At 69.5% G+C, this 110,916-nt stretch carries 106 protein-coding genes and 1 tRNA gene (2 of these 107 running past the window's edge); 60 read left to right on the forward strand and 47 right to left on the reverse strand.

The genetic code is table 11. The features are described from left to right. The 3 genes from ASC65_RS09085 to glsA all read left to right on the forward strand — a co-directional run. On the forward strand, nt 1-352 hold the 3' portion of the coding sequence (locus tag ASC65_RS09085; RefSeq protein WP_200939815.1) for a hypothetical protein. The gene continues 1,250 nt to the left of window position 1, outside the view; only the last 352 of its 1,602 coding nucleotides appear in the window; its start codon lies beyond the left edge, outside the window; the stop codon is at nt 350-352. A gap of 71 nt (nt 353-423) precedes the next feature. Beyond that, nucleotides 424-1,917, forward strand: a complete 1,494-nt coding sequence (locus tag ASC65_RS09090; RefSeq protein WP_200939816.1) for a DcaP family trimeric outer membrane transporter — start codon at nt 424-426, stop codon at nt 1,915-1,917. A 34-nt stretch (nt 1,918-1,951) separates the two neighbouring features. Next, nucleotides 1,952-2,995, forward strand: a complete 1,044-nt coding sequence (glsA, locus tag ASC65_RS09095) for a glutaminase A (RefSeq protein ID WP_056451824.1) — start codon at nt 1,952-1,954, stop codon at nt 2,993-2,995. A 25-nt stretch (nt 2,996-3,020) separates the two neighbouring features. On the opposite strand, the gene ASC65_RS09100 is transcribed toward glsA, so the two are convergent. Beyond that, on the reverse strand, nt 3,021-3,965 hold the full coding sequence (locus tag ASC65_RS09100) for a cation diffusion facilitator family transporter (protein ID WP_056451826.1): 945 nt from the start codon (nt 3,963-3,965) through the stop codon (nt 3,021-3,023). Between the two features lie 199 nt (nt 3,966-4,164). Here ASC65_RS09100 and katG point away from each other — a divergent pair, with 199 nt between their 5' ends. Next, nucleotides 4,165-6,399, forward strand: a complete 2,235-nt coding sequence (katG, locus tag ASC65_RS09105; RefSeq protein ID WP_056451829.1) for a catalase/peroxidase HPI — start codon at nt 4,165-4,167, stop codon at nt 6,397-6,399. A gap of 64 nt (nt 6,400-6,463) precedes the next feature. After that, nucleotides 6,464-7,405: a DUF5996 family protein gene (locus tag ASC65_RS09110; RefSeq protein WP_056451831.1), complete on the forward strand. Its 942-nt coding sequence runs from the start codon at nt 6,464-6,466 to the stop codon at nt 7,403-7,405. Here the strand turns inward: ASC65_RS09110 and ASC65_RS09115 are convergent. From ASC65_RS09115 to ASC65_RS09130, 4 genes are all read right to left on the reverse strand, one after another. Then, nucleotides 7,402-8,394, reverse strand: a complete 993-nt coding sequence (locus ASC65_RS09115) for an ABC transporter permease (protein ID WP_056451833.1) — start codon at nt 8,392-8,394, stop codon at nt 7,402-7,404. The genes ASC65_RS09110 and ASC65_RS09115 overlap by 4 nt on opposite strands. After that, nucleotides 8,394-9,923, reverse strand: a complete 1,530-nt coding sequence (locus tag ASC65_RS09120) for a sugar ABC transporter ATP-binding protein (protein ID WP_056451836.1) — start codon at nt 9,921-9,923, stop codon at nt 8,394-8,396. The genes ASC65_RS09115 and ASC65_RS09120 overlap by 1 nt, the downstream gene beginning before the upstream one ends. Continuing rightward, nucleotides 9,920-10,873 carry a substrate-binding domain-containing protein gene (locus ASC65_RS09125; RefSeq protein ID WP_056451838.1) on the reverse strand — a complete coding sequence of 318 codons (954 nt, stop codon included), beginning with the start codon at nt 10,871-10,873 and terminating at the stop codon, nt 9,920-9,922. The genes ASC65_RS09120 and ASC65_RS09125 overlap by 4 nt, the downstream gene beginning before the upstream one ends. A 66-nt stretch (nt 10,874-10,939) precedes the next feature. After that, nucleotides 10,940-13,033, reverse strand: a complete 2,094-nt coding sequence (locus tag ASC65_RS09130) for a phytase (RefSeq protein ID WP_056451840.1) — start codon at nt 13,031-13,033, stop codon at nt 10,940-10,942. 199 nt (nt 13,034-13,232) lie between these two features. Between ASC65_RS09130 and ASC65_RS09135 the strand changes: the two genes are divergently transcribed. Then, nucleotides 13,233-15,644 (forward strand): TonB-dependent receptor plug domain-containing protein, encoded by a 2,412-nt coding sequence (locus tag ASC65_RS09135; protein ID WP_056451842.1) that lies wholly within the window; start codon nt 13,233-13,235, stop codon nt 15,642-15,644. A 139-nt stretch (nt 15,645-15,783) separates the two neighbouring features. Here ASC65_RS09135 and iolG (ASC65_RS09140) read toward each other — a convergent pair whose 3' ends face one another. Next, nucleotides 15,784-16,761, reverse strand: a complete 978-nt coding sequence (iolG, locus tag ASC65_RS09140) for an inositol 2-dehydrogenase (RefSeq protein ID WP_056451844.1) — start codon at nt 16,759-16,761, stop codon at nt 15,784-15,786. Then, on the reverse strand, nt 16,754-17,758 hold the full coding sequence (gene iolG, locus ASC65_RS09145; RefSeq protein ID WP_235561457.1) for an inositol 2-dehydrogenase: 1,005 nt from the start codon (nt 17,756-17,758) through the stop codon (nt 16,754-16,756). The genes iolG (ASC65_RS09140) and iolG (ASC65_RS09145) overlap by 8 nt, the downstream gene beginning before the upstream one ends. Nucleotides 17,759-17,909: 151 nt before the next feature. On the opposite strand from iolG (ASC65_RS09145), the gene ASC65_RS09150 reads away from it, so the two are divergent. The 9 genes from ASC65_RS09150 to ASC65_RS09190 all read left to right on the forward strand — a co-directional run bounded on the left by ASC65_RS09150 (nt 17,910) and on the right by ASC65_RS09190 (nt 29,613). After that, complete coding sequence (locus ASC65_RS09150; protein WP_056451846.1) at nt 17,910-18,797, forward strand: MurR/RpiR family transcriptional regulator; 888 nt, start codon at nt 17,910-17,912, stop codon at nt 18,795-18,797. Nucleotides 18,798-18,886: 89 nt separating this feature from the next. Then, a complete protein-coding gene (locus tag ASC65_RS09155) occupies nt 18,887-20,830 on the forward strand; it encodes a bifunctional 5-dehydro-2-deoxygluconokinase/5-dehydro-2-deoxyphosphogluconate aldolase (protein ID WP_056451848.1) in 1,944 nt (647 codons plus the stop codon). Beyond that, entirely contained in the window at nt 20,827-22,665 is a 1,839-nt protein-coding gene (gene iolD, locus ASC65_RS09160) for a 3D-(3,5/4)-trihydroxycyclohexane-1,2-dione acylhydrolase (decyclizing) (RefSeq protein ID WP_056451851.1), read from the forward strand. Before ASC65_RS09155 ends, iolD begins: the two co-directional genes overlap by 4 nt. Further along, entirely contained in the window at nt 22,662-23,552 is an 891-nt protein-coding gene (iolE, locus tag ASC65_RS09165) for a myo-inosose-2 dehydratase (RefSeq protein ID WP_056451853.1), read from the forward strand. The genes iolD and iolE overlap by 4 nt, the downstream gene beginning before the upstream one ends. Further along, complete coding sequence (iolB, locus tag ASC65_RS09170) at nt 23,552-24,358, forward strand: 5-deoxy-glucuronate isomerase (protein WP_056451855.1); 807 nt, start codon at nt 23,552-23,554, stop codon at nt 24,356-24,358. The genes iolE and iolB overlap by 1 nt, the downstream gene beginning before the upstream one ends. Nucleotides 24,359-24,383: 25 nt before the next feature. After that, complete coding sequence (locus ASC65_RS09175; RefSeq protein ID WP_056451857.1) at nt 24,384-25,883, forward strand: CoA-acylating methylmalonate-semialdehyde dehydrogenase; 1,500 nt, start codon at nt 24,384-24,386, stop codon at nt 25,881-25,883. Nucleotides 25,884-25,981: 98 nt separating this feature from the next. Continuing rightward, nucleotides 25,982-27,328 carry an MFS transporter gene (locus ASC65_RS09180; protein ID WP_056451859.1) on the forward strand — a complete coding sequence of 449 codons (1,347 nt, stop codon included), beginning with the start codon at nt 25,982-25,984 and terminating at the stop codon, nt 27,326-27,328. A gap of 2 nt (nt 27,329-27,330) precedes the next feature. Beyond that, entirely contained in the window at nt 27,331-28,134 is an 804-nt protein-coding gene (locus ASC65_RS09185; protein ID WP_235561458.1) for an inositol monophosphatase family protein, read from the forward strand. Between the two features lie 3 nt (nt 28,135-28,137). After that, on the forward strand, nt 28,138-29,613 hold the full coding sequence (locus ASC65_RS09190) for an alkaline phosphatase D family protein (protein ID WP_056451860.1): 1,476 nt from the start codon (nt 28,138-28,140) through the stop codon (nt 29,611-29,613). 3 nt (nt 29,614-29,616) lie between these two features. Here the strand turns inward: ASC65_RS09190 and ASC65_RS09195 are convergent, their stop codons facing one another. Further along, the gene (locus ASC65_RS09195; RefSeq protein ID WP_056451862.1) at nt 29,617-30,192 is read right to left on the reverse strand and encodes a TetR/AcrR family transcriptional regulator; all 576 of its coding nucleotides are present in this window, start codon (nt 30,190-30,192) and stop codon (nt 29,617-29,619) included. Between the two features lie 102 nt (nt 30,193-30,294). Here ASC65_RS09195 and ASC65_RS09200 point away from each other — a divergent pair, with 102 nt between their 5' ends. Then, nucleotides 30,295-31,032: an SDR family oxidoreductase gene (locus ASC65_RS09200; RefSeq protein ID WP_082525961.1), complete on the forward strand. Its 738-nt coding sequence runs from the start codon at nt 30,295-30,297 to the stop codon at nt 31,030-31,032. Here ASC65_RS09200 and ASC65_RS09205 read toward each other — a convergent pair. After that, nucleotides 31,029-33,065 carry a TonB-dependent receptor plug domain-containing protein gene (locus tag ASC65_RS09205; protein ID WP_162245666.1) on the reverse strand — a complete coding sequence of 679 codons (2,037 nt, stop codon included), beginning with the start codon at nt 33,063-33,065 and terminating at the stop codon, nt 31,029-31,031. The two genes, ASC65_RS09200 and ASC65_RS09205, sit on opposite strands and share 4 nt — an antisense overlap. Before the next feature lie 103 nt (nt 33,066-33,168). Between ASC65_RS09205 and ASC65_RS09210 the strand changes: the two genes are divergently transcribed. Genes ASC65_RS09210 through ASC65_RS09220 form a run of 3 tightly spaced genes read left to right on the forward strand, consistent with a single transcriptional unit; the run spans nt 33,169 to nt 35,501 of the window. Continuing rightward, the gene (locus tag ASC65_RS09210) at nt 33,169-33,495 is read left to right on the forward strand and encodes a PepSY domain-containing protein (RefSeq protein WP_056451865.1); all 327 of its coding nucleotides are present in this window, start codon (nt 33,169-33,171) and stop codon (nt 33,493-33,495) included. After that, on the forward strand, nt 33,496-34,158 hold the full coding sequence (locus tag ASC65_RS09215; RefSeq protein WP_056451867.1) for a response regulator transcription factor: 663 nt from the start codon (nt 33,496-33,498) through the stop codon (nt 34,156-34,158). Next, nucleotides 34,155-35,501, forward strand: coding sequence for a sensor histidine kinase (locus ASC65_RS09220; RefSeq protein WP_200939817.1), 1,347 nt, complete (start codon nt 34,155-34,157; stop codon nt 35,499-35,501). Before ASC65_RS09215 ends, ASC65_RS09220 begins: the two co-directional genes overlap by 4 nt. A 59-nt stretch (nt 35,502-35,560) precedes the next feature. Here ASC65_RS09220 and ASC65_RS09225 read toward each other — a convergent pair whose 3' ends face one another. The 6 genes from ASC65_RS09225 to ASC65_RS09250 form a co-directional block, all read right to left on the reverse strand. After that, complete coding sequence (locus ASC65_RS09225; protein ID WP_056451869.1) at nt 35,561-37,399, reverse strand: DUF885 domain-containing protein; 1,839 nt, start codon at nt 37,397-37,399, stop codon at nt 35,561-35,563. Nucleotides 37,400-37,477: 78 nt separating this feature from the next. Continuing rightward, nucleotides 37,478-38,521, reverse strand: a complete 1,044-nt coding sequence (locus tag ASC65_RS09230) for a LacI family DNA-binding transcriptional regulator (RefSeq protein WP_056451871.1) — start codon at nt 38,519-38,521, stop codon at nt 37,478-37,480. Nucleotides 38,522-38,599: 78 nt separating this feature from the next. Next, the gene (locus tag ASC65_RS09235) at nt 38,600-40,144 is read right to left on the reverse strand and encodes a tryptophan halogenase family protein (RefSeq protein WP_056451874.1); all 1,545 of its coding nucleotides are present in this window, start codon (nt 40,142-40,144) and stop codon (nt 38,600-38,602) included. Between the two features lie 8 nt (nt 40,145-40,152). Beyond that, nucleotides 40,153-41,676 (reverse strand): tryptophan halogenase family protein, encoded by a 1,524-nt coding sequence (locus ASC65_RS09240; RefSeq protein WP_056451876.1) that lies wholly within the window; start codon nt 41,674-41,676, stop codon nt 40,153-40,155. A 77-nt stretch (nt 41,677-41,753) separates the two neighbouring features. Continuing rightward, on the reverse strand, nt 41,754-44,891 hold the full coding sequence (locus ASC65_RS09245) for a TonB-dependent receptor (protein ID WP_056451878.1): 3,138 nt from the start codon (nt 44,889-44,891) through the stop codon (nt 41,754-41,756). A gap of 44 nt (nt 44,892-44,935) precedes the next feature. Continuing rightward, complete coding sequence (locus tag ASC65_RS09250; protein ID WP_056451880.1) at nt 44,936-47,218, reverse strand: beta-glucosidase; 2,283 nt, start codon at nt 47,216-47,218, stop codon at nt 44,936-44,938. Nucleotides 47,219-47,536: 318 nt separating this feature from the next. On the opposite strand from ASC65_RS09250, the gene ASC65_RS09255 reads away from it, so the two are divergent. From ASC65_RS09255 to ASC65_RS09265, 3 genes are all read left to right on the forward strand, one after another. Then, nucleotides 47,537-48,790: an MFS transporter gene (locus ASC65_RS09255; protein ID WP_056451882.1), complete on the forward strand. Its 1,254-nt coding sequence runs from the start codon at nt 47,537-47,539 to the stop codon at nt 48,788-48,790. 100 nt (nt 48,791-48,890) lie between these two features. Continuing rightward, a complete protein-coding gene (locus ASC65_RS09260) occupies nt 48,891-49,433 on the forward strand; it encodes a hypothetical protein (RefSeq protein WP_056451884.1) in 543 nt (180 codons plus the stop codon). 119 nt (nt 49,434-49,552) lie between these two features. Then, the gene (locus ASC65_RS09265) at nt 49,553-49,918 is read left to right on the forward strand and encodes a GFA family protein (protein WP_235561460.1); all 366 of its coding nucleotides are present in this window, start codon (nt 49,553-49,555) and stop codon (nt 49,916-49,918) included. A 14-nt stretch (nt 49,919-49,932) separates the two neighbouring features. Here ASC65_RS09265 and ASC65_RS09270 read toward each other — a convergent pair whose 3' ends face one another. Beyond that, nucleotides 49,933-51,261, reverse strand: coding sequence for an Hsp70 family protein (locus ASC65_RS09270; protein ID WP_056451885.1), 1,329 nt, complete (start codon nt 51,259-51,261; stop codon nt 49,933-49,935). Nucleotides 51,262-51,302: 41 nt separating this feature from the next. Next, a tRNA-Arg gene (locus ASC65_RS09275) sits at nt 51,303-51,379 on the reverse strand. A gap of 525 nt (nt 51,380-51,904) precedes the next feature. Here ASC65_RS09275 and ASC65_RS09280 point away from each other — a divergent pair. Both ASC65_RS09280 and ASC65_RS09285 read left to right on the forward strand, forming a co-directional pair. Then, nucleotides 51,905-54,391, forward strand: a complete 2,487-nt coding sequence (locus ASC65_RS09280; protein WP_056451888.1) for a helicase-related protein — start codon at nt 51,905-51,907, stop codon at nt 54,389-54,391. Then, complete coding sequence (locus tag ASC65_RS09285; RefSeq protein WP_056451889.1) at nt 54,388-54,672, forward strand: RNA-binding S4 domain-containing protein; 285 nt, start codon at nt 54,388-54,390, stop codon at nt 54,670-54,672. The genes ASC65_RS09280 and ASC65_RS09285 overlap by 4 nt, the downstream gene beginning before the upstream one ends. On the opposite strand, the gene ASC65_RS09290 is transcribed toward ASC65_RS09285, so the two are convergent. Further along, nucleotides 54,656-55,285, reverse strand: a complete 630-nt coding sequence (locus ASC65_RS09290) for a YceI family protein (protein ID WP_056451890.1) — start codon at nt 55,283-55,285, stop codon at nt 54,656-54,658. The genes ASC65_RS09285 and ASC65_RS09290 overlap by 17 nt on opposite strands. A gap of 173 nt (nt 55,286-55,458) precedes the next feature. Here ASC65_RS09290 and fdxA point away from each other — a divergent pair, with 173 nt between their 5' ends. From fdxA to ASC65_RS09310, 5 genes are all read left to right on the forward strand, one after another. Continuing rightward, nucleotides 55,459-55,800, forward strand: a complete 342-nt coding sequence (gene fdxA, locus ASC65_RS09295) for a ferredoxin FdxA (RefSeq protein ID WP_056451892.1) — start codon at nt 55,459-55,461, stop codon at nt 55,798-55,800. A 353-nt stretch (nt 55,801-56,153) separates the two neighbouring features. After that, nucleotides 56,154-56,702, forward strand: coding sequence for a CarD family transcriptional regulator (locus tag ASC65_RS09300; RefSeq protein ID WP_056451894.1), 549 nt, complete (start codon nt 56,154-56,156; stop codon nt 56,700-56,702). 180 nt (nt 56,703-56,882) lie between these two features. Next, complete coding sequence (locus tag ASC65_RS17580; RefSeq protein WP_235561480.1) at nt 56,883-57,635, forward strand: hypothetical protein; 753 nt, start codon at nt 56,883-56,885, stop codon at nt 57,633-57,635. Beyond that, nucleotides 57,559-58,086 carry a glycosyltransferase gene (locus tag ASC65_RS17460; protein ID WP_235561477.1) on the forward strand — a complete coding sequence of 176 codons (528 nt, stop codon included), beginning with the start codon at nt 57,559-57,561 and terminating at the stop codon, nt 58,084-58,086. Before ASC65_RS17580 ends, ASC65_RS17460 begins: the two co-directional genes overlap by 77 nt. Nucleotides 58,087-58,222: 136 nt before the next feature. Beyond that, nucleotides 58,223-59,170, forward strand: coding sequence for a DUF808 domain-containing protein (locus ASC65_RS09310; protein ID WP_056451896.1), 948 nt, complete (start codon nt 58,223-58,225; stop codon nt 59,168-59,170). A gap of 134 nt (nt 59,171-59,304) precedes the next feature. Here the strand turns inward: ASC65_RS09310 and ASC65_RS09315 are convergent, their stop codons facing one another. Then, complete coding sequence (locus tag ASC65_RS09315) at nt 59,305-59,787, reverse strand: GNAT family N-acetyltransferase (RefSeq protein WP_200939827.1); 483 nt, start codon at nt 59,785-59,787, stop codon at nt 59,305-59,307. Further along, on the reverse strand, nt 59,780-60,253 hold the full coding sequence (locus ASC65_RS09320; RefSeq protein ID WP_056451897.1) for a DUF3617 domain-containing protein: 474 nt from the start codon (nt 60,251-60,253) through the stop codon (nt 59,780-59,782). Before ASC65_RS09320 ends, ASC65_RS09315 begins: the two co-directional genes overlap by 8 nt. Nucleotides 60,254-60,453: 200 nt before the next feature. Between ASC65_RS09320 and rpmB the strand changes: the two genes are divergently transcribed. The 3 genes from rpmB (at nt 60,454) to ASC65_RS09335 (ending at nt 63,397) form a co-directional block, all read left to right on the forward strand. Next, a complete protein-coding gene (gene rpmB, locus ASC65_RS09325; protein WP_056451899.1) occupies nt 60,454-60,753 on the forward strand; it encodes a 50S ribosomal protein L28 in 300 nt (99 codons plus the stop codon). Nucleotides 60,754-61,213: 460 nt separating this feature from the next. Then, complete coding sequence (locus tag ASC65_RS09330) at nt 61,214-61,552, forward strand: MmcQ/YjbR family DNA-binding protein (protein ID WP_056451903.1); 339 nt, start codon at nt 61,214-61,216, stop codon at nt 61,550-61,552. Between the two features lie 66 nt (nt 61,553-61,618). Then, nucleotides 61,619-63,397: a M1 family metallopeptidase gene (locus ASC65_RS09335; RefSeq protein ID WP_235561462.1), complete on the forward strand. Its 1,779-nt coding sequence runs from the start codon at nt 61,619-61,621 to the stop codon at nt 63,395-63,397. A 40-nt stretch (nt 63,398-63,437) separates the two neighbouring features. On the opposite strand, the gene ASC65_RS09340 is transcribed toward ASC65_RS09335, so the two are convergent. The 5 genes from ASC65_RS09340 to ASC65_RS09360 form a co-directional block, all read right to left on the reverse strand. Then, nucleotides 63,438-64,220: a transglutaminase-like domain-containing protein gene (locus tag ASC65_RS09340; protein WP_056451905.1), complete on the reverse strand. Its 783-nt coding sequence runs from the start codon at nt 64,218-64,220 to the stop codon at nt 63,438-63,440. 63 nt (nt 64,221-64,283) lie between these two features. Further along, nucleotides 64,284-64,511 (reverse strand): hypothetical protein, encoded by a 228-nt coding sequence (locus ASC65_RS09345; RefSeq protein WP_056451907.1) that lies wholly within the window; start codon nt 64,509-64,511, stop codon nt 64,284-64,286. 391 nt (nt 64,512-64,902) lie between these two features. Continuing rightward, nucleotides 64,903-65,463: an HNH endonuclease gene (locus tag ASC65_RS09350; RefSeq protein ID WP_056451909.1), complete on the reverse strand. Its 561-nt coding sequence runs from the start codon at nt 65,461-65,463 to the stop codon at nt 64,903-64,905. Nucleotides 65,464-65,624: 161 nt separating this feature from the next. Then, nucleotides 65,625-66,275, reverse strand: a complete 651-nt coding sequence (locus ASC65_RS09355) for a trimeric intracellular cation channel family protein (protein ID WP_056451911.1) — start codon at nt 66,273-66,275, stop codon at nt 65,625-65,627. Continuing rightward, complete coding sequence (locus ASC65_RS09360) at nt 66,272-66,928, reverse strand: DNA-3-methyladenine glycosylase family protein (protein ID WP_056451914.1); 657 nt, start codon at nt 66,926-66,928, stop codon at nt 66,272-66,274. The genes ASC65_RS09355 and ASC65_RS09360 overlap by 4 nt, the downstream gene beginning before the upstream one ends. Before the next feature lie 139 nt (nt 66,929-67,067). On the opposite strand from ASC65_RS09360, the gene gluQRS reads away from it, so the two are divergent. After that, complete coding sequence (gene gluQRS, locus ASC65_RS09365) at nt 67,068-67,922, forward strand: tRNA glutamyl-Q(34) synthetase GluQRS (protein ID WP_056451916.1); 855 nt, start codon at nt 67,068-67,070, stop codon at nt 67,920-67,922. Here the strand turns inward: gluQRS and ppk2 are convergent, their stop codons facing one another. Next, the gene (ppk2, locus tag ASC65_RS09370) at nt 67,923-68,672 is read right to left on the reverse strand and encodes a polyphosphate kinase 2 (protein WP_056451919.1); all 750 of its coding nucleotides are present in this window, start codon (nt 68,670-68,672) and stop codon (nt 67,923-67,925) included. A 74-nt stretch (nt 68,673-68,746) separates the two neighbouring features. On the opposite strand from ppk2, the gene ASC65_RS09375 reads away from it, so the two are divergent. From ASC65_RS09375 to ASC65_RS09385, 3 genes are all read left to right on the forward strand, one after another. Beyond that, a complete protein-coding gene (locus ASC65_RS09375) occupies nt 68,747-69,868 on the forward strand; it encodes a serine hydrolase domain-containing protein (RefSeq protein WP_056451921.1) in 1,122 nt (373 codons plus the stop codon). Between the two features lie 44 nt (nt 69,869-69,912). Continuing rightward, the gene (locus tag ASC65_RS09380; protein WP_056451923.1) at nt 69,913-70,674 is read left to right on the forward strand and encodes an extensin-like domain-containing protein; all 762 of its coding nucleotides are present in this window, start codon (nt 69,913-69,915) and stop codon (nt 70,672-70,674) included. 206 nt (nt 70,675-70,880) lie between these two features. Then, complete coding sequence (locus ASC65_RS09385) at nt 70,881-71,084, forward strand: cold-shock protein (RefSeq protein WP_056451926.1); 204 nt, start codon at nt 70,881-70,883, stop codon at nt 71,082-71,084. A gap of 21 nt (nt 71,085-71,105) precedes the next feature. Here ASC65_RS09385 and ASC65_RS09390 read toward each other — a convergent pair whose 3' ends face one another. Next, complete coding sequence (locus ASC65_RS09390; RefSeq protein ID WP_056451928.1) at nt 71,106-72,044, reverse strand: DMT family transporter; 939 nt, start codon at nt 72,042-72,044, stop codon at nt 71,106-71,108. A gap of 103 nt (nt 72,045-72,147) precedes the next feature. Between ASC65_RS09390 and ASC65_RS09395 the strand changes: the two genes are divergently transcribed. Genes ASC65_RS09395 through ASC65_RS09410 form a run of 4 tightly spaced genes read left to right on the forward strand, consistent with a single transcriptional unit; the run spans nt 72,148 to nt 73,706 of the window. Beyond that, on the forward strand, nt 72,148-72,606 hold the full coding sequence (locus ASC65_RS09395) for a helix-turn-helix domain-containing protein (RefSeq protein WP_056451929.1): 459 nt from the start codon (nt 72,148-72,150) through the stop codon (nt 72,604-72,606). A 23-nt stretch (nt 72,607-72,629) separates the two neighbouring features. Then, nucleotides 72,630-73,016 (forward strand): hypothetical protein, encoded by a 387-nt coding sequence (locus tag ASC65_RS09400; protein ID WP_162245667.1) that lies wholly within the window; start codon nt 72,630-72,632, stop codon nt 73,014-73,016. Nucleotides 73,017-73,027: 11 nt separating this feature from the next. Next, nucleotides 73,028-73,480 carry a hypothetical protein gene (locus tag ASC65_RS09405; protein WP_056451933.1) on the forward strand — a complete coding sequence of 151 codons (453 nt, stop codon included), beginning with the start codon at nt 73,028-73,030 and terminating at the stop codon, nt 73,478-73,480. After that, nucleotides 73,449-73,706, forward strand: a complete 258-nt coding sequence (locus tag ASC65_RS09410) for a hypothetical protein (protein ID WP_056451935.1) — start codon at nt 73,449-73,451, stop codon at nt 73,704-73,706. Before ASC65_RS09405 ends, ASC65_RS09410 begins: the two co-directional genes overlap by 32 nt. Before the next feature lie 289 nt (nt 73,707-73,995). Here the strand turns inward: ASC65_RS09410 and ASC65_RS09415 are convergent, their stop codons facing one another. From ASC65_RS09415 to ASC65_RS09425, 3 genes are all read right to left on the reverse strand, one after another. Beyond that, a complete protein-coding gene (locus ASC65_RS09415) occupies nt 73,996-74,559 on the reverse strand; it encodes a hypothetical protein (protein WP_056451936.1) in 564 nt (187 codons plus the stop codon). Continuing rightward, nucleotides 74,556-74,813: a hypothetical protein gene (locus tag ASC65_RS09420; protein ID WP_056451938.1), complete on the reverse strand. Its 258-nt coding sequence runs from the start codon at nt 74,811-74,813 to the stop codon at nt 74,556-74,558. Before ASC65_RS09420 ends, ASC65_RS09415 begins: the two co-directional genes overlap by 4 nt. Before the next feature lie 283 nt (nt 74,814-75,096). Further along, entirely contained in the window at nt 75,097-75,579 is a 483-nt protein-coding gene (locus ASC65_RS09425) for a hypothetical protein (protein ID WP_056451940.1), read from the reverse strand. Between the two features lie 454 nt (nt 75,580-76,033). Here ASC65_RS09425 and ASC65_RS09430 point away from each other — a divergent pair, with 454 nt between their 5' ends. Continuing rightward, nucleotides 76,034-76,552, forward strand: a complete 519-nt coding sequence (locus ASC65_RS09430) for a hypothetical protein (RefSeq protein ID WP_156459610.1) — start codon at nt 76,034-76,036, stop codon at nt 76,550-76,552. Nucleotides 76,553-76,892: 340 nt separating this feature from the next. Here ASC65_RS09430 and uvrB read toward each other — a convergent pair whose 3' ends face one another. Beyond that, nucleotides 76,893-79,223, reverse strand: coding sequence for an excinuclease ABC subunit UvrB (gene uvrB / locus ASC65_RS09435; protein ID WP_056451944.1), 2,331 nt, complete (start codon nt 79,221-79,223; stop codon nt 76,893-76,895). Between the two features lie 160 nt (nt 79,224-79,383). On the opposite strand from uvrB, the gene ASC65_RS09440 reads away from it, so the two are divergent. Beyond that, the gene (locus ASC65_RS09440) at nt 79,384-80,169 is read left to right on the forward strand and encodes an isocitrate lyase/PEP mutase family protein (RefSeq protein WP_056451946.1); all 786 of its coding nucleotides are present in this window, start codon (nt 79,384-79,386) and stop codon (nt 80,167-80,169) included. Here ASC65_RS09440 and ASC65_RS09445 read toward each other — a convergent pair. Together ASC65_RS09445 and ASC65_RS09450 are read right to left on the reverse strand one after the other, a co-directional pair. Beyond that, entirely contained in the window at nt 80,160-81,194 is a 1,035-nt protein-coding gene (locus ASC65_RS09445; RefSeq protein WP_056451948.1) for a mechanosensitive ion channel family protein, read from the reverse strand. The two genes, ASC65_RS09440 and ASC65_RS09445, sit on opposite strands and share 10 nt — an antisense overlap. Nucleotides 81,195-81,269: 75 nt before the next feature. Further along, on the reverse strand, nt 81,270-82,193 hold the full coding sequence (locus ASC65_RS09450) for a hypothetical protein (protein WP_056451950.1): 924 nt from the start codon (nt 82,191-82,193) through the stop codon (nt 81,270-81,272). A 109-nt stretch (nt 82,194-82,302) separates the two neighbouring features. Here ASC65_RS09450 and ASC65_RS09455 point away from each other — a divergent pair, with 109 nt between their 5' ends. Then, nucleotides 82,303-82,812, forward strand: coding sequence for a methylated-DNA--[protein]-cysteine S-methyltransferase (locus ASC65_RS09455; protein WP_056451952.1), 510 nt, complete (start codon nt 82,303-82,305; stop codon nt 82,810-82,812). Nucleotides 82,813-82,837: 25 nt separating this feature from the next. Here the strand turns inward: ASC65_RS09455 and ASC65_RS09460 are convergent, their stop codons facing one another. After that, nucleotides 82,838-86,233 (reverse strand): class I SAM-dependent DNA methyltransferase, encoded by a 3,396-nt coding sequence (locus ASC65_RS09460; RefSeq protein ID WP_056451954.1) that lies wholly within the window; start codon nt 86,231-86,233, stop codon nt 82,838-82,840. Between the two features lie 98 nt (nt 86,234-86,331). On the opposite strand from ASC65_RS09460, the gene ASC65_RS09465 reads away from it, so the two are divergent. Then, a complete protein-coding gene (locus tag ASC65_RS09465) occupies nt 86,332-87,156 on the forward strand; it encodes a sulfite exporter TauE/SafE family protein (RefSeq protein WP_056451956.1) in 825 nt (274 codons plus the stop codon). A 94-nt stretch (nt 87,157-87,250) separates the two neighbouring features. Here the strand turns inward: ASC65_RS09465 and ASC65_RS09470 are convergent, their stop codons facing one another. Both ASC65_RS09470 and ASC65_RS09475 read right to left on the reverse strand, forming a co-directional pair. Next, complete coding sequence (locus tag ASC65_RS09470; protein WP_056451959.1) at nt 87,251-87,742, reverse strand: TIGR02281 family clan AA aspartic protease; 492 nt, start codon at nt 87,740-87,742, stop codon at nt 87,251-87,253. Nucleotides 87,743-87,870: 128 nt separating this feature from the next. After that, nucleotides 87,871-88,110 carry a DUF1289 domain-containing protein gene (locus tag ASC65_RS09475; protein WP_056451961.1) on the reverse strand — a complete coding sequence of 80 codons (240 nt, stop codon included), beginning with the start codon at nt 88,108-88,110 and terminating at the stop codon, nt 87,871-87,873. Between the two features lie 154 nt (nt 88,111-88,264). Between ASC65_RS09475 and ASC65_RS17465 the strand changes: the two genes are divergently transcribed. Together ASC65_RS17465 and ASC65_RS09480 are read left to right on the forward strand one after the other, a co-directional pair. Further along, nucleotides 88,265-88,423: a hypothetical protein gene (locus ASC65_RS17465; RefSeq protein WP_200939820.1), complete on the forward strand. Its 159-nt coding sequence runs from the start codon at nt 88,265-88,267 to the stop codon at nt 88,421-88,423. Nucleotides 88,424-88,542: 119 nt separating this feature from the next. Further along, nucleotides 88,543-89,343 (forward strand): crotonase/enoyl-CoA hydratase family protein, encoded by an 801-nt coding sequence (locus ASC65_RS09480; RefSeq protein WP_056451964.1) that lies wholly within the window; start codon nt 88,543-88,545, stop codon nt 89,341-89,343. 85 nt (nt 89,344-89,428) lie between these two features. On the opposite strand, the gene ASC65_RS09485 is transcribed toward ASC65_RS09480, so the two are convergent. From ASC65_RS09485 to ASC65_RS09495, 3 genes are read right to left on the reverse strand one after another with little or no spacing between them, the layout of a single operon-like run. Beyond that, nucleotides 89,429-90,445, reverse strand: coding sequence for an HlyD family secretion protein (locus ASC65_RS09485; RefSeq protein WP_056451965.1), 1,017 nt, complete (start codon nt 90,443-90,445; stop codon nt 89,429-89,431). Nucleotides 90,446-90,471: 26 nt separating this feature from the next. Then, nucleotides 90,472-91,227, reverse strand: coding sequence for an ABC transporter ATP-binding protein (locus ASC65_RS09490; RefSeq protein WP_056451967.1), 756 nt, complete (start codon nt 91,225-91,227; stop codon nt 90,472-90,474). Next, nucleotides 91,224-92,396 carry an ABC transporter permease gene (locus ASC65_RS09495; RefSeq protein ID WP_056451970.1) on the reverse strand — a complete coding sequence of 391 codons (1,173 nt, stop codon included), beginning with the start codon at nt 92,394-92,396 and terminating at the stop codon, nt 91,224-91,226. Before ASC65_RS09495 ends, ASC65_RS09490 begins: the two co-directional genes overlap by 4 nt. 162 nt (nt 92,397-92,558) lie before the next feature. Between ASC65_RS09495 and ASC65_RS09500 the strand changes: the two genes are divergently transcribed. The 3 genes from ASC65_RS09500 to ASC65_RS17135 all read left to right on the forward strand — a co-directional run bounded on the left by ASC65_RS09500 (nt 92,559) and on the right by ASC65_RS17135 (nt 97,582). After that, a complete protein-coding gene (locus ASC65_RS09500; protein ID WP_056451972.1) occupies nt 92,559-94,649 on the forward strand; it encodes a S46 family peptidase in 2,091 nt (696 codons plus the stop codon). 190 nt (nt 94,650-94,839) lie between these two features. Next, nucleotides 94,840-96,909: a S46 family peptidase gene (locus tag ASC65_RS09505; RefSeq protein WP_056451974.1), complete on the forward strand. Its 2,070-nt coding sequence runs from the start codon at nt 94,840-94,842 to the stop codon at nt 96,907-96,909. Nucleotides 96,910-97,423: 514 nt separating this feature from the next. After that, nucleotides 97,424-97,582: a hypothetical protein gene (locus ASC65_RS17135; RefSeq protein WP_156459611.1), complete on the forward strand. Its 159-nt coding sequence runs from the start codon at nt 97,424-97,426 to the stop codon at nt 97,580-97,582. A 290-nt stretch (nt 97,583-97,872) separates the two neighbouring features. On the opposite strand, the gene pgsA is transcribed toward ASC65_RS17135, so the two are convergent. Together pgsA and ASC65_RS09515 are read right to left on the reverse strand one after the other, a co-directional pair. Next, nucleotides 97,873-98,508 (reverse strand): CDP-diacylglycerol--glycerol-3-phosphate 3-phosphatidyltransferase, encoded by a 636-nt coding sequence (gene pgsA / locus ASC65_RS09510; protein ID WP_056451976.1) that lies wholly within the window; start codon nt 98,506-98,508, stop codon nt 97,873-97,875. 73 nt (nt 98,509-98,581) lie between these two features. Next, on the reverse strand, nt 98,582-99,205 hold the full coding sequence (locus ASC65_RS09515; RefSeq protein ID WP_056451977.1) for a carbonic anhydrase: 624 nt from the start codon (nt 99,203-99,205) through the stop codon (nt 98,582-98,584). A 203-nt stretch (nt 99,206-99,408) separates the two neighbouring features. Between ASC65_RS09515 and ASC65_RS09520 the strand changes: the two genes are divergently transcribed. Beyond that, entirely contained in the window at nt 99,409-100,170 is a 762-nt protein-coding gene (locus ASC65_RS09520) for an OmpA family protein (RefSeq protein WP_162245668.1), read from the forward strand. Nucleotides 100,171-100,185: 15 nt separating this feature from the next. Here the strand turns inward: ASC65_RS09520 and uvrC are convergent, their stop codons facing one another. Then, nucleotides 100,186-102,084: an excinuclease ABC subunit UvrC gene (uvrC, locus tag ASC65_RS09525; RefSeq protein WP_056451981.1), complete on the reverse strand. Its 1,899-nt coding sequence runs from the start codon at nt 102,082-102,084 to the stop codon at nt 100,186-100,188. Nucleotides 102,085-102,121: 37 nt separating this feature from the next. Continuing rightward, on the reverse strand, nt 102,122-102,568 hold the full coding sequence (locus tag ASC65_RS09530; protein WP_056451982.1) for a DMT family transporter: 447 nt from the start codon (nt 102,566-102,568) through the stop codon (nt 102,122-102,124). Between the two features lie 170 nt (nt 102,569-102,738). On the opposite strand from ASC65_RS09530, the gene ASC65_RS09535 reads away from it, so the two are divergent. After that, nucleotides 102,739-103,149: a DUF2177 family protein gene (locus ASC65_RS09535; protein ID WP_056451984.1), complete on the forward strand. Its 411-nt coding sequence runs from the start codon at nt 102,739-102,741 to the stop codon at nt 103,147-103,149. A 1-nt stretch (nt 103,150) separates the two neighbouring features. On the opposite strand, the gene chrR is transcribed toward ASC65_RS09535, so the two are convergent. Next, nucleotides 103,151-103,789, reverse strand: coding sequence for a cadmium/peroxide/UV radiation responsive anti-sigma factor ChrR (gene chrR / locus ASC65_RS09540; protein WP_056451986.1), 639 nt, complete (start codon nt 103,787-103,789; stop codon nt 103,151-103,153). After that, a complete protein-coding gene (locus ASC65_RS09545; RefSeq protein ID WP_056451988.1) occupies nt 103,786-104,358 on the reverse strand; it encodes a sigma-70 family RNA polymerase sigma factor in 573 nt (190 codons plus the stop codon). Before ASC65_RS09545 ends, chrR begins: the two co-directional genes overlap by 4 nt. A 155-nt stretch (nt 104,359-104,513) precedes the next feature. Here ASC65_RS09545 and ASC65_RS09550 point away from each other — a divergent pair, with 155 nt between their 5' ends. Both ASC65_RS09550 and ASC65_RS09555 read left to right on the forward strand, forming a co-directional pair. After that, nucleotides 104,514-105,839, forward strand: coding sequence for an NAD(P)/FAD-dependent oxidoreductase (locus ASC65_RS09550; RefSeq protein ID WP_056451989.1), 1,326 nt, complete (start codon nt 104,514-104,516; stop codon nt 105,837-105,839). Further along, nucleotides 105,836-106,636, forward strand: a complete 801-nt coding sequence (locus tag ASC65_RS09555; RefSeq protein ID WP_056451991.1) for a DUF1365 domain-containing protein — start codon at nt 105,836-105,838, stop codon at nt 106,634-106,636. Before ASC65_RS09550 ends, ASC65_RS09555 begins: the two co-directional genes overlap by 4 nt. A 15-nt stretch (nt 106,637-106,651) precedes the next feature. On the opposite strand, the gene ASC65_RS09560 is transcribed toward ASC65_RS09555, so the two are convergent. Next, a complete protein-coding gene (locus ASC65_RS09560; RefSeq protein ID WP_056451992.1) occupies nt 106,652-107,125 on the reverse strand; it encodes an NUDIX domain-containing protein in 474 nt (157 codons plus the stop codon). Nucleotides 107,126-107,153: 28 nt separating this feature from the next. Between ASC65_RS09560 and ASC65_RS17725 the strand changes: the two genes are divergently transcribed. From ASC65_RS17725 to ASC65_RS09590, 7 genes are all read left to right on the forward strand, one after another. Further along, nucleotides 107,154-107,285: a hypothetical protein gene (locus ASC65_RS17725; protein WP_268750059.1), complete on the forward strand. Its 132-nt coding sequence runs from the start codon at nt 107,154-107,156 to the stop codon at nt 107,283-107,285. Then, on the forward strand, nt 107,278-108,036 hold the full coding sequence (locus tag ASC65_RS09565; RefSeq protein ID WP_082525964.1) for an SDR family oxidoreductase: 759 nt from the start codon (nt 107,278-107,280) through the stop codon (nt 108,034-108,036). The genes ASC65_RS17725 and ASC65_RS09565 overlap by 8 nt, the downstream gene beginning before the upstream one ends. A gap of 3 nt (nt 108,037-108,039) precedes the next feature. Then, a complete protein-coding gene (gene folB, locus ASC65_RS09570; protein ID WP_235561463.1) occupies nt 108,040-108,435 on the forward strand; it encodes a dihydroneopterin aldolase in 396 nt (131 codons plus the stop codon). Between the two features lie 64 nt (nt 108,436-108,499). Next, on the forward strand, nt 108,500-109,159 hold the full coding sequence (locus tag ASC65_RS17585) for a hypothetical protein (protein WP_082525965.1): 660 nt from the start codon (nt 108,500-108,502) through the stop codon (nt 109,157-109,159). Between the two features lie 10 nt (nt 109,160-109,169). After that, entirely contained in the window at nt 109,170-109,565 is a 396-nt protein-coding gene (locus ASC65_RS09580) for a hypothetical protein (RefSeq protein WP_200939821.1), read from the forward strand. Between the two features lie 114 nt (nt 109,566-109,679). Beyond that, nucleotides 109,680-109,967: a GNAT family N-acetyltransferase gene (locus ASC65_RS09585; protein ID WP_082525966.1), complete on the forward strand. Its 288-nt coding sequence runs from the start codon at nt 109,680-109,682 to the stop codon at nt 109,965-109,967. 52 nt (nt 109,968-110,019) lie between these two features. Further along, nucleotides 110,020-110,544: a hypothetical protein gene (locus ASC65_RS09590; RefSeq protein ID WP_056451994.1), complete on the forward strand. Its 525-nt coding sequence runs from the start codon at nt 110,020-110,022 to the stop codon at nt 110,542-110,544. 1 nt (nt 110,545) lies between these two features. On the opposite strand, the gene ASC65_RS09595 is transcribed toward ASC65_RS09590, so the two are convergent. Next, a protein-coding gene (locus ASC65_RS09595; protein ID WP_082525967.1) for an SDR family oxidoreductase crosses the window boundary here: on the reverse strand, nt 110,546-110,916 show its end. 631 nt of this gene lie beyond the right edge of the window; only the last 371 of its 1,002 coding nucleotides appear in the window; its start codon lies beyond the right edge, outside the window; it ends in the stop codon at nt 110,546-110,548.

The following is a 110,916-nucleotide window of genomic DNA, read 5'->3' on the forward strand; positions in this document are numbered from 1 at the left end:
CGGCTGGTCCCTTGAAGCCGAATATTACGCTCGGTGGATCCGTGACTTCGAGGCCGACGGCCCGCTCCCTGTCGACGAGCTGTTTGACCAGGGCTTCCAGGTGCAGGCCTCGTTCATGCCGATCCGCGACACCCTGCAGGCCTATGTCTCGGGATCCCACATCTGGGGCGAGTTCGGCGATCCCAGCGACATCGCCTTCGGGCTCAACTGGTTCCCCCTCCACCGCCGGAACCTGCGCCTGAACACCCAGGCGCTCTACCTCGACGATTCGCCAGTGGGCGGCCTGTCCGTGCCCTATCCGGTTGGCGGGAAGGGTTGGGTCTTCACCACTGACGCCGTGCTTTCGTTCTGACGCTCACCAAAAGGACTGCCGACCATTTCCGGGGGGGAAACGCACTTAGCCAAACACTTGGAGGCTCCCGTATGCGTTACCTTTTTGCTCTCGGATGCCTGGGCGCCACCGCTCTGTCATCCCCGGCCCTCGCCGCTGATCCCGAGCCGCAGGTCGTCCAGACCGCCGCGCCCGTGACCGCCGCCGCTTCGGCCGCCCCCGACGGCGACGACGAACGACGTCGCCAGGATATCCGCGCGATGCGGGCTCAGATCGAAGAGCTCAACGCCCGGGTCGCCGCCATGGAGGCCGAGGAGGGGCTCGCCCCGCCCGAAGGCGCCTCGGTCCAAAGGCTCGTCTATGCGCCCGACGCCGGCGTACGGACGATTCCGGTGTCCGCGCCCCGCCCATGGTCGCCGATGTCGCTGCTTGCTGACGACGGCCACAAGTTCGAAGTCTACGGCTTCGCCCAGGCCGACGTCATCTATGACGTCAACCGCGTCGACCCGGCCTGGGAGGACGCTTTCCGACCTTCCAAGATTCCGACGACGGAGGACGCCTTCGGCTCGGACGGCCAGACCTCGATCTCGGTCAAACAGTCCCGCCTCGGCGTTCGCGCCAGCGGCGACGCAGGTGGGCGACCCTATGAGGGGCGGTTCGAGTTCGACCTGTTCGGCACCGGGGTCGACGCCGGCCAGACCACCTTCCGCCTGCGCCACGCCTATGGACGGTGGGGCCCCATCCTGGCCGGCCAGACCAACAGCCTGTTCATGGACGGCGACCTGTTCCCCAACACCATCGACTACTGGGGTCCGACAGGGATGGTCTTCCTGCGCAACCCGCAGGTCCGCTGGATCATCCGGGATCGGCCGGACTTCTACGCCGCCGTGGCGGTCGAGAAGCCGGGCAACGACATCGACGCCGGCCTGATCCGGCAGATCGACCCTGACCTCGGCGCGGGCCTGACCAATACCGAGAAGCTGCCCGACGTCACCGGACAGCTCCGCTACCAGGGCGACTGGGGCCACGCCCAGGTGTCCGGCATCCTGCGTCAGATCGGCTTCGAGACGGTCGGCGCGCCCAACAATGAACCGGACGGCAATGACCTCGGCTGGGGCATCAACCTCGGCACCGCCTATACGACGGGGCCGGCGACCTTCCGCCTCGGCGCGGTCTTCGGCGAAGGCATCGCCAGCTACATGAACGACGGCGGCATGGACCTGGCGCCGCAGATCACCGTCACGGTCATTCCGCCCGGCCTGATCGACATCACCGGCGAGGGCCAGGCCGTGCCCCTGTTCGGCATGACGGCCTACCTCGACTACGCCTGGAACGAGCACTGGACCTCGGCCTTCGGCTACAGCTTCACCCAGGTCGACAACACCAACTTCCAGGAGCCCGGGGCCTTCCACCGCGGGGAATACGCGTCCGCCAATATTCTCTGGGCCCCCACCCCGCGCATCATGACCGGCGCGGAGCTTCTGTGGGGCAAGCGGACCGACAATGACGGCGCCACCGGCGACGACATCCGCCTGCAGTTCAGCTTCAAGGTCAGCTTCTCCAGCAACGACTTCTTCAAGGAGTGACTGCGGTCAGCTCCCGATGAACGGAAGAACTCCAATGGAACAGATCCACACCAGCCGCCGCTCAGCCATGGGCCTGCTCGGCGCGGGCGCGCTCGCGTCCACCTTCACCGCGGGGGCCTCAACGGCCTCCGCCGCCCCGGCTTTCCAGTCGAATGTCGATGCCGCCGTCAACGCGGCCTACAATCAGTACCGAACCCTCGCCGAGGGTAAGAACGCCGACTACATCCCGGCCCTGGCCGAGGTCCCCTCCACCTTCTTCGGAGTCGCCCTCGTCGGCGCCGACGGCCAGATCCACGCGGCCGGCGACGTCGAACAGCCGTTCTCGATCCAGTCGATCTCCAAGGTCTTCAACATGGCCCTGGTGATGAAGGAGTCGGGAGTGGACCGGATCGTCGACAGCGTCGGCGTCGACGCCACCGGGCGCGTGTTCAACTCCATCGAGGCGGTCGAACAGTATCGCGGCAAGGAGATGAACCCGCTCGTCAACCCGGGCGCGATCGCCACGGTCGGCAACATCCAGGGCAACGACCCCGACGAAGTGTGGGCCAAGATCATCGGCATCCACAACGACTTCGCCGGCCGCGAACTGGAGGTGAACGAGCCGGTCTATCGCTCCGAAGCCGCCACCAACCAGCGCAACCGCGCCATCGGCTCCCTGATGTCCGCCTATGAGCGGTTTGCGATGGACCCGGCGGTGGCGACCGAGCTCTACACCAAGGGCTGCTCGATCAACGTCACGGCCAAGGATCTTGCCGTGATGGGCGCGACTCTCGCCTTCGGCGGCCGCAACCCGGTGACCGGGAAACAGGTGATCGACTCCTCGCTGGTGCCGGGCATCCTGTCGGTGATGGCCACGGCGGGCCTCTATGACGACAGCGGCAAATGGCTGTTCAAGACCGGCCTGCCCGCCAAGAGCGGCGTCGGCGGCGGCCTGATGGCGGTGGCGCCGGGCAAGTTCGGCATCGGCACCTTCGCGCCGCCGCTGGACGAGGCCGGCAACAGCGTACGCGGGCAGAGGGCGATCATCGACATCGTCAACGCCCTGCACGCCAACCCCTACGCCCAGTTCGGGCGCTAGGCCGACCCCGCCCGCCCGACCGGCGCTAGAGCCAGCGCCGGTCGGCGGTGAAGTCGATGGTCAGCCAGTGGCCGGGGGCCTCGACGGCGAGGGCTTCGGAGATGGCGTCGCGGATGGCGTCCAACTCGGCGAAGGCGCGCGCCTCCTCGCCGGACCTGGCGACCAGGGTGATCTCGATAAACAGCTGACGGCCGCTGCGCGCCACGTGCGAGCCGGATTCGACGAAGCCGTGGGCCTCGGCCGCCTCGCGGGCGACCTCGCGCACCCGGTCGCTGAGGCCGGTGGGGGCGATCTGCAGGATGTCACGTCCGGCCCGCGCCAGGGTGATCAGGGGGAAGGGCAGCAGCACCAGGGACATGATCAGCAGGACGGTCGGATCGACGAAGGGCGCCAGATGGGCGGCGCCTGAGCGGCTCACCGCCCCGGCGATCAGGAAGCTGGCGCACAGGCCGGCGCTGAGGCCCGCGCCCATCAGCCAGCCGCGCGCATCGATCACCAGAAACTCCGAGCGCAGGTCGACGGCCGAGCGGCGGATGTAGAGCCACATGGCCAGGCCGAGCGCCGCCATGACGCCGGAAAACCAGGCCCCGGGCCCGAAGTCGATCAGCCTTCCGCCCGCGCGCAGGCCCGCCAGCCCGTCAGCGAAGGCGTAGGCGCAGGCCATGGCCAGCACCGCCCCGTTGACGAAGCCGAGCAGGGGTTCGAGGTGCCAGTAGCCGAACTGGAAGCGACGATCGTCGCCGCGCGCGATCAGCCGCAGGATGATCAGAGCCAGCCAGGTCATGCCGACGTCGACGAAGCTGTAAAGGCCGTCGAAGGTGATGGCGCTGGAGCCCGACCACAGGCCGAAGGCGATGGTCGCCGTCGCCATCCCGGCCACCGCGACGATCGAGGTCAGCAGCAGCCGCTGTTCCCTGGTCGTGTCGGCGCGATCCTCGGCCGCCGAAACCACGTCCCGCAGCGTCGCCATGAGCCCTCCTGGTCCGACGGAAAGCGAAGCGTCGATCCCGAAGCGGCGCCATCCGGTGAAACCCGAGGTCTCTCGCGCCCGGCCGGAGACCCAATGGGTCATAGATTTTCCTTCTCGGAACAGCAAAGTTTATCGATTTTGCCTCCGCGGGAACGACGCCTAGGGTCCTCCTGTTGCCCGATAACGACAGGAGGAAATCATGGACGGACAAGCCGGCGGCCCGACTCCCCTCAACGATCCGAAGAAGGAGCCCGCGGCGCTCCGCACCCTGCTCGGCCGCACCAATCGCGACTGGTGGCCCAACCACCTCTCGACTGAAATCCTGCACCAGCAGGGCAAGTCGGGCGACCCGATGGGCGACGACTTCGATTACGCCGAGGCCTTCAGCAAGATCGACTACCAGGGCCTCAAGCGCGACCTGGCCGCCCTGATGACCGACAGCCAGCCCTGGTGGCCGGCGGACTACGGCCACTACGGCCCCTTCTTCATCCGCATGGCCTGGCACTCGGCCGGCACCTACCGCACCGGCGACGGCCGCGGCGGCGCCAATGCGGGCCAGCAGCGCTTTGCTCCGCTCAACTCCTGGCCGGACAACGGCAACCTGGACAAGGCGCGCCGCCTGCTCTGGCCCATCAAGGCCAAGTACGGCGCCCAGCTCAGCTGGGCCGACCTGATGATCCTGGCCGGCAACGTCGCCATCGAAAGCATGGGCGGGCCGGTGTTCGGCTTCGGCGGCGGCCGCGCCGACGTCTGGGAGCCCGAGAAGGACGTCTACTGGGGCACCGAGGAACAGTGGGTCGGCCACGCCGACAACAAGACCCGCATCATCGAGGAGGAAGGCAAGGCGCTGGAAAGCCCGCTGGCCGCCATCCAGATGGGCCTGATCTACGTCAATCCGGAAGGCCCCGGCGGCAACGCCCAGGCGCTTCAGTCGGCGCGCGACATGCGCGAGACCTTCAGCCGAATGGGCATGAATGATGAGGAGACCGTCGCCCTGACCGCCGGCGGCCACACCTTCGGCAAGGCCCACGGGGCCGGCGACGCCTCCAAGGTCGGGGTCTCGCCTGAGGGCGCGGACATCGCCCAGCAGGGCCTCGGCTGGCAGTCCGGCCACGAGAGCGGCATGGGCGACCACACCATCACCTCGGGCCTCGAAGGCGCCTGGACGCCGACGCCGACGACCTGGGACATGACCTTCTTCGAGATGCTTCTGGACCACGACTACGAACTGGTCCGCAGCCCGGCCGGCGCGAAGCAGTGGCAGCCGGTGGGCAATCCCGAAGACACCCTCGCCCCCGGCGCCCACAGCCCGCACCGGCGGGTGCCGACCATGATGACCACGGCCGACATGGCGCTGAAGGTCGACCCCGCCTATCGCGTCATCACGGAGAAATTCCGTAACGACCCGGCCGCCTTCGCCGACGCCTTCGCCCGCGCCTGGTTCAAGCTCTGCCACCGGGACATGGGGCCCAAGGCCCGCTACATCGGCCCCGAAGTGCCGGCCGAAGACCTGATCTGGCAGGATCCCATCCCGCCGCACCAAGGCCCGCTCATCGGCGTCGCCGAGATACAGGCGCTGAAGGACAGGATCGCCGCCTCGGGCCTGTCGGTCGCCGAGTTGGTGACCACGGCGTGGGCCTCGGCGGCGACTTACCGCGGCTCGGACCACCGCGGCGGCGCCAACGGCGGCCGCATCCGCCTGGCGCCGCAGAAGGACTGGGACGTCAACGAACCGGCCAAGCTGGCCAGGGTTCTGAAGGTCTATGAGGACATCAAGGCCGGGTCCGGCTTCAATGTCTCGATCGCCGACCTGGTCGTGCTCGGCGGCTCCGTCGGGATCGAGCAGGCGGCGCTGGCGGCGGGCCACAGGGTCGAGGTCCCCTTCACGCCGGGCCGCACCGACGCCAGCCAGGACCAGACCGACGTCGAGGGCTTCGCCGTGCTGGAGCCCCGCGCCGACGGCTTCCGCAACTACCTCAGCGTGGCCTTCAACGTGCCGACCGAAGAGCTGCTGATCGACCGCTCGCAGCTGTTGGGCCTGACCGCCCCGCAGATGACGGTTCTGCTGGGCGGCCTGCGCGTGCTGGGCGCCAACCACGGCGGCTCGACCCACGGCGTGCTGACCAACCGACCGGGCCAGCTGACCAACGACTTCTTCGTCAACCTGCTCGACATGGCCACGGGCTGGAAGGAAGTCGACGACCGCGGCGACGAGGTCTTCGTCGGCACGGACCGGCTGAGCGGCGAGGAGCTGTGGACCGCCACCCGGACCGACCTGGTGTTCGGCTCCAACTCACAGCTGCGCGCCCTGGCCGAAGTTTATGCCTCGGCCGATGCGGGCGGGAAGTTCGTCAAGGACTTCATCGCCGCCTGGGTGAAGGTCATGAACGCCGATCGCTACGACCTGCCGAGAGCGGCGCGGAAGGCAGCGTAAGGTTGCTTCCACACAGGCCCCGGTCTCCAGATCGGGGCCTGTTTTCTTTCGAACGGAGTACGGCATGACCGCAGCTGCAGCCTGGCCGGACCTCGGCTCCCCCGCCCTGCCGGGCACGCTCGAGACCCTGCAGCTTTGGAGCCAGATCGTCGGCAAGGTGCGGCTGGCGAATGCGCCATGGCTTAACCACGCCTGGCAGGTGACGCTGTACGTCTCGCCGCGCGGCCTTAGCACCAGCCTGATCCCGCATGGAGACAAGAGCTTCAGCCTGGAGTTCGACTTCATCGACCAGCATCTGGTCTTGCGTGCCACCGACGGCGGCGAGCGGCGCATTCCGCTGGCGAGCGGGACCGTCGCGGAATTCTACGACGCGGTGATGCAGGGCCTGACGGCGCTGGGCCTTGAGACCGACATCCACGCCGTTCCCGACGAGATGCCGGAGCCGGTTCCCTTCGCCGAGGACGACCGGCCGCGCGCCTACGATCCGGACGTCGCCCACGCCTACTGGCTGGCGCTGGTGCAGGTCGATCGCGTGCTGAACCGCTTCCGCACCCGGTTCCTGGGCAAATGCAGTCCGGTGCACCTGTTCTGGGGCGCCTTCGACATGGCGGTGACGCGCTTCTCCGGCCGCCGCGCCCCGTTGCATCCGGGCGGCGTGCCACACCTGCCGGACGCCGTGACCCGCGAGGCCTATTCGCATGAGGTCTCCAGCGCCGGCTTCTGGCCGGGCGGAAACGGCGTGCCGCCGAGCTTCTACGCCTACGCCTACCCGACCCCGAAAGGCTTCGCCGAGGCGCGGGTCCAGCCGGAGGGCGCCGCCTTCAGCGAGGCCCTGGGCGAGTTCCTGCTGCCCTATGAGGCGGTGCGGCAGGCGACCGATCCGGACGCCGCCCTGCTGGCCTTCCTGCAGTCGACCTATGAGGCGGCGGCCGATCTCGGCGGCTGGGACCGCGCCGATCTGGAGTGCGCCGAGGGCGTGCCCGGGCGGCCGCGGGCGGTGCGCTAGCCGGCGATGACCCCGCGTCGCGACTTGGCGAAGGTGTCGAAGGCCACGGCCGAGACGATGATCACCCCGATGACGATCTGCTGCAGGTAGGCCGAGACGTTCATGACCACGAGACCATTGGTCAGAACGCCGATCAGCAGGGCCCCGATGACGGTGCCGCCGATGCCGCCCATGCCGCCGAACAGGCTGGCCCCGCCGATCACCACCGAGGCGATGACGCGCAGCTCATAGCCCGAGCCGGCCACCGCCTCGGCCGAGCCGAGCCGGGCCGAAAGCAGGAAGCCGGCCAGCCCGCTGAGCAGGCCGACCAGGACATAGACCGACGACACCACCGCCTTGACGTTCAGGCCCGCCAGCCGAGCCGCTTCGGGGTTGCCGCCGACCGCATAGACGTGGCGGCCGTAGCGGGTGTGACGGAGCACGACATAGCCGGCCAGGGCGACGACGGCGAAGACCAGCACCGGCACGGGCACGCCGAAGACCTGACCCGAGCCCCACCAGCGATAGCTCTCGGACAGGCCGCTGACCGGGGCGCCGTCGTTGACCAGCAGGGTGGCGCCGCGCCACACCGTCAGGCCGCCGAGGGTGACGATGAAGGGCGGCACCGCCAGCCAGGTGACCGCCTTGCCGTGGACGAGGCCGACCGCCCCGCCGACGGCGCAGGCCACGGCCAGGGCGACGATCCAGCCGGCCCAGTGCCCATCTCCGAGCGCATTGGCCGCGATGGCGGCGACGATGCCGCTGAAGCCGACCAGCGAACCGACCGCCAGGTCGACGCCCCGGGTCAGGATGACGAAGGTCATGCCCACCGCGATGACCCCGTAGATCGACACCTCGGCGAGGATGTTCGACAGGTTGCGCGCCGAGAGGAAGCGCTCGTTCTGGCTGGCGAAGAACAGGGCCAGGGCGACCAGGACAATGGCCGAGCCGTAGCGTTCGAGGAAACGAAGCCAGTCGAAACGGGCGGCCGGGGCGGTCGCTGCGGTCATCAATGCACTGCCGGGACAGGGGTGGAGGACTGGCCCGTCATCATCTGCATAAGACGGGCTTCGGTGGCGTCGGAACGGGCGACCTCTCCGCCCAAGCGGCCTTCGTGGAGGACGACGATGCGGTCGCTGACCTCGAGCAGCTCGGGCATGTCCGAGGAGATGACGATGACGCCGACGCCGGCGTCGGCGAGGTCGAACAGGATCTGGTGCACCTCGGCCTTGGCCCCGACGTCGACGCCGCGGGTCGGCTCGTCGACGATCAGCACCTTGGGCCTCAGCGCCATGCAGCGGGCCAGCAGCACCTTCTGCTGATTGCCGCCGGACAGGGCGCCGATGGGTGTGGCGTCGGAGGGGGCGCGGATGCGCAGCCGCTTCATGAAGTCGTCGACCATGGCCGCCTCGCCGCGGTCGTCGATGAAGCCGCCGAAGCCGCGGAAACGGTCGAGGCTGGGCAGGCTGAGGTTCCAGCGCACCGAATGGGGCATGAAGCAGCCGTCGGCCTTGCGGTCCTCGGGGGCGAGGGTCAGGCCCGCGGCCATGGCCTCGGCCGGCGAGCGGAACAGGCCGGGCCGGTCGCCGCCCATCCACAGCACGCCCTCGACCGGGCCGTCCGCGCCGAAGACGGCCCGGGCCAGTTCGGTGCGTCCCGCTCCGACCAGACCGGCCAGGCCCAGCACCTCGCCGGCGCGGACGCCGAGCGCGAGATCGTGCAGGCCCGCGCCCCGCCGACGGCTGCGCGACACGCCCGAGACCCGCAGCGCCCAGTCGCCCGGCGCCCGCGGCGCCCGCTTGGCCGGGGCGATGTCGCGGCCGACCATGGCGGCGACGAGATCGGCCACCTTCACATCGGCCACGGCGCCCGTCTGGATATATCGGCCGTCGCGGAAGACGGTGTAGCGGTCGCAGATCGCCTTCACCTCGGCCAGTCGGTGCGTGACGTAGATGACGCCCACGCCGGAGGCCTTAAGGGCCAGGACGGTGCGGTGCAGGACCTCGACCTCGCGGCCGCTGAGGGCCGCCGTCGGCTCGTCCATGATGATCAGTCGGGCGTCGAGCGTCAGGGCGCGGGCGATCTCCACCATCTGTTGCAGGGCGACGCTGAGCCCGCCGACGAGCGCCGTGGGAGCCAGGTCGACGCCGAGCCGCTGAAGAACCGCCGCCGCATCGGCGTTGAGCCGCCGCCAGTCGATGAAGCCGCCGCGCCGCGGCTCGCGCCCCAGGTACAGGTTCTCGGCCACGGTCAGGGCCGGGACGAGGTTGAACTCCTGGTAGATGGTCACCACGCCGCGCGCCTGGCGGTCGGCCGGTGCGTCGCGCGGATCGAGGCGCTCGCCGGCCAGCAGGATCTCGCCCGCGTCGGGCTTGAGGGCGGCGGCGATGGCGCGCAGCAGGGTCGACTTGCCGGCCCCGTTCTCGCCGAGCAGCGCGTGCACCTCGCCGGCGGCGACCTCGAGCCGCACGTCGTCGAGCGCCAGGACGCCCGGGAAGCGTTTGGTAAGCCCGTGGACCTTGAGCAGCGGTGGGGTCACGTCGCTTCGGACAGCCGCTCGGCCGAGGACAGGGTCTCGCGGGTGATGATCACCGGCGCGATGTTGACCGAAGCCAGAGGGCTGTTCTGGCGAACCGCGGCGACCACCTGCTGAAGGGCCGAGCGGATCTGGCGGCTGGGGCTCTGCTCGACGGACAGGGCCATGGTTCCGGCCTTGATCCGCGACAGGGCCTCCGGCGTGGCGTCGAAGCCGAGCACGGAGACGCCGCTGACGCCCGCCGTACGCAGGGCCTCAATGGCGCCGAAGGCCATGTCGTCGTTCTCGGCCAGAATGACGTCAGGCTTGGTCGCGCCCAGGGCGGTGAGGATGTTCTGGGTGACCGTCAGCCCCTGGTCCCGCGACCAGTTTGCAGACTGTTCAGCGACGATCGAATAGCGTCCGCCCGCCTGGGTCAGGGCCTCGCTGACGCCGCGGGTGCGGTCGATGGCCGAGCTGCTGCCCGGCTGGCCGGTGAGCAGGACGATGCGGGCGCCCTGCGGATAGGTCCGCACGATCCACTCGACCATCATGCGGCCGCCCGCGACATTGTCGGCGCCGACGTGCGGCACCGGGGCGGTCGTACCCTCGATGCGCCGGTCGACCGTGATCACCGGCAGCGATTCCTTGAGGATGGAGTTCACCGCCGGGGCCAGGGCGTTGACGTCGGTGGGGGCCAGGATGACGCCCTTCACCCCCTGCACCAGCGCCGCCTCGATGTCGGCCGACTGCTTGGCGGAGTTGGCCTGGCCGTCGAGCACCACGACGTCGACGTCCAGCTTGGCCGCCTCGTCCATCAGCTCGCGGCGCATGACCACGAAAAAGGGCTCGGCCATGTTGTGGAAACTGACGGCGATGCGGTCGCGCCCGCCGCCGCGACTACAGCCCGCCAAACCCAGCAACGGCGCGACCGAAACAGCGGCCACCAGACGACGACGCGACAGACAGACCATCGTGCTTTCCCTCACCCAAAGCGAGCGTACGGCGCCGAACGCGGCGACGCGAGAGCCCTTGCGGGCTCAGCGCATCTCCAGATTCAGCGCCTCGGCGATGCGCCGCCACGGCACGTATTTGTAGTTCTGCAGCTCGCCCGGCAGGACGTTGCGGCCGTCCTGGGCGATCAGCGCCCCGTGCTCGAAGCCCGGCCCTAGGTTGGCGCTGGACACCTCCAGGCCGTCGGTCTCGGAGATGCCGTCGATGCCGGCCTGGGGATCGGCCACCACGGCGAAGGAGCCGAGGTATTCCTGTGCGCCCTCGCGGCGGTAGACCGCATAGGTGTTGTTGCCCTGACTGGACACGACCAGATAGCCGCGGCCTCCGCCGAGGTCGTAGAGGCCGATGCCCTCCAGATCGTCCTTGATCGCCGGATTGCCCTCGACGGTATCGACCGGGGTCATGGCCGGACCGGCGTCCGGCTCGGCGCCCATGCGCCAGATGCCGATGTCCTCCTCATCGACGAACAGCAGGCCGGCGACATCATCGGCGACGCAGCCCTCGGCCTGGGAGGCGAAGGCGAAGTCGCGCACGCGCTGGGCCCGGACGCGGCCGTTTCCGGCGTCGATCAGCTCCCACTGGCGCATCTCGCCATTGCTGTCGTTGATGAAGACGTAGGTCTTGCCGGTCCTGGCGCTGCGGTACATGCACTGGCCGTAGGGGTCGGCCTGCTCGGCCGCCTGCACGCCGTCGCTGATGTTCACCAGCCGCCGCGCCTCGGTGTCGAGCCGATAGATGGCGATCGACTTGTGGGTGCGGTCGCTGGCGGTGACGAGCACGATCGGCTGGCCGCCGAGCATGAAGTCCGTGCGCAGGTCGACGTTGTTCATCTTGCCGTCCGGCAGGTGCTGCAGCACCCGGCCCTGCATGTCGTAGAGATAGAGACCCGACTTCTTGTCGGTGGCCACCACCAGGCTGGCGGCGGGGTTCGCCGGATTGGCCCAGATGGCCGGGTCGTCGGCGGCGTCGCCGGCGCTGAGCACCGGGACCGTCTCGAAGGTCGGGGTCACGGCGACGACCGACGGAGCCGGAGCCCGGGCCGGGTCCTGGGGCGTGCCGACACTCAGGTTCAGCGCGGCCGCGAGGTCGGCGATCGAGATCACCTTATAGTTGGCCCCGCCGTCGGCATCCTCATCCGTGGCGACGAGCGCCCCTGCGGGGAAGCCCGCCCCCATGGCTGAACCCAGGATCGACAGTCCGCCCGGCTCGCCGACGGCCGCGCCGCCCTGCCCCGCCAGCGAGACCGCGCCGACCCAGGCGTCGTCCTTGCCCTGGTCATAGACATAGAGCCGGCCGCTGGAGGCGTCCGAGGCGACCAGATAGCGGGCGCCCTCGCCGCCGTCATACAGGGCGACGCCGCCCAATTCCTCGGTGATGCGGCCAAGGCGCGGGGCGTCGATCAGGGTCGGCGTGGCGTCGGTCTCCGGGTCGCCGTTGAAGCGCCACAGGCCGACGGCCTGTTCGGAGACATAGATCTTGCCGCCGACGTCGTCGCCGACGCAGTGCTCGGCCGGCGACGGCAGGCCGAGGCGACGCGACTGGCGGCTGGCGACGCGGCCCTCGCCATTGACGAAGACCATGCGCTGATCGAACTCGCCCCCGTCGCCCACGGCCACGACATATAGCCCGCCGTCGGCGGCGTTGCGGAAGAAGCAGACGCCCTCGGCCGCGAACCCGAGCGGTTCAGAGCCGGCGCCGACCTCGCTGAGCGTTCCGTTCGACAGGGCGAAGAAGCGCAGCGAGTTGTCGGTGGTGTCGGTCGTGGCCAGCAGGGCGACCGGGCGGCCGCCGAGCATGAAGCCGTGCCGGACGTCGAGGCTGCCGGCCTCGCCCGCCGGGACCGCACCCCGTCGGCGCCCCTGCAGGTCATAGATTTCGAGCCCGCCCAGCCCGGCGGTGGCGACGACGCGGCTGGCGGCGGGGTTGGCCGAGTCGAGCACGACCACCGCCTTGTTGGCTTCCCCGCGCGCGGTAGGGGCCGTGTCGACGCGGGCGGTCACCACGGTCGGATCGGGCGCGGCCGGCGCCGTCTGCGGCGCGGCGGTGGCGCAGGAGGCGACCCCCATCGATCCGGCCAGAGCCGTAGCGGCGAGCAGAATCCTGATCGAGGTCCGTTCCATGGTGGTCTCCCATTCCCCTCGGCCCGCTGCGTGGCGGACGCCTTGTCTATAGGCCCGAACGATAGCCGACGGCCTCCGTTCTGCAAGGTATATTCCAACCCTATTGCAAGATGGAACATTTGTTCGTAGCGTCTGCGACAACAAGCCGCCCTGTGTTTCCAATCTCGGTTCTGAAGAGGCGGTATCGGGGAGGAAGAAGATGCGCGCCTACCGTCGGATGGCCCTCAAGGCCGCCTTGTTGAGTACCTGCCTGATGACGCCCTACGCGGCGTTCGCCCAGGACGCCCAACCGGCACAAACCCAGCAGCCGCAAGACCAGCAGGCGACCACGCTCGACGAAGTCATCGTCACGGGCGAGATCCAGTACCGGGACCGCACCGACACGGTCGCGCCCGAGCTGGTCTACGACCAGGAGTTCTTCGCCAAATTCGAGCCGACCTCGGTCGGCGACCAGTTGCGCCGCGTCCCGGGCGTGGCCTTCACCAGCGACGTGGGCGAATCGGATGCGCCGCAGCTGCGCGGCCTCGGCCAGGGCTTCACCCAGGTGCTGGTCAACGGCCGCCCGATCCCGGGCGCCGGCAACGACCGCACCGTCTTCGTCGACCGCATCCCGGCCGAAATCATCGACCGCATCGAGATCGTCCGCTCGCCCAGCGCCGACATCGACAGTCAGGGCGTCGGCGGCACGATCAACATCATCCTCAAGGACGGCGAGAGCCTGCCGCCGGGCGTGATCGCCCGCATCGGCGCCACCTACGACGTCGACATGTCCAAGACCCGGCCCAACGCCTCGGTGTCCTGGTCGGGGCGCAACGACGCCGAGAACGTCCTGTTCTCGGTGACCCTCGACGCCCAGCAGCGCTACAACAACAAGGACGTCGTCCAGGAAGTCTTCGAGGAGGACTCCGAGGGCTTCGCCGCCGAAGTCGCCGCCCGCGGCATGGGCCGCAGCCTTGCCCGCTTCGATGATCCGACCCAGTCGGTGGCCGTCGAGCGCACCGAAGAGCAGGACAGCCGCGACTCGACCGACCTGTCCTTCAACGGCGACCTGACGTGGCTGATCAACGACAAGAGCAGCTTGCGCGTCGACGCCTTCATGCTGAGCACGGCGCGCGACGAGCACCAGGACACGGTCATCTACGAGGGCGACGGCAGCGTCGGCGGCCTCGACCTGGCCAATCCGGAGTTCGAATTCCAGGACGCCGACTTCAACCAGGACAGCATGGGCGCCTCGGCCCTGTTCAAGACCGAGATCGACGAGAACACCGAGTTCGCGGCCCAGATCCAGTTCAGCAACTTCCGCGACGACAGCACGGAAGAAACCTTCGAGGAGACGCCGACCAACCTGGTCGAGCGTGAATCAATCGACGCCGACGATACCGAATGGACAGCCGACGCGACCATCACCCAGCAGATGCCGGGCTTCGCCCAGTCGCTGGGCATTCAGGGCGTCGAGTTCAAATACGGCGTCGCGGGCAAGATCAAGGACCGCGAGTTCAACCAGGTCGTCGACGAGGACCTGGGCGATCCGGACTACGCCACCACCGACGGCCAGTTCACCTACAAGGAAGAACGCTTCGACGCCTTCCTGCGCATCGAGTGGGAGTTCAACGACGCGGTCACCCTGCAGACCGGCCTGCGCGCCGAAAGCACCAAGACCGAGATCGACTTCCTGAACCAGTTCCTGGAAGGCGGCGTCCTCGAGGACGAGATCGAGGGCAGCGCCGAGCACGACGAGTTCATGCTCAACCCGTCGGCCCACCTGGTCTGGAAGCTGACCGACAACGACCAGCTGCGCTTCAGCGCCGCCAAGACGGTGCGCCGCCCGTCGATCGACCAGCTGATCCCGGCGCTGGCGCTGGAATCGCCGGGCGACGAGGACGTCACCATCGGCAACCCGGACCTCTCGTTCGAGACTTCGCTCGGTTTCGACGTCGGCTACGAGCGGCGCTTCGCCGGTCGCGGCATCTTCGGCGTGAACCTGTTCTCGCGCTCGATCTCGGACCTGATCGCCCTGGTCAACACCGGCGAGGACGTCGATGTCGTCGGCCTGGATCCGGCCGACTACCCGGGCAACCTCTACTCGTTCCAGAACATCGGCGACGCCGACGTCTACGGCATCGAGCTGGACCTCTCCGCCCCGCTGAGCTTCATGGGCCTGGACGAGACCGGGGTGTTCGCCAACTTCACCCGCATGTGGTCCAGCCGGGCCGACCCGGCCGGCGGCGACGACGTGATGATCGATTTCCAGCCGGAGTACGTCTACAACGTCGGCCTCACCCACAACATTCCGAGCTGGGACGCCAGCCTGGGCTTCAGCTACCAGAAGCAGGGTGAATCGCGCTTCGTGACCTACGGCGAAATCGAGAGCCAGCTGTACGACGGCAACCTCGAACTGTTCCTCGAGAAGCGTCTCGGCAGCAACATGGTCCTGCGCCTGACCGGTACCAATCTGCTGGACGCCGAGAGCAACCAGGCCGAGGCCAACTTCGACGGCGACAACGGCGAAGAGATCCTCGCCAACCAGGCCGCCTTCAACGTCGACGCTTATGAGGTCGAACGCGAAGGCTCCTCGCCCAAGATCACCCTCACTCTGCGGGCCGTTTTCTAGACACTCACTCCTGAGCGTCCTGAGCGACTGGGGCGGCTTCCGAAACGGGAGCCGCCCCTTTCTTTCGCCCCGACCTGCGAAACGAAAACGCCCGGCGTCTCCGAGGAGGCGCCGGGCGCTCGGCCTTCGGCATATCGCGTCAGAGGCGGACCGGCGCTCCGCTCTTCACGGAGGCGGCGGCGGCGTCGGCCAGGGCCAGGGCGGCGACGCCGTCGGCGTAGCCCACCGAAGGCTTGGCGCCATCGAGGATGTCGGCGAAGTGCGCCATCTCGCGGCGGTAGGCCTCGGCGTAGCGGTCCAGGAAGAAATTCTGGAAGCGGTCGGCCGCAGCGCCCGCCTCGCTCCACACCTGCACCGTGCTCTCCAGCACATTGTCGGCGCGCAGCATCCCGGCCGAGGCGTAGGCCTCGATGCGCTGGTCATAGCCGAAGCCCGAGCGCCGGCTGTTGGAGATGACGCACAGCCGGCCCGAGGCGGTCTTGAGAACCGTGCGCGCGGTGTCGACGTCGCCCAGCTTGCCGATCTCCGCATCGACCAGGCAACTGCCGGCGGCATAGACCTCGACCGGCTCCTCGCCGAGCAGCCAGCGGGCCATGTCGAAGTCGTGGATGGCCATGTCCTTGAACAGTCCGCCCGAGACGGCGACGTAGGACGGGGGCGGCGGCGACGGATCGTTGGAGGTGATCTGCACCGACTCCAGCACCCCGACCTCGCCGCGGTCCAACCGCGTCTTCAGGGCCTGGAAATTCGGGTCGAAGCGGCGGTTGAAGGCCAGGAGCATCCGCGCGTCCGACAGATCTCCGGCGGCGCTGCGGGCGCGCTCCAGGTCCTGGTCGATCGGCTTCTCGCAGAAGATGGCCTTGCCCGCCCGCGCCGCGCGGACGCTGTAGTCCAGGTGGGTGTCGGTCGAGCTCGCGATGATCACCCCGGCGATCGAAGCGTCAGCCAGCACGTCGTCGAGCGAGCACACCGGGACGCTCCATTCGGCGGCCAGGGCGTCAGCGGCCTCGGCGACCGGATCGACGACTCCGGCCAGGGCGATGCGATCGCTGAGGGCGGCGTTGCGGGCGTGGATGCGGCCGATGCGGCCCGCGCCGATGACGGCGACCTTATGCATGGAAGAATTCTCCGAACTGGATCACCTGGCCGGTGCGAACCGACTCGTCGCATGCCTCGGCCAAGGCCAGGGCGACCAGGCCGTCGGCATAGCCGACCAGGGGCTTGGCGCGGCCGTGCAGGACGTCGGCGAAATGGGAAACCTCGGCGCGATAAGCCTCGGCGTAGCGCTGCATGAAGCCCGGCTGGATCGGCGCGCCCGCAGCGCCCGCCTCGGTCTGGGCGTGGACGGTGTCCAGCGCGACATTGCCGGCGGTGATCATGCCCTTTGAGCCGAAAGCCTCGATCCGCTGGTCGTAGCCATAGCCGCTGCGCCGGGTGTTGGAGATGACGCACAGCCGGCCCGAGACGGTCTTCAGCACGGTGCGGGCGGTGTCGACGTCGCCGAGACGGCCGATCTCCGGGTCCACCAGGCAGCTGGCGGCGGCGTAGACCTCGGCGATCTCCTCCTCCAGCAGCCAGCGGGCCAGGTCGAGGTCGTGGATGGTGAAGTCCTTGAACAGCCCCCCGCTGGTCGGGATAAACCCCGACGGCGGCGCGGCCGGGTCGTGGTTGATCAGGTGCAGGCTCTCGAGGCGACCCACGGCCCCGGCGTCCACCTGGGCCTTCAGCGCGGCGAAATGCGGGTCGAAGCGGCGGTTGAAGGCCAGCACCAGCCGCGCGTCGCGCAGCTGCGGTCCGGCGGCGACCACCTTGTCCAGGTCGAGGTCGAGCGGCTTCTCGCTGAACACCGCCTTGCCGGCGGCGACCGCGGCCAGGATGTGCTCCAGGTGCAGGTCGGTCGAGCTGCACACCAGCACGCCGCCGATCGACGGGTCGGCGAGGGCCTGGTCGAGGGCGACGTGGGTCGCGCCGAACGGGGCGCCGACCGCAGCGGCGGCCTGGGGGCGGGGGTCGATCACATACTTCAGGCGCAGGCCCGGATGCCGTCCGGCGTTCGGCCCGTGGATGGATCCCATCCGACCGGCGCCGATCAGCGCCACATCGATTCTACTCACTGTCTTCTCCGACCCCGAAACGCCTCTGACACAGCATGGAACCGATATTCTGTCTATGTATGAAATAGAATTTCCATCAGGAGCGCCTGTGTTCCATTGAGCGGGGGGGTCCGCCCCGCTAGGCTGGACGTTCGAAAGGCAGAGGCAATTCATGGCGCACCCCGTCCCCACCACCGCCGAGGAACTGCGCGCCGCCATCCTGGAGCGCTACGAATCGCTCAGCAAACGGCTGCAGCAGATCGCCCGTTACGTGCTGGACGAGCCGAATGCGGTGGCGCTGGAGACCCTGGCGGTGCTGGCGGAACGCAGCGGCGTGCAGCCGTCGGCCATCGTCCGCTTCGCCAAATCGTTCGGCTTCGACGGCGCCACCCAGATGCAGCGCCTGTTCCGCGACGACCTGCTGTCGGGCAACGCTCCCCTGGCCTATGGCGAGCGCGTCCGGCAGTTCAGCGAGACGGTCGACGGCAAGGCGGTGGGCGACCCCGGTCAGGTGCTGGCGGAGTTCATCGAGGGCAACACCCTGGCCCTGCAGAACCTCGGCGAGATCGTCGGCTCGCCGGACATGACCACGGCCGTGAAGCTGATGGCCGAGGCCGACACCATCTATGTCGCGGGCTTCCGGCGGTCCTTCCCCGTGGCGGCCTACATCGCCTACTCGCTGCATCAGGTCGACAAGAAGACGGTCTTCATCGACAGCATCGGCGGCATGACGCGCCAGCAGATCCACGGCATCACCAGCCGCGACCTGCTCATCGCCGTCAGTTACCACCCCTACGCCGAAGAGGCGGTGCAACTGATCGAGGCGGCCGTCGAGCGCGACGCCCCCGTCCTGTCGATCAGCGACAGCCTGGTCAGTCCGGTGGCCAAGCCGGCCACCCTGGTGCTGCAGGTGCGCGAAGCCGAGATTCGCAAATTCCGCTCGCTGTCGGCGTCGATGTGCCTGGCCCAGGCCCTGGTCATCTCCTTCGCCTTCTCGACCGCCCACACGGCCCAGAACCGCTCCACCCTGCCGCCAGCGGGAACACGCGGAAAGTTTTGAAACGATCGTTGCGAACATTCTACGGTTAGAATACACGTTACATTCTACGGGGCGCGACGGGCGACCGACAGCAGGCGGAACAGGGGTTGATGGCGCGGTCAAACGATCGACTCGATCTGATCACCATCGGCCGTTCGTGCATCGATCTCTACGGACAGCAGATCGGCGGCCGGCTGGAGGACATGAGCTCCTTCGCCAAATACGTTGGCGGCAGTCCGACCAACACCGCGGTCGGCGCGGCGCGGCTGGGCCTCAGCGCCGGCCTGCTGACCCGGGTCGGCGCCGACCATTTCGGACGGTTCATCCGTGAACAGCTGGGCCGCGAGGGCGTGGCCGTCGACGGGGTCCTGACCGACGCCGAGCGGCTGACCGCCCTGGTCTTCCTGGGCATCCGCGACCCGGACACCTTCCCGCTGATCTTCTATCGCGAGAACTGCGCCGACATGGCGCTGAACATCGACGACATCGACCCCGCCTTTATCCAGTCGGCCGGCGCGGTGCTGATCAACGGCACCCACCTGTCGCAGCCGGGCGTGTTCGACGCCTCGGTGCGCGCCTGCGAGCTGGCGCGGGCCGCCGGGGGCAAGGTGGTGTTCGACATCGACTACCGCCCGGTGCTCTGGGGCCTGACCGGCAAGGATCGCGGCGAGGACCGCTTCGTCTCCCACGGCGGCGTCACCGCCCGGCTGCAGCAGGTGCTGCCGCTGTGCGACCTGATTGTCGGCACGGAAGAGGAATTCCATATCCTCGGCGGCACGACCGACACGGTCGCCGCTCTGCGCGCGGTGCGAGCCAGGAGCGACGCCCTGCTGGTCTGCAAGCGCGGACCGGACGGCTGCTCGGCCTTCCCCGCCGCCATCCCCGACAGCCTCGATGACGGCGTGGTCGGGCGCGGTTTCCGCGTCGAAGTGTTCAATGTCCTGGGCGCCGGCGACGCCTTCATGGCGGGCTTCCTGCGCGGCTGGCTGCGCGGCGAGCCGCTGGAGACCTGCTGCGAGTTCGCCAACGCCTGCGGGGCCATCGTGGTCTCACGCCACGGCTGCGCCCCGGCCATGGCCACCTGGGAGGAGCTGCAGAGCTTCCTCGGCGGCGGCGAACGGCCCTTCCGCCTGCGCGAGGACGCCCAGCTGGAGCAGTTGCACTGGGCCACCACCCGGACCGGCGACTACGAAGAGCTGACGGTCCTGGCCATGGATCACCGCAGCCAGTTCGAGGACATCTGCCGCCGCATCGGCGCCGATCCGGCCCGCATCCCCGAGTTCAAGAAGCTCGCCCTCAAGGCCGTCGACCGCCTGGCGCAGGGCGACCCCCGCTACGGCGTCCTGCTGGACGGGCGGTTCGGCATGCGAGGCCTCGAGGCCGCCGCCGACTATCCCTACTGGATCGGCCGCCCGATCGAGCTGCCGGGCTCCTGCCCGCTCGAGTTCGAAAGCTCGGACGACGTGGCCACCGAGCTGGCGACCTGGCCGAAGAACCACGTCGTCAAATGCCTGGCCTTCTACCATCCGGACGACGCCCAGGATCTGCGCGACCGCCAGGAGCGCCAACTGCTGCGGCTGCAGGACGCCTGCCGAAAGACGGGCCACGAGCTGCTGGTCGAGATCATCGCCTCGCGCAGCGGCTCGGTCGACGACCGGACGGTTTCGCGCGCGATCGAGCGGCTCTACGATCTGGGCATGAAACCCGACTGGTGGAAGCTGGAGCCCGCCGACACGCACGCGGCCTGGGCCAATATCGAGAGCGCCATCCTGCGCAGCGATCCCAAATGTCGGGGCGTCGTCCTGCTCGGCCTGTCGGCGCCGCAGGACGAGTTGATCGCCTCCTTCGAGGCCGCGGCGTCGGCGCGGATCGTCAAGGGCTTCGCGGTTGGCCGCACCATCTTCGCCGAGACCGCCGAGCAGTGGCTGGCCGAGCGCATCGACGACGAGGCGGCCATCACCGACCTGTCCTCGCGCTTCGCCGTCCTGATCGACGCCTGGCGGACCGCCAAGGCCGCCGTGGGCGGTCCGGCCCGCGGCGCGGCGCGGCCATGAGCACGATCCGCCTGACCGCCGCCCAGGCCGCCGTTCGCTGGCTGGCGGCCCAGCACGTCGTCGTCGACGGCGTCGAGGTCCCCTATTTCGCCGGCTGCTGGGCCATCTTCGGCCACGGCAATGTCGCCGGCCTGGGCGAGGCCCTGCACGCCTCCCGCGACGCCCTGCCGACCTGGCGGGCGCACAACGAGCAGGGCATGGCCCACGCCGCCATCGCCTACGCCAAACAGATGCGCCGCCGCCGGGCCATGGTCTGCACCACCTCGATCGGGCCGGGCGCGACCAACATGGTCACCGCCGCCGCCCTGGCCCATGTGAACCGGCTGCCCGTGCTGTTCCTGCCCGGCGACGTCTACGCCAGCCGCCGCCCCGACCCGGTGCTGCAGCAGGTCGAGGACTGGGGCGACGGCACGGTCAGCGCCAACGACTGCTTCCGCCCCGTGTCGCGCTATTTTGACCGCATCACCCGGCCCGAGCAGATCCTCGACGCCCTGCCCCGCGCCCTGGCGACGATGCTGGATCCGGCGACCTGCGGCCCGGCCACCCTCGCCTTCTGCCAGGACGTCCAAGCCGAGGCCTTCGACTGCCCCACGGAATTCCTCGAGCGCCGGGTCTGGCGCGAACGCCGCCAGCCCGCCGACGCCGGTGAATTGTCCCGGCTCGTCGCGGCGCTGAAGACCGCGCACCGGCCGTTGATCGTGGCCGGCGGCGGCGTGCTCTACAGTCAGGCGGAAGCGACGCTCGCCGCCTTCGCCGAGGCGACCGGCGTCCCGGTGGCCGAGACCCAGGCCGGCAAGGGCGCCCTGGCCTGGACCCATCCGGCGGCCCTGGGCTCGATCGGGGTGACCGGCTCAGCCTCGGCCAATGCGGCGGCCGACGAGGCGGACCTGATCGTCGGCGTCGGCGCCCGCCTGCAGGACTTCACCACGGGTTCCCGCAGCCTGTTCACGAACCGCCGCCTGTTCCAGGTCAACATCCAGGCTTTCGACGCCCACAAGCACGGCGCCGAACCGGTCGTCGGCGACGCCCGCACCGTGCTGGAGGCCCTGTCCGCAGCACTCAAGGGCTGGACTGCGCCCGAGGCCGGCGCCTACGCCGAGGCCGTGACGAACTGGAACGCCGACGTCGACGCCGTCACCGCCGGCGCGCCCGACACCACCCTGCCCAGCGACGCCCAGGTGATCGGCGCCGTGCAGCGCGGCGTGGGCGAGGACGCGGTGGTGGTCTGCGCCGCCGGCGGCCTGCCGGGCGAGCTGCACAAGCTGTGGCGCACGGCGCGCCCGGGCGGCTACCACCTCGAATACGGCTTCTCCTGCATGGGCTACGAGATCGCCGGCGGCCTGGGGGTCAAGATGGCCGAGCCGGACCGCGAGGTCGTGGTCATGGTCGGCGACGGCTCCTACCTGATGCTCAACTCCGAGCTCGCCACCTCGGTGATGATGGGCAAAAAGCTGATCGTCACCGTGCTCGACAATTGCGGCTTCGGCTGCATCAACCGGCTGCAGCAGGCGACCGGCAGCCCGGGGTTCAACAATCTGCTGGCGGACGCTGCGCACGAGACCCTGCCCGAGATCGACTTCGCCGCCCACGCCCGCAGCCTCGGGGCCCTGGCCGAGCACGTCGCGAACCTCGGCGAGTTCGAGGCCGCCCTGGCCCGCGCCCGGGCCGCCGACCGGACCAGCGTCATCGTCATCGACACCGACCCGCTGAAGACCACCGAGGCCGGCGGCTGGTGGTGGGACGTGGCCGTGCCCGAGGTTTCGGACCGGCCGCAGGTCAACGCCGCCCGCCGCGACTACGAAGACCGCATCCGCCTGAAGAGAGACCTGTCATGAGTATCCGCTGGGGCGTCAGCCCGATCGCCTGGGCCAATGACGACATGCCCGAGCTGGGCGGCGACACGCCGCTGGACTCGATCCTGGCCGACATCCGCAGCGTCGGCTTCGAGGGCGTCGAACTGGGCGGCAAATTCCCGCGTGAGCCGGGCGCGCTGAAGGCGGCCCTGGCTCCCTACGGCATCGACCTGATCGGCGGTTGGTACTCGGGCTCCCTGCTGGAGCAGGACGCCGAGGCCGAGATCGCCGCCCTGCAGGACCACCTGGCCCTGCTCAAGGCCATGGGCTCGACCGTCTTCGTCTTCGCCGAGACCTCCAACGCCGTGCACGGCGACCGTTCCGTCCCCCTGGCCGGCGCGCCGCGTCTGGACGAGGGCGACTGGCCGGAGTTCGGGGCGCGGATGACGGCCGTCGCCGACTACATCGAAAGCCAGGGCCTGAAGTTCGCCTACCACCACCACCTCGGGACGGTGGTCGAGACCGCCGCCGACGTCGACGCCTTCATCGCCCACACCGGGCCGTCGGTGGGGCTGACGCTCGACACCGGCCACGCAGCGCTCGGCGGGGTGAATTCGCTGGCCATCATACGCGACCACCCGGAGCGGGTCGCCCATGTCCACTGCAAGGACGTGCGCTGGGACGTGTTCAAGGCCGAACGGGCCGGCGGCTCCAGCTTCCTCGACGGCGTCCTGGCCGGGATGTTCACCGTGCCCGGCGACGGCGGCATCGACTACGCCGAGGTCATGGCCGCCCTGAAGCGTATGAACTACTCGGGCTGGATCGTCATCGAGGCCGAGCAGGATCCGGCCAAGGCCGATCCGCGCGCCTATGCCGAACTGGGGCTCAGCACCCTGAAGACGCGCGCCGCCGAGGCGGGGCTGGTCTGATGTCCGGCCTGCGCGTCCGCCCCCACGCCCCCGACGCCGACGGCGCGGTGTTGGAGGTCACGCCGGAGAGCGCGGGCTGGGACCACGTCGGCTTCAAGGTCGTCCGCCTGACCGACGGTCAGCTGCACGGCGGCGGCGTCGCCGGACGCGAATGCTGCCTGGTGGTCGTGGCCGGGACCGCCGACATCCGCGTCGGCGAGCAGCGCTTCGAAGGCGTCGGCGGCCGCGCGACACCGTTCGAGGACAAGGCGCCTGGCGCCGTCTACGTGCCCGCCGGCATGATCTGGTTCGTCACCGCCCGCGGACCCGTGGAACTGGCCGTCTGCACGGCGCCCGGCAAGGGCCTGGGGGCGCCGCGCCTGATCGCCGACGCCGACATGTCGCGCGAGACCCGCGGGACCGGCACCAACACCCGCTACGTCCGCAACATCCTGCCCGAGACCCAGCCGGCCGAGGGCCTGCTGGTGGTCGAGGTGATCACCCCGGGCGGCCACTGGTCCAGCTATCCGCCGCACAAGCACGACACCGCCACGCCGACCGAAGAGACGGCGCTGGAGGAGACCTACTACCACCGCATCGACCCGCCGCAGGGCTTCGCCATCCAGCGCGTCTACACCGATGACCGCAGCCTTGATGAGACGGTCAGCGTCGAGGACGGCGACGTGGTCATGGTGCCGCGAGGCTACCATCCCGTCGGCGCCCCTCACGGGTACGACGTCTACTACCTGAACGTCATGGCCGGCCCGAAGCGGAACTGGATCTTCCGCAACGATCCGGCCCACGACTGGATCGTCCGCAAGACCTGACGCCTGCCTCCCCACGGAACATCCCATGCGCACCATCAGCCATTTCATCGGCGGCCAGTCGGTCGCCGGCTCCTCCGGCCGTTTCGGCGACGTCTTCGATCCCAACACCGGCGAGGTGCAGGCGCGGGTCCAGCTGGGCACGATCGACGAGCTGGACCGGGCCGTGGCCAACGCCGTGGCGGCGCAGAAGGGCTGGGCGGCGACCAATCCGCAGCGCCGGGCGCGGGTGATGTTCGACTTCAAGCGGCTGCTTGAGGTCCATATGGACGAGCTGGCCCACCTGCTGTCGTCCGAGCACGGCAAGGTCATCGCCGACTCCAAGGGCGACATCCAGCGCGGGCTTGAGGTGATCGAGTTCGCCTGCGGCATCCCCCACCTGCTGAAGGGCGAGTACACGCAAGGCGCCGGGCCGGGCATCGACGTCTGGTCGGCGCGCCAGGCGCTGGGCGTCGTCGCCGGGGTCACCCCGTTCAACTTCCCGGCCATGATCCCGATGTGGATGTTCGGCCCGGCCATCGCCTGCGGCAACGCCTTCATCCTCAAGCCGTCCGAGCGCGATCCGTCCGTGCCGGTGCGCCTGGCCGAGCTGATGATCGAGGCGGGCCTGCCCGAGGGCGTGCTCAACGTCGTTCACGGCGACAAGGACCTGGTCGAGGCCATCCTGACCCACCCGCTGATCAAGGCGGTCAGCTTCGTCGGCTCGTCCGACATCGCCCAGTCCGTCTATGCCCTGGGCGCCGCCAATGGGAAGCGGGTGCAGGCCATGGGCGGGGCCAAGAACCACGGCATCGTCCTGCCGGACGCCGACCTCGACCAGACCGTCGCCGACCTAATGGGCGCCGCCTACGGCTCGGCCGGCGAGCGATGCATGGCCCTGCCGGTGGTCGTGCCGGTCGGTGAGGACACCGCCGAACGCCTGCGCGCCAAACTGCTTCCGGCGATCGAGAAGCTGCGCGTCGGCGTCTCGACCGACGCCGAGGCCCACTACGGCCCGGTGGTCTCGGCGGCGCATAAGCAGCGCGTCGAGAGCTACATCCAGATGGGGGTCAACGAGGGCGCCGAGCTGGTCGTCGACGGCCGCGGCTTCAGCCTGCAAGGGCATGAGAACGGCTTCTTCCTGGCTCCGACCCTGTTCGACCACGTGACGCCGAACATGGCCAGCTACCGCGAGGAGATCTTCGGCCCGGTGCTGCAGATCGTCCGCGCCGCCAGCTTCGAGGAGGCCATCGCCCTGCCATCCAGGCACCAGTACGGCAACGGCGTCTGCATCTTCACCCGCGACGGCGACGCCGCGCGCGAATTCGCCGACCAGGTCGAGGTCGGCATGGTCGGCATCAACGTCCCGATCCCGGTGCCGGTGGCCTACCATTCCTTCGGCGGCTGGAAGCGTTCGGGCTTCGGCGACCTGAACCAGTATGGCCTCGACGGCGTGCGCTTCTACACCCGCACCAAGACCGTGACCCAGCGCTGGCCGCGCACCGGCCCGGTCGCGGATCAGAGTTTCGTAATTCCAACGATGCGGTAAATGGAATTCTTCTTCCGTTTTTGAGACGCGTGAAATAGGCTCTCTCCCAACGAGGCCGACGCCCGGACGCCGGCCCGCCAACAGGGAGGGGCTGACACATGGCGCGCGGACTTCTGGGCTTCTTCGCCACGGGACCTGACCAGCCCGAGATCACCGACAAGGCGACCATCGACACCCTGTTCCGGAGGCATCGCTTCCGGGTCATGGTCGCCATCACCCTCGGCTATGGCCTGATCTACATCTGCCGCCTGGCTATCGGGGTGGTGAAGAAGCCGCTCATCGACCAGGGCGTCTTCAGCCCGGCCGAGCTGGGCATGATCGGTTCGGCGCTGTTCTGGACCTACGCCATCGGCAAGCTGACCAACGGCTTCTTCGCCGACCACGCCAACATGCGGAAATTCCTGACCGCCTCCTTCCTGCTGTCGGGCCTGTGCTGCATCGCCATGGGCTCGGTGAACTACCTGTGGCCGGCGGTGATCATCTGGGGCCTGAACGGCTGGTTCCAGAGCTTCGGCGCCCCGGGCGGCGTGGTGGCCATGACCGCCTGGTACTCGAACAACGAGCGCGGCCGGATGTACGGCATCTGGAGCACCGCCCACTCGATCGGCGAGGGCCTGACCTTCCTGCTGGTCGGGGCGGTGGTCACCTGGATGGGCTGGCGCGCCGGCTTCTGGGTCCCCGGCCTGATCGGCATCGTGGTCGCCCTGTTCACCTGGATGCTGCTGCGCGACCGCCCGCGGACCATGGGCCTGCCGACCGTCGCCGACTGGCGTAACGACCACTACGTCGGCCCCGCCCGGGTCGAGCAGTCGACGGTGCTGCGCACCCAGCTGTCGATCCTCAAGCTGCCGGCGATCTGGATCCTCGCGGTTTCCAGCGCCCTGATCTACGTGACCCGCTACGCCATCAACTCCTGGGGCATCCTGTACCTGCAGGAGGACCGCGGCATGGACCTGCAGTCCGCCGCCGGCCTGCTGTTCATCTCGACCATCGCAGGCATCGCCGGCGCCATCAGCTACGGCTTCATCTCGGACAAGATCTTCGGCGCCCGCCGTCCGCCGGTGAACCTGATCTTCGCCATCCTCGAGCTGACCGGCCTGCTGCTGTTCTTCTTCGGCCCCAACACCATGCTGTCATTGACGATCGCCATGATCCTGTTCGGCGTCGGCCTGACCGGCCTGGTCACGGCGCTGGGCGGCCTGTTCGCCGTCGACGTCGCGCCCAAGCGGGTGGCGGGCGCGGCCATGGGGGTGATCGGGGTGTTCAGCTACATCGGCGCGGCCCTGCAGGAGAACATCTCGGGCTTCCTGATCGAGAAGCACATGACCACCATCGGCGACGACAAGGTCTATGACTTCGGCCCGGTGATCTGGGTCTGGGTCGGCGCCTCGGTCCTGTCCATGCTGCTCGCCGCCAGCCTGTGGCGCACCCGCCTGAGGGACTGACCGTGATCGACGCATCCGACGACCTGAAGGCCATGATCGAGGCGGCCAAGGCGGCCGGCGACGGGCTGGAGCGCCATTTTGGCCGCCTCGCCGACCTGGAGATCCGCTCCAAGAACGGCCCGGCCGACATGGTCTCCATCGCCGACGAGGAGGCCGAGCTGACCACCCGCGGCATCCTCGCCCGGGCCCGGCCGTCCTACGGCTTCCTCGGCGAGGAAGGCGGCTCGATCAGCGGCGGCGACGACGCCCAGACCTGGATCGTCGACCCGCTGGACGGCACCACCAACTTCCTGTTCGCCTGCCCGCTGTGGGGCGTGAACGTCGCCCTCGCCCGCGAGGACCGGGTCGTCGCCGGGGTGACCTACATCCCCATGCTGAACGAGCTCTACGTCGCCGAAGAGGGCAAGGGCTGCTGGCTCAACGGCAAGCAGGTGCGCGTCTCCAACCGCCACAGCCTGGTCGAATCCGTCCTCGCCTGCGGCATCCCCTTCGCGGGCAAGCCGGACCATCCGCTGTTCGCGCGCGAGATGGCGCTGCTGACCTCGGACGTGGCGGGCATCCGGCGCACCGGGGCCTGCGCCGTGGACATGGCCTGGGTCGCCTCCGGCCGGTGGGACGCCTACTGGGAGCGCTGCCTGAACGCCTGGGACATGGGGCCGGGGATCATCCTGGTGCAGGAGGCCGGCGGCCGCGCCACGGGCGTCGACGGCGGGCCGCTGGATCTGCACGCCGGCCACGTCTGCGTCTCCAACGGCGGCGTCCACGACCCGCTGATCGAACGCCTGAACGCCGCCCTTTCGGAGTAGAGCATGACCCGGAACCTGACCTTCGGCCGCCGCGCCTTCCTGGCCGGCGCGTCGCTGAGCGCCCTGCTCGCCGCCGCCCCGCGCGCCCTGGCCGAGGTGCTCGGCTATCCCCGGGCCCTGCAGGGCCCGATGGTCGGATCGCCGGGGCCGAGCCACTTCACCGTCTGGGTCCGCGCCAGCGGCGCCTTCCCGGTGACGCTGGAGTATTCCACGGACCGCGACTTCGAGACCTTGATCCAGGGGCCGACCGCCACCGCCCGGGCCGAGGACGACTGCTGCGTCACCCTGCGCGTCGACGGCGTCCAGCCCGACACCGACTACTGGTACCGGCTGAAGTATAACGGCGACGCCGACCGATATCAGCACTTCCCCTACCGCACCCGCACCGCCCCGGCGGGCGCGGCCGAGTTCAGCGTGGCCTTCGGCTCCTGCTGCCGCATCCAGTTCGACGCCGACCAGCCGATCTGGAACGCAGTCCGCGAGATCGACCCGGACCTGATGTTCTGGTTGGGCGACAACATCTACGGCGACAGCGACCAGCCCTCGGTGCTGGCCGACCTGTACGGGCGCGGGCGGCTGGTCGAGCGGCTGGTCCCCCTGCTCCGCTCCAAGCCGCAACTGGCCATCTGGGACGACCACGACTTCGGCTACAACAACGGCGACGGCCGCAGCCCCTACAAGGCCGCCTCGCTGAAGGTGTTCAAGGATTTCTGGGCCAACCCGAGCTACGGCGAGGCCGACAATCCGGGCGTCTATTTCAAGCAGGCCTATGGCGGGGTCGACTTCTTCTTTCTCGACGGCCGCTACCACCGCGACCCGATCGAAACGCCCGATACCGGTCGGAAGACCATGCTGGGCGCGAGGCAGAAGGCCTGGCTGAAGCGCGAGCTGGCCGCCTCGACCGCGGCCTTCAAGGTGCTGGTCGCCGGCGGCGGCTTCTCTTCGGCCGAGAACGAGGAGGGCGGCGACAGCTGGGGCGTCTTCCTGACCGAGCGCAACGAGATCTTCGACTTCATCCGCGACCGGAACATCGGCGGCGTCTTCTGCATCACCGGCGACAGCCACATGGGCGAGCTGAACTGCATCCCGCGTTCGGATGTCGGCGGCTACGACATCTACGACTTCTGCTCGTCGCCCCTGGCCCAGATGCCGGCGGTCAAGAATACCCGCCAGACGCCCGAGGTGCGCATCCGCGACACCTGGACCCGCAGCGTCAACGTCGGCCATCTGAGGTTCGACATGACCGGCCCGACCCCGACCATGACCTACACCCTGCACGACGTGATGGGCGAAGCCGTCTGGGATCCGCTGGTGCTGACCCCGGCCGACCTGACCAACGGCGTGCGCACCTGGGACAAGAAGGCTGACCCGGAAGAGCTGCAGCGGCTGGAGCGGTTCAAGCGCGGCGGCGGCTATTACGGGTACGACCCTGCCCCGGGCTGGCCCAGCCGCCCCTATTACAACGGCGAGGGCGGCTGATCCTCAGGCCAGGCCGCCCAGGGCCAGCCGGGCCGTCCGGCGAAGCTCCTCGGTGTCCGACCCGCCCCGCGCCGCGACCTTGAGCCCTGAGCGCAGGGTCAGCAGCATCCGGCTGGCCGCCTCCACGTCGAGCGAAGGCGGCAGTTCGCCTGCCTGCACGCCCTCTGCGAGGCGGTCGGCGAAGGCGGCGAGGACGGCGCGGCCCGCGTCGTCGTTGAGGGCGTTCACCTCCGGGTCGGAGCGACTGAACTCGACGATGGAGCCGACGCCGAGACACCCCGTCTCGAGGTCGTCGCAGGAGCCCAGCCCCACCAGGAGCGCCGCTTCGATCGCCTCCAACGCGGGACGGTTCGCCTCGAGGGCCGCCTGCATCTGGGCGAGGGAGCCCCCTGAATAGCGGCGCAAGGCTTCCAGGAACAGGCGACGCTTGTCGCCGAAGGCGCCGTAAAGGCTCTGGCGTCCAATGCCCATGCTCTCAAGCAGATCGCTGGTGGACGCAGCCTCATAGCCGTGACGCGCGAAAACGCGGATCGCCTTCGCCACCGCCTCGTCGCGGTCGAATTCTGCAGGTCTGGCCATGGCCGCACTGTAGCAATGTTGACCGGTCAGTCCAGAATATTCTTGACCAACCGATCCGGAATGACCAGTTGTTGACCGTTCAGTCCATAACGAGGTTTCCTGATGCAAGCCCTCCTCTCCCCTTCCACGCCGGCGCTGGTGTTCGGCGGCTCGCGCGGCATGGGCGCCGCCATAGTCCGCCGCCTGGCCTCCGAGGGTCACCCGGTGGCCTTCACCTATTCCGCCTCCCGGGAGGCGGCCCTGTCGATCGTGCGCGACATCGAACAGGCGGACGGCGCGGCCTTCGCCATCCAGGCCGACAGCTCGGATCCGGAGGCCGTGCGCGCAGCCGTCGAACTCGCCGTCGAACGCCACGGACCGCTCGGCGTGCTGGTGATCAACGCCGGCGTCCTCATCGGCGGCGCGATCGACGCCTTCGCGCTCGAGGACTTCGACCGCATGCTGGCGGTCAATGTCCGCGGGGTCTTCGCCGCCATCCGCCATGCCTCGCCTCACCTGGTGGACGGCGCTCGCATCGTCACGATTGGAAGCAATACGGCCGATCGGATCGGCTCGCCGGGATCCAGCGTCTACGCCATGACCAAGGCGGCGGTGGCCCAGCTCGTCCGCGGGGCGGCCCTCGACTTCGCCCCTCGCGGGATCACCGTCAATAACATCCAGCCGGGACCGATCGAGACCGACATGACCGCCGACCTGATGGAATACATCGCCCCTCGCCTGCCGCTGGGCCGCATCGGCACGCCGCAAGAGATCGCCGGTCTGGTGGCCTGGCTCACGGGCCCGGACGCCGGCTACATGACCGGCGCGAGTCTGACCATCGACGGAGGATGGACGGCCTAGCCGCCGAGGCTGCGACGGACCGTCAGGCTGACGTAGCCGGGCTGCTCCCAGCGGCGTCGCTCGATCTCGTCGAGCGGCGTCGTCGAGCGGGGCCCGTCGTACTTGTCGCGCGTCTCGGTGAAGTCGCGGCCGAACAGGTCGGCGACCTCGGCGCGCAGGCGCCAGTCGCCGAAGCGGCGCTCGACCCAGAGCGACCAGCTCGACGCCTCGCTGGCGCGGGTCACCTCGTCGAAGCGGTACTCGGTCGAGCGCTCTGCGATCGGATCGATCGACGCGCCCCAGCTGAGGCTCAGCGACGGCAGGTCCTGGCTCAGCTCGATCGTCCCCTCGAACGGCTCCTCGTCGGAGATGCCGCGCCGCTCGCCGGTGACCGGGTCGGTCACCTCGCTGTCGCGCCACAGCAGGGACGAGCGCAGCCGCCCGCCGCTGAGGCCGAGCCGGTCCAGCGGCGCCGACAGCTCCAGCGCCAGGGTGTCGCGGCGACCGTCGCCGATGTTGCCCGGCGCGTCGAAGACGTCGGTCGGAGTCACGATCAGGATGCGGTCGACGACGTCCTCGATCTCATCGTGGGTCCAGGTCAGGGTCAGGGCCGCGCCGCCGCCGAAGTCGTGGTCCCAGCTCAGCGCCGTGCGCCAGGTCTTGTCGGGCTCCAGGTCGGCGTTGCCGGCGGTGACCACATCCTGATCCAGCGAGGCCGAGGCGACGAAGTCCCCGAAATCCAGCTGGCCCACCTCGCGCGACACCGACAGGCGCAGCCGGTCGCGACCGCCCAGCTCGTGCGTCACCGCCACGCGCGGCTTGGGATAGAGGAAGCTGCGCTCCTGCGGGCTGTCCCCGGTCTGGATGATGGTCGAGGCCTCCAGCCGCAGGCCGCCCTCGACCTGCCAGCCCGGGGCCGGTTTCCAGGCCCCGGCTACCGACGCCTCGACCCGGCGCTCCTCGATGCGCACGTCCGAACCGGGCAGGTCGACGGGGGCGCCGTTCTCCTCGAGCCGGGCTTCGCTTTCGAGGAAGTTGAACGCGCCCTCCAGCCCGGCGCTGACCGACAGGGTCTCCGACGGCTCCCAGACCAGATCGCCCCTGACGATGGTCTCGCCGCTGTCGGAGATCTCTGTGAACCGCTCGGTCTCGCCGTCCTCGCGGGCGTCCTCGGCGGCGTCGAGTCGGCCCAGCTGCCGGCTGGCCATGACCTCGGCGGTGAGCGTGTCGGACAAGGACCGGCTGTAGCGCAGGCCCAGCTCCAGCTCATCGAAGGTCTCGCGCTCATCGACCTCTTCCCGGTCGCCGTCGGATTCCTCGATGCGGGTCGCGGCCTCGACGTCGGTGCGGCGCAGGGCCCCGGCGGCGCTGAACGTCCCGCCGGCCAGAGGCGCGCGCCAGGTCGCCCCGGCCTCGGCCAGGGTCTCGACGGTGCGCAGGCCGAGGCGGTCGGTCTCGACAGCCCCGTCGGCCTCGGTGGTCTCGATCACCCCCGGGCCGGTCTCGTCGTCCAGCTCCGGCTCGTAGTTGAAGGTCAGCTCCAGGGCGCGATCATCCCAGGCGCGGGCGTACTCGGCCTCGACCTGCGGCCGGGTCCAGCCGTCGGTATAGGCGACGACCCCGGCCGTTACCGCGCCCTCGGCGGTGGCGGCGGAGCGACGGCGCACGATGTTGGCGACCACCGGATGACCGGCCATGTCGACGCCGGCGACGCCGCCGCGGATCAGCTCGATGCGTTCGACCGAGGCCGCCGGGATGCGGTCCAGCACGTCGCCGATGTCCTGCCGCTTGCTGGCCGGTCGGACGCCGTCGATCAGCACATTGCCCAACGCCCCGGCATAGCCGCGCACATCCGCGTCGGCCTCGACGATCGTGAAGCCGGGCACGAGCGCCAGCAGATCGCCCGCCGTCTGGGGCGCGGTCCCGGCGAAGTCGGCCGGGGTGTAGGCGACGACGCCCGTCGGAGCCGTCTGGGCCGCAGCGGTCCCTGTCGCCGCCAGCCACAGGCCGGCCGCGATGACCGCAGCATTCCGGACCGACCTCGACGACGCCATGCGCATTCCCCCGTGTGGAGGTCCGGTCTAGGCCCCGCTTCCTGACATCCGCCCGCGGACGGGCGTCAGCGAAATGTCAGCGGGGCGGGCGCACCTTGGCGGCATGACCCACCGACACCCCCTCCGGCGCCTGGCGCCCTTCGCCTTCATCCTGCTGGCGGCGGCGGCGGCCCCGGCCTTCGCAGGTCAGTCCGACGACGACGACCACGTCGCCGCCCGCGAGGCCTTGCGCCGGGGCGAGATCCTGCCGCTGTCGCGCATCCTGGCCATCACCGCCCGCCACGTGCCCGGCGACGTCATCGACGTCGAGCTCGAGCGCAAGGATGGCATGTGGCGCTATGAGGTGAAGGTTCTGACCTCGACGGGACGCGTTCGCGAGGTCAAGCTGAACGCCCGCGACGGGGCGGTGCTGGAGATCGAGGACGACTGAATGCGCTGTCTCGTCGTCGAGGACGACCCCGACATCCAGGGCGACCTCAAGCGGGCCATCGAGGCGGCGGGGTTCACGGTCGACGTGGCCTCGGACGGCGACGCCGCCTGGTACCAGGGCGACGTCGAGGACTACGCCATCGCCGTGCTCGACCTCGGCCTGCCGCGGCTCGACGGCCTGTCGGTGCTGCGCCGCTGGCGGGCGGCGGGCCGCGCCTTCCCGGTGCTGATCGTCTCGGCCCGGTCGGACTGGACCGAGAAGGTCGAGGGCATCGAGGCCGGCGCCGACGACTACCTCGCCAAGCCGTTCGAGATGGGCGAGTTGGTCGCGCGCCTGCGCGGCCTGCTGCGCCGCGGCGCCGGCCGGGTGTCCAATGTCGTGGTGCTCGGCAAGCTGCGGCTCGACACGGTGCGGATGGCGGCCTCCTACGACGGCTCGCCGGCCCGGCTGTCGCCGCTGGAGTTCCGCCTGCTCGACTATCTGGCGCACCAGCCCGGCCGCGCCGTCTCGGCGGGCGAGCTGGCCGACCACCTGTACGGAACCTCCGAGACCGGCGACGCCAACGCCATTGAGGCCATCGTCGCCCGGCTGCGGCGCAAATTCGGATCCGACCTGATCACCACCCGGCGCGGCTTCGGCTATCTGATCGAAGGCGTCGCGTGATTACCCGCTCGCTGCGCCTGCGGCTGTTGCTGGGAGCGGGAGCGGCCATTCTGGTCGCCCTGCTGGTCGCCTGGATCTTCATGGGCCTGCTGTTCGAGCGGCACCTCGAGCGGCGCATGGCGGTCGAGCTGACCGGCGACGCCACCCGCTTGGCGGCGGCCCTGACCGTCGCCCCCGACGGCCGCCTCGGCCTGTCCGAGCCCCTCCCCGATCCGCGTCTGCAGACCCCGGCCAGCGGCTTCTACTGGCAGGTCTCTGGCGGCGGCCGGGTGCTGCGCTCGCGCTCGCTGTGGGACGAGACCCTGGCCGCGCCGCCGGACGCCCCGGCCGACGAATGGGGCCTGCGACGCGCCGCCGGGCCTTTCGACCAGGAGGTCTTCCTGCTGGAGCGCCAGGTCCAGCCCGACGCCGACAGCCCGCCCCTGACCATCCAGCTGGCCCAGGACGCCTCCGCCATCGCCACGGCCCAGGCCGAGTTCGGGCGCGAGCTGGCGGGCTTCCTCGCCGCCCTGTGGCTGGTCCTCATCGCCGCGGCCTGGCTGCAGGTGCACCTCGGCCTGCAACCGCTCAGAGGCCTGCGCGACCGGCTCGCTGCGCTGCGCTCCAACTCCTCGGCCCGTCTGGACGAGCCCTGGCTGAACGACGTCCGCCCCCTCACCGAGGCCATCAACGAACTGGCCGAGGCGCGCGAGGCCGATCTGCAGAAGGCCCGGGCCCGCGCCTCCGACCTGGCCCATGGCCTCAAGACCCCGCTGGCCGCTCTCAAGGCCCAGAGCCGCCGGCTGCGCGAGGCCGGCCAGACCGAGATCGCCGACGGCCTGGATCGCTCCATCGCCGCCCTCGCCGCCACCACCGAGGCCGAGCTGGCGCGCAGCCGCATCGCCGCCGCCGGCCAGGGCGGCGGGGCCGACGCCCGCGACAGCGTCGAACAGCTGATCAGCGTGCTGGAGCAGACCGACCAGGGCGAGGCCATCGCCTTCACCAACGACATCGCCGACGGCGTCGCCCCGCCGCTCAGCCGCGACGACCTGACCGAGCTGATCGGTCCGCTGCTCGAGAACGCCGTCCGCTTCGCCCGCCGTCAGGTGGTCGCCCGCGGCCGCACCGAGGACGCCGGCGTGGTGCTCTGGATCGACGATGACGGGCCGGGCATCCCGAGCACCGAGCTGACCGCCCCCACAGGCCGCGGCGTCCGCCTCGACCAGACCAGCCAGGGCCAGGGCCTGGGCCTGTCGATCGCCGCCGGCCTCGCTGAGGCCTCGGGCGGCCGGCTCACCCTCAGCCGTTCGGCCCTTGGCGGCCTGTGCGTCGAGGTGCGGTGGAATCATGATGACGCCCGCTGACCGCCCGGCGCGCCGGCCGCGGACGCTGGCCGCCTGAAGCGTCGACGACGACGGCGACTTCAGGCCGCGGAGGCCGCCCAATCCGCGACGAGGCGTTCGAGCACTTCGAGCGGGATTGCGCCGGCGGCGAGGGCGACATCGTGGAAGGCGCGAATGTCGAAGCGGTCGCCCATGCTCGCGCGCGCTGCGGCGCGCGTGCGATCCCAGACCGTGTGCCCGAGCTTGTAGCTGCAGGCCTGGCCCGGCCAGACGCAGTAGCGCTCGATCTCGGTGGTCATGGTCGACTCCGCGTCGCCGAGCGTCTCGACCATGTACCGTACGGCCTCCTCGCGGCTCCAACGCTTGTGGTGGAGCCCCGAGTCGGCCACCAGCCGCGCCGCCCGGAACATGAAGGATTGCAGGTAGCCGAGGCGGCCGAGCCGGTCATCCTCATAGACCCCCATCTCGTCGGCGAGCTGCTCGGCGTACAGGGCCCATCCCTCGGTGTAGCCCGAGAACAGCGGCATCTTGCGCAGCATCGGGATGCCGGTCGCCTCCAGGGCCACGGCGATCTGGAAGTGATGTCCCGGCGAGGCCTCGTGGTAGGTCAGTGTAGGCAGGGTGAACCGCGGGTTCTCCGCCGTATTCCGGAGATTGATGTAGTAGGCGCCGGGTCGCGAGCCGTCGAGCGAGGGCATCTGGTAGCTGCCTCCGGGAGCCCCGGCCTCGATCTCCACCGGCACCCGCCGGATCTCGACGGCGGCGCGCGGCAGTCGGCCGAACACCTCCGGCAGCCGCTGCTGCATGCGCGCCATCTGGGCATTGAGATCAGCGATGAGCTCGGCCTTGCCGGCGTCGGTGTTGGGATAGAGCTGGTCAGGGCGGCGCGCGACGGCGGCGATGCGTTCCCCCACGGACCCCTGGGTCAGGCCTTCCGCGCGCAGGATCTCATCGGCCCGCGCGCTGAGTTCAGCCACCTGGGCGAGGCCGATCTCATGGATTTCGTCGCCCCCCATGTCAGTCGTGGTCGAGCTCAGCACGCCATAGCGGTAGTAGGCCTCGCCGTCGGGCAGACGCCAGCACCCGGCCTCCGTCGGCGCGCCCGGCAGCGCCCGGGCTATGACGTCCGCCTGCCGTTGCAGCGCCGGGTAAATGGAATCGCGCACGATCGCCTCAGCGCGCGCCTCCCAGTCGCCGGCCAGGTCGGCCTGACCGGCACGGCGAACCAGCGACTGGGTCAGTCCGGACCGCGCCGGAGCGATGCCGAGTGTCGCCGCGAACTGTTCGCCGGTGCGGCGGAGCACGAAGTCCGGCGGCACGGCGCCGGCGGCGTGGTCCTTGCGGACCCGGTCCGTCTCGACATCCAGCACGGCGGCGAACGCTTGGAGACGGTCGAGGTACTGTTCCGCGTCTTCGACCGTGCGCACCTGGTGCTGGGTGTCGAGGAACTGCGGGATGCTGCTGTAGCTGCCGCCCAGTTGACTGACGAGGTAGGGATTAGCGCCGCCGACCGGCGCCTGAACGCCATAGTCGAACCGGTCCGCGCGCGCCGCCCCGTCGAGGACGAAGCGGGTCGTGTCGTAGTTGACGGCGTCCATTCCGGTCAGCGTCGTGCGATCGATGGCGGCCAGTTCGGCGTCGTACCCGCGGAAGGCTGCGAAGGTGCGGTCGACGAAGTCCTGTGACCGATCGTCCAGGCGGCTCCGCACCGCCGCATTCGCACCCGTGTCCAACCCGAGGGCCGTCATGAACTCAGGCGACTGTGACAGGTATTCCTGCATCATCCGGTCGAGCAGCGCCGTAACCCGCCGCCCGCCCTCGGAGGCGGCGGCCTGCGGCGCGCCGGCCAGGACAGGCGACGCGGCGAGCGCACCCACGCCGGCGGCGGACGACAACAGAAAGCGACGACGGTCGAGCATGGCGAATCTCCGGAAAGAACCTTGGCAAGGGGATGGCGCCAACGCACCGCTTGCAAGCGGACCGGGAGGGGCCATCGATCAGCCCCTCGGCGGGGCCGTCGAGGCGCGGGCGATCAGGTCGAAGGGAAGGATCTGCTGCTCGGGGATGTCGGCCTCGCCGGCCTTGGCGCGCATCAGGGCGCTGGCGGCGGCGGCGGTCATGGGCGCGATCGGCTGACGGATGGCGGTCAGCGGCGGATGGCTGAAGCGGACGATCGGCGTGTCGTCGAAGCTGACGATGGAGAAGGCGTCCGGCACGGCGAGACCGGCGTCGTTGGCGCATTTCAGCGCGGCCAGGGCCGTCTGATCGTTGCTGGCCACCACCGCCGTGGGCGGGTTGGCGCGCGCCAACAGCGACTGCATGGCGCGGATCGCCGTGTCGTAGGTGAAGTCGCCCGGCGCCACCAGGTCGGGATCGAACAGGCCGCGCGCCTCCAGGGCCTCGCGGTAGCCGTCGGTCCGGGCGGCGCTCAGCGCGTATTCGTCGCTGCCGGTGATGAAGCCGACGCGGCGGTGGCCCAGGTCCAGCAGATGTTCGGTCGCGGCGTGGGCGGCGGCGCGGTCGTCCATGGCGATGGCGAAGCCGGGACCCTCGATCTGCGAACCGATGCGCGCGAAGGGCAGGCCCTGCTTGGCCAGCAGCTCCGTGATCTGGTCGTTGTCCGAGTGCGGCGGCGTCAGGATGATGCCGTCGGGGTGCAGGGCCGAAATGGCCCCCAGGACTTCCCGCTCCACGTGGCTGGAATGGGTGTCGATCAGCTCGAAGATCATCCGGTAGCCGTGCTTGGCGCACTCCAGCATCCCGCCCATCAGCATCTGGTCGACCCAGTCGGTGCCCTCGCCGGACTTCCAGCCGTCGATGGTGCGGTCGCGGTCGTTGAGCGCCAGCAGAAGGAAGGAGCGCGAGCCGCCCATGCGGCGCGCCGCCAGGCTGGGCGTATAGCCGAGACGGGCCACGGCCGCGTTGACCCGGTCCTTCACCTCGGGGCGCACATTGGGCCCGTTGTTGATGACGCGCGAGACGGTCTGCAGCGAGACCCCGGCCTCCGCCGCCACATCCCTGATCGTTATCGAGCGGCTCAAGGACGGTGACCTTCCCGGGTTCGGCGAAGATCATCCAACCTTGGCGTTATCGCTGCAAGCCGCATCGGCGCCGCACCTTCAGACAGCCGCGAGCTCCGCGATCGGCAGCTCCACCGGCGGCGCCGCGCAGTGGGCGTCCAGGAAGGCCTGGAGCATGGGCTGATCCTCGGCCGCGCGGCGCACCAGATCGGCGGCCTTGTCGAGCTCAGCCGGCACGCCCTCGAACGGAATGCGCTCGACCAGCGGATGCCAGGTGCGAGGGACCACGCCCATGCCGTCCATCACCGACTGCCAGCTGGCGTTGCGGAACAGGGCGTCCAGGCCCTCCGCCAGCGAACCGTTGGCGCGGAACAGGTCGATCTTGGCCTGCAGGCTCTCCGGCGGGACCATGTCCCGGCAGGCGCGCCAGAAGGCCGTGTCGTCGCGCTGGGTCAGGCAGTAGTGCAGCACCACGAAGTCGCGGATTTCCTCATAGTCCGCGGTCATGCGGCGATTGTACTCGTCCGCCAGGGCCGGGGCGCAGTCGAGGTCCGGCAGATAGCGGAAGAAGAAGTCCATGCCGCGGTAGATCAGGTGGATCGCGGTCGACTCCAGGGGCTCGATGAAGCCGCTGGCGAGGCCGAGCGAGAGCACGTTCTTGGACCAGATGCGGTCGCGCACGCCGGTCTTGAACGGCACCGCCATCGGCTTGACCACCGGCCGCCCCTCGACCTTGGACATCAGCACCGCGGTCGCCTCGTCGTCGCTCAGATGGGCGCTCGAGAAGACGTAGCCGTTGCCGGTGCGGTGCTGCAGCGGGATCTGCCACCGCCAGCCGAAATCCTCGGCGTGGGCCTGGGTATAGGGATGCGGCGGGCTGACGTTCTCGGTCTGCACCGCGATGGCCCGGTCGCACAGCAGCCAGTGGGACCAGTCCGTGTAGGCGACCTGCAAGGCCTTGCCGATGAGCAGGGCGCGGAAGCCGGAGCAGTCGATGAAGAAGTCCGCCTCGACGACCTGCCCGGACTTCAGCCGCAGCGACTGGACGAAACCGTCGGGCCGGGTCGCGACGTCCTCGACAATGCCTTCGGTGCGCTTGACGCCGCGCGCCTCGGCATAGGTGCGCAGGAAGCGGGCGACCCGCTTGGCGTCGACGTGCAGGGCGTAGGACGCGCCCGCCAGCGGGGTGCGGGGCGCCTTGAAAGGCAGCATGAACCGGTCCGCCTGGGCCATCACATTGGCCGGCGCGAAGTCCTGCAGCGGGCGCGGGTAGCCGTTCAGATGGGCCTTGAGCCAGACCTGGTAGAAGTCGCTGACATCCACCTGGGCGCCGATCGCGCCGAACGGGTGGAAGTAGCGTTCGCCCTTCTGCTTCCAGTCGCTGAACTCGATGCCGAGCTTGAAGCTGGCCTGGGTCTCGCGGATGAACTCGGGCTCGTCGACGCCGAGGCGGGCGAGCAGTTGCAGGAAGGGCGGGACAGTGGATTCGCCGACGCCGATGGTGCCGATGTCGTCGGACTCGACCAGCTCGATCTCGCACAGCCTGCCCTTGAAATGTTCGGCCATCAGGGCCGCGGCGATCCAGCCGGCGGTGCCCCCGCCGACAACGCAGATCTTCTTCAGGGGGCGGCGAGGTTGGTCCATGTCGGGGCTCATGCGGCGCGGGCGGGATCGAGGGCGGCGAGGAAGCGGGCGTGGTCGGGGGTCTCGGCGACGAGGCGGCTGAGGTTTTCGCGCATCTCTTTCAGGCTGCGTTCGAGATAGGCCGGATCCAGCGCATCGACGGCCGGGTCATAGTCGCCGGGGAAGACGTCGAAGCCGGCGTAGATGGCCAGCCAGCTGGCCGGGTGGAACATCTCCCAGCGATAGCGGACGAACTGGCCGCGGGCCTTCCACAGCGCCAGCTTGCGCTCCAGGGTCTCCGGGATTTCGCCCTCCCGGCAGTCGCGCCAGAAGGGCTCGTCGCGGCGGTTGAGCTTGTAGTGAAGGACGATGAAGTCGCGCACCCGCTCCATCTCGCGGGCGGACTGATCGTTGAACTCGTCCAGCACCGGTCCGGCGAAGTCGCGGTCCGGGAACAGCGACTTCAGCCGCTCGATGCCGTTCTCGATCAGGGCGATGCTGGTGCTTTCCAGCGGCTCCAGGAAGCCGGCCGAGAGCCCGATGGCGACGCAGTTCTTCTCCCAGGCGCGGGCGCGGCGGCCCGGTCGGAAGCCGATGCGGCGCGGCTCCATCAGCGGCCGCCCCATCAGATTGGCCGACAGCTCGGCCAGGGCGTCCTCGTCGCTGGTGTGCGCGCTGGAGAAAACGACCCCGTTGCCGGCGCGATGCTGCAGCGGAATGCCCCACTGCCAGCCGGCCGTGCGGGCGGTGACGCGGGTGAAGGGGTCGGGGTTGGCCGAGGAAGCGTTCTCGCTCTGCACCGCCCAGGCCGCGTCGCAGCGCAGCCAGCGGCCCCAGTCCTCATAGGGAACGCCCAGGGCCTCGCCGATGAGCAGCCCGCGGAAGCCCGAGCAGTCGACGAACAGGTCGCCCTCGACCTCCCGCCCGTCGTCCAGCACCAGGGCCCGCACGAAGCCGTCCTCGGGCCGCAGGGCGCCCGAGCCGATGCGGGCGTCGATCCGTTGGCAGCCGCCCGCCTCGGCGTAGCGCCGCAGGTATTGGGCGAACAGGGCGGCGTCGAAATGCAGCGCCCAGTCGAACACCGACAGCGAGGACGGCGGATTGGGCGACGGAAGGGTGAACTTGCCCGCCGCAGCCAGGCTGGCGCCGAGCGAATAGTCGCCCATCGGCCCCGGGTCGGAGGCGGCGCGCTGCTTGAGCCAGTAGTGGTGGAAGCCCACGCCCTTCAGATCCTGACCGAACAGGCCGAAGGGGTGGATGAAATCGGGGCCGGCGCCGGACCAGCCCTGGAACCGGATGCCCAGCTTGCAGGTGGCCTGGGTGGCCTGCATCACCTCGGCGTCGCGCAGGCCCAGCTGGGCGTAGAAGCGGCGGATGGTGGGGATGGTCGCCTCGCCCACGCCGATCGTGCCGATCTCGGAGGATTCGACGACGGTGATGCTGACGGGCGCGCCCCGAAAATGCTGCACCAGGGCCGCGGCGGTCATCCAGCCAGCGGTGCCTCCGCCGACGATGACGACTGATCGGATTCGCCGAGCCTGGCCTTGGTCCATAACGCTCACGTTAGGCGGAAAAATCGGCCGGCGACACCAGGAGGAAGTGTCGCCGGCCAAGGCGCTTCAGGAAGAAGTCAGAAGCGGGCGCGAACGCCGATCGAGTAGCGCGGCTCGAACTGGTTGCGGCTGTGGAACTGCTGATGCCCCGGTTCGAACTCGACGTAGTACTCCTCGATCTCGCCCAGGATGTTCGAGCCGTTGAAGTAAACCGCCACCAGATCGTTGACGTCGTAGGTGACGTTCAGGTCCACGTACTGTGCGGTGTCCTGATAGATCGGGATCGAGCCGAAGGTGCCCGACAGGCGCGGCGTCCGGTAGTTCCACGCCACACGCGCCTGCAGCTTGGCGTCCTGGTACCAGAGCGCGGCGTTCAGCGAGTGCTTGGAGTTGTCGGGGAACGGCAGGTCGTCGCCGGCCAGGCTCTTGGCGTTCTGCGAGCTGTCCGACAGCGTGTAGCTGCCGTCGAAGCCGAAGTTCGACCAGATCGGCGTGTCGATGAAGTCGGCCAGACCGACCTTGACCCCGACTTCCAGGCCCTGGAGTTGGCCGCCCTCGCCCTGGACCGGGCGATTGACGTCGACCAGTCGACGGGTGACGCCGTCGCCGTCCGGATAGGAGCCGCTCTGCGGAACCGTGGCCCGGGTGACGAAGCTGTCGATGTCGAGGCGGAAGACGCCGATGTTGAACAGCGTCTCGCGGCCCAGATAGTACTCCAGGGCGAGATCGAAGTTCGAGGCGCGCCACGGATCCAGGTCGGGGCTGCCGGCCAGGGTCGCACCGGTGACCCGACGGATGCCGACCGGCGGAGCGGTCGGATCGGCCGGCGTCGGCCCGAGCGAGTCGGCGGTGGTGATGGTGACGCCGCCGCCGTAGTTGCCCAGGTCGAGCGGGATCATGGTCTTGGACCAGGCGCCGCGCAGACGAAGCTCGTCCGTGAGGTCGTAGGACAAGTTCACCGACGGCAGCCAGTCCTGGTAGCTGCGGCTCGAGATGGTGTCGCCGACGTCGAGGTTGGTGTCGCCGTAGGCGCGGGTGTCGCCGGTCTGGTTCTGGCGCACACGCAGCTCGGTGTGGACCATGCGCAGGCCGATGTCGCCGCTGAGCTGACCGTACTCGATCCCGGTGTTCACATAGGCGCTGTCCTCATAGAGGTCGACGTCATAGCTGTTGCCCGGGATGATCACCTCGAAGGCGTTGCCGAACACCCGCTCCTGGAAGGCGACCACGTCGTCGAAGTCGCGCGGATCGGCCACCCACACGCCCGGCAGGCCGGTGGTGATCGAGCCGTAGTCGGTCATGAAGAAGGTGTTGTTGTTCTCCCGCAGCAGGGTCGGCCGGTTGACCGTATAGCCCTGGAAGCAGGTCGGGGCGTTGACCGCCGTGCCGCAGTTGCCAGGCGTCGGCGCCAGCGGCAGCAGGGGATCGTAGCCCGGGTTGGAGACGAACTCGCCGGAGCGGCACTGCGGGTTGTCCATGACCACGTCGATGGCCTTCCACTGCGCCGCGCAGCCTTCCTGGTTGCCGTCGCCGACCCCCGCATAGAAGTTCGAGAACAGGTGGAAGTTGGAGATCTCGACCTCACGCGCGCCGTGACGCAGACCGGCGTCGACACGGGTGATGAAGCCCAGGGCCGGGTTGTCGAACTCGTAGGAGCCGTCGGCGCGGAAGACCGTCAGGTCGGACTCGTTGCGCTGGTTGCCCTCGGACGAGTAGGCGCCGACCGTGTAGCTGTCGAGGTTCGACATGTAGTCGGTCAGCGGCCGCATCCCGCCCAGGCCGCCCGGCAGCAGATTGTCGAAGCCGCTCCAGGCGAGGGAGCCGCCGCCGATGTCGATGTGGAGCTGCGGATCGGCCCCGTAACCCTGCGGGTTCGGGCTGATGTAGCGACCGCCCTGGCTGCCGATCACGCCGTTCGAGAACTGCGAGGCCGGATACTGGGAGGCGATCGCCGCGGGATAGAAGGGCCCGCGCGTCCGGTCGGCCGCGTTGCGGAACAGGGTGAAGGTCCGGTCGGGGCCGTACTCCCAGTTCGACAGGTCGCCCTGGACCTGACCGTTCATGCTGAGCAACGAGGCGTCGGCCTTGATCGCGCGGACGTTGAAGGTGAACGGCCCGCCCTTGTCGTAGTCGAGCTCGAGATTGAAGTTGGTCGACTCGTTCTCGGTGGTGCGGTTGACCGTGAAGGAGTTCATCCACCAGACGTCGAGGTCGTACTCGGTGACGTCCAGCCACGGATTGCCGTTGCCGCCGTTGACCCCGGTGACCTCGAACTCGGTCGGATTGGTCCAGGTCAGGCCGCTCCAGCGGTTGGAGATGTTCAGGCCGGCGGCGCGGTTGTGCTCCACCTGGTGGGTGTAGAAGACCTCGCCGGTCAGGCGGATGCCGTCCTCGATGTCGAACTGGAAGGCCGCGTTGACGCTCTCGCGCTTGCGCTCGACGACGCGCTGGAAGCTGTCGTAGCCGTGCGGCGCGATCCAGTTGTCGGCAGAGCCGCCCCAGTCGTTGTTCCCGAACAGACCGCCCGAGATGCCCGAGTAGTTGTTGCCCAGGTTGGACTCGCTGAGCACGCCGGCGACCATCACCCCGAAGCGGTCGTTCCGCCAGTTGATCAGGCCGTTCAGCAGGTAGTCGTCTTCACGCGTGCGTTCACCGGTCTGGTACTCGGCGAGGGCAGCGATCGTGGAGCCCTCGTCGAAGTCGAACGGCCGGCGGGTGCGCAGGTCGATGGTGCCGGAGATGCCGGACAGGGCGTTGGTCACGTCCTGCGACTTGAACACGACGATCGAGCTCATCAGCTGGGCCGGAACGTCGTTCAGGTTCGGCTGGGCCGTCCCCAGGTTCCCCGGGCTGAGGTACTGCTCGCCGTTCATCAGGGTGACGACCTGCGGCATGCCGCGGACGTTGACGGTCGCGCCCTCCCCGGCGCTCCGCTGGATCTGGACGCCCGGGATGCGTTGAAGGGCGTCGGCCACGGTGACGTCGGGCAGCTTGCCGATGTCTTCCGCCGAAATGGCGTCGACGAGGGCGGCGTTGTCCCGCTTGATGTCGATGGATTGCGCCTGCGAGGCGCGAATGCCGGTGACGATGACCTCCTCGACCTCGTCGGGATCGGCCGCCGGAGCCGGAGCCGGAGCGGTCTGGGCCCAGGCCGGCGCAACAATGGCTGAACTGGCCAACAGGGCCGGCAGCAACGCTCTCTTGTACACCCTCATTCGTCCCTCCTCAGGTGCGCCGCGTTTGTTTTGCGGCATTGGTCTCAGGGTCTGATCGTCGACCCCGACAGCGAGATTTCCGTAGTCGGCCCGTCCGCGACGGCGTCGCGAGCGACGACGATGCGGTAGGGGCCGGATGCAATGCGCCACCCCGGCAGGGCGACGTCGTACTCAGCGACAATCCGCGGCTCGGCGGTGATCGTGACGCGTCGCGTCTCGCCGGGCTGCAGGGCGACCCGCGCCCATCCGGCCAGCCGCCGGGGGCCGCCGCCTGCGGGCGTGACATACAACTGGGGCGTCTCTATCCCGGCCCGATCGCCGGTGTTGGTCACGTCCACCGCGACCTTCAGCCCGTCGCCGTCAGGCTCGGCCGCGAGCCCGGCGTAGGCGAAGGTGGTGTAGGACAGGCCATGGCCGAACGGGAACAGCGGCTTCAGCCCCTCGCGGGCGTACCAGCGGTAGCCGACGTCCGAGCCCTCGACATAGTCCACCGGGAAGCCGGCCATGCCCTCGGCGCGCGGCGCTCCGGGGTTGGAGGCGGCGGCCGCGGCGGCGGCGTCGGCGCGCTTCAGGGCGTCCATGCCGGGCACGATCGGACGCGGCGGCTGGTCGGCCGAGGCCGGGAAGGTGATCGGCAGGCGTCCGGACGGATTGACCTCGCCGAACAGGATGCGGGCGATGGCCTCGCCGCCGCGCTGGCCCGGATACCAGGCCTGCACCACCGCCGGGACCTCTTCGATCCACGGCATCAGCACCGGCCCGCCGGTCTCCAGCACCACGACGGTGCGCGCATTGGCGGCGGCCACGGCCTGGATCAGGGCGTCCTGGCCGTCTGGCAGCGAGATGTCTTCGACGTCCTGGGCCTCGGTCGTCCACTGGGTGGCGAAGACCACGACGACGTCAGCCTGCTGGGCCGCGGCGGCCGCGGCGGCCGGGTCGCGCCCGTCGATGTAGGTCACCGTCGCCGACGGGCTCGTCGCGCGGATCGCGGTCAGCGGCGACGACGCGTGCCAGGTGGTGCGGGCGAAGGACGAAGCGGCCCCCGAGGTCAGCGGGATCTCGACCGGCGCGCCGCCCACCGACCGGACCTGCGAGGAGCCGCCGCCGGACAGCACGCCGACGTCGGCATGCCCGCCGACCAGCAGGATGCGTTTCGCCGTCCGCGCCAGCGGCAGGGCGCCGCCCTCGTTCTTCAGCAGGACGATGCCGTTCTCGGCGGCGCGCTGGGCCACCTCGGCGTTGCGGGCGTAGTCGATCGGCTGGGCGGTCGTGACCGGCGGCGTATCGAGCAGGTCGTTCTCGATCATCCCGACCAGGATGCGCCGGACCATGTCGTCCAGCCGCGCCTCGGGGATTTCGCCGGCGGCCAGGGCGGCCTCGAACGGCGCGCTGAAGAACGGGCCGCTGTCCAGCTCCTGGCCGGACTGCTGGTCCAGGCCGGCCAGCGCCGCCTTGGCCGTCGAGTGGACGGCGCCCCAGTCGGACATCACCCAGCCGTCATAGCCCCAGTCGCGCTTCAGCACCTGGTTGAGCAGGAAGTCGTTCTCGCAGGCCCAGTCGCCGTTGATCTTGTTGTAGGCGCACATCACCGAGCCCGGGTCGCCCCGCTCGATGGCGATCTGGAAGGCCAGCAGGTCGCTCTCGCGCAGCGCCGCCTCGTCCAGGCGGGCGTCCATGATGGTCCGGCCCGTCTCCTGCGAGTTGAAGGCGTAGTGCTTGATCGTCGACACGATCGGATTGGTCTGCACGCCGCGGATGTGCTCGCCGGCCATGACGCCGGCCAGCAGCGGGTCCTCGCCCAGATACTCGAAATTCCGCCCGCCCCAGGGGTCGCGGGTCAGGTTGACCCCGCCGGCCAGCAGGACGTTGAAGGTCTTGGCGCGCGCCTCGCCGCCGATCATCTCGCCGCCGGCGAAGGCGATCTCCGAATCGAAGGTGGCGGCGGTGGCCAGGCTGGACGGCAGGGCGGTGGCGACGTCGCCCTTGCGCTGCTCGACCTGGTTGGCGACGCCCAGGCTGGCGTCGGATTCGCGCAGGTCCGGAATGCCCAGGCGCGGCACGCCGGGGATATAGCCGGCCGAGGGGATCATGGCGCTGAGCGGCGCGCCCGGCGTGCGGTCCGCCATCGGCGGGAAATAGCCGTGGATCAGCCGCAGCTTCTCCTCGCGGGTCATGCGGGCGACCAGGTCGTTGGCGCGGTCGGTCGGAGAGGCCGACGTCGCCGACGACGGGGTTTCGCTCACCTCGGCGACCACCGGGCACGCCACGGCGAGCCCCGCCGAAAGGGCGAGGGCCGCCAGGCCGGTCGCGCTACGCCAACGCCGCATCGATCACTCCCCTTGCCTCGCCGCTGGCGAGGTTGGCTTTCGCTCGGAAGGGGGACCGGAAGGGCCGTGGCCGCATCCGCGAGCGGACGCCGCGCCATCACTGGCGCTCGCTCCGCATGGCCGAAGATCCAGGGGACCTTCCGGCGTCTCGACTCCCGTTCGATGAAGGTCTTCGCCCTCTAAGCGGGAATGAAACACGGATTGTGAACGTTCACAATCAGAAAATGTGACCGAATGTCGGCCCTCCTTTCGGGGCCGGGGGATTGCCGCTCGCCCGGTTTGCCTCGACAGTTCCGTCCGGGGCGGACGAGGGTCAGCATGGAATCGCAGGACGGGCCGGAAGCGGCGGGCGGCAAGCGACGCGTGCGCGACCTGGCCCTCATCGGCCTCGCCTACGCCGGCGGGGTGACGGCCTATGTGCCGCTCCTGACCCTGCTGCTGCCCGACAAGATCTCGGCCATTGCGGGGGCCGAGGCCCGGCTTGACGTCCTGGGCCTGTGCACGCTGCTGGGCGCCCTGACCGCCAGCGTCAGCAACATCCTCGCCGGCCACCTCAGCGATCGGACGGCCCGCAGCCGTTTTGGGCGGCGCGGCTGGATGGTCCTTGGCCTGGCCGCGGTGCTGGCGGCCTACGCCGGCATCGCCGCAGCCACGACGGCCCCGACCCTGGTGGCCTGGGTGGTGGTCTTCCAGGCCGGCGTGAACTTCCTGCTTTCTCCGATGATGGCGGCCCTGGCCGAAGAGGTCCCGGCGGCGCAGCGAGGCGTCCTGGGGGGCGTGCTGGGCGTAGGCTATCCGTTCGGAGCCCTGCTCGGCATCGCCGCCACCACCCCGGCCGTGGCCTCCGCCGGACTGGGCCTGGCCCTGGCGGGCGGCGTAGCCACGACGCTGATCCTGCCCTTCATCCTGATCCGGCCGCAGCCGGTGGCCGAGAGTCCAGCCGCCGCCCCGGGCGGACTTCGCCTGTCGGCGGGATTCGCCGGCGCGGCCCTGTCCCGCCTGTTCCTGCAGATCGCGGGCGCCGCCATCTTCGTCTACCTGGTCTATTTCTTCGAAAGCCTGTCGCCGGCCGGGCCCGTCGCCAAGGGCGCCCTGACCGGCCGGCTCGCCTGGCTGTGCGCCGCCGTGACCCTGGCCAGCGCCCCGCTGGCCCTGATCGTCGGCAAGGCGGTCGACCAGTACGGCGGCGCCCGCGCCTGGCTCGCCGCCTGCGCCTTCGTCTGCGCCGCAGGCCTGGCCGCCATGAGCCTTCACCAGGGCGTCGTCGTCGCCATCGTGGGCTATGCGGCCTTCGGCTGCGCCGTCGCGGTCTTCATGGCCATCCACGCCGCCTGGGCCATGAACCTGCTCCCCTCCCCAGCCCACCGCGGCCGCGACCTGGGCCTGCTCAACCTGGCCAACACCGCCCCGTCCGTGATCGCCCCCCTGCTCGCCGCCGCCCTGGTCTGGGGCGACGACTTCTCGCCGCTGCTGCTGGTGCTGGCGACGCTGTCGCTGGCGTCGGGCGCCCTGATCGTCTGGATCGGCGCCAGCGCCCGGGCGGCAGCGCGGACGGCCCCTTCGACGCCGTAGAGGAATCCGGACTGACGGCCTATTGCGGGCCTTCCGTACCTGGACCAGGCTCACGGCAACGCTTCCGGATTGGCCTGAGGCGAACCGGAAATTTGAGCACATGTCGCCGCTGCGTCTCGCCACCCTCGTTGTCGCGGCCCTACCGCTGATCGGGGCCGCAAAGGGACAGGGGGAGCTCTGGGACGACTGGCGCTACGTGCCCGCCGCCGCCGACCGCGGCGCTGCGGCCGAGCTGGGCGAAACGGGCACTCTGTTTCGCATCCAGTGCGACCCGGCGCGCCACGTCTTGGCCTTCGAGTACTTCCCCGACGAGGGCGGCCCGGCCGACTGGACGGAAGAGGCCCGCAACCGCGGCATCGAGCTGATCCTCTATTATCCGGCCTCCGACACCGAGACGACCTTCGTGGTCCACGGCCCGGCGACCGCCGACAGCCTGACCGGAACCTTGCCCCTGACCGCCGACCTGTCCGACGAGATCGCCGACGCGCCGGAAATCCAGCTCTACGGCGAGAACGGGCCGAGCAACCGGACCTTCGGCGGCGCCGCCGCGGCTGTCCGCCGGGTCGCAACGGAATGCGCCCCTCCCCGCACCGGCCCGAAGCCGCCCAAGGTCGAGCACGGCCGCGAGAAGAGCGACTGGTGATCGACGCCATCGCGCCGGCTGAGGGCCGGCCGGATTGAAACAATCGTGCGCACCGGAGTTGGGTCTCAGGATTCGACTTCGGAGGCGCACAGGATGGAACAAGTCAACGGCGGCTGCCTGTGTGGAGCCGTCCGGATAGTCGCCACGGGCCGGCCGAACGCGTCGGCCTCTGCCACTGCCTCGACTGTCGAAAGCACCACGGCGCCCTCTTCTACGCCGCCGCCATCTTCCCGCAGGGCTCAGTGGTCATCACCGGCGAGACCGGCGACTACAACGGCCGCCATTTTTGCGCCCGCTGCGGGTCCTCGGTCTTCGCCTGTAGCGGCGACGAGATCGAGGTTCACCTGGGCGCGTTCGACGCGCCCGACCAGTTTCTCCCCACCTACGAAAACTGGACACTCCGCCGCGAACACTGGCTGCCGGCGTTCCCGGAGATGAAGCGGTTCGAGCGGAACCGGGAAAGCGTAGGGCGGCGGGAGGACTAGCTCTCCGCGCGGGCTCAGGCCGCCGCCGGCCGCGCCTCGCTCCAGTCATCGAGGTTCGGCTCCCGGCCGATCAGCGCCAGGCCCGAGGCGATGGACTCGAACTCGCCGCCGGTCTCGATCGGCACGCCGCCGAACCGTCTCTGGAAAATGGCCCGGACGGCGGGGACGAAGGAGGTCCCGCCGGTCAGGAAGATGCGATCGATCTGGCCGGCGCCCAGGCCCGAGCGCGCCACGGCGTCCTCGACGGCCGCTTCGATGGCCGCCAGCTCGGGCGCGATCCATCCCTCGAACTCCTGGCGGGTGACCGTCTTTTCGATCCGGATCGACCCGGCGACGAAGGCGAAGTCCGCCACCTCGTGTTCCGACAGATCCAGCTTCAGCGCCGACACGGCCTGGTACAGGGCGTAGCCATGGTTGTCGTCGAGGATCTCGACCAGCCGGTCGAGCTTGTCCGGCTCCTCCGCAGTGCGCGCCAGGGCGCGGATGTCGCGCATGTCCTTCGACGCCCTGAGCAGGGCCAGCTGGTCCCAGCGGGCGAAGGCGGCGTAGTAGCGCTGCGGGATGGGCAGCGTCTTGTCGAAGGTGCGGTATCGCCCGCCCTTGCCCAGCTGGGGCGACACCAGCTGGTCAATGATGCGGTAGTCGAAGGCGTCGCCGGCCACGCCCACCCCGGACCGCGACAGGGCGGTCGACTTCAGGCCGTCCGCTGACCGCTCGAAGCGGATGACGGAGAAGTCGCTGGTCCCGCCGCCGAAGTCGGCGACGAGCACGGTGGCGTCCGCCTCGAGCGTGCGGGCGAAGAAGAAGGCCGCGCCCACCGGTTCATAGGCGTAGCGGATGTCGCTGAAGCCCAGGCGGGCGAAGGCCGCCTGGTAGCGGTCCAGCGCCAGTTGCTCGTCCGGCGCGCCGCCGGCGAAGGTCACGGGCCGTCCGACGATCACGCGGGCGGGCAAGGCGGCCATCGTCTCCCCGCCATGGGCGCGGACGCGCAGCAGGAAGGCGCCGAGCAGGTCCTCGAATTTGTAGCGTCGGTTGTCGATGACGGTTTCGGTGAAGGCGGCGCTGGCCGCGAAAGTCTTGAAGGACTGGATGAAGCGGGTGTCGTGCGCATCCTCGACATAGGCGTCGATGGCCCAGGGACCGGCCTCCACGATCCGTTGCGGCGTCCGGTCGCCCGCGCCGTGCCGCATCTGGAAGCTGAGCGTCGAGCGGAAGGCCGTCACCTCGCCCGACGGCGCCTCGAAACGCAGCACCATCGCCTCGCCGTCAGACCCCGCGATGGCGACGACGGTGTTGGTGGTGCCGAAGTCGATGCCGACGGTCGGCCCGGTCGCAGAGGTCATGCTGGGGCTCCGAGCGGTGGGCGGCGTTCCTAGCAAGCATTTGGCGACCCCGGCAGGACTCCAACCTGCGACCTCGGCTTTAGGAAAGCCTTGCTCTATGCAGCTGAGCTACGGGGCCACGCAGGGGCTGACCTAGCGGCTCGGAGCGCGCGGGGGAAGCGGGCGCGGCAGCGAAATCGGAGCGCCAGGAGCGACGGAGGGCGGAACGCCCCGTCCTCGTCTCCGCCGACACCTGTGGATCGTTGTGGTTAATCGTCCTTAAGATACAACATCTTGTAGGGAACAAAGGCCGAATCGCGGCATGTAAGTGATTCGATCCTGATTCGTTTCGCCCCTGTTCCGGCGCCCAAGCTGCGCTGTTTACGGCTCTCGCGCGCGACGGATCGACCCGCCCCCGACACGCCGTGATCCGAACCGGGAGGCCTTGTCCCGACCGCGCGCCGGAACTGCTCTGGCTTGCGGTTAATAGATCTTAAGATACAATATCTTGTAGGGAACAAATCCCGAATCGGGCCGTGTCGGCGATTCGGTCCTGATTCGTTTCGCCCCCGTTCCGGCGCCTCAAGCTGAGCTGTTTACGACTCGCGGAAATGCGCAGGCGGCGCTTGAGGAACCCGGTGGGAACAGCCACCTTTTCAGCATCATGAGTGATCGCGGCGCCGGCCTGGCCCCGTCCCGCGTCGTTGCGGTGCTGGGCCCCACCAACACGGGCAAGACCCACCTCGCCGTCGAGCGGATGCTCGGCCACGCCTCCGGCATGATCGGCCTGCCGCTGCGGCTGCTGGCGCGCGAGATCTACGACAGGATCGTCAAGCGGCGCGGGGCCGCCGCCGTGGCCCTGGTCACCGGCGAGGAGAAGATCGTCCCGCCGCGGGCCCACTATTTCGTCTGCACCGTCGAGGCGATGCCGATGGAGCGGCAGGTCGAGTTCCTGGCCGTCGACGAGATCCAGCTGGTCGCCGACCCCGAGCGCGGCCACGTCTTCACCCAGCGGCTGCTGCACGCCCGCGGCCGCGCCGAGACCATGTTCCTGGGCGCCGGCACCATGGCGCCGCTGGTTCGGCGGCTGGTCGAGGACGTCGAGATCGTCCAGCGCGAGCGGCTGTCCACCCTCAGCTACGCCGGCTCCAAGAAGCTGACCCGCCTGCCCCGCCGCTCGGCCATCGTCGCCTTCTCGACGGACCAGGTCTACGCCATCGCCGAGCTGATCCGCCGCCAGCGGGGCGGGGCGGCGGTGGTCATGGGCTCGCTCAGCCCCCGCACGCGCAACGCCCAGGTCGAGCTGTTCCAGTCCGGCGAAGTGGACTTCCTGGTCGCCACCGACGCCATCGGCATGGGGCTGAACATGGAGGTCGACCACGTCGCCTTCGCGGGCCTCAGGAAGTTCGACGGCCGCCGCACCCGCTGGCTGCACGCCCACGAGATCGGCCAGATCGCCGGCCGGGCCGGGCGGCACCTCAAGGACGGCACGTTCGGGGTGACGGGCGAGGCGCTGGAGCTGGATCCGGACCTGGTCGAGCAGGTCGTCGAGCACCGCTTCGATCCGGTCGAGGCGGCCGAGTGGCGCAACGCCCGGCTGGACTTCGACACCCTCAACGACCTGCTGCGCTCTCTGACGGTGACGCCGGGGCGCAGCGGTCTGAACCTGACCCAGCCGGCGCTGGACGAGACCCTGCTGCGCCGTCTGATCAAGGACGAGGAGGTGGCCCGCATCGGCCGCTCGCGCGGGGCCATCATGCGCCTGTGGGAGGCCTGCCAGCTGCCGGACTTCCAGAAGACGACGCTGGACGAGCACGGCCGCCTGTCGAAGGAGATCTTCCAGGCCCTGACGGGCAAGCGCGGCCGGCTGACCGAGGACTGGGTTGCGCCGCGTTTCGCCGAACTGGACCGCGACGACGGCCAGATCGACCAGCTGTCGGCCCGGCTGAGCGGGGTGCGCACCCTCAGCTACATCGCCAACCGCCCCGACTGGCTGGACCAGGCCCAGGGCTGGCGCGACAGGACCAAGGCGCTGGAGGAGCGGCTCTCCGACGTGCTGCACGAGCGGCTGACGGCCCGCTTCGTCGACCGGCGCACCACCGCCCTGATGCGGGCCCTGAACGTGCGCGAGGACGCCACAGCCGACGTCGACGCCGAGGGCGCGGTGGTGGTCGAGGGCCATGCGGTCGGGCGGCTGCAGGGCGTCGACTTCCAGCTCGACAAGGGCTCCAGCGCGCTTGAGGACAAGGCCCTGCGCCATGCCGCGCGGCAGGCGGTGACGCCGGAGATCGCCCGGCGCCTCGGCAGGCTCGCAGCCGACGGCGACGACGCCTTCGCGGTGACGCCCGCGGGCGCGGTGCTCTGGCAGGGCGTCCAGGCCGGGCAGATCACCGGCGGCGACTGGTTCGCCCCGCGGGTGCGGCTGTTGGGCGAGCTGGGATCGGTCGCGGCGCGCGAGCGGGCCCAGCGGCGGCTCGAGGCCTGGCTGGCCGGCGAGTCCGGCCGGGCGCTGCGGTCGCTGCGGCGACTGAAGGGCGCCGGCGAGAGCGGGGCGCTGAAGGGCCTGCCGCGCGGCCTGGCCTGGCGGCTGGTCGAGGCGGGCGGCGTCATCGACCGGCGCGAGGTCGAGCGCGACCTGGCCGCTCTCAGCCAGGTCGAGCGGCGCACCCTCAAGGAGTTCGGCGTCCGGCTGGGCGCCCATTCGGTCTGGCTGCCGGCCCTGCTCAAGGGCCGCGGCAAGACGGTGGCGCAGGCCTTCGTCGCCGGCGCGCCCTTCCGGCCCAAGCCGGAGGGGCTGACCCTGCTGCCCGAACCGCCGCCGTCGGCGCGCGTGCTGTCCGCCTTCGGCCTGCGCGCCGTGGGCCGGTTCGGCGCACCGGTGGAGCTGCTTGAGGCCTTGAGCGAGCGCCGGTCGAAGCACGGCGGGCGGCTCAGCGATGAGGACCTGGCCGAGCTGAAACTTACCGCCGAGGAAGCCAAGGCCCTGATCGCCGGGCTGAAGACCACCCGCGCGCAACAGCCGGATCACCCCGAACGGGCCGCCCGGCCGGTGAAGGACTCGCCGTTCGCGGCCCTGTCGGCGCTGACCCAGCCCGCCGCCCCCGCGCCGGAGCGCCGCAAGCGGCCGCGTCGCAGGACCGCCGCCAAATGAGCGAGGCGGGCTGCCGCATCGACGTCTGGCTGTGGCGGGCGCGGTTCGCCAAGACCCGTTCCCTGGCCGCGGCCATGGTCGAGCGCGGGACGGTGCGGCTGACCCATCACGGGGCCCAGACCCGGCTCGACAAGCCCAGCCGCAGCGTCCACGTCGGCGATCGGCTGGTCTTCGCCCTCGGCGGGCGGCTGGTCGACATCGAGGTGCTCGCCCTGGGCGAACGGCGCGGGCCCGCCGAAGAGGCCCGCGCCCTCTATTCAGCCCTTACGGCTGGCGGATGAACTCGCCCTCGATGTGCAGCTCGACCTCGTCGCCCAGGCCCATGGGCAGGCCATAGTCGATGCCGAACTCCGAGCGCTTGATGGTCGCCTCGCCGTCGAAGCCGGCCTTGTAGGTATCGCCCATCGACGGACCGGCCTGATTGAAGTCGACCTCCATGGTCACCGGCCGGGTGACGCCGCGCAGGGTCAGGTCGCCGACCACGGTCGCCTCGGTCGGATCGTCGGCGTCGACGGTGACCGAGCGCGACACGAAGGTCGCGGTCGGGTGGTTGGCGGTGTCGAAGAAGTCCGCCGTCTGCAGGTGGCGGTTCAGGGCGTCATTGCCCGAATGCACAGAGGTCAGCGGAATGGTCGCGGTCAGCGAAGACCCAGCCGGGTTGGCCGGGTCCAGTTTCAGCTCCGCCTGCACATCCACGAATTGGCCGGTGTAGGTCGAAAAGCCGAGATGGCTGACCGACCAGGTGATCTTGCCGTGATCCGGGTCCAGCTTGTACGCGCCCGCCTGCACCTCCGCCGGGTTTTGGGTGAGGACGGCCTGGGCGCCGACGGCGCCGGCGGTGGCGAGGGCCATGGCGGCGAGACCGAAGGCGGCGGTGCGAAGAAGGGGACGCATGAGGGCTCCGACAAACTGAAACAGTGACGGATACCAAATAGGCCGCTCCAGCCTGGCCGCAACCCCTCCAGGTCGCTTCGGTTGACAGTTGGCGCCGGCGGGGTCATCTGCGCGTCCCGCGCCCCTCAACCCAGCGCCCTCAACAAGCCCGCCGTTCCTCCAGCTACTGGCCCATGACCTACATCGTCACCGACGCCTGCGTGCGCTGCAAATTCATGGACTGCGTGGAAGTGTGTCCGGTGGACTGCTTCTATGAGGGCGAGAACTTCCTGGTCATCGCCCCGGACGAGTGCATCGACTGCGGCGTCTGCGAGCCCGAGTGCCCGGTCGACGCCATCAAGCCGGACACCGAGGACGAGCCGGACGGCAAGTGGCTGCAGGTCAACGCCGAATACGCCAAGGTCTGGCCGAACATCACGGTCAAGGGCAAGCCGCCCGCCGACGCCGAGCAGTTCGAGCGCGAGACCGGCAAGTACGAGAAGTATTTCTCCGAGAAGCCCGGCAAGGGTTCCTGACGCCGAAACCGGGCCAGCGCGTCCGAGCTTGGCGGCGGTTATTCCTGATCAGTGTTCACGTCCGGCGGCGAGGATTCCCGGCAGGGTCAAGCCTGACGCTGTGCACGTTTTGAAATTTTCCTTTTTTGTGATAGGTTCCTGTCATTGGGTCGGGCGGTCTGCGAAATCTCGCGCCGCCCGCGTTTGCGACAGAATCCCATCCACGCAGGTGGGATCGGCCAGAGGTTTGGTGATCCGTTTCCGTTTCGACAACTGACGCACTCGCGACCGACGGACTTTGTTCGCCGGTCCGTTGCACTGTTGCTTACGCGTATGCGTCTCGCCCTGCCCTTTTGCGCCGGGAAAGGAATGACATGACGAACAAGACTGGTCTGGAATTCAAGGTTGGCGACGCGGTCGTCTATCCGGCGCACGGCGTCGGCAAGGTGGCGGCGGTCGAGACCCAGGAAGTCGCGGGCATGTCGCTGGAAGTCTATGTCGTGACCTTCGATCACGAGAAGATGACGCTGCGCGTCCCCACCAAGAAAGCCAAGACCGCTGGTCTGCGTTCGCTGGCCGCCGACGACGTCGTCACCAAGGCCCTGACCACGCTCAAGGGCCGCGCCCGCATCAAGCGCACCATGTGGTCGCGCCGGGCCCAGGAATACGAAGCCAAAATCAACTCGGGCGACCTGATCTCGATCGCCGAGGTCGTCCGCGACCTGCACCGCGCCGACAGCCAGCCGGAACAGTCCTACTCGGAGCGTCAGCTCTATGAGTCGGCCCTGGATCGCATGGCCCGTGAAGTCGCCGCGGCCAACCGCATCGACAAGGACGCCGCCGTCGAGCTGCTCGGCAAGTCGCTGAGCGCCAAGAAGGCCGCCGCCCCGGCCGTGGCCGAGGAAGAAGCCGAAGCCGCCTGATCGGGCGACATCGCTGAAAGACAGAAGGCCCGGGAGCGATCCCGGGCCTTTTCTGTTGGCGGCTACGGTTTCCCGGCCCGCTCGGATTGGAAGTGGGGTCGAAACAGTTTCGTTCAAGAATTGCGCAGCGGCTTTCTATGCGCAGAGTCCGGGACCCTCAGCTGAAACGGGGGTGACCGAATGCGGGTGTTGTTGTCGACCTATGGCTCGCGCGGCGACGTGGAGCCGATGGCGGGGCTGGCCGTGGCGCTGCAGGCGCTGGGCGTCGAAACCGTGGTCAGCGCGCCGCCGGACCAGGAGTTCATCGACCTTCTGAAGCGCGCCGGGGTCGCCTTCGTCCCGGCCTTCATGGGCGTGCGGGACTGGATCGCGACAGCGGGCAAGCCGCCGGTCGACCTCCCCCGGCGCGCGGCGGAGATGGCCAGGGGCCAGTTCCCGGCGATCGACGCGGCGGCGGAGGGCTGCGACCTCATCGTCGCCACCGGCCTGATGCCCTCGGCGGCGGCGGCGCGGGCCGTGGCCGAGCGACGTGGCGTCGCCTACGCCCACGCGACCTTCTGTCCGCTGTTCCTGCCGTCGGAGCATCACGCCCCCTTCCCCTACCCCGGCCATCCGCACCCGCCCGGCGTGACCGACCCGCGGGCGCTGTGGGACCACAACATCGAGGCGATGAACGCCCTGTTCGGCGCGGCGGTGAACGACTTGCGGGCGCGACAATGTGCGCGACCACGTCTTCACCGACCGCCCCCTGCTGGCCTCGGACCCGACCCTGTGGCCCTGGGCTCCGACCGAGCTGTGCGACGCGGTGCAGACGGGCGCCTGGATCCTGCCGGACCCTCGCCCCCTGTCAGCGGAACTGGAGGCCTTCCTCGAGGCGGGAGCGCCGCCGGTCTATGTCGGCTTCGGCAGCATGGGCATGGCGGCGTCGCATGACGCGGCGCAGGCGGCCGTGGAGGCGGCCCGGAGCCATGGACGGCGGGTCGTGCTCGCCCAGGGCTGGGCGGGCTTTGAGCCGATTGACGACGGCGCCGACTGCTTCACCGTCGGCGACGTCAACCAGCAGGCTCTGTTCCCGCGTGTCGCCGCCGCCATCCACCATGGCGGAGCCGGCACGACCACCGCCGCCGCGCGCGCCGGCGCGCCCCAGATCGTCGTCCCCCAGATCGTCGACCAGCCTTTCTGGGCTGGGCGGATCGCCGCTCTCGGCGCCGGCGTGTCGCATGACGCCGCGACGCCGACGGTCGAATCGCTGACCAACGCGCTGCAGACGGCGCTGTCGCCCGAGGTGAGCGCCCGGGCCGCCGGCCTGGCCGCCGAGGTGCGCGCCGACGGGGCCGTCCTTGCCGCCCGGCGGCTGATCGAGAGCGCGTCCGGTCCCTCCTGATCGTCGCCGACGGCGCAGGCGAGGGACCCAAGCGCGGCCTTGGCGGTTTCACCCGTGGCCATGAGGCGCCCGGATCGACACCCGGCCCCTCATGGCCTAGCTGTGCCGCTTCTCCTCCCCCTGACCTGGACCGCCCATGCCCTCCGGACTTATGGCCCTGCTCGACGACGTGGCCGGGATCGCCAAGCTCGCCGCTGCGTCGGTCGACGATATCGGCGCGGCCTCGGGCAAGGCGGCGACCAAGGCGGCGGGGGTGGTGGTCGACGACGCGGCGGTGACGCCGAAATACGTCACCGGCCTGGATCCGAGCCGGGAGCTGCCGATCATCGGCAAGATCGCCAAGGGCTCCCTACGCAACAAGCTGCTGCTGATCCTGCCGGTCGCCCTGCTCCTGACGGCCTTCGCGCCATGGGCCATCACGCCCCTGCTTATGATCGGCGGCGCCTACCTCTGTTTCGAGGGGGCCGAGAAGCTGATGGAGGCGTTCGGCGGCGGTCACGGCCACGACGAAGGCCCGGTCTCGGACGATCCCGCCCACCTGGAGAAGTCGACCGTCGCGGGCGCGGTCCGCACCGACCTGATCCTGTCGGCCGAAATCATGGCCATCGCCCTGGCCGATGTGGCCCACCAGCCGCTGCTCAACCAGGCCGGGGTGCTGATCGTCGTCGGCCTGGGCATGACCGTCGTGGTCTATGGCGCGGTGGCCCTGATCGTGAAGATGGACGACATCGGCCTGCACCTGGTCGAGAAACCGTCCCGCACCGCCAAGGCCGTCGGCCGCGGCCTGGTCAAGGGCATGAACTGGGTCATGGCCTCTCTGTCGGTCATCGGCACCGCGGCCATGCTGTGGGTCGGCGGCGGCATCCTGCTGCACGGCTCCCACACCCTGGGCCTGGCCTGGCCGGCCGAGCCGGTCGAGCACCTGGCCCATGCGGTGGCCGGCGCGACCGGCCCGCTCGGCGGCGTGCTCGGTTGGCTGACCTCGGCCGTGCTGGCGGCCGTGCTGGGGATCATCATCGGCGGCCTGATCGCCGTCGCCGTGCACCAGGTCGCCAAGCTCAAGCGCGGCAAGGCCGCGCACTAGGCTCCGGCCGCTGCCTTCCGAGCCCGCCATTCGTCGGCGGTGATCTCCCACAGTTCGGTCTGGGCCGTCCCCGAGACGTAGCTCTGCTGGCCCGTCCGGACGACGCGCATGCCCTGCTTCTCGGAGATGCGGCGCTAAGCGGCGTTGTCGATCGCCTTGGGCACGCGCAGCACCGGCTGGCCCAGCGTGTCGAACCAGAAGTCGGTGACGGCCTCGCTGGCCTCGGCCATCAGCCCCTGCCCCTGCCAGTCGAGATCCAGCCAGAAGCCGCGGTTGTTATCCGGCTTGGCCATCAGGCTGATGATGCCAATCAGGCGGTCAGGCTCGCTCTTCGGGCGGAGCGACCAGTTCCACTCCTCGCCGCGCGCCATAGCGGGCAGGCACAGGTCGCGAATGAACCGCTCGGCCCCGTCGCTCGGATAGGGCCAGGGGACGTGCGCCGCCAGAAAGCGAACGATCTCCCAGCGCGGGAACAACCGCTGCACCGCCGGCGCGTCGGCCAGGGTCAGAGGTCGCAGGTGAAGCCGCGGAGTCTGGATGTCGGTCTGGACGGAGGCGCTCCCATCCGCCCAGCATGGCTTGGCCGACGGGAGGCGCGCAATCAGAGGATCAGAAATACTCGGCGCCGGCCGGGCACTGGGCGGCCAGGCGGCGCGCCGTGATCGAGGCCGGCAGGAAGGGCGTGCCGCGGGCCAGCTGGGCCCCGCCGCGGAACGAGAAGCTCTCCTGCTGGTAGGTGCCGTTCAGGCGCACGTTGACGCGGCGGCCCTTCTTGTCCGTGCAGGTGCCCTCGAAGCGGGCGTTGCCGTTGCCCACCTGGCGCACCGGATAGGTGCACTGCCAGCGGCGCGTCGACAGGCCGCCGAAGAAGCGGTTGATCTCGGACGGACGGACGCACTTCGTCTCGGTGTCGCTCACGCCCACGGCGCTGGTCGTATATTGCCAGTAGCCCGGCAGGACGGTGTCTGCGCTGGCTTGCTGCGGCGTCATGGCCGCCTGTGGCGTCGACGGCGCGCCCAGAAACAGGGTCGCGGCCAGCACAGGCACGGCGACAGCGGCGGCGCGGATCGAGATGGTCTTCATGCTTGCCCCTAATGCGGAACGTTCACTCTAATGACTATTGGCGATATAGGGCCGGAATTGAACGGCCGCTGAACGGCTTCACGCCTTGACGCGCCGCGGACTCTTCCTCTATACGCCCCACCTCTCGCGCGGGACGACCTCCCGCGCCGCACCAGTTTCATGCGTCTGCCGCTCGGCGGACCGCTCCGAAGGATAGTCAGATGTCGCGTCGTTGCGAACTCACCGGTATCGGCCCGATGGTCGGTCACTCGGTCAGCCACTCGAACATCAAGACCAAGCGCCGCTTCCTGCCGTCGCTGAAGGCCGTCAAGGTGACCTCGGACGCCCTGGGTCAGACCTTCTCGCTGCGCATCTCGAACGCCGCGCTGCGCACCCTGGACTTCAAGGGCGGCCTGGACGCCTTCATCGTCAAGGCTCGCGACGAGCAGCTCTCGATCGCCGCCCAGCGCATCAAGCGCCAGGTGAAGGCCAAGCTGGCCGAACAAGCCGCCGCCGCCTGATCGGCGACCGCAGCAAGATCTGAAGGGGCCGGTGGAAACACCGGCCCTTTTGCTATGCGGCGGCATGCCCCCTCAGCGACCGCGGAGGTGCACGGGCTGTCGGGATAAGGGTATCATCAACTTGATGGCCATCGGCGCGGTAGCGTCGGCCCCCAGGAAGCAGCCGATGTCAGCACCTGACTACAAGGATCCTGAGTCCAAGCTGCGCCTACGGTATCGGCCGATGCCGGGATCTGGATCGATTTCGGCTTTGGCGGCCGGCATCGGAGCGCTCGGCGCCACTGTATGCATAATCGTTTTTGCGGCGACCTTCCTGCCGGGCACGCAAGGTGACGGCAGGTTCTGGTTACTCGCTCTCGGCGCAGCCTTCGCTGCGGCAAGCGCCGCCTTCTATGGAATTCACAAGCTCGTGCGCCGTCTGCGCTCGACTCGATTTCCGCCCCGCTAGCGGAAACCGCCCATGACCCGCGACGAGATGTTCGCCTACGCCCTGACCCAGCCGGGCGCCGAGGACTCCACCCTGCACGGCGGACGCTGCGTGCGGGTGCGCGGGCACTGGATCGTCAACGACAACGCCGACCCCACCGCCCTGGCCCTGGCGCTCGACCGGGAGACGGTGGACTTCCTGATGGCGACCGAGCCGCAGACCTATTTCCAGACGCCGCATTTTGAAGGCTGGCCGGCGGTGCTGGTGCGCTTCGAGGCGGCGGACGACGGGCGGCTGCGCGAGCAGATCGACAAGGCCTGGGCCCGCCGCGCCACAAGGGCGCAGAGAAAGGCGCGGGGGCTGGACGACTGAGCGGCGGAACAGTTGCGCGTACGGCGGCGCGCTTTAGGTTGGCCCATCCTTCGTGGGGAGCTTCCGTTGTCCAAATCCGCCTGCCGCGCCGCCCTGATGGGCGTTTCCCTTCTCGCCCTGGCCGCCTGCGCCACGACCCCGACGGCTGCGCCGACCGCGGACGCCGCCGCTTCGCAGCCGACGACCCTGCCGGACACGCCGCCCCAGACGCCCGCCCGCGAGTCGACCGCCTTCACCCTCGGCACCGACCAGCCGCGCACCCCGGAGCAACTGGCGCTGAAGCTCGACAAGGCTGACCTGTCGATCAAGGTCATCCCCGCCGACAAGGCGATCGACGCCGTCGCCGTGCTGGACTTCACCGCCACGGCCCCGGTCGAGCGGCTGGTGGTCGAGCTGGACACCCTCCTGACCGTCTCCGAGGTCTCGGTCGACGGCGTGGCCGTCCCGGCCGGCCAGTGGACCAATCCGGAAGGCCGGATGACCATCCCGCTGCCGCGCCCGCTGGCCGGCGGCGGCAAGGCCCAGCTGCGCATCGCCTACGCCGGCCAGCCCCGCGTCGCCCCCATGGCCCCGTGGGACGGCGGCTTCGTCTGGGCCACGGATCCGGACGGCAACCCGTGGATCGCCACGGCGGTCCAGCCGGAAGGCTGCGACATCTTCTGGCCCTGCATCGACCATCCTCTGGCCGAGCCGGGCCAGGTCGACCTGCACATCAAGGTCCCGTCGGACCTGTCGGCGCCCTCGAACGGCAAATTCCTCGGCAAGGTCGACCACGGCGACGGCTGGACCACCTGGAACTGGTCGGCGGCCAATCCGAACACCTACGCCATCGCCTTGAACATCGGCCGCTACACCGAGCTCAACGACACCTACCAGAGCCGTTTCGGCAACAGCTATCCGATTCAGTACTGGCACTTGTCCTCGGACGATCCGGTGAAGGCCCAGGCCCTGTTCGACGAGATCCGGCCGATGCTGGACTTCTATGAAGCGACCGTCGGCCCCTACCCGTTCGGCGACGAGAAGATGGGCGTGGTCGAGACCCCGCACCTGGGCATGGAGCACCAGACGATCAACGCCTACGGCAACGAGTACAAGCTGGACGGCCGTGGCTGGGACTGGCTGCTGCACCACGAGCTGTCGCACGAGTGGTTCGGCAACCAGCTGACCAACCGCAACGCCGACGACATGTGGCTGCACGAGGGCCTCGGCAGCTATATGCAGCCGCTCTACGATCGCTGGCTGCATGGCGACCGCTACATGGAGGCCGCCCTGCTCAAGCAGCGCAACGGCCTGGCCAACAAATTCCCGGTCGTCTCGGGGACCGACAAGACCGAGGACGAGGTCTACAAGGGCGATGTCGGCCCGGGGAACGACATCTACTCCAAGGGCTCGCTGATCGCGCACTCGCTGCGCCTGCTGATCGGCGACGAGGACTTCTTCCGCTCGGTCACCCGGCTGGTTTACGGCACGGCCGACCCGCGGCCGGGCAATTTCGAGCCGCGCTACGGCACGACCAATGAGTTCCTGGCCATCGTCAACGAGGAGACCGGCCGCGACCTGACCTGGTTCTTCCGCGGCTACCTCTACAACGCCGCCCTGCCCGACCTACGCCAGACTCGCGAGGGCGGACACCTGTCGCTCGAATGGGTGACCGGCGACGGCGGCGTCTTCCCGATGCCGGTCGAGATCGAGATCGACGGCCGCCGCCAGACCGTGCCGATGACCGGCGGCCGCGGCCGCATCGCCGTGCCGGCGGGCGCCCATGTCCTGATCGACCCGGAGAACAAGGTGCTGCGCCGCGAGGTCTTCATCGAGACCTGGGAAGCCCGCAAGGCGGCGGAATAGGACGACCAGACGGCCCGGGGAGACCCGGGCCGTTTTCGCATCAGCCCTCGCGCGCCTCAGCGGTGATCGCCTGGCGCACGTGCTGGCAGCCGCCCTGGGTGGTCAGGAAGGCGATGTCGGCGGCGTCCCGGCCGCAGGCGATGCGGACCAGGCCCTCGACCGGGGCCAGACCGGTCGGATCGACCAGCCACCAGCCGTTCGACAGCCAGACCTCGAAGATGGCGTGGAAGTCCGGCGGCGTCAGCTGGTGGGCATAGGCGCTGACCGCGCGCGCCGGGATGCCCGAGGCGCGGCACAAGGTGATGCCCAGGTGGGTGAAATCGCGGCACACGCCGGCGCGGTCGATGAAGGTGCGAGCCGCCGTGGTCTCGGTGTCAGAGGAGCCCGGCTCGTACTCGATGTTGACCTTCAGCCACTCGAGGATGGCCAGCACCCGCGCGCCGCCCTCGGTGTCGGGGAAGGTTCGCGACACGAAGCGGCCGAACTGGTCCGATGGGCAATAGCGGCTGGGCGACAGGTAGATCAGCACCTCAGCGGGCAGGTCGCCCCAATCGTGCTGGACGGTCACCGGCGGCAGGCCCTTGAGCGAGCCGTTGTCCACCACCGCCTCATAGACAAGGGCCACTTCGCCGGACAGGTGGGCGCGCAACGTCCGCGCGCCGAACTCGGCGTCCTCGTCCTCATGGAAGTCAACCGGCGGCACAGTGCTCAGCCGCTCTTCGAGCAGCACCTGCCCCGGCCAGTGCGCGACCTGGATCTTGTAGATGGCGTCCGTCGGGGGATCGAAGCGGTAGACGAGCTCTGCGCGGACGTGAATCTTCATCGGGCTGGACTGGTCCAGCCTCGCACGTCCGTCAATGGCTCAAGCCGACGATGGCGCAGCGGATCAGTCGCTGTCCGAGTCGTCGCCCGACACCACCACGATCAGAGCCGCCAGCACCCCGGCGGCGGCGATCAGGCCGACGATGGGAATGCCGTTGAACTCGCTGGCCGCTTCGGCCTGCGGTCCAACCCGGTCGCCGACCCGGGCGGTGGCCTGGGCCTGGCTGGTCGCCGCGGCTTGTCCCGCAACGAGCAAGAGGCCGGCAGTGACGGCTGCAATGGTCTTCTTCATAGGATATCTCCCGCTGACGGTCGGGTAACCGGCCATCGAGCGGTTATGTTCCCGCCTTAGGCGAACGTCGCCGCAGGAAGCGGAACCGCTCTCGATGACCGACGTTTCTCCATTGAGCGCCCGCGACAGCGCCTGAGACTTCTCGGCCCCGCCCCCCCTTCGGCGGGGCCTTTCGTTGCCACGGGGTCGCAAGGCCTGCCTTGAAAACCAATGACCCCCGCCGCGGGGGACCACGACGGGGGGCAAAGGATACGTCGCAGGTCGGACGGACGGCGCGTCTCCGCACAGCCGCCCTTCCGGCGCCGAACCCCGAATGGCCCGCCAAAGCAAAGGTTCCCTTGTTGCGCGAATGTTTTTTCGTCGTGGCGAAGAGCCCACGAAACGGCGCCTCTCAGGGCTCCAGCTCGATGTCCCAGTACAGGTAGTCGAGCCAGCTCTGGTGCAGGTAGTGCGGCGGGAAACGCCGGCCGAGATCCTGCAACTGCCAGGCGCTGGGCCGATGCGGCGCGCGGCGCATGGGCATGCCGGCCTGCTCCGGCGTGCGGCCGCCCTTGCGCAGGTTACAGGGGCTGCAGGCGGCGACGATGTTCTCCCATGTGGTGCGGCCGCCGCGGCTGCGCGGCACCACATGGTCGAAGGTCAGCTCCGCGCTCTCGCCGCAGTACTGGCAGGCGAAGCCGTCGCGCAGGAAGACGTTGAAGCGGGTGAAGGCGGGCTGCCGGTCCTGATCGACGTAGCTCTTCAGGGCGATCACGCTGGGCAGCACGATCTCCATCGACGGGCTGCGCACGACCTTGTCGTAGGTCGAGACCACGTCCACCCGTTCCTGATAGACCGCCTTGACGACCTCCTCCCACGGCCAGATCGACAGCGGATAGTAGGACAGAGGTCGGAAGTCGGCGTTCAGCACGAGGGCCGGCCAGCCGGACGGGGGACGGTTCAGGATCTGCATCAGATCCTCGCCGTCTGCAGACGGATCATGGACGCCAAAGGACTGAAGACACGTCTCCTTCCCTAGTCTGGTGAAGGAAGCCTAGTCCTGATTCGTACCCTTGGCGATGACAACGGGACGACGTTTCGGCGACAGGATCAGGCCCAGGATCAGCCGCAGGATCAGGCCCTGGCGCGACCGCCCCGGAAGGCCGGCAGGCTCCAGCCCCATTGCAACGCCCCTGCGCGCAGGACGAAGCCGCAGGCGGCGCCGACGAAGGCGGCGGGCCAGGCTTCCAGCCCGGCGGCGCGACCGACGACGTAGACGGTGGCGGCCAGCAGGGCGGCGGACACGGTGATCTCGCGGCGCAGCAGGATCGACGGCTGTCCCGCCAGCAGGTCCCGCACGATGCCGCCGAAGCAGGCGGTCAGAGCCCCCATGACGATGCAGATCAGCGCCGGCACTCCGGCCGCCTCGGCCTTGGCGGCGCCCAGCACGCCGTAGGCGGCCAGGCCGACCGCATCGAGCCATAGCAGGGCCCGGAAGCGCCACGGCCGCGCCCCCAGCAGCCAGACGGCGACCGAGGCGGCAAGGCAGACGGCGATATAGCGCCAGTCCTGCACCCAGAAGACCGGATTGCCGATCAGCAGGTCGCGCAGGGTGCCGCCCCCGACGCCGGTGATGGCCCCGAAGAAGGCGAAGGTGACCAGGTCATGCTTCTCGCGCGCGGCGGCCAGGGCGCCGGTGGCGGCGAACACGGCCACGCCGGCGAAGTCGAGCGCGCCCAGGACGGTCTCGGGCGTGGCGATGTTCGGATCGACGATGGGCGTCACGCGGGCAGGTCCTCCAGCACGACCTCGCCGCGCTTCACCGCGCCATACCACCCCCAGAGGAGATGCGCCGCAACGCTTCTGTGGGGTTTCCACCGTTCGGAGCGGAGGTAGGCCTCCTTCTCGCGCGGCCGCAGCGCCGCTCCGTCGGCCCAACGCATCGCCTCCTGCAGGGCGATATCGCCCGCCGGAAAGACATCGGTGCGGCCCTCGCAGAACATCAGGAAGGTCTCGGCGGTCCAGCGCCCCACGCCCTTGATGGCCGTCAGCCGCGCCACGGCCTCGGCGTCGTCCAGCTGCTCCAGATGATCGAAATCGATGTCCCCCTCCACGTGAGCGCGGGCGATTTCGTGAGCGTAGCGCGCCTTCTGGCCGGAAAGGCCGAGCCCCCGCAGAGCCTCAACGTCGCGCGCCAGCACCGAGGCGGGCGTGATTTCGCTGTCCAGACCCTCGACCACCCGACGCCAGATGGCGGCCGCTGCGGCAACGGACACCTGCTGCTCGACGATCATCCGGAACAGCCCCTCGAATCCGCCGGTGCGCAGCCGCCATTCGAAGTCCGGGACCTGCGCATGGGCTCGGCCCAGCGCCGGATCGAGCAGGGCCAGAGCGGCGCGTGCAGCGGCGATCTCGGCAGGGGTCGGAGCGGCGGGCATGGGTCCTCATCGACAGTCACGGGCGGCCACACTAATCGTTCCGCATGGCCAGCTTGGACGATCTCCCGCCCTCGATCACCCCCGGACGGCCAGAGGCCGCGTATGAGGGCCGGAAACCGCTGGCCTTGCAGCGCTGCTGATGCCCCGGTTCGCCACCCGCTTCGCGCCGTCGCCGACGGGCCGCCTCCACAAGGGCCACGCCTTCTCGGCCCTGACCGCCTGGAGCGCGGCCCAGGCGCAGGGCGGGCGGTTCGTGCTTCGCATCGAGGACATCGACCCCACTCGCTGCCGGCCTGAATTCGACGCCGGCATCCTGGAGGACCTGGCCTGGTTGGGGCTGGACTGGGAAACGCCCGTGCGCCGTCAATCGGAACACCTCGCCGACTACGCCGCCGCGGTTGCGGCGCTGGACGCCGGCGGCCTGCTGTACCGCTGTTTCCGCACCCGCAAGGAGATCCTGGACAGCATCGGCGACGCGCCGCACGGGGCGGCCGAGGCGGTTCGGCCGGGACCGCACCCGTCGGACGAAGAGGCCCGGCTGCTGGCCGAGGGACGCCCCTTCGCCTGGCGGCTGTCGCTGGACCGCGCCCGTGAGGCGCTCGGCGACGCGACCTGGCGCGACCTGGCCTTCCGCGAAGAGGGCGAGGGCCCGGGCGGAGAGCACAGCCTGATCCGCGCCCGGCCGGAGACCGCCGGCGACGTGGTGGTCGCCCGCAAGGACGCCGGGACCGCCTATCATGTGGCCGTAACCCATGACGACCGGCTGCAGGGCATCAGCCACGTCATCCGCGGCCAGGACCTGTTCGAAGCGACCCACATCCAGGTGCTGATCCAGGCGTTGATGAGCTGGGAGACGCCGACCTATCGCCACCATGCCCTGCTGGCGGGTCCGGATGGCCGTCGTTTCGCCAAGCGCGATCAGTCGGTGACGTTGAAGGAGTTGCGCGAAGGCGGGCTGACCGCCGCGGCGCTCAGGGCCGAACTCGGCTTCTGATCAGCGGAACAGCCGGTCGCCGGCCTTGTCGGCGGGGAAGACCACGTCCTTGTCCGGTCTCTCGTCCTCGCAACCCGGCGCGCCGATCCGTTGCAGCGCGTGGCGGATGACATTCAGACGGGCGGTCTTCTTGCGATCGGTGGCGATCACCGTCCAGGGCGCATGGGCAGTGTGGGTGTCGGCCAGCATCCTGTCGCGCGCGAGAGAATAGGCGTCCCAGCGCGTTTGCGCCTCGGCGTCGAGCGCCGAGATCTTGAACCGCTTCAAAGGATCGGTGGTGCGCTTCTTCAGCCGCGCAGCCTGCTCGTCCTTGGAGATGTCGAACCACAGCTTGATCAGCAGGATGTCGGAATCCGTCAGCATCCGTTCGAAGCGCGGCGCGTCCTTGAGGAAATGCTCGTGCTGGTCCGGCGTGCAGAAACCCATCACCGGCTCGACCACGGCGCGGTTGTACCAGGATCGATTGAACATCACGGTCTCGCCCGCGGCGGGCAGCCACGGCACGTAGCGCTGGAAATACCACTGGCTGCTTTCGCGCTCGCCTGGCTTCGACAGGGCGACGACCCGGGTCTGGCGCGGCGACATGTTTTCGGTCAGCCGCTTGATCGAGCCGTCCTTGCCGGCGGCGTCGCGGCCCTCGAACAGGATCAGGATCTTCTTGCCGCGATCGATCGCCCAGGCCTGGGCCTCGACCAGCTTGATCTGCAGCCGGACGAGCTCTTCGTCGTAGTTTTCCGAGGCCTTGCCCATGACCGCATCCTGCGCCGCGTGACCGCAACGGCCAAGCCGGGATAGAAAGGTCCGCCGCCCTGATGGAGTTCCCAATGCGCCTTGACCGACGCGCCGTTCTCGCCGGCCTGACCGTCGTGCCCCTGGCGGGGGCCGCCCGCGCCGCGGGCTCGGCTCGGTCGGAAGGCGGCGCCGACGCGATTCTGGACTCGGTGTTCGCGACGCACGGGCCGCCGGCGCTGGCAGGCGGGATCGTCACCCGCGACGGCCTGATCTGGTCCGGCGTGCGTGGCGTCCGGCGGCAGGGAACGGACACGCCGGCGACCCTGCAGGACCGCTGGCACCTCGGCTCGAACACCAAGGCGATGACCGCCGCGACCTGGGCCCGGCTTGTCGAGGCTGGCCGCGCGCGCTGGGACCAACCGCTGACCGAGGTCTTCCCCGAGATCGCCGCCGATCCGGCCTGGGCCGGCGTGACTCTCGAGACGGTGATGGCCCACCGCTCCGGGCTGCGCGACGAGGACGTCATCACACTGCCGGTCCTGTTGGCGGCGGGCGGCGACGTCCGGCCCCTTCCAGAGCAACGGCTCGACCTGGTCCGCACGGCCCTGTCGAAGGCGCCCGGCTGGACGCAGGGGGAGTACGGCTACGCCAACATCAACTTTGTCCTCGCCGGCGCGGCCATCGAACGCCTGACCGGCCAGGCCTGGGAGACGGCGATCGCCGAGCGGCTGTTCGAGCCTCTGGGAATCACCGCCTTCGGCTTCGGCGCGCCCGAAGGAGACCAGCCATGGGGCCATCGCCCCTTCGGCGAGACGCTCATCGCCCTCGATCCGGCGACGAAGCCGGACAATCCGGCCTTCATGGGACCGGCCGGAACCTGCCACATGAGCCTGCCGGACTACGCCCGGTTCGTGCAGATGTATCTGACCGAGGGCGGCGGCGTGCTGTCGCCCGCGACCATGGCCCGGATCACCACGGCGCCCGAGGGACCGGGCCGCCCCTACGGCTTCGGTTGGCTGATCCAGCCCAGCGCGCCTTGGGCCAAGGGGCCGGTGCTGGCGCACGAAGGATCCAACACCCTCTGGCACGCGACCACGATCATCGATTCCGCCGCCGGCGTCGGGGCGATCGCCCTGTCGAACGCCCACGCCAAGGGCGGTCCGGCGACCCAGCAACTGGCCCAGCGACTGATCATCGAACGCCCCGGCGCCTGAACGGCGTTTGCCTTGCCACCCGGTCCGGTCAAGACTGAACGCACATGAAGCGCGACTTCGCCGATTTCTGGAACCTTTTGTGGGAGTTGGGTCTCGGCCTCTGCGCCGGATTCGCCCTGCTCAATTTCTTCGTGCCGGCCCAGGACCTGCCGTGGAAGCCGCTGGACCTCAGCCGACCGATCGGCGCGGCCACCGCCGCCAAGGTCGCCGACTTCGAACTGACCGGCGCCGCCGCGCCCGAGGAGATCACCGCCGTCACCGACGCCTGCATCCAGATGCTGCGCGAGGCCGGGGTCCAGGTCGAGCGCGCGCCTGACAAGGACGACGGCGGCTTCTGCGTCGTGCGCGGGGCGGTGCGCATCACCGGCGGCGCGGTCACGCCCCTGGCCCCCAAGGACGTCGTCATGCAGTGCCCGCTGGCGGTGCGCTACGTCATCTGGGACCGCCAGGTGCTGCAACCGGCGGCCGAAGCCGCCTTCGGCTCGCGGGTCGCGCGCGTCGAGAACATGGGGACCTATTCCTGCCGCCGCATCTACGGCCAGACCGACGCCTCGGCCCGGCCCAGCGAGCACGCGCGGGCCAACGCCCTGGACATCGCCGGGGTCGTCCTCGAGGACGGCCGCCGCGTCTCTGTCGCCGCGGACTGGGCCGGAACGGGGCCCGCCGGCCCCGAGTCCAAGACCTTCCTGCAGCGGGCGCGCGGCGGCGCCTGCCGGGTCTTCGCCACCGTCCTCAGCCCGGACTACAACGCCGCCCACCACGATCACCTGCACCTCGACGGCTCGGCGACCGGTCTCTGCCGCTGACCTCGTAACCATGTTCGCCCGGCAGGCGATTCGGTTTGCGGTTGACCGGCCCCGCTTTTTCGCGAGAGAAAGTCGGCGCAGTCCGGATTTCGCGCGGCTTCCACACCCGTGCATCGCTCCTTCGCCTGAACGAGCTTGTCCAGATGGGCTGACGGGCGCCCCCGAAGGGACGTCTGCCTGGAAAGCGCGTTTACGGAGACGCAAACATGGCGACCGGCACGGTCAAGTGGTTCAATCCCACCAAGGGCTACGGCTTCATCCAGCCCGATGGCGGCGGTCAGGACGTGTTCGTTCACGTCACCGCCGTTCAAAAGGCTGGCCTGCAGGGCCTCGATGAGAACGCCAAGGTCGAATACGAGCTGGAATCCCAGCGCGGCAAGACCTCGGCCGTGGAACTGAAGCTCCTCTGAGCTAGGTTCACCTCGAACTAACTACGGGATGGGCGCGGCGGCTTCGGCTTCCGCGCCCTTCTTGTTTCTGGCGGCCGCGCTCCACTGCGCCAGCACGATCGCCGAGAGCACCACCGCGCCGCCGATCATCTGCACCGGGGTCATGGTCTCGCCGAAGACCAGCCAGCCCAGCAGGGCGGCGACCACCGGCTGGATCAGGATGGTGACCGCCGTCAGCGAGGCCGGCAGGCGGCCCAGCGCCCAGGCCACCCCGCCCTGCCCGACCACGTGCATCACCCCCATGGCGGCGCAGGCGGCCCAGCCGGCGGCGCTGGCCGGGATCAGGTCCTCGCCCAGGGCCAGCGACACAATCCCCAGCAGCGGCAGGCCCAGGCCGGTCGACCACAGCATCACCCGCATCGCCCCCGCTGTCGCCCGCGCCGCCTTCACCGCCAGGAAATAGCCCGCGTACCAGAGCGCCACCGACAGCGAGAACAGGTCGCCCAGCCGCGGGTTGGTCCCCTGGTTCCCGTCCGCCCCCGCCGACATGGCGAAGGCGCCGGCCAGGGCCAGGCCGATGGCGACCACGAACAGCCGCTGCGGCCGCTCCTTGAAGGCGACCCAGGCGAACAGGGTCACCACCACCGGCGTCAGGTTGCAGAGCACGGTGGCGTTGGCCACCGAGGTCATGACGATGCCGTAGTGCCAGAACGACAGGTCCAGCACGAAGAACAGCGCCGCCAGCCCCATCCATTTCGACGGCCTGCCGAAGCCCTCCCCGCCCCCGCCCCAGGACTCGGGCCGCCCCACGAGCAGCAGCAGGATCGGCATGGCGAAGGCGAAGCGCCAGAAGCCCGCCGCCGCGGGCCCCGTCTCGGTCAGCCGCACCAGGATCGGGGCCAGGCCCAGCACGCAGGCGGCGACCAGCAGGACGAGGACGGCGCGGGTGCGGGAGGCGGCGGGGGTGCGCGAGGCGGGCATCCGCCCCCTATAGTCCGCCCTGACGCGGGTCGCGAACCCCGCAAAAAGCTGGACGCGAATCCGAGACTTGCCCTTAATCTGCCCGGCCAGGCGGAGGGGTCCCATGGGCGGCGCATTGACGGAACGGCAGCTGCAGTGCCTGCGCCTCAGCGCCACCATGACCGACAAGGACATCGCCCGCCACCTCGGCCTGTCCCCGCACACCGTCAGCCTGCACATCCGCGAGGCCAACCGGAAGCTCGGCGTCACCGACCGCCGCAGCGCCCTGCGGCGCCTAGCGGAGAATCCGCTATACGCCTCGTCCGCTATGGCCGAGCCGAGCTTCACGGCGCCTCCTGTCCCCGTCGCCGAGGTCGGGCCGATCAGCCCCTCGGACGGACAGAAGCCGGGGCGTCGGTCGCCGTATGACCTGTACGTCTCCCTGGGCGACTGGAGGACGCCGCCGCGCATCGCCGGCAGCCGTCTTCCGGTGATCGTCATCTGGGCCTGCGTCTGGCTCGGCGTGGCGGCCGCCCTGGCCATGGCCCAGTCCGTCATGGAATCGATCGGCCAGCTGCGGTGACCCAACGCAACGGGGTCTCCATCATGGACACGAAACACGCCTTCGCCAGCATCGTCGCGGCGAACCTCAACGCCAGCGAGCTGGCCGCCGACCGGCAGCTGGCCCAGCTCGGCATCACCCTGACCGACCTGGCCTCCGGCCGGGCCGCCGCCGGCTTCGCGGCCGGACCGGGCCAGGCCGGGCTCGACCACCTGGCCGAGGCCATCGCCCTGACCATCACCGCCCGCCGCAGCCTGGTGGCGGCGCACGACAGCCTGGCCCGCGACGCCCGCCGCATGCGGGTCACCTGGACCGAGCCCAAGGCGCCCAACGGGGGCCCGCACGCCGGCCCGCTCGAGAAGGATCCCGAGGGCACCGGCGGGGGCGAGACCACCAAGCCCACGGGCCGGCTCGCCACCGTCGCCAACTGAGCCTCCGCGCCTTGCTCTACGCCGTGACCCTCATGTGCCTGAACCTTCTGGCCTTCGGCCTGATGGTCTGGCGCGGGTCGTGGCCCGAGCGCGCGGCGGCGGCGCTGATCCTCGCCTGCATCCTCGTCGAGGGCCTGGCCCAGACGATCATGCTGAACAACTGGCGGGTCGGGGTGGCGGGGGTGAACCTCGTCCTGTTCCTCGGCCTCTGGCTGATCTGCGAGCGCGCCAACCGTTGGTGGCTGGTGTTCGTCGCGGGGTTCCAGTTCATGGCCCTGCTGACCCACATCCTGCCGTTGATCACGGACCAGAACACGGTCCTCACCGGCGTCCTCGCCCGTCGCGGCGTGTGGATCGCCATCTCCATCATCCTGTTCCTCGCGCCCTGGGAAGCCTGGGCCGACCGGAAATTCCGCTCGGGAGAGCACGCCAATGACCTTCTCCGACGCCGTGGAGCTGCATAGGGCGCTGATGCGCCGGCCCCAGCTGACCGACACCGAAGACCGCGCCCTTTGCCGCGCCGAAGCCGCCATCCTCTCACGCAAACCCCAGTCGATGATCGAGGTCATCGAGATGCTGGACCTGCTCAGCGACAGCCTCAACCTCGGCCCCCGCTCCGACGGCCTGGACCTGCGGGCCGTGAAGAACCTGAAGCAGTGGGTCCGCGAACTAGCCTGGTCGCGGGCGTAGGAGGGGAGGCATGTCTCCTCCCCGTTCGCGCTTCGAATGGGGAGGTGGCGCGGCGCGGATACGCGCCGTGACGGAGGGGGGCTTTCCGACGCACGACCGTGCGGCCGTGTCGCCCCTCCACCGCTTCGCGGTCCCCCTCCCCATCGCTGCGCGACAGGGAGGAGACGCGACCAAGGGTGTGAGAGTGTCGGTTGGTGCTGTCCTTGTGAGAAATCACCGGGCGCCATCACGACACCTTCGCGCAGGTCGGCGCACCAATTGAGGTTTGAGCGTCACGACGCCCCCTCCCCTACGGCCACCCCTCCGCCGCCCCCTTCGGCAGCCCGACGTCCTCCCGCCAGGCGTCCCGCTTGGCCTCCAGGGTGATCTCGTCCAGCCGCGCCGTCGGCCTCAGCGTCCCCGCCTCGTTCCAGAACGCCGCCGTCCACCCCGCCCGCGCCGTCACCTCTTCCCGATCCCGCGCAGCCGCCTCAGCGCCCAGCCGCTCCGCCCGCCAGGCCAGCACGAAGCCCGCATGCCACAGCGGCACGCCGGCCAGCGCCCCGCCCTGCATCGCCGCCGCCAGCGTCTCCGCCAGCGCCCGCGTCTCCGCCAGCTTCAGCTCGAACGCCTCCATCGCCCGCGCCGCATGTCGCTCCCAGCCCTCGACCGGCTCCGGCGGCGGATCCTCTCCCCGTAGCCGCCGCCACCCCTCCGAGGCCCGCCGCCGCCACAGGTTGGCCAGCCCGACATTGTAGCGATGCGCCAGCGACGCCCCGGTCTCCCCGGCCTCCCACGCCCGCCGCACCTCGTCCCAGGTCTCGTCCGAACGGATCTTCGGCCGCCGCACCTCCCAATCGAGCGCCCCGCTCATTGCAGCGCGGCCTGCTTGCCGCTCCGGCGCGTCCGGCGCGGCGGCGGGGGCGGCGTCACCTCCGGCGCCGCCAGCAGCCCCTCCGCCTCGATCTGCGCCAACAGCGTGTCCGCGGTCCGCATCAACCACTCCGCCACGCGCGACTCCGGGTGGCGCTTCGCCGCGACGGCCAGCTTCGCGATCTGATCGACGGCCCGCAGCCGCGCCTCGATGGCGTCGAAGATGGCGTGCTCGGGATCAGTCTTCGTCCTCATGCTCGGCTCCCTGCCGGTGAATGGACCGGAGAGTCTGGCGCGGTTGGAGCGGTGGTCTGGAAGGTCGCGGGCGAGCGACGCTCAGCGTCACGACAAGCGGTTGGAATCGCTAGGTTCGGCGCGCGGCGAGCGTCATGTGCGCGACTAACTTGGCGCGGGATGGGAGGGGTGAGAGCGATGGGACGGGAGGGTCGGGGCGGCCCTCACCTTTCGTCATCCCGGCGAAGGCCGGGACCCAGCGGCGCCGAAGGCGATCTGATCAATCAAGGCGTCCGCGAACCGCTTAGCGCGCCCGTGCCCTCGACGGGCCCGTATACTCGACTCCTAGGGCGCTGGGCGGCTCGAGGCCTCCAGCGCTGAATGCGACCGTTCGCGTCGGCAAACGCCAACTGCAGAGCATCATCATCAAGACGCACTCCGGCGGTCGACCAAGCTCGGCCTGGATTTTTTCGATGACCATCTGGTTGGATTGCTGGGTCAGATCTTGTGGCTCGACGAAGAGACGCACCGTCGTGAGCCTGTTCCGCTCGAAGTAAAATTCCGCGCGGCCGGAATGGTCGAAGACATCCACGCCCGGCATGGCGACCAGCAGTTCGCCGAACGAGGCCTTGTTGGACGGATCGGACGTGGCCTGCGCGCCGGGGAGGACCCTGAGCACTTCGCGCGGCGTCATGCCTAGGGCCACGCCGTTCCAGAGCTCCTGGGCCTGCGCCGAGCCAGCGGCCACGCTCGCCCATGAGATCAGGGCGACTAGGGCGATCTTCATCGTAACTTTCATGGCCCCTTCATAGACGAGAGAGTTGAGCAGGACGGAGTGAAAATTCGCTGTCCGATAGGCCCTGGAATCGGTGCGACCGCGCCTCGGGCGATCAGGACCGCCTTCCCTGCACTTCGCGGTCCCCCTCCCCATCGCCTCGCGACGGAAGCTAGGCCAGTGCCGCCAGCGCGCGGCGGCGTAAGCGGCTGAGTCCGTCTCCTCCCCGTTCGCGCTGCGAATGGGGAGGGGGACCATCCGAAGCCGCAGGCGAGGATGGTGGAGGGGCGGAACGGCCGCGCGGTCGCGTGTCGGAAAGCGCCCCTCCGTCACGGCGCGTATTCGCGCCGCGCCACCTCCCCATCGCTGCGCGACAGGGAGGAGACCGTCCCCCTTGCCCTCCCGCTTCAGCTTGACCATACAGCCCGCCGGGCTCCTTGGGGGGAGCGACCAGGGGAGCTATCCAATGACCATTCGGACCGCGCTGGTGCGCGCCGCGGCGATCGCCGCGCTCGGCCTGACCACCTCGGGCTGCGTGGCGAAGTATGTGCCCGTTGAGGCGGGTCAGCCGGCCGCCGAAGTGACTGTCCACAAGAGCTACTCAGGCACGAACCTGTGGATTGGCGGGATGCAGTCCTACAATCTCGGGCCGGACGAATTCTGCGACACGACCAAGCTCGGCGCTGTGCTCTCGATGTTGACCGAGGACTCCAAGGCGCTGCGCGTCGCGCCGGGCAAGCCGATCGTGCTCTCGGTCACCACCACCTACATGTGGGGCACCGGGGCGTACAGCTCGGCGAGCAGCACCTGCTTCAACGCGGTGCGCTTCACCCCGGAGCAGGACCAGCAGTACGACGTCAGGCATACGTTCGACGTCGACGACAAATACTGCCGCCTGATCATCACCGACCGCGCCACCGGCAAGAGGGTCCGGGACGCTGAGCCCTTGCCGCTGAGCGAGTGCCGGAAGCGGGCGCGGCGGTAGGAGCGGCTGAGGTCGTCTCCTCCCCGTTGCGGAGCAATGGGGAGGTGGCGCGGCGCGAATACGCGCCGTGACGGAGGGGGGGCCGGTGCGCCGATGGGCGGCGGTTTCGCCCCTCCACCGCTTCGCGGTCCCCCTCCCCATCGCGACGCGACGGGGAGGAGACACCCAAATTTCCGCTCATCCCCGCGAAGGCGGGGACCCAGTTCTGTCCAGCGTGACGCCGGCGTTTCAGGTCTTGGGCCGGCGGGTCCCGGGCATCACCGATCACCAAAAGGACTGGGTCCCCGCTTTCGCGGGGATGAGCGGGATGGGGTGGTCCTGATGGACCGGCGTCCGCCCCCTACCGCCCCTTCCTAAACGCCTCCGCCTTTTCCGCCGCCGCCTCGGCGCGCCAGCGCTTCGGCGCCGACTTGTCGACCTCCTCCCCCGCCCCGGTCAGGGCCTCATTCGCGAACTCGAGGTCGAGGAGCTTCATCTTCTTGATCTCGTCGCGCAGGCGAGCGGCTTCCTCGAACTCGAGGTTGGCGGCGGCCTCGCGCATGCGGCCTTCCAGGTCCTTGAGGGCGGCCTGGAAGTTGGAGCCGATGAAGGGCTTGGCGTTTTCGGCGACGCCGGGGCGGGTCAGGCGGTCGATCTCGCGGCTCTCGTAGGGCGAGGCCATGATCTCCTTGATGTCGCGCTTGACCGACTCGGGCGTGATGCCGTGCTCGGCGTTGTAGGCCTCCTGCTTCTCGCGGCGGCGGTTGGTCTCGGCGATGGCGCGCTCCATCGAGCCGGTCATGCGGTCGGCGTAGAGGATGACGCGGCCGTCGACGTTGCGGGCGGCGCGGCCGATGGTCTGGATCAGGGAGGTCTCGGAGCGCAGGAAGCCCTCCTTGTCGGCGTCGAGGATGGCCACCAGGCCGCACTCGGGGATGTCGAGGCCCTCCCTGAGCAGGTTGATGCCGATCAGGACGTCGAATGAGCCCAGGCGCAGGTCGCGCAGGATCTCGATCCGCTCCAGGGTGTCGACGTCGGAGTGCATGTAGCGGACGCGGACGCCCTGCTCGTGCATGTATTCGGTCAGGTCCTCGGCCATCTTCTTGGTCAGGGTGGTGACCAGGGAGCGGTAGCCCTGGCGGGCCACGGCCTTGACCTCGTCGATGACGTCGTCGACCTGGTTTCGGGTGGCGCCGGAGACCGGGCGGATCTCGACCGGGGGGTCGATCAGGCCGGTGGGGCGGATGACCTGTTCGGTGAAGACGCCGCCGGTCTTCTCCATCTCCCACGGGCCGGGGGTGGCGGAGACGAACATCGTCTGCGGGCGCATGGCGTCCCACTCGTCGAACTTCAGCGGGCGGTTGTCGATGGCGCTGGGCAGGCGGAAGCCGTACTCGGCCAGGGTCGATTTGCGGCGGTAGTCGCCGCGGTACATGGCGCTGATCTGGCCGACGGTGACGTGGCTCTCGTCGACGAACAGCAGGGCGTTGTCGGGGATGTATTCGAAGAAGGTCGGCGGCGGCTCGCCGGGGGCGCGGCCGGTCAGCCAGCGGCTGTAGTTCTCGATGCCGGCGCAGGAGCCGGTGGCCTCCATCATCTCCAGGTCGAAGCGGGTGCGCTGTTCGAGGCGCTGGGCCTCCAGCAGCTTGCCGTTCTCGACCATCCAGTCGAGCGTCTCCTTGAGCTCGGCCTTGATGCCGTTGACGGCCTGGTTGAGCGTCGGCCGGGGCGTGACGTAGTGGCTGGCGGCGTAGACGGTGACCTCCGTGAGGTCGGCGGTCTTCTTGCCGGTCAGGGGGTCGAACTCCTGGATGCCCTCGACCTCGTCGCCGAACAGGCTGATGCGCCAGGCGCGGTCCTCCAGGTGGACCGGGAAGATCTCCAAGGTGTCGCCGCGCTTGCGGAACATGCCGCGCTCGAACGCCGCGTCGTTGCGCTTGTACTGCAGCGCGATCAGGTCGGCCCGCAGCTTGCTCTCGTCGATCTGGTCCCCGACCTTCAGGGTGAAGGTCATGGCGGTATAGGTCTCCACCGACCCGATGCCGTAGATGCAGCTGACCGAGGCCACGACAATCACATCGTCCCGCTCCAGGATCGCCCGCGTCGCCGAGTGCCGCATGCGATCGATCTGCTCGTTTATGGACGAGTCTTTTTCGATGTAAGTGTCTGTTCTGGGTACATAAGCTTCCGGTTGGTAGTAGTCGTAGTACGAGACGAAATACTCGACCGCATTGTCCGGGAAGAAGGCCTTGAACTCGGAGTAGAGCTGGGCCGCGAGGGTCTTGTTGTGGGCCAGGATCAGGGCGGGGCGCTGGGTCTGTTCGATCACCTTGGCCATGGTGAAGGTCTTGCCCGAGCCGGTGACGCCGAGCAGGACCTGGTCGCGCTCGCCGGCCTCGGCGGTGGCGACGAGCTCGGCGATGGCCGCGGGCTGGTCGCCGGCGGGGGTGTATTTGGTCTCCAGCCGGAACGGGATGCGCTTCTTGTCGGTGGGCCGGTCGGGGCGGTGCGGGACCCAGTCTGCAGGGGCGCCGGGGGCCTCCTCGGGCGTCAGCCGGGGGCCGGTGACGGGGGCGAACATCGGCATGGCGCCGCGGGCGCCTTTCGGACCGTCCTGGATGAAGGGCGCCTGGGCCTCCGCCATGCCGGGGACGTGGACCGGCTTGCCGGACTTCGAGGGGGAACGGGCCATGAACGCAATCTAGGGGCGGGAGGGGGTCTGCGCCAGTCAACGCGCGGCCTGCGGACAGACTGCTGACAACCGATGGCAGCAGGGCGGCTGACGCGGTCCGGAAACCGCGAGCGAAGGGCGGCCGGGGTTCCTAGATCGGAGCAAACACGGGAGCTGAGCCATGACCGCCTTTCACGACCTGCACCGATCTGGCCTGCTGATCCTGCCCAACGCCTGGGACGCGGGCAGCGCGGCGGTGATGCGCTCGCTGGGCGCCCGGGCCATCGCCACGACCAGCGCCGGCGTGGCTTGGGCCCTGGGCTGGCCCGACGGCGACGCGCTGCCGCCGGAGCGGGCGGTGCAGGCGGCGCGCGACATCGTGCGGGCGGCGGGCGACCTGCCGGTCAGCGTCGATTTCGAGGGCGGCTACTCCGACGACCCGGACGCGGTGGCGGAGACGGCGAAACAGCTGGTCAAGGCCGGGGCGCAGGGGATCAATATCGAGGACGGCGGCGCCGCGCCCGAGATCCTGGCGGCCAAGATCGCCGCCATCCGCGCGGCGGTCGGCGACGCCTTGTTCATCAACGCCCGCTGCGACGTCTGGCTGAGGGGCGTGGGCGAGGCTGACGGGCGGGTCAACGAGGCGCTGCGGCGGGGCGCGCTCTATCGCGGCGTCGGGGCCGACGGCCTGTTCGCGCCAGGGCTCACGGACCGCGATGGGATCGCGGAGCTGGTCGCAGGCACGCCCCTGCCGATCAATCTTCTGGCCTGGCCCGGCCTGCCGGGCGCCGCCGAGCTGGAGCGGCTGGGCGTGCGGCGGCTGAGCGCCGGCTCGGGCATCGCCAGCGCGGTCTATGGGCAAGCGGCCCTCCTGGCCCGAGGCTTCCTGACCGACGGATTGCAGGAGCCGATGCAGGCGGATGCGCTGAACTGGGGCGAGATGAACGCCCTGATGCCTCAGGTCTGAGGCGGCGGCGATCGCGCCGGAGCCGGCTCATCCGGCTCGTGGTCGGGCGACAGCAGGTCGTCGGCGGCGTCATTGACCGAGGCTGCAAAGACCTCGGCCGAGGCCGCCCCCGCCCGGCGGCTGCGGCGGCTCTGGCGCGCGCCGACCAGGGCCAGAGCCTCATCGCCCTCCTTGCCGAACACCGAGCGGATGCGCAGCTCGGCCTGCGGCACGGGCGGCCCGATCCGCACCGCCCGCAGCGCGTCGGCGATGGCCCAGTTGTAGGCCGCCAGCATGGCCGCCGGCCGCTTGACTGCGTCGGGCGTCGGCCAAACCAGCAGTTCGAAATTGAGCCCTGAATCGCCGAAACTGACCAGCCAGACCTGGCTCTTGCGCAAGGGGTTTTCGGGCAGGGTGAAGGGGCTGGCGCGGGCGGCGGCGAGCACCGCGTCGCGGACCAGGGCGCGGTCGCAGCCGTAGTTGACGGAAAAGGGAATGTGGATGCGCCGGGTGTCGCCCCGCAGCGTCGTATTGGTCAGCGGCCGCTCTATCAGATGCGAGTTGGGGATCAGGATGTGGAGGTTGTCATTGGTGCGGATCCGGGTGGCGCGCGGCCCGATTTCGACGATGACCCCCTTGGCCCCGCCCTCGACCTCGACATAGTCGCCGACCGAGACCGTCGGGTCGAACACCAGGATCAGGCCGGAAACGAACTCCTTGACCACCCCCTGCAGGCCGAGGCCGATGCCGATCCCCGTCGCGCCGGCGAAGAGGCTGAAGGAGGACAGGTCCAACCCGGCCGTCGACAGCCCGGCCACGGCGCCGATAACGATCAGGCCGTAGGTGAGGACCTTCTCCAGCACATAGACGGAGGAGACGTCGTGCACGCCCCGTCGGCGCACCTTTTTCAGGAAACTTCCGACCAGGTGCGACAGCAGGCATGCGACCACGAACAGCGCCAGCCCGGCGGCGACGCTGCCTAGGGTCACGACCGATCCGCCGACCCGGAACAGCTGACCCTCGGCGAGATCACCGAACGGTAGCATCAAGGCGTGAGCGCGCTTCGGGCGTTGCGGTTCCGGCGCGGCCGGAGACGCGGGCGCGTCTCCGGGTCTTCAGCCCTAGCGCCGGCTGACGCGGGCGCGGACCTCCAACTCGCCGAGACGGCGGGTCAGATAGGCGCTCTCGTCCGCCGACGGACTGGTCCGGGCGTAGGCGGCTTCGAGGTAGGCGAGGTCGCGGTGCTCGGTTCGCAGCTGGGTCGCCTCGGCGCGGGCGATGGCGCCCGAGCGCTCGCCGGCCGCGATGGCGGTCTCGATGTTGGCGAGGCGGGTGCGGTTGTCGAGATAGCCGCCCCCGCCGCTGGCAGCACCGTCGCCGACGCGCACGTCGAGAGCGTCGAGGCGGGCGTCGAGGTCGTCACGTTCCTGGGCCGTCAAACGGCCATCGCGCAGATAGTCGGTCTCGGCGCGGATCAGGGACTGATAGTCGGTCTTCAGTCGGTTGCCCTCGGTGCGGCTGATGCGGCGGGCGCGGACGGAGGCGTCGACGCGGGTGTTGAACTCGGTGCGGCCGTCGGCGACCGACGTACGGCCTTCCGAATAGTCCGAACCGCCGGCCTCGACCCGCTGCGAAAACTCGCGGTACTGAGCGGCGAGATCGCTGCGCTCGGCCGTGGTGACCCGGCCGTCCGAGGTGTAACGCGCCTCCAGCTGGACCAGATCGTCATATTCGTAGCGCAGCCGCTCGGCCTCGCTGCTCGACAGGACGCCCGAGCGCACATCGGCGTTCAGCCGGGTCTCAAAGCTCGAGCGCTGGGTGGCCAGCGGGCGGCGGCCGCGGCTCCATTCGGTCTCCAGGTTAGTGGAGACGCCGTAGCGATCGCCGAACAGGGCGCCGAGAATCTGACCGAAGGGATCCTGTGGCTGGCTCTGGCCATAGGGGTTTTGTGTCGAGCCGTAAGGCGTCTGGGCCGCAGCTTCGCCCGCGATCGGGAGGAGCAGGGCGCCCGCTGCGAGCGCCGAAAGAGTCCGTGAGGTCGTCATGAAGCGTGTCCGCAGTGAATGGGGCGGAGTAACGGGGTTCGACGCCGGATGGTTGCCTGAAGGTCCGAAAGCCGCGAGCGGCGGGGACGGATCGGGTTAGACTGCCGACATGATCCTGACCCTCTCCGCCCTATCATCGCCGATCGGCGAACTGGAACTGGCCTGCGACGCGGACGGTCGGCTGCGCGGCGTGTCCTTCGGCGGCGGGGCCTCTCGGGCCATGCGGCGCGAGTATCCGGGCGTCGAGCAGGTTAGGGGCGAGACGCCTCAAGCGGTGCGCGAGGGCCTGGAAGCTTATTTCGCCGGCGACCTGAGCGCGCTGAACCGCATCCCGTGGAGCCTCGACGGCGCCGTCGCCGCCGACGGCTTCCAGGCGCGGGTGTGGCGGGCTCTGGCGGAAGTCCCGCCCGGCGTGACGATCAGCTACGGCGAAATGGCCAAACGCGTCGGCGAGCCGGGCGCCGCCCAGGCGGCAGGGGTGGCGCTGAACCGCAACCCGATCCCGGTGGTCCTGGCCTGCCACCGCGTGGTCGGCGCCGACGGAGCGATGGTCGGCTTCGGCGGCGGGCTGGAGCGGAAGACCTGGCTGCTGCGGCACGAGGGGGCGTTGCTGATCTGAGGGGTCAGCTGGCATCCAGCTTGGATCAGGCCGCGCGACGGGCGGCGTAGGTCCCGTCCGGCAACGCAGTGATCTCGGCATAGCGAACCAGGGTGTTGAGAGCCTGGAGCACCCGTTGCTCGATCGCCTTGCCACCCCGCTTGAAGGCGCGGGAAACGGCGGCGGCGTCCATCGGCTTGCCGGCGGCTTGCAGCACGGCGCGGATAGCCATGACCTGTTCGCCCTTGTCCTTCGGGAAGGCGGGCAGCCCCTTGTCGATGGCGACGACGCTGTCGGCCAGATCGAGTTCGCCGGACTTCGCCTTCGTCGCGCCCTTTGCGAAGCGAGGGATCTGGTAGTCGGGGCGGAGCCAGCGGACATGACCCGCGGCTTCCTCCGCCGCACGCTCGGCGTTCAGGGCGACCAGCTTTTCCAGAATCTGCTCGTCGGTCAGGTCGTGCCGCCAGCCGTAGGCGTCAGCTGTCGCGCGGTCGATCTGGTCATGCAGGTCCTTGAGGATCAGGACGCGGCCACGATCTTTGACGTCCTCGTCCTTCGGGTCGAGTGGCGTCCCGGCGCGGACCTTCTCCAGCACATTGTAGAGGCCGGTGAGGGTCAGGTCGGGATGTTCGGCCTGGACCGTCTTGCGGGTAGCGTCGAGTTCCTCGCCGAGTTCGCGGAGGCGAGCGCGGACAGCATCGGATGGGTCTGGGAAGGGGAAGGGGTCGAAGCCCTTCGATTTTGTATAGATCGGGCGATCTTCGAGTAGACCGCCAGTCGCCAAGGCCCAGATTACATGCCCCCGTGACGAAAGCACTGCCAAGAAGGCAGCATCGTCCCAAGCGAAACAAACCAGCCGATTGTCCGGAAGGATTGATGCATCGAGAAATTGAAAAGTGCGATGCTGCGCGGTTTCCACCGTGGCAACGTAACGAGGGAGCCCCTCCAACGCCGGCCGCAACTCCGTGCGCGGTTTTCCAAACTGCCACCACTGCTCCGCATAGGCTTGTGCGTCTTTCGTTGGTGATTTCGCTACTTGCGCCAGTCGGTCCACGCGCACGGTATCATACAGGTGCTGATACACCTCCGGGTATTGCATCCGCACCTCCGTGGCAGAAAGGCCGAACAGGTCAATGACCATGACCCCGCGCGGACGCGCCGTCAGATCACGACCGTTGCGATAATGACGAATGTGACGTTCCAGTCCCTGTCGGTGCCCGAGGCCGATGAGTTCGGCTTCGCTTGACGTGACGATGAACCCCGCTCCGTGCAGCTTCACCCCCGGCGACGAGACCCCTTGGTTGGCAAGCAGAGGCAATGCACGCGTGACATCAACTCCAGCAGTCAGGTCCGGATTAATCTTTCCGTCGCGAGCGATGAACGTCAGCGTCGGGTCGTCAGTGTCCAGCGCAGCTTCTGCCTCGACCTTGAGCAATTCTCCGTCCTTTGAACCCGGCACGCATACAGTCATCGCAATCCGCACCGCGGCGCTGTCCTTCGTGGCCTTGGTCCATGGGTGATCGGGCACCGCAAAGATGAGGGACAACGGCGTCTTGGCGTTCAGGTGGCGCTCCATCACCTTGCGCTGGAACATTTGGCTAATTGAGTTGGTGGTAACGAAACCGAAACGGCGCAGTGGGGTCTTCTTGCGGGTCAGGAGTTCTGCCGCCCGGTCCCACCAGTACATGACAAAATCGGCGCTCTCGTTCATGTGCCGATGGGCGCGCCACAGGGCCTCCGCATAGCCAAATTCCATGCGCGAGCGCAGGTCCTTGCCGCCAATAAACGGCGGGTTCCCCACGATGAACTCCGCCTCCGGCCAGTCCGGCCGCCGCGCATTCGGGTAGACCTGCACCGCCTTGCCCTCGACCATCTCGAACTGCAGCTCGGGATAGCCGTCCCAGGTCAGGACCGCGTCCTTCTGCTGAATGTTGCCGAAGGCCTTGAGGATGGGCTCGGCGGGATGTTCGCGGCTGTTGCGGTAGTGCTGTTGCAGATAGCCGATCCACAGCACCAGTTCGGCGATTGCCGCGGCGCGGACGTTCAGCTCGATGCCGAGGAACTGGTGCGGGTCGACGGTCTCGAAGCCGATGCCTTCGGTCTCGCCCAGCTCGGCCAGCGCCTCCAGCACCTCGCCCTCCAGCCGCTTCATCAGCTCCAGCGAGACGTAGAGGAAGTTGCCGGTGCCGCAGGCCGGATCGAGCACCCGCGTCGCGCAGAGCTGGTGGTGGAAGGCGCGGATGGCGGCGACGGCCTCCTTTGGCGCGCCACGCTCACGCGCGTCGCCGGCCTTCATCAGGGCCGCGTTCCAGTCCGCACGAAGCGGCTCCATGACGGTGACTTCCACCAACCGCTCGACGTAGGAGCGCGGCGTATAGTGGGCGCCGAGGGCGCGGCGCTCTTTGGGGTCGAGCGCCTGCTCGACCAGGGTGCCGAAGATGGCCGGTTCGACGTATCGCCAGTCGTGCCGTGAAGCGGCGAGGAGTTCGCCGATTTCCTCACGTGTCATCGGGAAGGCGCGAGCGTCCTTGAACAGGCTGCCGTTGAAGTGGCGCAGATGGGTCTTGAAGCCCGAGAAGAAGCGGTTGTCGTAAACCGGGTCGTCCATCCGCCGCCACAGGTCGCGCAGCAGGGGGGCGAAGCTGTCGGGCCCCTCCAGGCATTCGTTCAGCAATTCGGTGAACTTGCCCTTGGGCAGCAGGTCCACGTCCTCGGCGAACATGGTGAAGATGCAGCGCATCAGGAAATGGGCGACTTCCTCGGCCGGGTGGTTGCGTTCCAGCCGACGCGAAACGGCTGCGAGGCGTTCGGCGATCTGACGCGTGACGCGGGCGGATTCACGCGTCGGGTCGAGCGACTGCGGGTCGGTCCAGATCGCCCGGAGACGTTCGACGACCTTGTCGTCGCGCAGGTCTTCGAGCCGGACGCGGAAGCCCTTCCGATCGGGGAAATGGGTGTAGGCGCGGCCGCTGCCCGAGAAGTCGGCGTAGATCTCGAACACATAGCCGACGTCGCAGACGATGATGAACGGCGGGGCGGCGTGGTCGGCAGGCAGGCGGAAGACATAGTCCTCGGCCTGCTTGCGCGCGTTGCGCATCAGGGTGTCCCACCGCCCCTCGCCAGCAGCGGTGGAGTTCGCCTCGGCCTCAGAGAACAGACGGGGCTGGTCGTCGCGCTGGGCGGCGCGCGACTGCTTGGCCTCAAGGATGAAGCAGCCGCGCTTGTAGAGGTCGATCCGCAGGGTCGAGGCGAAGCCTTCCGACTCCCGCCGCTTCACTCCGCGCTCGAACACGTAATCGTTGGTGCGGGTATCATCGCTCGCTGGATCGGGACGCGGAAGCTCCAGCGCCTCACAGAGTTCCGACAGGAACATCTGGTAGTTTGCGCGCTCGGCTCCGCCCCGGGCGTGGCTCCAGCGGTCGATGAAGGCGTTGATATCCAAGCGTGGTCTCCCCTACGCCGCACCTGACCCGCTTCGTCTGACTGTTGCAAGGCCCCAGGCCCTCCCCCTGCGGGGGAGGAATGACTAAGGCTTGAGCCATGACGTCCCTCCCCCTGCCCGAGCTCCTGACCCTGCTGGCGGCCCTGGTCGCGGCGGGGTTGGCGGGCGGGCTTGTCGCCGGGCTGTTCGGGGTAGGCGGGGGCACGGTGATCGTGCCGGCGCTGTTCTACGCGTTTGAGGTGCTCGGGGTCGGCGGCGAGGGCAATCTGCACACGGCGATCGGGACCTCGCTGCTGACCATCGTGGCGACGAGCTGGCGATCGCTGAAGGCGCACCGGGAGCACGGGGCGGTTGACGAGGTCGTGCTGAAGACTTGGACGCCCTGGGTCGGATTCGGCGGGCTGGTCGGGGCGGCGGTGGCGGGCTTCACCTCGATGGAGGGGCTGGCCATCGTCTACGGCGTCTGCCTGGCGGCGATCGGGCTGCAGCTGGGCCTGATGCCGGAGCGTTTCACACTCAGGTCCGACCTGCCGACCGGCTGGGGACGGCGCGTGGTCGGGACCGGGATCGGCGGCCTGTCGGCGATGATGGGCATCGGCGGGGGCAGCTTCGGCGGCCTGACCATGACCCTCTGCGGCCGACCGATCCATCAGGCGGTGGCCACGGCCAGCGGCTTCGGCGTGGCCATCGGGGCGGCCGCGATGGCCGGCTTCATGGTGTTCGGCTGGGGCGCGGACGGCCGGCCGCCGTTCTCGATCGGCTACGTCAATGTGCCCGCGGCGCTGATCATGGGGGTGCTGACCACCGCCGTGGCGCCCTGGGGCGCCAAACTGGCCCACAGCCTGGACCGTCGCGTCCTGCGCAAAGCCTTCGCCGTCTATCTGGTGGCGACGGCGCTGTCGGTGGTGGTGAAGGCTTTGTAGGGGAGAGGGTCGAGGGACGAGGGTCGAGGCGACGGCGGAAGCTGAGTGGCTGGTGGCTAGAGATTCAGCCTCCCTCGCCCCTCGCCCCTCGACCCTACTGCCGCAGGCGCAGCTCGCCGCGAGTGGCCTCAAACCCCGACAGCCGCGCCAGATAGCTCATTCCGAGCAGGGAGTGCGGCAGGCCGTCGGCGACGACGATGGCCTCGACGCGGTCGACGCGGGCCCCGGCGACGGCGACGCGGGGGAGTTCGACGCGCGCAGCGCGGACCGGGCCGGAGGCCGTGGCCAGCTCGGTCGTGAAATCGGCGGGCTGAAGCTCCAGCCCCAGACGCGCGGCGTCGGCAGGCGTCAGGGTGACCAGGCTGGCGCCGGTGTCGACCATCAGACGGACGGGACGGCCGTCGATCACAGCCTCGGCCCAGTAGTGGCCGTCAGGGCCGCGCAGGATCCGTTCGGCGACGACGGCATGGCTTTCGGCGGCGTGGGCTTCGCCGCGCAGACCGGCGCGGTCCATCCACCACAGCACGCTGAGCGAGGAAGCGACGGCCAGGGCGAGAACGCCGGCGGAGGAGAGATCGAACCGCATGCCCCCTTGTCCCACGGCCGCGTTGGAATGCGGTGAAGAGGCGTGGTGGACGCGGGGTTAAGCTTGGCGGCGGCTGAGTGGCGGTCGCTCTTCTTCTTTCGTCATCCTCCGGCGAGGCGAAGGCGCCCCTAGAGCCCCAGCTTGGCCGGGTCGATCCGCCCCCGCCGTTCCGGCAGCTCCGTCATGATCTCGGCGCGGCGTTCGTCGGTCAGGGCGCTCCAGCCGCCGATCTCGCCGAGGGTGCGGAAACAGCCCAGGCACAGGCCGGTGGGGCCGTCGACGATGCATACCTTGATGCAGGGCGTGGCGACGGCTTTCGGCGGGCCGGGCGGGCGCGGCTGTGGCGCTTGGGATACGGTCGATGACATCAGTGCGAAATATGGTCCGCTAGCGGAGTAAAAACAGTTGCCTTGCCGGGTCGGGGCGCCTACCTTGACCATGACGCGAAACGACTATGACGGTGAGATTCCCGATCAGCACGACGTGTCTCTTTTCATCGTTCAACGAAAGGAGACATCAAAGATGAACGACAAGGACCGTAACCTCCAGCACGCCATGATGAGCTTCGCGCTCTGGGGCGGGATGCTGGTGAACACGAAGCACACCAACGGCGCCGGCGATCGCGTGATCAGCCACCCGTCCAACTTCGTACCCATCAAGATCGACAAGCCGCGCCGCTAGGGCGAGACCCGATCGACAGTGACGAGCCCCGACCGCAAGGCCGGGGCTTTTTTGTTGCGCCGGTTGCGGTGACGCCGCGTCACGCTTTAGGCCTCGGGGAGCCGCCAGAGGAGCCTTCCATGACCGACCTGATCCAGCGCGAGCGCCACGGCGCCGTGGAGCTTTGGACCCTCTCCCGGCCGGACCGGCTGAACGCCCTGCCCGACCTGGCGGACGGCGAGGCCTTCGCCAGTGCCTGCGAGGCGGTGAACGCGGACCCGGGCGTGCGTTGCGTGGTCATGACCGGCGCCGGCCGGGCCTTCTCGGCCGGCGGCGACCTGAGGGCGATGAAGGGCAAGAGCGACCTGTTCGCCGGCTCTGGGGCCGAGATCCGCGAGCGCTATCGCCGGGTGGTGCACCGGATCGTGCGCTCGCTGTACGGGCTGGAGGTTCCGCTGGTGTCGGCGGTGAACGGGCCGGCCATGGGGCTGGGCTGCGACATCGCCGGGCTGGGGGACGTGCGGCTGGCCTCGGACAAGGCCAGCTTCGGCGTGCCGTTCCTGAAGCTGGGCATCGTGCCGGGCGACGGCGGGGCCTGGCTGCTGCCGAGGAACGTCGGCTATGCGCGAGCGGCCGAGATGCTGTTCACCGGCCGGGCCATCGACGCGGCCACGGCCGAGCGCTGGGGGATGGTCAATCGGGTCGTGCCGGCCGAGCGGCTGATGGAGGAGGCCATGGCGACGGCGCAGGAGATCGCCGCCCAGGCCCCGCACGCCCTGCGCATGGCCAAGGCCCTGCTGCGCCAGGGCCGGGACGTGAATTTCGACCAGATGCTCGAGATGACCGCCGCCATGCAGGCGCTGGCGCACCTGACCGAGGACCACCTCGAGGGCGTCAATGCGGCGCTGGAGAAGCGGCCGGCGCGGTTCGAGGGGAAGTGAGGTTCCAGGGGCTAGGTTTTAGGTTCCAGGGAAGAACCGGCCGCTGCCGCCCCCTAGAACCTAACCCCTAGAACCTATGCCGTTCCTAGCTCGCCTTGCGCGCAGGGGCCTGCATCGAGCGATCGGCGGGGACGCCGGCGGTAGCGGTGCGCGGGGCGCCGGCGGTCTGGCCGGGTTTCATGAATTTGACCAGCACGCGCTGGCCGATCAGCAGCGGGGCGTCGCCGGCGGTGACCACCACCTCGACCACGCGCTCGTCGGAACGCTGCGACGGGTCGTCCGAAGCCAGCTTGCGGGCCCCGAAGACAGCGGCGCGGCGCAGCACGGCGCCGACATAGACCTTGGACGGGTCGCCTTCCGGGGTGATCTCGACAGCCTGGCCGACGGTGATGTTCGGGATGTCCGACTCGACGATCTCGGCGCGGGCGATGCGCGGGGCCTCGGGCTCGAGGTCGAACATGTTCGAGACGTTCAGGGTCGAGGCGCCGGCGCCCGGGTTGGCGTAGCGGCGCACGATGCGGCCGTTGGCGGGCGAGCGGATGACGGTCAGCTCGACATTGTAGGCGGCCTGGTCGCGACGGGCGCGGGCGGTCTGCACGGCGGCCTGCTGCGAGCCGAGGCGAGCCTGGGCGGAGGCGATGGCGTCGCGGGCCTGGTCGAGGCGCTGGGCGGCGACGAAATTGGTGTCGACCAGCTTCTGCAGTCGCTCGTACTCGCGCTGGGCGGTGCGGATGTCGACCTGGATCAGGCGCAGCTGGCTTTCGGCCGCGGCGAGGTCGGCGGCGGCGGTCTGCAGGGCCAGGCGGGGCTCGTCGTCCTCCTGGCGGGCGAGGATCTGGCCGGCGACGACCTGGTCGCCTTCCTGGACCAGGACTTCACGCACGACGCCGCCGCGGCGGGCCGCGATCTGGATGATGCCCCCCTCGACATCCACCTTGCCGTTGGCGATGGCCGCATAGGGGCTCTCGACCTTGGAGGCGGCGGCCTTCTCGTCGTCCGCCTTCTTCTTCGTCGCCGCGCCCGACATCATCGACCAGCCGACGAGGGCGAGGACGACGAGGATCAGGCCGATCCAGAGCCATTTGTTTTTCAGAAAGCGCATGTCGGTCTTGGTCCTAGGGCAGGCGTTCAGTGCGACGCCAGGGAGGCGTCGGGATTGGGGATGCGGCGCTGATCGTCCCGGATCACGCCGTCTTCGATGTGGATGACCCGGTCAGCCCAGGCCTCGAGGCGCGGGTCGTGGGTCACGCAGATGACGGCGGCGCCGTGTTCGGTGGCGGCGCGGCGCAGCAGGCGGATGACGACCTGGCCGTTCTCGCCGTCGAGGGCGGAGGTCGGTTCGTCGGCGAACAGGATCTGCGGGTTCTTGGCCAGGGCGCGGGCGATGGCGACCCGTTGCTTCTCGCCGCCGGACAGGGCCGAGGGCTTCTGGTTGAGGCGGTGGCCGAGGCCGACCTCCTCGAGGGTGATCTGGGCCTGGCGACGGGCGTCGGACTTGGACAGGCCCTGGAATTTCAGCACCACCTCGACCTGCTGCAGCGCCGTCAGGGCGGGGAACAGGTTGAAGCCCTGGAAGATGAAGCCGCAGTGATCCAGGCGGAACCGGTCGATACGGCCCGAGGAGAGCTTCCACAGGTCATCCACGTCGAGCGTGTCCACCCGGCCTTCTTCGGGCCGGAGCAGGCCCGACAGGGCGGCGATCAGGGTCGACTTGCCCGAGCCGGACGGGCCCATGACCATGGTCAGGTCGCCGTGGCGGGCGTCGAAATCCACGCCCTTGAGCACCTCGACGTAGCTCTTGCCGGACTTGAACCGCTTGACCAGGCCCTTGGCCTCGATCGCGAAGTCGCCGTGCTTGCCGTGCACCTTGGTATGGCCGGTCATCGCAGCAGGTCCGCGGGTTGGCTGTTCTTGAGGATGCCGAGCGACAGCAGGCCGGACAGCATGGCGATGAGGATCAGGCCGCCGCCGACGATGATCAGCAGCAGGGGCGGCAGGGCGATGATCACCGCGTTGGACATGGCCAGCAGTTGGACCAGCCAGGTCAGGACGATGGCGGCGATGACGCCGACGCAGCCGACCCAGAAGCTCAGCTCCATGACGATCCGCTGCAGCGAGCCCATGCCGACTCCCAGCGCCCGCAGCGAGGCGAACTCCTTGATGTTGGCCATGATGGCGCCGCGCAGGGTCTGCCAGGTGATGGCCACGCCGATGATCGTGCCCAGCACCACGCAGCCGCCGATGATGATGACCAGGATGCCCTCTTCGAACATGGCGCCGGCGTTGGCGTCGGCGAGCTGCTGACGGGTCCAGGCCTTCCACTGACCATCGCCCTGGGCGTTGAGTTCGGCGGCGACACGTTCCGCCTGGGACGGATCGCTGAGCTTGACCATTAGAGGGCCGACGCGCGGGCCGGTGTCGGCCTGTCCGACCATGCGCAGGGTGTCGCGCGACATGATGATCGTGGCCTGCATCATGTTCGGATAGCCGCGGGTGATGCCGACGACGGTGACGGTCTGGCCATTGTAGAGGGCCTTGTCGCCGAGCTTGACGCCCAGCTTCTTGGTGGCCGTCTCGTCGATGGCGACGGTGTAGGGCTGACGCAGGGCGTCGACCAGTTCCTGGGAATAGTCGGTCGGGATCGTCACGGACCCGGGGGTCGTGTCGATGATGCTGGTCTGGACGAACTCCTGACGCGGCGCGCCCATCTTGGCGCGATCCGCCTGGGACATGGTCGGGTCGACGTTCTTCACCGACTGGAAGGAGCCGCCGGCGCCGTCCAGGGGCTGGACCTCGACCACCGCCGGGTTGCGATAGGCCAGTGGGATGAATCGTCGCGGCACGCCCGACGGTCCGCCCATCAGGCTCTTGGCCCCGGGCTGCATGATGATGATATCGGCGCTCGACCGCTCGATGGTGGCGGTGAAGCCCTTGCCGATGCCGATGAAGACGCCGGTCATGGCCAGCACCAGCAGGCCGGACAGGGCAAGCGCCATGACGGCCGCCATGTAGCGGCGCCACTCGTAGAGCAGGGTGGAAAGTGCAAGCGACATGAAAGCGGTTGGCCCCCGGGTTCACCGTTATCTGACGACAGCAACGGTTTGGGCCAAGTTAAATCGGATTAAGGCCGTGTGGACGGCCTTCATTCATCTGGTCTAGGTACTGTGCCAGTTCGGGACGGTCTTCCCCCGCCGTCCGCTGGAGACGCTTACCAGATGATTCTTCGCTCGCTCCGCGCCGCCCTGTCGGCCACCGCCTCGATCGCCGCCGTCGCCGGCGTCGTGACCATGACCTTGGCCGCCGGCCCCGCCCGCGCCGACGAGGGCATGTGGACCTTCGACAATTTCCCGATCCAGACGGTCAACGACAAGTACGGCACCCGCATCGACCAGGCGTGGCTGGACCGCGTGCGCAACGCCTCGGTGCGGATCCAGGGCTGTTCGGCCTCGTTCGTCTCGCCGGACGGCCTGATCCTGACCAACTGGCACTGCGTGGTCGGCTGCGTGCAGGACCTGTCGAGCCCCGAGAACGACTTCGTCACCCACGGCTGGATGACCGCCTCGCGTGAGGACGAGAAGCGCTGCCCGGGCCAGACCGCCGAGGTGCTGACCGATATCGTCGACGTCACGGACCGCGTCCTGGGCGCAGGCGAGGGCCTGGAAGGCGCGGCCTTCAACGCCGCCCGCACCGCCGAGATCAACAAGATCCAGCAGGAAGCCTGCCTCGACGACCCGCGCATGAACTGCCAGGTCATCAGCTTCTACCGCGGCGGTAAATACGCCCTGTACAAGTTCCGCAAGTACGACGACGTCCGCCTGGTGTTCGCGCCCGAGAAGCAGGCGGCCTTCTTCGGCGGCGATCCGGACAACTTCAACTTCCCGCGCTACGCCCTCGATGTCGGCTTCCTGCGCGCCTACGAGGACGGCAAGCCGGTCTCGAGCCCCACCTTCCTGAAGTGGAACCCGGAAGCGCCGAAGGAAGGCGACGTGACCTTCGTGGCCGGCAACCCCGGCTCGACCTCGCGCCTGCTGACCATGAGCCAGTTGGAGCGACTGCGCGACCAGCAGCTGCCGGTGACCCTGATCCAGGCCTCGGAGCTGCGCGGCCGACTGCTCGAGTATTCGCTGACCGGCGACGAGGCGGCGCGGGTGTCCTTCGACCCGATCTTCGGGCTCGAGAACAGCTTCAAGGTCTATTACGGCCAGCAGGGCGCCCTGACCGACCCGGCCTTCATGCAGGTGAAGCGCGACGCCGAGGAGGAGCTGCGCGACCGCGTCGCCGCCGATCCGGCGCTCCAGCAGCGCATCGGCGATCCGTGGGCCGATCTGGAGCGGGTGCAGACCGTGGCTCGCGATCAGTACCTGCCCTACCGCCAGCTGGAGCAGGCAGCGGGCGGCGGCTCGACCCTGTACCAGTACGCCAAGGCGCTGGTGCGCGCGGCCAAGGACGGAGCCAAGCCGGCCGACCAGCGCCGCATGAACGATACGCAGCGCGCCGCCCTCGCCACTCGCCTGGGCGAAGAGACCCCGATCTCGATCGAGATGGAGGAAATCTACCTGCGCTACTGGCTGTCCAAGACCCGCGAATACCTGACCGTCGACCATCCGGCGGTGAAGGCCATGCTGGGCAAGGAGAGCCCGGAGGCCCTGGCCGACCGGCTGATCAGCGGCACCAAGCTGGCCGACCCGGCCTTCCGCGCCCAGGCCCTGGCCATGACGCCGGAACAGCTGGCCGCGGCCGATCCGCTGCTGGCCTTCGTCCTGGCCAATGACGCCACGGCCCAGACCACCGGCGACCAGTGGGCCGCCTCGGTCACCGCCCCGACCTCGCGCGCCGCCGAAAAGGTCGCCCAGGCCCGCTTCGCGGTCTATGGCGACAACCTCTATCCGGACGCCACCTTCTCGCTGCGCCTGTCCTACGGCCAGGTGAAGGGCTGGAGCTACCGCGGCGTGGATGTCCCGGCCTTCACCAAGATCGGCGGGCTGTACGAGCGCGGCACCGGATCGGCGCCGTTCAACGTGGCCGAGGACTGGGCGGCCGCAGAAGGCCGGATCAACAAGGACGTGGTCTACGACTTCACCTCGACCAACGACATCATCGGCGGCAACTCCGGCTCGCCGGTGATCAACGCCCAGGGCGAGGTGATCGGCGCCGCCTTCGACGGCAACATCCACTCGCTGGGCGGCTCGTTCGGTTATGACGGGACGCTGAACCGGACGGTGACGGTCTCTACGGCGGCCATCACGGAAGCCCTGCGGACGGTGTATCGCCAGCCGCGTCTGCTCGAAGAGCTGGGGGTTAAATAACCTCCTTCTCCCCTTGCGGGAGACGGTGTCATGCGCAGCATGACGGATGAGGGGTCGCACCGGTCTTGCCGGGCGACCCCTTCGTCATCCATGGTCCCGCTACCTGATCGGCAGCCGCCGGCGAGACCCCTCATCCGACCCGCTTCGCGGGCCACCTTCTCCCGCAAGGGGAGAAGGACAGGAGACCTTGATGCGTAACCTCCAGATCACCCTGACCGCGATCGCGCTCACCCTCGCCGCCGGCGCCGCGCGCGCCGAAGAGGGCATGTGGACCTACGACAACTTCCCGATCGCGCGGGCCAACGCGACCCTGGGCACCAACATCGACCAGGCGTGGCTGGACAAGGTGCGGCTGTCGTCGGTGAAGTTCGGCGGCTGCTCGGCGGGCCTGGTCTCGGGCGAGGGCCTGGTGATGACCAACAACCACTGCGTCGCCACCTGCGTGGCCAACCTGTCGACGCAGGCGACCAATTTCGCCGAGACCGGCTTCACCCCGCGCAGCCGCGAGGAAGAGCTGAAATGCCCCGGGGGCTCGGCCGAGATCCTGACCCAGATCACCGACGTCACCGAGCGGATGCATGCCGCCGGCGCCGGGCTGGAAGGCCAGGCCTTCACCCGCGCGCGTGACGCCGAAGCCGGCAAGATCGAGCAGGAAGCCTGCGGCGGCGCCGCCGACAAGCGCTGCCAGGTGGTGAGCCTGTACCGCGGCGGCCAGTTCAAGCTCTACACCTACAAGAAGTTCTCCGACGTGCGCCTGGCCTGGGCGCCCGAGGATCGCGCCGCGACCTTCGGCGGCGACCTGGACAACTTCAGCTTCCCCCGCTTCGCCATCGATGCGGCCTTCATCCGCCTGTACGAGAACGGCCAGCCGGCCGTGACGCCGACCCACTTCACCTGGAACGCCGACAAGCCGGTCGAGGGCACGCCGGTGTTCGTGACGGGCAGCCCGGGCGCGACCCAGCGCCTGCTGACCCAGGACCAGCTGATGACGGTGCGCGACGTGGTCCTGCCGATGGACCAGCTGATCGCGTCGGAGCTGCGCGGCCGCCTGATCCGCTACTCCGAGGAGGGCGAGCGCCAGGCCTTCGAGGCCATGGATCCGATCGTCGGCCTTGAGAACACCTACAAGCGCGGCTTGGGCCGCATGCGCGCGCTGACCGACCCGTCGTTCATGGCCATGAAGGCCGAACAGGAAGCCGACTTCCGCAGCCGCGCCGGCGCCGTGGACGGCGATCCGTGGACCGCCCTGAGCGCGATCCAGCCCGTCGTGCGCGAAAACTACGCCGCCATGGCCCTGCTGGAAGGCGGCACGGGCATGGGCACCACGCCCGTCGCCGGCGGCTCGCAGCTGTTCTCCTGGGCCCGGACCCTGGTGCGCGGGGCGCAGGAACGAGGCAAGCCGTCGGCCGAGCGCCTGCCCGAGTTCGCCGACAGCCGCCTGGCGGCGGTGCAGTCGGGCCTGTTCGCCGAGCGTCCGGTCTATCCGGAGCTGGAGCAGGTGCGGATGGAGTGGTGGCTGTCCAAGACCCGGGAATGGCTGACCGTCGATGATCCCCGCGTGCGCGGCCTGCTGGGCGATGAGTCGCCGGAACAGCTGTCGGCCCGCCTGATCGAAGGCACGACCCTGGCCGATCCGGCCGTTCGCAAGGCGCTGTGGGAAGGCGGACTCGCGGCCGTCGAGGCCTCGAGCGACCCGCTGATCCAGTACCTCCTGTCGATCCAGGACGAGACCCGCGCCGTGCGCGCCGACTGGGAGGCCCGGGTCGACGCCCCGACCGCCCGCGCTTCGGAGCAGCTGGCGAAGGCCCGCTTCCAGGCCTACGGCGACAGCGTCTATCCGGACGCGACCGGCACCCTGCGCCTGACCTACGGCAAGATCGAGGGGTCGGACGTTCCGGGCCAGCGCTGGGGCGCCTTCACCACCTTCGACGGCCTGTGGGACCGGGCGACCGGCGCCGCGCCGTTCGACGTCGCGCCCAAGCTGCTCGCCGCCAGGGACCGCATCCCGGCCGGCACCGTGCTGAACATGGCCGTGTCCTCGGACACCATCGGCGGCTCGTCGGGATCGCCCGTCGTCAATGAGAAGGGCGAGATTCTGGGGGCGAATTTCGACTCCACCGTCCTGACCCAGCGCAACGCCTACGGCTACGACCGCAACACCAACCGCTCGGTGATCGTGACCACCGGCGCGGTGACCGCCGCCCTGCGCGATGTCTACGGCATGGATCACCTGGTGCGTGAGCTGGGGGTCGCGCGCTAAGGCGGCGGCCGCCGAGCTCCCGAAGTGGCTAGTGGCTAGTGGCTGGCCACCGCCAGCGAGTCCGCCGGCGTGGCGCCGCCCCCCGTGGGCAGTCGACGACGGCGGCCGCAGTGGCTGCAAGGCGGCGGCCGCCGAGCTCCCGAAGTGGCTAGTGGCTAGTGGATGGCCACCGCCAGCGAGTCCGCCGGCGTGGCGCCGCCCCCCGTGGGCAGTCGACGACGGCGGCCGCAGTGGCGGCATCGATACAACTTTCCAATCAGCAGACTCGCCCTGCCCCAGGACAACCTGTTGAGGCTAAACAACTAGCCACTAGCCACTAGTCACTTTCCTGACCCACGGTGGGCCAGGGGCCCTCAGACCGCCTTTACAGCGCCCCAGATCAGGCGGACGCTCCTCCGTGCGAAGCGGACCGGCAAACAGTCGCCGGGCGCTGTCGGGGAAGAGTAAAATGGCTTTTGATAGCGTTCGGGGGAGTGATCCCCGGGGGCCCTGGTGCCCGAAATGCCAGCAGCCCGTGCGGAAGGGGCAGCCGGCGACCAAGATGCATTTCGACAAGGACCCGGACGGCGAGCTCGGCCTGTCCGGCCTCTGGCACGGCGAATGCGCCCGTCCCTACTGGGACACGGTCACGCCGGTGCTGGAGCGGCTGAAGAAGTGGGGAGCGGGCGGCTGAGGCCGGGGGGCGCTGCCGGCCGCGGCGCTCTCTGTTCGACGCATCCAGGCGGGCAAGTGATTAGCGGCTAGTGATTAGTGGCTGGCCGCCGCTGGTGCAGCGGTCGCCGTCGCGCTGCCCCCCCGCAGAGAGACGATAACTACACACCGGCGCGTCGGCGCTTGGGCTGCCCACGGGGGGCAGCGCGGTCCATGCGGCGCCACCGGCTGTGGCCAGCCACTAATCACTAGCCACTAGCCACTTGCCAGACCGCGGCGGCTGCCGATGCGCGCCGCCGCCGATGCCAGAGCCTAGATCTGGCTCATCTTCTGCTGGGCCTTGGCGAAATACTGCCAGCCGGTCCAGACGGTGACGATGGCGGCGACCCAGATCAGCACGTAGCTGAAGGTCTGGAAGTGCGGCTGCCACTCCAGCGGCAGGCCGAAGCCGTCCCACAGCAGGACCAGTTGCAGGCAGCCGAGGGCGACCATCTGCAGGACGGTCTTCCACTTGGCCAGCAGGGTGACCGGCAGTTTGACCTTGCCGGCGACGGTCTCGCGCAGGGCCGAGACGGCGAACTCGCGGAACAGGATCAGGCCGCAGGGGATGGCGATCTGCGGCACCGAGCCCCAGGCCAGAACGCCCAGAATGGCGCCGGTGATCAGCACCTTGTCGGCGATCGGGTCGAGGATGGCGCCCCAGCGGGTCGTGGCGTGCCAGCGACGGGCCAGATAGCCGTCGACCCAGTCGGTCGAGGCGGCGACCACGAAGATGATGAAGGCCGTGCGGCCGAAGCGGAACTGGTCGTCCGGCGACAGATACTCGGACAGGTACGGAATGCCCTGTGGCGCGGCCCCCGCCAGAATCAGGAACATCACCACCCCGGCGATCAGGCGCAGGCCGGTGAGGATGTTCGGGATGGGATTGGCGTGGTGGGTCGGGGTCATTCGGTCTCGCTTCCGAAGTCTCGCTTCGGAGACCTCAACGGGGATTTGCCACGCTTCGTTGCGTGAGGCGAGTTCAGTCGAGCGCTTCGAACCGGCCGGGGCCGCTGAGGGCGCGCAGCACGCCGTCGGCGATGCCGAAATGCAGGCCGGTCAGGGTCAGTTCGCCGGCGGCCTCGCGCTCCGCGATCCACGGGAAGGTGCGCAGGTTGCGCAGCGACAGCCGCACGACGGCCTCCTCGGCGGCCTGTTCAGCTTCTTCGGGCGCGGTCTCCTCGCAGACGTGGCGCACGATCGGCGCGGCCTGCTCGACCCAGGGGGCGACGAAGTCCTGGCAGTTCTCGGGCGCGCCGTTGCGCATGGCGCTGACCCCGCCGCAGTGGGCGTGCCCCATGACCACGATGCGCGAGACGTTCAGCACCTTGACCCCGAACTCGAGCGCCGCCGAGACGCCGTGCAGGTGGCCGTCGGGCTCGTAGGGCGGCACCAGGTTGGCGACGTTGCGGACCACGAACAGCTGCCCGGGGGCGGCGTCGAAGATCAGGGCCGGGTCGGCGCGGCTGTCCGAACAGGCGACGATCAGGGTGTGCGGCTTCTGGCCGGCGGCGAGGGCCTCATATTCGGCCTTGGCCTCCGCCCAGTGGCCTTCGCGGAAACGGCGGTAGCCCGACAGCAGGGCGTCAGCGGATTCGTTCGACATGCAGCCGGTATAGGCGCTCGCTCCCGCGAGGGGGAAGAGGGGGACAGTCCGGCGGGGACGCCCGAGCGAAGAACGTGGGTCGTTCAAGCGGGGCCGCTCGGGATTCCACCGGATATCGGGCGCCCGAGCTTGAGCCTAGGCCCTACGCAGGGAAGGCTCGTCCCGAGCCGCCCTCGCATGAGGACAGGAATATGAAGAGGTTCATGACAGCCATCGCTGCGGCAGCGGCCCTCGCGGCGGGCGCCGTCGCGACGGACGACGCCCTCGCCCAGGCGAGGATCACCGGCACGATCACGGCCAATCATGGCGACAGCCTGACGGTGCGGGGCAGCGCCGGCGACACGCCGGTGTCTCTGACCCCGGCGACCGAGATCCGGGGCACGTCGGGCGTGCTCGGGGTACGCGGTGAGGAACACCCCGCGAGCGACCTGATCCCGGGCCTGATCGTCGACATCGACATCGTGCCCGGCGCGCCGGTGCTGACCGCCGAGAAGGTCACCTTCAAGAACAGCGACCTCCGGACGGCCGAACAGATCTCCGCCGGCCTGGTCGGCACGGAAGGGCGCGTCGCGGAGAACACCGCCCGGATCGACAATTTCGGCACCCTGACTTCGGCCGGGCGGACGTCGGTCTATTTCAACGTCGGCAGCGCCGCCCTGTCTGACGAGGGCCGTCGAAGCCTGGATGACATCGCGGCCCAGGCGAAGGCTCTGAACACCCCCTTCCGGCTGGCCGTCGTCGGCCGCGCCGACCCCACCGGCAACGCCGAAGCCAATCGCCGGCTCAGCGAGCGCCGGGCCCAGGCGGTGACCGATTATCTGATGCACAACGCCGGCGTCACCCCGGAGAAGTTCATCCCGACCGCCTCACTTGGCGAGGCCCCGATCGCCAACGACCCCGACCCGCCGCGCACCGACGCCGAAGCGCGCCGGGTGACCGTCACCATCGGGGTGACCCCGCGCTGACTCCCTGCCCGCCGCTCAGCGGGCGGGGTGGAAGAAGCCGTGAATGCGTTCGGCCAGGGCCTGGCTGACGCCCTCGACCTTGACCAGGTCGACGACGGAGGCCCGGCCGACGCCCTTGGCCGAGCCGAAGGCGTGCAGCAGGGCCCGCTTGCGGCCGGGCCCGACGCCTTCGATCTCGTCGAGCGGGTTCTTCTTGATGTCCATCGAGCGCCGCTTGGCGTGGGCGCCGTTGGCGAAGCGGTGCGCCTCGTCGCGCAGGCGCTGGATGTAGTAGAGGGCCGGCGACTTCAGGGGCAGCATGAAGGGCGGCTTGCCGGGCACGAAGAAATGCTCCTTGCCGGCGTCGCGGTCAGGTCCCTTGGCCACGCCGACGGCGAGTATGTCGTCCAGCCCCAGATCGGCGAGCACCGCCAGCACCTCGGCCAGTTGGCCCGCGCCGCCGTCGATCAGCAGCAGGTCGGGGCGGATCACCTCCTCGCCTTCGTCCTCATCCTTGACCAGTCGGCTGAAGCGCCGGCGCATGACCTCGCGCATCATGCCGTAGTCGTCGCCGGGCGCGAGATCCTCGCCCTTGATGTTGAACTTCCGGTACTGCGACTTCTGGAAGCCCTCGGGGCCGGCGACGATCATGCCGCCGACCGCATTGGTCCCCTGGATGTGGGCGTTGTCGTAGACCTCGATACGCTCGGGGCGGCCGTCCAGGCCGAAGGCCTCGCAGACCTCGTCGAGGATCTTCCCTTGCGCCGAGCTCTCGGCCAGGCGGCGGCCGAGCGCCTCGCGGGCGTTGGTCAGGGCGTGGTCGACCAGGCCGGCCTTCTCGCCCCGCCGCGGCAGTTCGATCGAGACCACGCGGCGGCCGTCGACGGTCTTGGCCTTCAGCGAGAAGGCCTCCTCCAGCAACTCCTTCTCGAACGGCAGGACGTTGGCCAGGATCAGCCGCGGAACCGGCTTGTCCTCGTAGAACTGGCCCAGGAAGGCCGCGAGAATTTCGGGGTCGGTGTCGGTCTTGTCGACGCGCGGGAAATAGGCGCGGCCGCCCCAGTTCTGGCCGCCGCGGTAGAAGAAGACCTGGACGCAGGCCTGGCCGCCGTCGGAGTACAGGGCGAAGACGTCGGCCTCGGGGACGCTATCGGCGCTGACGGAGTTCTCCATCGAGATGGCCGACAGGGCGCGGATGCGGTCACGCACGCGGGCGGCCTGTTCGAAGTCCATCTCATCCGAGGCGGCCTGCATCTCCTTGGACAGCCGGCCGATGACGGCCCGCGACTTGCCGCGCAGGAACTGTTCCGCCTCAGTGACCAGCTCGCCGTAGTCCTCCAGCGAGATCAGGCCGGTGCACGGGGCCGAGCAGCGCTTGATCTGGTGCAGCATGCACGGCCGGGTGCGGGTCTCGTAGACGCTGTCGGAGCACGATCGGAGGAGAAACGCCTTCTGCAGGGTGGTCAGGGTCCGGTTGACCGCCCAGGTCGAGGCGAAGGGGCCGAAATAGTCGCCCGGCGTGGTGTGGGCCCCGCGATGCTTGCGCACCTGGGGGGCGCGATGATCGCGGCGGATCATCAGCTCGGCGAACGACTTGTCGTCGCGCAGCACCACGTTGAAGCGCGGCTTCAGCTTCTTGATGAAGTTGGATTCGAGCAGCAGGGCCTCGGTCTCGGAGGCCGTGACCACCAACTCCATCGAGCGGGTCAGGGAGACCATCAGGCCGATGCGCTGGGTATGGAAGCGGCCCTGCGCGTACTGGACGATGCGCTTCTTCAGCGACCGCGCCTTGCCGACGTAGAGGCAGGTCCCGTCCTCGCCGTACATGCGGTAAACGCCTGGCTTGTCGGGCGCGCGCCGCGACTCGTCGAGGATCAGGTCGGCGGCGACCAGCGGCAGGGGCGGCGAATCGGCGGGCAGGGTCTCCTCGGTCATTGCCGCCAATATAGGCATCCGCGGCGCGCGGCGAAGGTCAGAACTTTCGCACCATCAGCACGCCGGCGACGACCAGGCCGACGCCGGCGACGCGGCCGAGGCTGAGCGGCGCGCGCGGCATGCCCATGGCCCCGAAATGATCGAGGATCAGGCCGATCAGCAGCTGGCCGGCCACCATCAGGGTGATGGTCAGCGCCACCCCCAGCCGCGGCACGCCCCAGGCCGCGGCCACGACGAAGCAGGCCCCATACAGCCCGCCGATCCACGCCCACCACGGCAACCCCCGCACCGCCGTCATGTCCGGCCGGGTGTGCAGCGCGGCGGCGGCCATGGCGAGCGCGATCGTGCCCACCGCGAACGAGACGAAGGCCGCATTGACCGGCGAGTTCACCGCCGTCGCCAGCCGCGCATTGGTCGGCGCCTGCAAGGCCGTCGCGCCGCCCGCGAGGACGACCAGGATCATGACGAGGGCGGAGGGGTTCATGCGGGAGAGCGTAACGGCAAACGGGAGCGCCGCGCCACCTTCTGCCGGTTCATAGGCGCTTGGCGCAACGAGTTCCGACGGCGGCGTCGACGCCAATGATGTCATCTTGCCCGCGCCGCCATCCGATCGGGGCGGGCGTGCGTATTGCTCGACAACGCCGGGAGCAGAAGATGAACGTCGTCGTCGCCTACGCCGCCACCCTGATTATCTTCGCCGTGATCGACACCGTCTGGCTCGGGGCCATGGGAGGCCGGCTCTACCGGCCGCTGGTCGGGGAGATGCTGGCCGAGAAATTCCGCCTTGTCCCGGCCATCGCCTTCTATGCGCTCTATGCCGCCGGCCTGACCTTCTTCGCGGTATTGCCGGGGCTGGCCGACCAGAACTGGAAGCGAGCGCTGCTGTGGGGCGGGCTATTCGGCCTGTTCGCCTATGGCACGTATGACCTGACCAACCTGGCGACGCTCAAGACCTGGAGTCTCAAGCTGTCGCTGATCGACATGGCCTGGGGGGTGGTGGTCAGCGGGAGCGCGGCCGGCTTGGCCTGCGCCGCGGTGATGCGCCTGCTGCGCGGGCCGGCTTGATCTACAGCTTCACGAACGGCTGAATCAGCCGGCCGAGCCAGCCGTCCAGCTCGATTTGACCGTCCAGCGCCGCGACGCACAGGCACGGCTCGTCGGAGACGACCCGCGGCTGGTGCAGCACCTCGTCGTCGGCTTCCTCGAAGTCGCCGACCTCGAAGCGTTCGGTTTCGGTGGCGTAGGCCCCCTTGAGGACGCAGGTCAGTTCGACGCCTCGATGGGTGTGCCGGGGCGTCTTCTGACCGGGGGCGATCTCGAGGAGGATGACGCGGCAGTCGCCGTCTCGCGGCGCCAGCACGTCGCGGACCCGGATGCCCGGCCCGGCCCAGCGCCACGGGCCGAGCGCATAGCGCCGCAGCGGCTCGGGCAGATCGGCCATGTCATTGGTCATCGGCGCCGCCGCGGCTTCACCGGCGTCGGCGTCGATCCGGGCCAGCGCCCGGGTCAGGGCGGCGTCGGACAGCGCAGCAGGCGGCGTCTCCTCCAGCAAGACGCCGCCGACGGCCTGCAGCCGGCGCACCCAGGCGTCATTGGCCGGGCGCAGCGCCAGATGGGCCGCGACGACCACCGCCTCGGGCGGGCTCAGGGTTCCGGCGGCATAGGCCAGCAGACGGTCTTCGGACGGATTGCGGGCGGGGTTCATCGGGTCGTCTCCTCCGGCGGTCCGAGGATCGTTCGGAGCTTGATCATGGCGTTGCGGATGCGCGACTTGACGGTGCCGAGCGGCAGGCCGAGCCGGTTCGCGATTTCGGAGTGCGGGCGCTCGAGGAAGAAGGCCAGGCGCAGAACCTCGACCTGATCGGCGCTGAGTCGGGACAGGGCGTCGCGGACCCGACGGGCGTCCTCCTGCATGGAGACGATCTCGTCAGGGCGAGGCACGCCGTCGCCGGCCGGGTCGATCTCGGGCGTCGGCAGGGGCCGCGCATCGCGGCGCAGCATGTCGAGGCGGCGATTTCGGGCGATGGCGAAGATCCATGTCGCCGCCCCGGCGCGCCGCGCGTCGAACAGATCAGCCTTTCTCCACACCGTGAGCATGGCGTCTTGCGCGAAGTCCTCGGCCGCATTGGGGGTCGCGCCCGACCGGATGAGCCACGTCTTCAGCCGCGGCGCGAAATAGGCGAACAGCTCGGCGAACGCCTCGCGGTCACGCCGCAGCGCCACGGCCTCGATCAGCCGGTCGTGCGCCTGAGGGTCCGCCTCCGGATGCTTCATACGGATCGACCGTCTCGCTTCGGGCGCGGCATCCTGGACATGCATGAACCCTACTACGCTTTGCGGCGATGTCTGGATCACCGACGATCCAATGACGAACGTCCGACGTACTTCGACACGCCTGCACACCGCAGGCGTCAGTCCTCGGAGCCGTCATGTCGCCTGATTCCGACACCCCCTTGAAGGTCGCGGTCGTCGGCTCGGGCGTGGCCGGCCTGTCCGCCGCCTGGCTGCTGTCGCAGCGCCATCGCGTGACCCTCTACGAAAAGGCGGACCGGTTGGGAGGCCATTCCCATACGGTCACCGCCGCGCTGTCGTCGGGGACCGTCGCCGTCGACACCGGCTTCATCTGCTTCAATGACGCGACCTATCCCAACCTGATCGCGCTGTTCGACCATCTTGGGATCCGGAGCCGGGCGACCGATATGTCGTTTGCGGTGTCCATGGACCAGGGCCGGTTCGAATACGCCGCGCCCGGCCTCTTCGCCCAGCGCCGCAACGCCCTCAGGCCCAGGTTCTGGGCGATGCTCGGCGAAATCATCCGCTTCTACCGCGATGCGCCCGGCGCGCTGTCGGCGGGCATCGATCCCGGCCTCACCCTCGGCGCCTACCTCAAGCGAGAAGGGTTCAGCGAGGCCTTCCGCGATGATCACCTGCTGCCCATGGCGGCGGCCATCTGGTCGTCGCCGGCGCAGCTGCTGATGGACTACCCGGCGGAGGCCTTCATCCGCTTCTTCGGCAATCACGGCCTGATGAACCTGACCAAACGCCCCCTGTGGCGGACGGTCGAGGGCGGCAGTCGGACCTACGTCGAACGGATGGCCGCCGGCATCACCGACATCCGTCTCAATCGAGGCGTCACGGCCATTCACCGGGCCGAAGGCGGTGTCGTCCTGCAGGACAACCACGGCGCTGTCGAGCGCTTCCACCACGTGATCATCGCCGCCCATGCCGACAAGGCGCTGACGATGCTGGCCGAGCCGACCGAGCAGGAGACCGAACTCCTCGGAGCCTTCCGCTACAGCCGCAACCTCACCCTGCTGCATACGGACGCCGGCCTGATGCCGCGGCGGCGCCGGGCCTGGGCGAGCTGGAACTATATCGGCGTCGACGACGGATTGTGCGTCACCTACTGGATGAACAAGCTGCAGGGGCTGCCCGGTCAGGACGTCTTCGTGACCCTGAACCCGCCGCGGCCGCCGCGGCCCGACACCCTGCTGCGCAGCGAGATCTACGAGCACCCTGTCTTCAACCCGCAGGCGCTGCAGGCCCAGAAGCGGCTGTGGGACCTGCAGGGGCATGGCGGGGTCTGGTACTGCGGGGCTTATTTCGGCGCAGGCTTCCATGAAGACGGTTTGCAGGCCGGCCTCGCCGTGGCGGAGCAACTCGGGGGCGTGCGCCGTCCGTGGTCGGTCGCCGACGAGAGCGGCCGCATCGCGCTGCCGGCCCTACGTCTCCGAGAGCCGGGGGTCGCCGCTTGACCGAGGCGTCCGCCCTCTATCGCGGCGAGGTTCGGCATCATCGCCTGCGGCCGCGCGAACACCGGCTTCGGTACCGCGTATTCTGGCTTCTGCTCGATCTCGCGGAGATCGACAGGCTGGACCGGCGCCTGCGGCTGTTTTCGCGCAATCGGTTCAACGTGCTGGCCCTCTACGACCGGGACCACGGCGATCGCTCCGGCGGCGACCTGCGCAGCCATGTCACGGCCTGCCTGGCCCGCGGCGGAGTCGACATCGGCGGGGGCCCGATACGGCTGCTGACCATGCCGCGGGTGCTCGGCTACGTCTTCAATCCGATCAGCGTCTACTACTGCCACCTGCCGGACGGGGCGCTGGCGGCGATGGTCTATGAGGTCGCCAACACCTTCGGCGAGCACCACGCCTACGTCATTCCGATCGCGGAGGCCGACCGGGCCAGCGGCCGGATCCGGCAGGGCGCGGCCAAGGCGCTCTACGTCTCCCCCTTCCTCGGCATGGACATGGACTATCAGTTCAGGGTCCATGCGCCCGGCGGGCGCCTTGACCTGGCCATCCTCGCCGCCGACGACCAAGGGCCGCTGCTGACCGCCTCGCTGGCGGCCCATCGACGATCGCTGACCGACCGCCAACTGGCGCTCGCAGTCGCCGCCATGCCGTTGCTCACCCTCAAGGTCATCGTCGCCATCCATTGGGAGGCGCTGAAGCTATGGCTCAAGGGCGTGCGGCTGACCCATCGGCCGCCGCCTGGGCCCGAGGCCGTCACGGTCGGCGGGGCTCCCGCGACCGACAGGGCGGATTAGCTTCGACGCCGGCCCTCACCACGCCGGATCGCACGCCTGCCCGCCGAACACCTCCGCCAGCCGCGCCCGGGTCGCGCGGTGGGTGTCCTCGGGCAGCGCCGCGGGGTCGAACCAGCCGATCTCGGCGATCTCGTTCAGGTGGGTGCGGTCGGTCAGGCTGAAGCGGTCGATGCGGTAGACCAGGACGTGGTCGCCGCGGAAATGGCGCTCGCTGGAGTGGATGCTGACCAGGGTCGGGCGGCCCTCGATGAGCAGTCCAGCCTCCTGGCGCATCTCGTCGGCCAAGGCCTGCTCGGCGGTCTGGCCGCGCTCGACGCCGCCGCCGGGCAGCCACCAGCCGTGCAGATAGGTGTGCTTGACCAGCAGCACCCGGCCCTCGCCGTCGACGGCGATCCCGCGCACGCCCAGGGTCATGCCCCGGCTGATCCGCACATAGGTGAAGAACAGGGGCCGGATCAGGGGCTCGATGCGGGCGCGCCAGGTGGTCATGGGATGAACGATAGGGCCTGCCGCCCGCTTGAACAGCCGCGCCCGCCGCTTTATCAGCGGGCGCAACAAGGAGCATTCGATGCTGGCCCTCTACATCATCCTCGGTTTCGTCGCCGTCCTCGGCCTGATCAACTACCTCGAGTTCGGCCGGGTTGACTGAGTCCATCCGTCGCGGAGCCGCGCTGGTCACCGGCGGCGGCAAGCGCATCGGCCGGTCGATCGTCCTTGAGCTGGCGCGGGCCGGCTTCGACGTCGTCATCCATCACCGTGAGTCCGCCGCCGAGGCCGAGGCCGTGGCGGAGCAGGCGCGCGCGCTGGGCGTTCGCGCCGCGACCGTGGCCGCCGACCTGTCCGACGAGGGCGAGGTGCGCGGCCTGATCCCGGCCGCCGTCCTGGCCATCGGCGGGCCGCTGGCCGTGCTGGTCAACAACGCCTCGGTGTTCGAGGACGACCGCGTCGGCGGTCTCGGCCGTCACACCTGGGACGCCCACATCGAGACCAATCTGCGCGCGCCGATCGTGCTGGCCGAAGACTTCGCGGCCCAGGCGCCGGACGGCTCGTCGATCGTCAACCTGCTGGACCAGCGGGTCCTCAAGCCCGATCCGCGCTTCGTCTCCTACGCCCTGTCGCGCAACGGCCTGTGGTGGGCGACGCGCACCCTGGCCCAGGCCCTGGCGCCGCGCATCCGGGTGAACGGCGTCGGCCCCGGTCCCACCCTGCCCTCGACCCACCAGACCCAGGCCGATTTCGACGCCGAGGCGCGCAACACCCTGCTGGCCCGGCCCGGCAGCCCGCAGGCGGTCGCAGGGGCGGTGCGCTGGCTGATCGACGCCGAACTGGTGACCGGCCAGATGATCGCCGTCGACGGCGGCCAGCACCTGGCCTGGAAGACCCCGGACATCGTGGAGTAAGTCGTGGTCTCGTCCTCCCCCCTGCCCTTCCCGTCCAGCGAAGCGCCCCGTCGCGAAGGCCTGACCGTGTTCGTACGCGGGCTCGACGTGCACGCCGGCATCGGCGTCTACGACCATGAGCACGGCCGCCGGCAGCAGCTGGTCATCGACGCGACCCTGGAGCTGGAGCCGGCGCCGGTCGAGCGGCTGGCCGACACCATCAACTATGAGACGGTGGGCGAGGCCGCTCGGGCCATCGCCGACGAGGGCCATGTCGGCCTGGTCGAAACCTTCGCCGAACGCCTGGCCCTGGCCCTGCTGGCCGACCCGCGGGTGCGTCGGTGCACGGTGCGGATCGAGAAGCCGGGCGCCCTGGGCGACGCCGCCGCCGCCGGCTGCGAGATCGTACTCGCGCGCTGAGCCGTTCCCGGTTGCACGCCCGCCGCCGGGCCGTCATTCTGATCCCGGACTCGAAGGACCCCCGATGGCCGAACACGGCGATCCCCATGCGCCCGACGATCTCGACGACCTGATCGGCTTCGCCACCCCGGCGTCGCTGCAAGGCCGTACGCGCGCGCCCGAACCGGCTCCGGCCGCCCCCGAGATCGCCCGTGCGGATGCCCGGGACGAGCGCGAGCCCGACCTGTTCGACCAGCGCCCGGCGGCCGCCCCGGCGATGACCCGCCCCGAATCGGAGCTCGTCAACGATCCCCGGCCGCGCCCGGTCGAAGCGGGATCGATCGTCGAACCTTCGGCGGCCTTCCGCGACCGGCCGCCGCGCCGCGCCGAGTCCAAGCTTATCACCGGAGGCGGCATGAGCCTGTACGCTGTCTACGCCCTGATCCTGTTCGCCGTGCCGACCCTGGGGGTCTCGGCGGTGATCGGCCTGCTGGCCGTGACCGGCCGCGACGGTCCAGAGGATCCGGCGGCGCAATCGCACTTCATCTACCAGCAGCGGACGCTGTGGACCGCGGCCGTCGCAGCGGCGGCGGGCGTCATCCTGCTGGCCGCGCCGTTCGCGCTCGGCGTGCCGGTCCTGTTCGCCGCCGCCCTGTGGACCCTTGCGCGCGGCGCCGCCGGCGTCTGGGCCCTGCAACAGGGCAAGGCGATCAAGGATCCGCGCGGCTGGTGGATCCAATACTGAGGAGATCGAGATGACCGAGACCGCCCCCGAAGACCGCCGCGAGCCCAAATTCGCCGCCGGCCATGAAGAAGAAGGCAAGGTCGCCGCGGTCATCGCCTGGGCGCTCTACATCCTGTCCCTGCCTAGCGCGAACCTGCTGGTGCTGGTCGGGCTGATCGTCGCCTACGCAGGAAAGGGCGCCGCCACCGGCCTCCCGCGTCAGCACATCGAGGCGCAGATCAGCCTGTTCTGGTCGGTGTTCTGGTGGACGATCGGCCTGTGGATCGTGGCCATCGGCAGCTTCATCTCGATCATCCTGATCCCGCTCGGCTTCCTCTGCCTGTTCGCCCTCTTCCTGCTGACCGTCTGGTTCACCGTGAAGAGCGTCCTGGGCCTGCTCAATCTGCTCGGCGGCCGGGCCCCCTGATGCGCCGCGGCGACACGGTCAGACCAAATCTGACCTCACGCTGACCGGCGAGGAACAACCCGGGGTCGAAGGGGTTGGCGTAATGTCCGCCAACCGACACTTCACAGTAGCATCATGACCGACCTCCGCGACGTCATCGCCCGCCAGCGTTTCGAACAAGGGTTCACCGACGAGGAGGGCCAGACGCGCACCGTCTGGGCCGACTATGCGGTTCAGGGCGACGCTCGAATCATCCTGCACGTGGAAGCCGAACCTTCACTGCGCGGAACGGGCGCGGCGGCGAGCTTCATGCAGGCCCTGGCGGAGCATGCGCGGGCCGAGCGGCTGAAGCTGGTCCCGCGCTGCAGCTATGCGGTGGCCTGGCTGAAGCGTCACAACGAATTTCGCGACGTGGCCGCCTGACACTAGCGCTCGGCGGCGTCTCCGTGGTGAGTTGCACCCCTCGGGGGTGCTTATGTCCAATCTGTTCAAATCCATCGCAATCGCGGCTGTCGTCCTGCTCGCGCCCGGCGTCGCCGCGGCCCAGACCTGGACCGAGTTCACCGAGACCCAGGGCCGCGCGCTGGTCGACGTCGAGAACGGCGTGGTCAACGAGGTCAGCTACGACAATGACGGCCTGCAGCTGTGGGTCACCTTCGACGACTGGATGCAGGTCGTACTGATCGGCACGGACTGCGAGGGCGAAGGCGCCAAGCAGAAGTGCAAGTCGCTGGGCGTCAACGGCCTGTTCGAGGTCGATGACGTGGTCCACTCGCGGGAGCTGGAGAGCCGGCTGTCCTATCAGTACGTGGCCGATGCGGTGGAGGGCGACGACTATGTCATTCACCGCCAGATCGAGCTGGAGGGCGGCGCTTCCTTGGCCAACATCCGGGCGCAGCTGACCGGCTTCATCATCGTCGGCGAGAAGGTCTACCAGGACATCTGGCCGTCGAAGGACAGCCCGACCGCCGCGCCGCCCGCGCCGTCGAAGAGCCGCTAGGTCAGCCGCCGCCGTAGCCGCCGATGATCGGCAGCACCTCGCCGGTGATGTAGCTGGAGCACTGGGGCGAGGCGAGGAAGACGAAGGCCGGCGCAATCTCCTCGGGCTGGGCCGGACGTTTCATCACCGTCTGCGAGCCGAATTTGGACGTCGCCTCGGCGTCCTTGTCGGCGGGATTGAGCGGGGTCCAGACCGGGCCGGGCGCCACGACGTTCACGCGGATGCCGCGTGGGGCCAGGTGCGTGCCCAGCGAGCGGGCGAAGGCGTGGATGCCGCCCTTGGTCAGCGAATAGTCGAGCAGGTTCTCATTGCCCATGATGCCGGTGACCGAGCCGGTCATGACGATCGATCCGCCCGCCTTCAGGTGGGGCA

Origin of the sequence: Brevundimonas sp. Root1279, assembly GCF_001425945.1 — a bacterium.
Classification (GTDB): Bacteria; Pseudomonadota; Alphaproteobacteria; order Caulobacterales; family Caulobacteraceae; genus Brevundimonas.

What these genes read in the sequence shown, in the direction of transcription:
- ASC65_RS09515 (WP_056451977.1), bottom strand. Translation starts at nt 99,205, where the DNA reads ATGTCGAACGAATCCGCTGACGCCCTGCTGTCGGGCTACCGCCGTTTC.
- ASC65_RS09385 (WP_056451926.1), top strand. Translation starts at nt 70,881, where the DNA reads ATGGCGACCGGCACGGTCAAGTGGTTCAATCCCACCAAGGGCTACGGC.
- ASC65_RS09380 (WP_056451923.1), top strand. Translation starts at nt 69,913, where the DNA reads ATGAAGCGCGACTTCGCCGATTTCTGGAACCTTTTGTGGGAGTTGGGT.
- iolE (WP_056451853.1), top strand. Translation starts at nt 22,662, where the DNA reads ATGAGTATCCGCTGGGGCGTCAGCCCGATCGCCTGGGCCAATGACGAC.
- gluQRS (WP_056451916.1), top strand. Translation starts at nt 67,068, where the DNA reads ATGCCCCGGTTCGCCACCCGCTTCGCGCCGTCGCCGACGGGCCGCCTC.
- ASC65_RS09345 (WP_056451907.1), bottom strand. Translation starts at nt 64,511, where the DNA reads ATGAAGAAGACCATTGCAGCCGTCACTGCCGGCCTCTTGCTCGTTGCG.
- ASC65_RS09455 (WP_056451952.1), top strand. Translation starts at nt 82,303, where the DNA reads ATGATCCTGACCCTCTCCGCCCTATCATCGCCGATCGGCGAACTGGAA.
- iolB (WP_056451855.1), top strand. Translation starts at nt 23,552, where the DNA reads ATGTCCGGCCTGCGCGTCCGCCCCCACGCCCCCGACGCCGACGGCGCG.
- ASC65_RS09155 (WP_056451848.1), top strand. Translation starts at nt 18,887, where the DNA reads ATGGCGCGGTCAAACGATCGACTCGATCTGATCACCATCGGCCGTTCG.
- ASC65_RS09320 (WP_056451897.1), bottom strand. Translation starts at nt 60,253, where the DNA reads ATGAAGACCATCTCGATCCGCGCCGCCGCTGTCGCCGTGCCTGTGCTG.
- pgsA (WP_056451976.1), bottom strand. Translation starts at nt 98,508, where the DNA reads ATGACCCCGACCCACCACGCCAATCCCATCCCGAACATCCTCACCGGC.
- ASC65_RS09535 (WP_056451984.1), top strand. Translation starts at nt 102,739, where the DNA reads ATGAACGTCGTCGTCGCCTACGCCGCCACCCTGATTATCTTCGCCGTG.
- ASC65_RS17465 (WP_200939820.1), top strand. Translation starts at nt 88,265, where the DNA reads ATGAACGACAAGGACCGTAACCTCCAGCACGCCATGATGAGCTTCGCG.
- ASC65_RS09340 (WP_056451905.1), bottom strand. Translation starts at nt 64,220, where the DNA reads ATGAAGATTCACGTCCGCGCAGAGCTCGTCTACCGCTTCGATCCCCCG.
- ASC65_RS09375 (WP_056451921.1), top strand. Translation starts at nt 68,747, where the DNA reads ATGCGCCTTGACCGACGCGCCGTTCTCGCCGGCCTGACCGTCGTGCCC.
- ASC65_RS09415 (WP_056451936.1), bottom strand. Translation starts at nt 74,559, where the DNA reads ATGAGCGGGGCGCTCGATTGGGAGGTGCGGCGGCCGAAGATCCGTTCG.
- uvrC (WP_056451981.1), bottom strand. Translation starts at nt 102,084, where the DNA reads ATGACCGAGGAGACCCTGCCCGCCGATTCGCCGCCCCTGCCGCTGGTC.
- ASC65_RS09470 (WP_056451959.1), bottom strand. Translation starts at nt 87,742, where the DNA reads ATGCGGTTCGATCTCTCCTCCGCCGGCGTTCTCGCCCTGGCCGTCGCT.
- ASC65_RS09430 (WP_156459610.1), top strand. Translation starts at nt 76,034, where the DNA reads ATGACCATTCGGACCGCGCTGGTGCGCGCCGCGGCGATCGCCGCGCTC.
- ASC65_RS09125 (WP_056451838.1), bottom strand. Translation starts at nt 10,873, where the DNA reads ATGGTCTGTCTGTCGCGTCGTCGTCTGGTGGCCGCTGTTTCGGTCGCG.
- ASC65_RS09100 (WP_056451826.1), bottom strand. Translation starts at nt 3,965, where the DNA reads ATGGCGACGCTGCGGGACGTGGTTTCGGCGGCCGAGGATCGCGCCGAC.
- ppk2 (WP_056451919.1), bottom strand. Translation starts at nt 68,672, where the DNA reads ATGGGCAAGGCCTCGGAAAACTACGACGAAGAGCTCGTCCGGCTGCAG.
- ASC65_RS09520 (WP_162245668.1), top strand. Translation starts at nt 99,409, where the DNA reads ATGACAGCCATCGCTGCGGCAGCGGCCCTCGCGGCGGGCGCCGTCGCG.
- ASC65_RS09350 (WP_056451909.1), bottom strand. Translation starts at nt 65,463, where the DNA reads ATGCAGATCCTGAACCGTCCCCCGTCCGGCTGGCCGGCCCTCGTGCTG.
- ASC65_RS09285 (WP_056451889.1), top strand. Translation starts at nt 54,388, where the DNA reads ATGAGCGAGGCGGGCTGCCGCATCGACGTCTGGCTGTGGCGGGCGCGG.
- ASC65_RS09560 (WP_056451992.1), bottom strand. Translation starts at nt 107,125, where the DNA reads ATGACCACCTGGCGCGCCCGCATCGAGCCCCTGATCCGGCCCCTGTTC.
- ASC65_RS09445 (WP_056451948.1), bottom strand. Translation starts at nt 81,194, where the DNA reads ATGCTACCGTTCGGTGATCTCGCCGAGGGTCAGCTGTTCCGGGTCGGC.
- ASC65_RS09545 (WP_056451988.1), bottom strand. Translation starts at nt 104,358, where the DNA reads ATGAAGCATCCGGAGGCGGACCCTCAGGCGCACGACCGGCTGATCGAG.
- ASC65_RS09495 (WP_056451970.1), bottom strand. Translation starts at nt 92,396, where the DNA reads ATGTCGCTTGCACTTTCCACCCTGCTCTACGAGTGGCGCCGCTACATG.
- ASC65_RS09590 (WP_056451994.1), top strand. Translation starts at nt 110,020, where the DNA reads ATGTCCAATCTGTTCAAATCCATCGCAATCGCGGCTGTCGTCCTGCTC.
- ASC65_RS09530 (WP_056451982.1), bottom strand. Translation starts at nt 102,568, where the DNA reads ATGAACCCCTCCGCCCTCGTCATGATCCTGGTCGTCCTCGCGGGCGGC.
- ASC65_RS09480 (WP_056451964.1), top strand. Translation starts at nt 88,543, where the DNA reads ATGACCGACCTGATCCAGCGCGAGCGCCACGGCGCCGTGGAGCTTTGG.
- ASC65_RS09180 (WP_056451859.1), top strand. Translation starts at nt 25,982, where the DNA reads ATGGCGCGCGGACTTCTGGGCTTCTTCGCCACGGGACCTGACCAGCCC.
- katG (WP_056451829.1), top strand. Translation starts at nt 4,165, where the DNA reads ATGGACGGACAAGCCGGCGGCCCGACTCCCCTCAACGATCCGAAGAAG.
- ASC65_RS09395 (WP_056451929.1), top strand. Translation starts at nt 72,148, where the DNA reads ATGGGCGGCGCATTGACGGAACGGCAGCTGCAGTGCCTGCGCCTCAGC.
- ASC65_RS09420 (WP_056451938.1), bottom strand. Translation starts at nt 74,813, where the DNA reads ATGAGGACGAAGACTGATCCCGAGCACGCCATCTTCGACGCCATCGAG.
- ASC65_RS09090 (WP_200939816.1), top strand. Translation starts at nt 424, where the DNA reads ATGCGTTACCTTTTTGCTCTCGGATGCCTGGGCGCCACCGCTCTGTCA.
- ASC65_RS09240 (WP_056451876.1), bottom strand. Translation starts at nt 41,676, where the DNA reads ATGGACCAAGGCCAGGCTCGGCGAATCCGATCAGTCGTCATCGTCGGC.
- ASC65_RS09135 (WP_056451842.1), top strand. Translation starts at nt 13,233, where the DNA reads ATGCGCGCCTACCGTCGGATGGCCCTCAAGGCCGCCTTGTTGAGTACC.
- uvrB (WP_056451944.1), bottom strand. Translation starts at nt 79,223, where the DNA reads ATGGCCCGTTCCCCCTCGAAGTCCGGCAAGCCGGTCCACGTCCCCGGC.
- ASC65_RS09175 (WP_056451857.1), top strand. Translation starts at nt 24,384, where the DNA reads ATGCGCACCATCAGCCATTTCATCGGCGGCCAGTCGGTCGCCGGCTCC.
- ASC65_RS09195 (WP_056451862.1), bottom strand. Translation starts at nt 30,192, where the DNA reads ATGGCCAGACCTGCAGAATTCGACCGCGACGAGGCGGTGGCGAAGGCG.
- ASC65_RS09280 (WP_056451888.1), top strand. Translation starts at nt 51,905, where the DNA reads ATGAGTGATCGCGGCGCCGGCCTGGCCCCGTCCCGCGTCGTTGCGGTG.
- ASC65_RS09150 (WP_056451846.1), top strand. Translation starts at nt 17,910, where the DNA reads ATGGCGCACCCCGTCCCCACCACCGCCGAGGAACTGCGCGCCGCCATC.
- ASC65_RS09270 (WP_056451885.1), bottom strand. Translation starts at nt 51,261, where the DNA reads ATGACCTCTGCGACCGGGCCGACCGTCGGCATCGACTTCGGCACCACC.
- ASC65_RS17580 (WP_235561480.1), top strand. Translation starts at nt 56,883, where the DNA reads ATGCGGGTGTTGTTGTCGACCTATGGCTCGCGCGGCGACGTGGAGCCG.
- ASC65_RS09210 (WP_056451865.1), top strand. Translation starts at nt 33,169, where the DNA reads ATGACCCACCGACACCCCCTCCGGCGCCTGGCGCCCTTCGCCTTCATC.
- ASC65_RS09490 (WP_056451967.1), bottom strand. Translation starts at nt 91,227, where the DNA reads ATGACCGGCCATACCAAGGTGCACGGCAAGCACGGCGACTTCGCGATC.
- ASC65_RS09410 (WP_056451935.1), top strand. Translation starts at nt 73,449, where the DNA reads ATGACCTTCTCCGACGCCGTGGAGCTGCATAGGGCGCTGATGCGCCGG.
- ASC65_RS09245 (WP_056451878.1), bottom strand. Translation starts at nt 44,891, where the DNA reads ATGAGGGTGTACAAGAGAGCGTTGCTGCCGGCCCTGTTGGCCAGTTCA.
- ASC65_RS09225 (WP_056451869.1), bottom strand. Translation starts at nt 37,399, where the DNA reads ATGCTCGACCGTCGTCGCTTTCTGTTGTCGTCCGCCGCCGGCGTGGGT.
- ASC65_RS09310 (WP_056451896.1), top strand. Translation starts at nt 58,223, where the DNA reads ATGCCCTCCGGACTTATGGCCCTGCTCGACGACGTGGCCGGGATCGCC.
- ASC65_RS09450 (WP_056451950.1), bottom strand. Translation starts at nt 82,193, where the DNA reads ATGACGACCTCACGGACTCTTTCGGCGCTCGCAGCGGGCGCCCTGCTC.
- ASC65_RS09425 (WP_056451940.1), bottom strand. Translation starts at nt 75,579, where the DNA reads ATGAAGATCGCCCTAGTCGCCCTGATCTCATGGGCGAGCGTGGCCGCT.
- ASC65_RS09130 (WP_056451840.1), bottom strand. Translation starts at nt 13,033, where the DNA reads ATGGAACGGACCTCGATCAGGATTCTGCTCGCCGCTACGGCTCTGGCC.
- glsA (WP_056451824.1), top strand. Translation starts at nt 1,952, where the DNA reads ATGGAACAGATCCACACCAGCCGCCGCTCAGCCATGGGCCTGCTCGGC.
- ASC65_RS09440 (WP_056451946.1), top strand. Translation starts at nt 79,384, where the DNA reads ATGACCGCCTTTCACGACCTGCACCGATCTGGCCTGCTGATCCTGCCC.
- ASC65_RS09255 (WP_056451882.1), top strand. Translation starts at nt 47,537, where the DNA reads ATGGAATCGCAGGACGGGCCGGAAGCGGCGGGCGGCAAGCGACGCGTG.
- ASC65_RS09465 (WP_056451956.1), top strand. Translation starts at nt 86,332, where the DNA reads ATGACGTCCCTCCCCCTGCCCGAGCTCCTGACCCTGCTGGCGGCCCTG.
- ASC65_RS09205 (WP_162245666.1), bottom strand. Translation starts at nt 33,065, where the DNA reads ATGGCGTCGTCGAGGTCGGTCCGGAATGCTGCGGTCATCGCGGCCGGC.
- ASC65_RS09475 (WP_056451961.1), bottom strand. Translation starts at nt 88,110, where the DNA reads ATGTCATCGACCGTATCCCAAGCGCCACAGCCGCGCCCGCCCGGCCCG.
- ASC65_RS09235 (WP_056451874.1), bottom strand. Translation starts at nt 40,144, where the DNA reads ATGGACCAACCTCGCCGCCCCCTGAAGAAGATCTGCGTTGTCGGCGGG.
- ASC65_RS17585 (WP_082525965.1), top strand. Translation starts at nt 108,500, where the DNA reads ATGGCCGAACACGGCGATCCCCATGCGCCCGACGATCTCGACGACCTG.
- ASC65_RS09300 (WP_056451894.1), top strand. Translation starts at nt 56,154, where the DNA reads ATGACGAACAAGACTGGTCTGGAATTCAAGGTTGGCGACGCGGTCGTC.
- ASC65_RS09330 (WP_056451903.1), top strand. Translation starts at nt 61,214, where the DNA reads ATGACCCGCGACGAGATGTTCGCCTACGCCCTGACCCAGCCGGGCGCC.
- ASC65_RS09505 (WP_056451974.1), top strand. Translation starts at nt 94,840, where the DNA reads ATGCGTAACCTCCAGATCACCCTGACCGCGATCGCGCTCACCCTCGCC.
- ASC65_RS09250 (WP_056451880.1), bottom strand. Translation starts at nt 47,218, where the DNA reads ATGCGGCGTTGGCGTAGCGCGACCGGCCTGGCGGCCCTCGCCCTTTCG.
- ASC65_RS09190 (WP_056451860.1), top strand. Translation starts at nt 28,138, where the DNA reads ATGACCCGGAACCTGACCTTCGGCCGCCGCGCCTTCCTGGCCGGCGCG.
- ASC65_RS09485 (WP_056451965.1), bottom strand. Translation starts at nt 90,445, where the DNA reads ATGCGCTTTCTGAAAAACAAATGGCTCTGGATCGGCCTGATCCTCGTC.
- ASC65_RS09585 (WP_082525966.1), top strand. Translation starts at nt 109,680, where the DNA reads ATGACCGACCTCCGCGACGTCATCGCCCGCCAGCGTTTCGAACAAGGG.
- ASC65_RS09290 (WP_056451890.1), bottom strand. Translation starts at nt 55,285, where the DNA reads ATGCGTCCCCTTCTTCGCACCGCCGCCTTCGGTCTCGCCGCCATGGCC.
- fdxA (WP_056451892.1), top strand. Translation starts at nt 55,459, where the DNA reads ATGACCTACATCGTCACCGACGCCTGCGTGCGCTGCAAATTCATGGAC.
- rpmB (WP_056451899.1), top strand. Translation starts at nt 60,454, where the DNA reads ATGTCGCGTCGTTGCGAACTCACCGGTATCGGCCCGATGGTCGGTCAC.
- ASC65_RS09360 (WP_056451914.1), bottom strand. Translation starts at nt 66,928, where the DNA reads ATGCCCGCCGCTCCGACCCCTGCCGAGATCGCCGCTGCACGCGCCGCT.
- ASC65_RS09400 (WP_162245667.1), top strand. Translation starts at nt 72,630, where the DNA reads ATGGACACGAAACACGCCTTCGCCAGCATCGTCGCGGCGAACCTCAAC.
- ASC65_RS09500 (WP_056451972.1), top strand. Translation starts at nt 92,559, where the DNA reads ATGATTCTTCGCTCGCTCCGCGCCGCCCTGTCGGCCACCGCCTCGATC.
- iolD (WP_056451851.1), top strand. Translation starts at nt 20,827, where the DNA reads ATGAGCACGATCCGCCTGACCGCCGCCCAGGCCGCCGTTCGCTGGCTG.
- ASC65_RS09110 (WP_056451831.1), top strand. Translation starts at nt 6,464, where the DNA reads ATGACCGCAGCTGCAGCCTGGCCGGACCTCGGCTCCCCCGCCCTGCCG.
- ASC65_RS09115 (WP_056451833.1), bottom strand. Translation starts at nt 8,394, where the DNA reads ATGACCGCAGCGACCGCCCCGGCCGCCCGTTTCGACTGGCTTCGTTTC.
- ASC65_RS09200 (WP_082525961.1), top strand. Translation starts at nt 30,295, where the DNA reads ATGCAAGCCCTCCTCTCCCCTTCCACGCCGGCGCTGGTGTTCGGCGGC.
- ASC65_RS09580 (WP_200939821.1), top strand. Translation starts at nt 109,170, where the DNA reads ATGACCGAGACCGCCCCCGAAGACCGCCGCGAGCCCAAATTCGCCGCC.
- iolG (WP_056451844.1), bottom strand. Translation starts at nt 16,761, where the DNA reads ATGCATAAGGTCGCCGTCATCGGCGCGGGCCGCATCGGCCGCATCCAC.
- ASC65_RS09260 (WP_056451884.1), top strand. Translation starts at nt 48,891, where the DNA reads ATGTCGCCGCTGCGTCTCGCCACCCTCGTTGTCGCGGCCCTACCGCTG.
- ASC65_RS09215 (WP_056451867.1), top strand. Translation starts at nt 33,496, where the DNA reads ATGCGCTGTCTCGTCGTCGAGGACGACCCCGACATCCAGGGCGACCTC.
- ASC65_RS09390 (WP_056451928.1), bottom strand. Translation starts at nt 72,044, where the DNA reads ATGCCCGCCTCGCGCACCCCCGCCGCCTCCCGCACCCGCGCCGTCCTC.
- ASC65_RS09550 (WP_056451989.1), top strand. Translation starts at nt 104,514, where the DNA reads ATGTCGCCTGATTCCGACACCCCCTTGAAGGTCGCGGTCGTCGGCTCG.
- chrR (WP_056451986.1), bottom strand. Translation starts at nt 103,789, where the DNA reads ATGAACCCCGCCCGCAATCCGTCCGAAGACCGTCTGCTGGCCTATGCC.